The organism is Pseudomonas sp. F(2018) (genome assembly GCF_005508865.1).
Taxonomy (GTDB): Bacteria; Pseudomonadota; Gammaproteobacteria; order Pseudomonadales; family Pseudomonadaceae; genus Aquipseudomonas.
Window position 1 is genome coordinate 998,227 of sequence record NZ_SCOM01000002.1, and the last position, 112,937, is coordinate 1,111,163.

The 112,937-nt window shown below is 64.8% G+C and carries 108 protein-coding genes and 1 pseudogene (2 of these 109 only partly in view); 77 read left to right on the plus strand and 32 right to left on the minus strand.

Annotated elements, in window-relative coordinates:
* The 4 genes in view from FFS62_RS12735 to FFS62_RS12750 are tightly spaced (at most 11 nt apart) and all read left to right on the plus strand, a layout consistent with a single transcriptional unit that may run on beyond the window.
* A protein-coding gene (locus FFS62_RS12735; protein WP_137973172.1) for a homospermidine synthase crosses the window boundary here: on the plus strand, positions 1-1,305 show its 3' portion. The gene continues 102 nt to the left of window position 1, outside the view; the window shows 1,305 of its 1,407 coding nt (coding positions 103-1,407); its start codon lies off the left edge, out of view; the stop codon is at positions 1,303-1,305.
* 11 nt (positions 1,306-1,316) lie between these two features.
* A complete protein-coding gene (locus FFS62_RS12740) occupies positions 1,317-1,682 on the plus strand; it encodes a hypothetical protein (RefSeq protein WP_137973173.1) in 366 nt (121 codons plus the stop codon).
* Between the two features lie 3 nt (positions 1,683-1,685).
* Entirely contained in the window at positions 1,686-2,768 is a 1,083-nt protein-coding gene (locus FFS62_RS12745; RefSeq protein ID WP_137973174.1) for a lactonase family protein, read from the plus strand.
* Positions 2,761-3,885, plus strand: coding sequence for a mechanosensitive ion channel family protein (locus FFS62_RS12750; RefSeq protein WP_137973175.1), 1,125 nt, complete (start codon positions 2,761-2,763; stop codon positions 3,883-3,885). Before FFS62_RS12745 ends, FFS62_RS12750 begins: the two co-directional genes overlap by 8 nt.
* 274 nt (positions 3,886-4,159) lie before the next feature.
* Here FFS62_RS12750 and FFS62_RS12755 read toward each other — a convergent pair whose 3' ends face one another.
* Positions 4,160-4,642 (minus strand): CinA family protein, encoded by a 483-nt coding sequence (locus FFS62_RS12755; protein ID WP_137973176.1) that lies wholly within the window; start codon positions 4,640-4,642, stop codon positions 4,160-4,162.
* A 303-nt stretch (positions 4,643-4,945) separates the two neighbouring features.
* Here FFS62_RS12755 and glgA point away from each other — a divergent pair, with 303 nt between their 5' ends.
* From glgA to FFS62_RS12875, 24 genes are all read left to right on the plus strand, one after another.
* Complete coding sequence (glgA, locus tag FFS62_RS12760; RefSeq protein ID WP_256662210.1) at positions 4,946-6,442, plus strand: glycogen synthase GlgA; 1,497 nt, start codon at positions 4,946-4,948, stop codon at positions 6,440-6,442.
* Positions 6,442-8,196 carry a malto-oligosyltrehalose trehalohydrolase gene (gene treZ, locus FFS62_RS12765; RefSeq protein ID WP_137973178.1) on the plus strand — a complete coding sequence of 585 codons (1,755 nt, stop codon included), beginning with the start codon at positions 6,442-6,444 and terminating at the stop codon, positions 8,194-8,196. The genes glgA and treZ overlap by 1 nt, the downstream gene beginning before the upstream one ends.
* Positions 8,193-10,253, plus strand: coding sequence for a 4-alpha-glucanotransferase (gene malQ / locus FFS62_RS12770; protein WP_137973179.1), 2,061 nt, complete (start codon positions 8,193-8,195; stop codon positions 10,251-10,253). Before treZ ends, malQ begins: the two co-directional genes overlap by 4 nt.
* Positions 10,246-13,047: a malto-oligosyltrehalose synthase gene (locus FFS62_RS12775; RefSeq protein ID WP_137973180.1), complete on the plus strand. Its 2,802-nt coding sequence runs from the start codon at positions 10,246-10,248 to the stop codon at positions 13,045-13,047. Before malQ ends, FFS62_RS12775 begins: the two co-directional genes overlap by 8 nt.
* A complete protein-coding gene (locus FFS62_RS12780) occupies positions 13,044-13,316 on the plus strand; it encodes a DUF2934 domain-containing protein (protein WP_137973181.1) in 273 nt (90 codons plus the stop codon). The genes FFS62_RS12775 and FFS62_RS12780 overlap by 4 nt, the downstream gene beginning before the upstream one ends.
* 9 nt (positions 13,317-13,325) lie before the next feature.
* The gene (gene glgX / locus FFS62_RS12785) at positions 13,326-15,452 is read left to right on the plus strand and encodes a glycogen debranching protein GlgX (RefSeq protein ID WP_137973182.1); all 2,127 of its coding nucleotides are present in this window, start codon (positions 13,326-13,328) and stop codon (positions 15,450-15,452) included.
* Positions 15,453-15,550: 98 nt separating this feature from the next.
* Complete coding sequence (locus tag FFS62_RS12790) at positions 15,551-15,964, plus strand: CBS domain-containing protein (RefSeq protein ID WP_137973183.1); 414 nt, start codon at positions 15,551-15,553, stop codon at positions 15,962-15,964.
* Between the two features lie 31 nt (positions 15,965-15,995).
* Positions 15,996-17,306, plus strand: a complete 1,311-nt coding sequence (locus FFS62_RS12795) for a zinc-dependent alcohol dehydrogenase (RefSeq protein WP_137973184.1) — start codon at positions 15,996-15,998, stop codon at positions 17,304-17,306.
* 8 nt (positions 17,307-17,314) lie between these two features.
* Entirely contained in the window at positions 17,315-18,214 is a 900-nt protein-coding gene (locus FFS62_RS12800; protein ID WP_137973185.1) for a DUF72 domain-containing protein, read from the plus strand.
* Positions 18,211-18,993, plus strand: a complete 783-nt coding sequence (locus FFS62_RS12805; protein WP_137973186.1) for an endonuclease/exonuclease/phosphatase family protein — start codon at positions 18,211-18,213, stop codon at positions 18,991-18,993. The genes FFS62_RS12800 and FFS62_RS12805 overlap by 4 nt, the downstream gene beginning before the upstream one ends.
* Complete coding sequence (gene clsB / locus FFS62_RS12810; RefSeq protein ID WP_137973187.1) at positions 18,990-20,201, plus strand: cardiolipin synthase ClsB; 1,212 nt, start codon at positions 18,990-18,992, stop codon at positions 20,199-20,201. Before FFS62_RS12805 ends, clsB begins: the two co-directional genes overlap by 4 nt.
* The gene (locus tag FFS62_RS12815) at positions 20,198-21,181 is read left to right on the plus strand and encodes a lysylphosphatidylglycerol synthase domain-containing protein (RefSeq protein ID WP_137973188.1); all 984 of its coding nucleotides are present in this window, start codon (positions 20,198-20,200) and stop codon (positions 21,179-21,181) included. Before clsB ends, FFS62_RS12815 begins: the two co-directional genes overlap by 4 nt.
* Positions 21,182-21,523: 342 nt before the next feature.
* Entirely contained in the window at positions 21,524-21,871 is a 348-nt protein-coding gene (locus FFS62_RS12820; RefSeq protein WP_137973189.1) for a hypothetical protein, read from the plus strand.
* Between the two features lie 90 nt (positions 21,872-21,961).
* A complete protein-coding gene (locus FFS62_RS12825) occupies positions 21,962-22,303 on the plus strand; it encodes a hypothetical protein (protein ID WP_218569289.1) in 342 nt (113 codons plus the stop codon).
* A gap of 158 nt (positions 22,304-22,461) precedes the next feature.
* Positions 22,462-23,085 carry a hypothetical protein gene (locus FFS62_RS12830; protein ID WP_137973190.1) on the plus strand — a complete coding sequence of 208 codons (624 nt, stop codon included), beginning with the start codon at positions 22,462-22,464 and terminating at the stop codon, positions 23,083-23,085.
* Between the two features lie 99 nt (positions 23,086-23,184).
* Positions 23,185-23,655, plus strand: coding sequence for a YcxB family protein (locus FFS62_RS12835; RefSeq protein ID WP_137973191.1), 471 nt, complete (start codon positions 23,185-23,187; stop codon positions 23,653-23,655).
* An 89-nt stretch (positions 23,656-23,744) separates the two neighbouring features.
* Positions 23,745-24,128, plus strand: a complete 384-nt coding sequence (locus FFS62_RS12840) for a TIGR04086 family membrane protein (protein WP_137973192.1) — start codon at positions 23,745-23,747, stop codon at positions 24,126-24,128.
* A gap of 72 nt (positions 24,129-24,200) precedes the next feature.
* Positions 24,201-24,602, plus strand: coding sequence for a hypothetical protein (locus FFS62_RS12845; RefSeq protein ID WP_137973193.1), 402 nt, complete (start codon positions 24,201-24,203; stop codon positions 24,600-24,602).
* Positions 24,603-24,694: 92 nt separating this feature from the next.
* A complete protein-coding gene (locus FFS62_RS12850) occupies positions 24,695-25,036 on the plus strand; it encodes a YciI family protein (protein ID WP_137973194.1) in 342 nt (113 codons plus the stop codon).
* 162 nt (positions 25,037-25,198) lie between these two features.
* Positions 25,199-25,570: an MmcQ/YjbR family DNA-binding protein gene (locus FFS62_RS12855; protein WP_137973195.1), complete on the plus strand. Its 372-nt coding sequence runs from the start codon at positions 25,199-25,201 to the stop codon at positions 25,568-25,570.
* A 44-nt stretch (positions 25,571-25,614) separates the two neighbouring features.
* Complete coding sequence (locus FFS62_RS12860) at positions 25,615-26,073, plus strand: SRPBCC family protein (RefSeq protein ID WP_137973196.1); 459 nt, start codon at positions 25,615-25,617, stop codon at positions 26,071-26,073.
* A gap of 67 nt (positions 26,074-26,140) precedes the next feature.
* Positions 26,141-26,623 (plus strand): hypothetical protein, encoded by a 483-nt coding sequence (locus tag FFS62_RS12865; protein ID WP_137973197.1) that lies wholly within the window; start codon positions 26,141-26,143, stop codon positions 26,621-26,623.
* Between the two features lie 64 nt (positions 26,624-26,687).
* A complete protein-coding gene (locus FFS62_RS12870; RefSeq protein WP_137973198.1) occupies positions 26,688-27,197 on the plus strand; it encodes a Gar/GrdA family gentamicin resistance ATP-binding protein in 510 nt (169 codons plus the stop codon).
* 20 nt (positions 27,198-27,217) lie between these two features.
* Positions 27,218-27,733 (plus strand): GNAT family N-acetyltransferase, encoded by a 516-nt coding sequence (locus tag FFS62_RS12875; protein WP_137973199.1) that lies wholly within the window; start codon positions 27,218-27,220, stop codon positions 27,731-27,733.
* Between the two features lie 16 nt (positions 27,734-27,749).
* Here the strand turns inward: FFS62_RS12875 and FFS62_RS12880 are convergent, their stop codons facing one another.
* Genes FFS62_RS12880 through FFS62_RS23440 form a run of 4 tightly spaced genes read right to left on the minus strand, consistent with a single transcriptional unit; the run spans position 27,750 to position 32,271 of the window.
* Positions 27,750-28,607 (minus strand): SDR family oxidoreductase, encoded by an 858-nt coding sequence (locus tag FFS62_RS12880; protein ID WP_137973200.1) that lies wholly within the window; start codon positions 28,605-28,607, stop codon positions 27,750-27,752.
* 13 nt (positions 28,608-28,620) lie between these two features.
* The gene (ligD, locus tag FFS62_RS12885; RefSeq protein ID WP_137973201.1) at positions 28,621-31,194 is read right to left on the minus strand and encodes a DNA ligase D; all 2,574 of its coding nucleotides are present in this window, start codon (positions 31,192-31,194) and stop codon (positions 28,621-28,623) included.
* A 15-nt stretch (positions 31,195-31,209) separates the two neighbouring features.
* Positions 31,210-32,082, minus strand: a complete 873-nt coding sequence (locus FFS62_RS12890; protein ID WP_137973202.1) for a Ku protein — start codon at positions 32,080-32,082, stop codon at positions 31,210-31,212.
* Between the two features lie 54 nt (positions 32,083-32,136).
* The gene (locus FFS62_RS23440) at positions 32,137-32,271 is read right to left on the minus strand and encodes a PSPA7_2676 family Cys-rich small protein (protein WP_137973203.1); all 135 of its coding nucleotides are present in this window, start codon (positions 32,269-32,271) and stop codon (positions 32,137-32,139) included.
* A gap of 154 nt (positions 32,272-32,425) precedes the next feature.
* Here FFS62_RS23440 and FFS62_RS12900 point away from each other — a divergent pair, with 154 nt between their 5' ends.
* From FFS62_RS12900 to FFS62_RS12910, 3 genes are read left to right on the plus strand one after another with little or no spacing between them, the layout of a single operon-like run.
* Positions 32,426-32,647 (plus strand): hypothetical protein, encoded by a 222-nt coding sequence (locus FFS62_RS12900; protein ID WP_137973204.1) that lies wholly within the window; start codon positions 32,426-32,428, stop codon positions 32,645-32,647.
* A gap of 3 nt (positions 32,648-32,650) precedes the next feature.
* On the plus strand, positions 32,651-33,259 hold the full coding sequence (locus FFS62_RS12905) for an NAD(P)H-binding protein (protein ID WP_137973205.1): 609 nt from the start codon (positions 32,651-32,653) through the stop codon (positions 33,257-33,259).
* The gene (locus FFS62_RS12910) at positions 33,259-33,492 is read left to right on the plus strand and encodes a hypothetical protein (RefSeq protein WP_137973206.1); all 234 of its coding nucleotides are present in this window, start codon (positions 33,259-33,261) and stop codon (positions 33,490-33,492) included. The genes FFS62_RS12905 and FFS62_RS12910 overlap by 1 nt, the downstream gene beginning before the upstream one ends.
* Positions 33,493-33,532: 40 nt before the next feature.
* On the opposite strand, the gene katE is transcribed toward FFS62_RS12910, so the two are convergent.
* Positions 33,533-35,665 carry a catalase HPII gene (gene katE, locus FFS62_RS12915; RefSeq protein WP_137973207.1) on the minus strand — a complete coding sequence of 711 codons (2,133 nt, stop codon included), beginning with the start codon at positions 35,663-35,665 and terminating at the stop codon, positions 33,533-33,535.
* A 172-nt stretch (positions 35,666-35,837) separates the two neighbouring features.
* On the opposite strand from katE, the gene FFS62_RS12920 reads away from it, so the two are divergent.
* Complete coding sequence (locus FFS62_RS12920) at positions 35,838-36,224, plus strand: hypothetical protein (RefSeq protein WP_137973208.1); 387 nt, start codon at positions 35,838-35,840, stop codon at positions 36,222-36,224.
* Between the two features lie 114 nt (positions 36,225-36,338).
* On the opposite strand, the gene FFS62_RS12925 is transcribed toward FFS62_RS12920, so the two are convergent.
* A complete protein-coding gene (locus FFS62_RS12925; protein WP_137973209.1) occupies positions 36,339-38,780 on the minus strand; it encodes a glycogen/starch/alpha-glucan phosphorylase in 2,442 nt (813 codons plus the stop codon).
* A gap of 10 nt (positions 38,781-38,790) precedes the next feature.
* Positions 38,791-39,120, minus strand: a complete 330-nt coding sequence (locus tag FFS62_RS12930; protein WP_137973210.1) for a DUF2513 domain-containing protein — start codon at positions 39,118-39,120, stop codon at positions 38,791-38,793.
* Positions 39,121-39,267: 147 nt separating this feature from the next.
* Between FFS62_RS12930 and FFS62_RS12935 the strand changes: the two genes are divergently transcribed.
* From FFS62_RS12935 to FFS62_RS12970, 8 genes are all read left to right on the plus strand, one after another.
* The gene (locus FFS62_RS12935) at positions 39,268-39,696 is read left to right on the plus strand and encodes a hypothetical protein (protein WP_137973211.1); all 429 of its coding nucleotides are present in this window, start codon (positions 39,268-39,270) and stop codon (positions 39,694-39,696) included.
* Positions 39,697-39,698: 2 nt separating this feature from the next.
* Positions 39,699-40,793 carry a DUF3182 family protein gene (locus FFS62_RS12940; protein ID WP_256662212.1) on the plus strand — a complete coding sequence of 365 codons (1,095 nt, stop codon included), beginning with the start codon at positions 39,699-39,701 and terminating at the stop codon, positions 40,791-40,793.
* Positions 40,780-41,550: a S9 family peptidase gene (locus FFS62_RS12945; RefSeq protein WP_137973213.1), complete on the plus strand. Its 771-nt coding sequence runs from the start codon at positions 40,780-40,782 to the stop codon at positions 41,548-41,550. Before FFS62_RS12940 ends, FFS62_RS12945 begins: the two co-directional genes overlap by 14 nt.
* A 75-nt stretch (positions 41,551-41,625) precedes the next feature.
* On the plus strand, positions 41,626-42,129 hold the full coding sequence (locus tag FFS62_RS12950; protein ID WP_137973214.1) for a DUF4142 domain-containing protein: 504 nt from the start codon (positions 41,626-41,628) through the stop codon (positions 42,127-42,129).
* A 13-nt stretch (positions 42,130-42,142) separates the two neighbouring features.
* Entirely contained in the window at positions 42,143-43,546 is a 1,404-nt protein-coding gene (locus tag FFS62_RS12955; protein ID WP_137973215.1) for a cytochrome ubiquinol oxidase subunit I, read from the plus strand.
* 3 nt (positions 43,547-43,549) lie between these two features.
* Positions 43,550-44,557, plus strand: a complete 1,008-nt coding sequence (gene cydB / locus FFS62_RS12960; RefSeq protein WP_137973216.1) for a cytochrome d ubiquinol oxidase subunit II — start codon at positions 43,550-43,552, stop codon at positions 44,555-44,557.
* The gene (locus FFS62_RS12965; RefSeq protein WP_137973217.1) at positions 44,538-44,684 is read left to right on the plus strand and encodes a DUF2474 family protein; all 147 of its coding nucleotides are present in this window, start codon (positions 44,538-44,540) and stop codon (positions 44,682-44,684) included. The genes cydB and FFS62_RS12965 overlap by 20 nt, the downstream gene beginning before the upstream one ends.
* A gap of 9 nt (positions 44,685-44,693) precedes the next feature.
* Positions 44,694-45,653: a TIGR03885 family FMN-dependent LLM class oxidoreductase gene (locus FFS62_RS12970; RefSeq protein WP_137973218.1), complete on the plus strand. Its 960-nt coding sequence runs from the start codon at positions 44,694-44,696 to the stop codon at positions 45,651-45,653.
* Here the strand turns inward: FFS62_RS12970 and FFS62_RS12975 are convergent.
* Positions 45,625-47,313: an alpha-amylase family protein gene (locus tag FFS62_RS12975; RefSeq protein ID WP_137973219.1), complete on the minus strand. Its 1,689-nt coding sequence runs from the start codon at positions 47,311-47,313 to the stop codon at positions 45,625-45,627. The genes FFS62_RS12970 and FFS62_RS12975 overlap by 29 nt on opposite strands.
* 285 nt (positions 47,314-47,598) lie before the next feature.
* Here FFS62_RS12975 and FFS62_RS12980 point away from each other — a divergent pair, with 285 nt between their 5' ends.
* On the plus strand, positions 47,599-48,942 hold the full coding sequence (locus FFS62_RS12980) for a sodium:proton antiporter (protein WP_137973220.1): 1,344 nt from the start codon (positions 47,599-47,601) through the stop codon (positions 48,940-48,942).
* 1 nt (position 48,943) lies between these two features.
* Here FFS62_RS12980 and FFS62_RS12985 read toward each other — a convergent pair whose 3' ends face one another.
* The 8 genes from FFS62_RS12985 to FFS62_RS13020 form a co-directional block, all read right to left on the minus strand.
* A complete protein-coding gene (locus FFS62_RS12985) occupies positions 48,944-52,522 on the minus strand; it encodes an EAL domain-containing protein (protein ID WP_171016323.1) in 3,579 nt (1,192 codons plus the stop codon).
* A gap of 2 nt (positions 52,523-52,524) precedes the next feature.
* Positions 52,525-53,589, minus strand: a complete 1,065-nt coding sequence (locus FFS62_RS12990; protein WP_137973222.1) for a chemotaxis protein CheB — start codon at positions 53,587-53,589, stop codon at positions 52,525-52,527.
* An 11-nt stretch (positions 53,590-53,600) separates the two neighbouring features.
* A complete protein-coding gene (locus tag FFS62_RS12995) occupies positions 53,601-55,799 on the minus strand; it encodes a response regulator (RefSeq protein WP_137973223.1) in 2,199 nt (732 codons plus the stop codon).
* A gap of 7 nt (positions 55,800-55,806) precedes the next feature.
* The gene (locus FFS62_RS13000) at positions 55,807-57,435 is read right to left on the minus strand and encodes a methyl-accepting chemotaxis protein (RefSeq protein WP_137973224.1); all 1,629 of its coding nucleotides are present in this window, start codon (positions 57,433-57,435) and stop codon (positions 55,807-55,809) included.
* A 20-nt stretch (positions 57,436-57,455) separates the two neighbouring features.
* Positions 57,456-58,064, minus strand: a complete 609-nt coding sequence (locus FFS62_RS13005) for a chemotaxis protein CheW (RefSeq protein ID WP_137973225.1) — start codon at positions 58,062-58,064, stop codon at positions 57,456-57,458.
* Positions 58,061-59,548, minus strand: coding sequence for a protein-glutamate O-methyltransferase CheR (locus FFS62_RS13010; protein WP_171016324.1), 1,488 nt, complete (start codon positions 59,546-59,548; stop codon positions 58,061-58,063). The genes FFS62_RS13005 and FFS62_RS13010 overlap by 4 nt, the downstream gene beginning before the upstream one ends.
* A complete protein-coding gene (locus FFS62_RS13015) occupies positions 59,535-60,011 on the minus strand; it encodes a chemotaxis protein CheW (protein ID WP_137973227.1) in 477 nt (158 codons plus the stop codon). The genes FFS62_RS13010 and FFS62_RS13015 overlap by 14 nt, the downstream gene beginning before the upstream one ends.
* A gap of 136 nt (positions 60,012-60,147) precedes the next feature.
* A complete protein-coding gene (locus FFS62_RS13020) occupies positions 60,148-60,582 on the minus strand; it encodes a PACE efflux transporter (protein WP_137973228.1) in 435 nt (144 codons plus the stop codon).
* A 130-nt stretch (positions 60,583-60,712) separates the two neighbouring features.
* Here FFS62_RS13020 and FFS62_RS13025 point away from each other — a divergent pair, with 130 nt between their 5' ends.
* The 3 genes from FFS62_RS13025 (at position 60,713) to FFS62_RS13035 (ending at position 62,867) form a co-directional block, all read left to right on the plus strand.
* Complete coding sequence (locus FFS62_RS13025; RefSeq protein WP_137973229.1) at positions 60,713-61,615, plus strand: LysR substrate-binding domain-containing protein; 903 nt, start codon at positions 60,713-60,715, stop codon at positions 61,613-61,615.
* Positions 61,616-61,667: 52 nt separating this feature from the next.
* Complete coding sequence (locus FFS62_RS13030; protein ID WP_137973230.1) at positions 61,668-62,327, plus strand: glutathione S-transferase family protein; 660 nt, start codon at positions 61,668-61,670, stop codon at positions 62,325-62,327.
* A gap of 90 nt (positions 62,328-62,417) precedes the next feature.
* Positions 62,418-62,867: a nuclear transport factor 2 family protein gene (locus FFS62_RS13035; RefSeq protein WP_171016325.1), complete on the plus strand. Its 450-nt coding sequence runs from the start codon at positions 62,418-62,420 to the stop codon at positions 62,865-62,867.
* A 2-nt stretch (positions 62,868-62,869) separates the two neighbouring features.
* Here the strand turns inward: FFS62_RS13035 and FFS62_RS13040 are convergent, their stop codons facing one another.
* The 6 genes from FFS62_RS13040 to FFS62_RS13065 form a co-directional block, all read right to left on the minus strand.
* The gene (locus tag FFS62_RS13040; protein WP_137973232.1) at positions 62,870-64,372 is read right to left on the minus strand and encodes an efflux transporter outer membrane subunit; all 1,503 of its coding nucleotides are present in this window, start codon (positions 64,370-64,372) and stop codon (positions 62,870-62,872) included.
* Positions 64,369-67,476 (minus strand): efflux RND transporter permease subunit, encoded by a 3,108-nt coding sequence (locus FFS62_RS13045; protein WP_137973233.1) that lies wholly within the window; start codon positions 67,474-67,476, stop codon positions 64,369-64,371. Before FFS62_RS13045 ends, FFS62_RS13040 begins: the two co-directional genes overlap by 4 nt.
* Positions 67,473-70,571 (minus strand): MdtB/MuxB family multidrug efflux RND transporter permease subunit, encoded by a 3,099-nt coding sequence (locus FFS62_RS13050; protein WP_137973234.1) that lies wholly within the window; start codon positions 70,569-70,571, stop codon positions 67,473-67,475. Before FFS62_RS13050 ends, FFS62_RS13045 begins: the two co-directional genes overlap by 4 nt.
* Entirely contained in the window at positions 70,568-71,770 is a 1,203-nt protein-coding gene (locus tag FFS62_RS13055; protein ID WP_137973235.1) for an MdtA/MuxA family multidrug efflux RND transporter periplasmic adaptor subunit, read from the minus strand. Before FFS62_RS13055 ends, FFS62_RS13050 begins: the two co-directional genes overlap by 4 nt.
* A 161-nt stretch (positions 71,771-71,931) precedes the next feature.
* Positions 71,932-72,432, minus strand: a complete 501-nt coding sequence (gene tpx, locus FFS62_RS13060) for a thiol peroxidase (RefSeq protein ID WP_137973236.1) — start codon at positions 72,430-72,432, stop codon at positions 71,932-71,934.
* 36 nt (positions 72,433-72,468) lie between these two features.
* Positions 72,469-73,110, minus strand: a complete 642-nt coding sequence (locus FFS62_RS13065; protein WP_137973237.1) for a GNAT family N-acetyltransferase — start codon at positions 73,108-73,110, stop codon at positions 72,469-72,471.
* Between the two features lie 147 nt (positions 73,111-73,257).
* Between FFS62_RS13065 and xthA the strand changes: the two genes are divergently transcribed.
* From xthA to FFS62_RS13085, 4 genes are all read left to right on the plus strand, one after another.
* Positions 73,258-74,070, plus strand: a complete 813-nt coding sequence (gene xthA / locus FFS62_RS13070) for an exodeoxyribonuclease III (RefSeq protein WP_137973238.1) — start codon at positions 73,258-73,260, stop codon at positions 74,068-74,070.
* Between the two features lie 144 nt (positions 74,071-74,214).
* The gene (locus tag FFS62_RS13075; protein ID WP_137973239.1) at positions 74,215-75,579 is read left to right on the plus strand and encodes a substrate-binding domain-containing protein; all 1,365 of its coding nucleotides are present in this window, start codon (positions 74,215-74,217) and stop codon (positions 75,577-75,579) included.
* Positions 75,580-75,745: 166 nt separating this feature from the next.
* Positions 75,746-76,732, plus strand: coding sequence for a TerC family protein (locus FFS62_RS13080; protein WP_137973240.1), 987 nt, complete (start codon positions 75,746-75,748; stop codon positions 76,730-76,732).
* Entirely contained in the window at positions 76,732-76,914 is a 183-nt protein-coding gene (locus FFS62_RS13085; RefSeq protein WP_137973241.1) for a hypothetical protein, read from the plus strand. The genes FFS62_RS13080 and FFS62_RS13085 overlap by 1 nt, the downstream gene beginning before the upstream one ends.
* Before the next feature lie 110 nt (positions 76,915-77,024).
* Here the strand turns inward: FFS62_RS13085 and FFS62_RS13090 are convergent, their stop codons facing one another.
* Positions 77,025-78,254 carry an acyl-CoA dehydrogenase gene (locus tag FFS62_RS13090; protein ID WP_137973242.1) on the minus strand — a complete coding sequence of 410 codons (1,230 nt, stop codon included), beginning with the start codon at positions 78,252-78,254 and terminating at the stop codon, positions 77,025-77,027.
* A gap of 133 nt (positions 78,255-78,387) precedes the next feature.
* Here FFS62_RS13090 and FFS62_RS13095 point away from each other — a divergent pair, with 133 nt between their 5' ends.
* Complete coding sequence (locus tag FFS62_RS13095) at positions 78,388-79,317, plus strand: LysR family transcriptional regulator (RefSeq protein ID WP_137973243.1); 930 nt, start codon at positions 78,388-78,390, stop codon at positions 79,315-79,317.
* A gap of 111 nt (positions 79,318-79,428) precedes the next feature.
* Here FFS62_RS13095 and FFS62_RS13100 read toward each other — a convergent pair whose 3' ends face one another.
* From FFS62_RS13100 to FFS62_RS13110, 3 genes are read right to left on the minus strand one after another with little or no spacing between them, the layout of a single operon-like run.
* Complete coding sequence (locus tag FFS62_RS13100) at positions 79,429-80,556, minus strand: acyl-CoA dehydrogenase family protein (RefSeq protein WP_137973244.1); 1,128 nt, start codon at positions 80,554-80,556, stop codon at positions 79,429-79,431.
* A gap of 13 nt (positions 80,557-80,569) precedes the next feature.
* Positions 80,570-81,757, minus strand: coding sequence for an acetyl-CoA C-acyltransferase (locus FFS62_RS13105; protein ID WP_256662223.1), 1,188 nt, complete (start codon positions 81,755-81,757; stop codon positions 80,570-80,572).
* 10 nt (positions 81,758-81,767) lie between these two features.
* A complete protein-coding gene (locus FFS62_RS13110; RefSeq protein WP_137973246.1) occupies positions 81,768-82,535 on the minus strand; it encodes a 3-hydroxyacyl-CoA dehydrogenase in 768 nt (255 codons plus the stop codon).
* A gap of 118 nt (positions 82,536-82,653) precedes the next feature.
* Here FFS62_RS13110 and FFS62_RS13115 point away from each other — a divergent pair, with 118 nt between their 5' ends.
* The 23 genes and pseudogenes from FFS62_RS13115 to FFS62_RS13225 all read left to right on the plus strand — a co-directional run bounded on the left by FFS62_RS13115 (position 82,654) and on the right by FFS62_RS13225 (position 103,553).
* Positions 82,654-83,052 carry a MerR family DNA-binding transcriptional regulator gene (locus FFS62_RS13115; protein ID WP_043307280.1) on the plus strand — a complete coding sequence of 133 codons (399 nt, stop codon included), beginning with the start codon at positions 82,654-82,656 and terminating at the stop codon, positions 83,050-83,052.
* Positions 83,053-83,082: 30 nt separating this feature from the next.
* The gene (locus FFS62_RS13120; RefSeq protein WP_137973247.1) at positions 83,083-84,246 is read left to right on the plus strand and encodes an isovaleryl-CoA dehydrogenase; all 1,164 of its coding nucleotides are present in this window, start codon (positions 83,083-83,085) and stop codon (positions 84,244-84,246) included.
* Between the two features lie 52 nt (positions 84,247-84,298).
* Positions 84,299-85,906 (plus strand): carboxyl transferase domain-containing protein, encoded by a 1,608-nt coding sequence (locus FFS62_RS13125; RefSeq protein WP_137973248.1) that lies wholly within the window; start codon positions 84,299-84,301, stop codon positions 85,904-85,906.
* 3 nt (positions 85,907-85,909) lie between these two features.
* Positions 85,910-86,710 (plus strand): gamma-carboxygeranoyl-CoA hydratase, encoded by an 801-nt coding sequence (locus FFS62_RS13130; RefSeq protein ID WP_137973249.1) that lies wholly within the window; start codon positions 85,910-85,912, stop codon positions 86,708-86,710.
* The gene (locus FFS62_RS13135) at positions 86,707-88,656 is read left to right on the plus strand and encodes an acetyl/propionyl/methylcrotonyl-CoA carboxylase subunit alpha (protein ID WP_137973250.1); all 1,950 of its coding nucleotides are present in this window, start codon (positions 86,707-86,709) and stop codon (positions 88,654-88,656) included. Before FFS62_RS13130 ends, FFS62_RS13135 begins: the two co-directional genes overlap by 4 nt.
* Before the next feature lie 140 nt (positions 88,657-88,796).
* A complete protein-coding gene (locus tag FFS62_RS13140; RefSeq protein WP_137973251.1) occupies positions 88,797-89,699 on the plus strand; it encodes a hydroxymethylglutaryl-CoA lyase in 903 nt (300 codons plus the stop codon).
* Between the two features lie 85 nt (positions 89,700-89,784).
* A pseudogene (locus FFS62_RS13145) lies at positions 89,785-91,222 on the plus strand (sigma-54 interaction domain-containing protein); the annotation flags it as partial.
* 274 nt (positions 91,223-91,496) lie between these two features.
* Complete coding sequence (locus FFS62_RS13150) at positions 91,497-92,753, plus strand: OprD family porin (RefSeq protein WP_137973253.1); 1,257 nt, start codon at positions 91,497-91,499, stop codon at positions 92,751-92,753.
* An 82-nt stretch (positions 92,754-92,835) separates the two neighbouring features.
* Positions 92,836-94,227, plus strand: coding sequence for a GntP family permease (locus FFS62_RS13155; RefSeq protein ID WP_137973254.1), 1,392 nt, complete (start codon positions 92,836-92,838; stop codon positions 94,225-94,227).
* A gap of 62 nt (positions 94,228-94,289) precedes the next feature.
* Positions 94,290-95,060, plus strand: a complete 771-nt coding sequence (locus tag FFS62_RS13160; RefSeq protein WP_137973255.1) for a 3-hydroxybutyrate dehydrogenase — start codon at positions 94,290-94,292, stop codon at positions 95,058-95,060.
* 45 nt (positions 95,061-95,105) lie between these two features.
* Positions 95,106-97,061 (plus strand): acetoacetate--CoA ligase, encoded by a 1,956-nt coding sequence (locus FFS62_RS13165; RefSeq protein WP_137973256.1) that lies wholly within the window; start codon positions 95,106-95,108, stop codon positions 97,059-97,061.
* Positions 97,062-97,163: 102 nt separating this feature from the next.
* Positions 97,164-97,529, plus strand: coding sequence for a hypothetical protein (locus tag FFS62_RS13170; RefSeq protein ID WP_137973257.1), 366 nt, complete (start codon positions 97,164-97,166; stop codon positions 97,527-97,529).
* A gap of 97 nt (positions 97,530-97,626) precedes the next feature.
* Positions 97,627-98,067, plus strand: coding sequence for an Imm50 family immunity protein (locus FFS62_RS13175; protein WP_137973258.1), 441 nt, complete (start codon positions 97,627-97,629; stop codon positions 98,065-98,067).
* 88 nt (positions 98,068-98,155) lie between these two features.
* Entirely contained in the window at positions 98,156-98,593 is a 438-nt protein-coding gene (locus tag FFS62_RS13180) for a hypothetical protein (RefSeq protein WP_137973259.1), read from the plus strand.
* Between the two features lie 122 nt (positions 98,594-98,715).
* On the plus strand, positions 98,716-98,922 hold the full coding sequence (locus FFS62_RS13185; protein ID WP_137973260.1) for a hypothetical protein: 207 nt from the start codon (positions 98,716-98,718) through the stop codon (positions 98,920-98,922).
* A 128-nt stretch (positions 98,923-99,050) separates the two neighbouring features.
* The gene (locus FFS62_RS23650) at positions 99,051-99,248 is read left to right on the plus strand and encodes an RNA polymerase sigma factor region1.1 domain-containing protein (protein ID WP_137973261.1); all 198 of its coding nucleotides are present in this window, start codon (positions 99,051-99,053) and stop codon (positions 99,246-99,248) included.
* Between the two features lie 68 nt (positions 99,249-99,316).
* Entirely contained in the window at positions 99,317-99,757 is a 441-nt protein-coding gene (locus FFS62_RS13195; RefSeq protein ID WP_137973262.1) for an Imm50 family immunity protein, read from the plus strand.
* Positions 99,758-99,841: 84 nt separating this feature from the next.
* Positions 99,842-100,162: a hypothetical protein gene (locus FFS62_RS13200; RefSeq protein WP_137973263.1), complete on the plus strand. Its 321-nt coding sequence runs from the start codon at positions 99,842-99,844 to the stop codon at positions 100,160-100,162.
* A gap of 96 nt (positions 100,163-100,258) precedes the next feature.
* On the plus strand, positions 100,259-100,720 hold the full coding sequence (locus FFS62_RS13205; protein ID WP_137973426.1) for a hypothetical protein: 462 nt from the start codon (positions 100,259-100,261) through the stop codon (positions 100,718-100,720).
* An 88-nt stretch (positions 100,721-100,808) separates the two neighbouring features.
* Positions 100,809-101,180: a hypothetical protein gene (locus FFS62_RS13210; protein WP_137973264.1), complete on the plus strand. Its 372-nt coding sequence runs from the start codon at positions 100,809-100,811 to the stop codon at positions 101,178-101,180.
* A gap of 87 nt (positions 101,181-101,267) precedes the next feature.
* Entirely contained in the window at positions 101,268-101,555 is a 288-nt protein-coding gene (locus tag FFS62_RS13215; protein ID WP_137973265.1) for a hypothetical protein, read from the plus strand.
* Between the two features lie 823 nt (positions 101,556-102,378).
* A complete protein-coding gene (locus FFS62_RS13220) occupies positions 102,379-102,720 on the plus strand; it encodes a hypothetical protein (RefSeq protein ID WP_137973266.1) in 342 nt (113 codons plus the stop codon).
* A 110-nt stretch (positions 102,721-102,830) separates the two neighbouring features.
* A complete protein-coding gene (locus FFS62_RS13225) occupies positions 102,831-103,553 on the plus strand; it encodes a YwqG family protein (protein ID WP_137973267.1) in 723 nt (240 codons plus the stop codon).
* 70 nt (positions 103,554-103,623) lie between these two features.
* Here FFS62_RS13225 and FFS62_RS13230 read toward each other — a convergent pair whose 3' ends face one another.
* The gene (locus tag FFS62_RS13230) at positions 103,624-104,490 is read right to left on the minus strand and encodes an AraC family transcriptional regulator (protein ID WP_137973268.1); all 867 of its coding nucleotides are present in this window, start codon (positions 104,488-104,490) and stop codon (positions 103,624-103,626) included.
* 389 nt (positions 104,491-104,879) lie between these two features.
* Here FFS62_RS13230 and FFS62_RS13235 point away from each other — a divergent pair, with 389 nt between their 5' ends.
* Positions 104,880-105,776 carry a dienelactone hydrolase family protein gene (locus FFS62_RS13235; protein ID WP_218569290.1) on the plus strand — a complete coding sequence of 299 codons (897 nt, stop codon included), beginning with the start codon at positions 104,880-104,882 and terminating at the stop codon, positions 105,774-105,776.
* 59 nt (positions 105,777-105,835) lie between these two features.
* Here FFS62_RS13235 and FFS62_RS13240 read toward each other — a convergent pair whose 3' ends face one another.
* Positions 105,836-107,047, minus strand: a complete 1,212-nt coding sequence (locus FFS62_RS13240) for a PilT/PilU family type 4a pilus ATPase (RefSeq protein WP_171016326.1) — start codon at positions 107,045-107,047, stop codon at positions 105,836-105,838.
* A 145-nt stretch (positions 107,048-107,192) separates the two neighbouring features.
* Here FFS62_RS13240 and FFS62_RS13245 point away from each other — a divergent pair, with 145 nt between their 5' ends.
* A complete protein-coding gene (locus tag FFS62_RS13245; protein ID WP_021700093.1) occupies positions 107,193-107,471 on the plus strand; it encodes a peptidylprolyl isomerase in 279 nt (92 codons plus the stop codon).
* A gap of 2 nt (positions 107,472-107,473) precedes the next feature.
* Here the strand turns inward: FFS62_RS13245 and FFS62_RS13250 are convergent, their stop codons facing one another.
* Positions 107,474-107,926 (minus strand): YqaA family protein, encoded by a 453-nt coding sequence (locus FFS62_RS13250; protein WP_137973429.1) that lies wholly within the window; start codon positions 107,924-107,926, stop codon positions 107,474-107,476.
* 243 nt (positions 107,927-108,169) lie between these two features.
* On the opposite strand from FFS62_RS13250, the gene sph reads away from it, so the two are divergent.
* Entirely contained in the window at positions 108,170-109,681 is a 1,512-nt protein-coding gene (gene sph / locus FFS62_RS13255) for a sphingomyelin phosphodiesterase (protein WP_137973269.1), read from the plus strand.
* Between the two features lie 117 nt (positions 109,682-109,798).
* Positions 109,799-111,385, plus strand: coding sequence for an ABC-F family ATPase (locus FFS62_RS13260; RefSeq protein WP_137973270.1), 1,587 nt, complete (start codon positions 109,799-109,801; stop codon positions 111,383-111,385).
* 57 nt (positions 111,386-111,442) lie between these two features.
* Here the strand turns inward: FFS62_RS13260 and FFS62_RS13265 are convergent, their stop codons facing one another.
* Positions 111,443-111,949: a DUF1993 family protein gene (locus FFS62_RS13265; protein ID WP_137973271.1), complete on the minus strand. Its 507-nt coding sequence runs from the start codon at positions 111,947-111,949 to the stop codon at positions 111,443-111,445.
* A gap of 75 nt (positions 111,950-112,024) precedes the next feature.
* On the opposite strand from FFS62_RS13265, the gene FFS62_RS13270 reads away from it, so the two are divergent.
* A complete protein-coding gene (locus FFS62_RS13270) occupies positions 112,025-112,372 on the plus strand; it encodes an MmcQ/YjbR family DNA-binding protein (RefSeq protein ID WP_137973272.1) in 348 nt (115 codons plus the stop codon).
* Here the strand turns inward: FFS62_RS13270 and FFS62_RS13275 are convergent.
* Positions 112,369-112,937, minus strand: the 3' portion of a protein-coding gene (locus FFS62_RS13275; RefSeq protein ID WP_137973273.1) for a DUF1294 domain-containing protein. Its footprint extends 136 nt past the window's final position; only the last 569 of its 705 coding nucleotides appear in the window; the start codon falls outside the window, past its right edge; the stop codon is at positions 112,369-112,371. The genes FFS62_RS13270 and FFS62_RS13275 overlap by 4 nt on opposite strands.

Below are 112,937 nucleotides of genomic sequence, written 5' to 3' on the forward strand. Positions count from 1 at the left end.
CCGGCGCAGGTGCTGATCATCTCCCCCGATGATGCCGATCGGCCGATCGCCGAGCAGTACGGGGTCGAGCTGCGCACCCTACGGCTCAGCGAGGACAACTACCAGGCGGAGCTTGCGCCGCTGCTCGGCCCCGGCGACTTCCTGCTCAATCTCTCGGTGCAGGTGGAGAGCGCGGCGCTGATCGCCCTGCGCCAGGAGCACAACGCGCTGTACCTGGACACCTGCACGGAGCCCTGGGCCGGTGCCTATACCGACAGCCAGCAGTCGGCCTCCGAGCGCAGCAACTACGCCCTGCGCGAACGCCTGCTGGCGCGCCGGCGTGGCGAAGCCGGCGGCAGCACGGCGCTGATCACCCACGGCGCCAATCCGGGGCTGGTCTCGCACCTGGTCAAGCAGGCCCTGCTGCATCTGGCCAGCGACCTCGGCCAGCCCCAGGCCGCCCCGCTCGACCGCCTGGGCTGGGCGAGCATGGCCCAGCGCCTGGGCGTGCGCTGCATCCATATCGCCGAGCGCGACTCGCAATACGCCGCGCAACGCAAGGTCGACGACGAGTTCGTCAACACCTGGTCGGTGGACGGCTTCATCAGCGAGGCCTGTCAGCCCGCCGAGCTGGGCTGGGGCAGCCACGAAAAGAGCCTGCCGGTGGACGGCCGGCGCCACGCGTTCGGCTGCCAGGCGGCGGTCTACCTGCAGCGCCCGGGTGCCGCCACCCGAGTGCGCACCTGGACGCCATCCGGCCCCACCCAGGGTTTTCTGGTGACCCACAGCGAGGCCATCTCCATCGCCGACTACCTCACCGTCGGCCGTGGCGAGCACCCCGAATACCGCCCCACCGTGCACTACGCCTACCAGCCCTGCGACGACGCCCTGCTGTCGCTGCACGAGCTGGCCGCGCGCAACTGGCAACCCCAGTCGCGCCAGCGCCTGCTGGACGAGGACATCGCCGGCGGCCGCGACGAGCTCGGCGTACTGCTGCTCGGCCATGCGCGCACCGCCTACTGGTACGGCTCGCGGCTGAGCATCGACGAGGCCCGTGCGCTGTGCCCGCACAACAGCGCCACCAGCCTGCAGGTAACGGCCACGGTGATGGCCGGGGTGATCTGGGCCATGGCCAACCCGGACCGCGGCATTCTCGAACCCGACCAGCTGCCGCACGAGGAGATCCTCGGCCTGTGCCGTCCCTACCTGGGCGAGCTGGTCGGACTGTACAGCGACTGGACGCCCCTGCAGGACCGGGAGCGGCTGTTCGATGAGGCACTGGATCGTGACGACCCCTGGCAGTTCGTCAACTTCCGCGTGGACTGAAAGGGAGCAACATGTTCGACTCATTCAACCTGATTCTGCCGATCCGCCTGCTCGGCGCCACACTATTGCTGGCCGGACTGGTCATGGCCGCCGGCGACATCCGCCTGAGCGCGCCGCTGCAGGAGTTCTTCGGTGACCTGCTGCTGTTGTCGGTGGGGGCGCTGTTTCTCCTGCGCCGTGGCGAGGCCCTGGCGCTGTATGCGCTGATCACGGTGATCGCCAGCCTGTGGGCGCTGCTGGAAGTCAGTGTGGACGGCTGGCAGCTGCTGCCGCGGCTGCTGATCTGGTTCGTCGTCGGGCTGCTGCTGTTGCCGGCCAACCAGGCCCTGGGGCGCACCCTGGAGGCGCGCAGCCTGCGGGCGCAGTGGATGAAGTGACGCATGCCGAACCCTAGTCACGAACTGCTGGTGGGCTGCGCCGAGTGTGATGGCATTCTGCGCCTGGGCTTCGATGCGCCCAGCGGCCGGCTGGAAGAGCGCCCGCTGCAGCGCATCGCCGCGAGCAAGGCTTCGTGGCTGGTGGTATCCGCCGACAGCGAGCGGCTGTTCGCCCTGGAGGATGTGCAGGGCGGCGGCCGGGTCAGCGCCTTGCGCCGCGACGCTGCGGGTGAGTTCATCATCACCGCCAGCATGCCCAGCGAAGGCGTGGAGGCGGTACATGGCTGCCTTGGCGCCGATGCGCGCCACCTGCTGGTTGCCCATTATTGTGCGGACGCCCTCCCCGGCGGCTCTCTGGCCGTGCTGCCGGTCAGTGCCGATGGCCTGGGCCGGGTGACCCAGCTGCTCGCCGAACCGTTCGAGCGCCCCGGCGCGCAGCGCCAGGCCTCCTCGCATATCCACTGCGTGGTAATCGCGCCCGATGGCCGCCATGTCTTCGCCTGCGACCTGGGCGCGGACCATGTCTACGAGTATCACTACCAGGCCGAGCGCAGCGATCCGCTAGCGCCAGCCAGCCGGCGTTATCTGCAGCTGCCCGAAGGCAGCGGGCCGCGCCATCTGCTGTTCGATGCCGGCGGGCGGCACGCCTACCTCACCCTGGAGCTGAGCAACCAGGTCGCCCTGCTCGACTATCAGGATCGGCGTCTGCGGCTGCGCACCCTGTATGACCTCGACCCGCCGCTGCAACCGCCGGCGGACCGGCGCCTGGGCGCCCTGCACCTGTCGGTGGATGGGCGCTTCCTCTATGTCAGCCGGCGCGGCGCGGAAAACCAGCTGGTGGTCTACGCGGTGGACCCGCTCAACGGCGCGCTGGAGGAACGGCAGCGGCGCGACAGCGGCGGCGTGGAGCCCCGCGAGTTCGCGCTCGCGCCGGATGGCCGCTTCCTGCTGGTGGCCAACCAGCGCAGCGACAACCTGCTGGTGATCCAGCGTGACCCCGTCAGCGGCCTGCTCGGCGACACGCTGCAGGAGCTGCGGGTGTCCAGCCCCAGTGATCTCAAGTTCATTGGCAACCCCCATGGATAACGCCTGGCTCGACCTGCTGCCCTGGCCCGAGCTGCGGACCCTGGGCGTCGCATTGCTGGTGGCGCTGCTGCTGGAAGTGGTGGCCGGCTGGTTGCTGCGCCTGCTCACCCGCCTCACCTATAACCTGCTGGCGGCCCGCGAGCTGCTGCAGCGAGCCCGCGCGCCGGTGCGCATGCTGCTGCCGCTGTGCGGCGTGCAGGTGGTGCTGAGCTCGGCGCCGGACCAGCTGCTGCTGATCGACGGCGCCCGCCGCCTGGTGCTGCTGGCGATGATCGCCGCCTTCACCTGGCTCGGCCTGCGCGCAGCGGACGCGATCCAGCGGGTCATAGTGGCCAAGCACCCGGTGGACGTGGTGGACAACCTGCAGGCGCGGCGCATCCAGACCCAGACCAGAGTGCTGGTGCGCACGCTCAGCGTGTTCGTGGTGATCTTCGGTGCCTCGACCATGCTCATGACCTTTCCCGCCGCCCGCCAGTTCGGCGCCAGCCTGCTGGCCTCGGCGGGTCTGGCCGGCCTGGCGGTGGGCTTCGCCGCCAGGCCGGTGCTGGGCAACCTGATCGCAGGGCTGCAGATCGCCCTGACCCAGCCGATCCGCCTGGACGACGTGGTGATAGTCGAGAACGAATGGGGGCGCATCGAGGAGATCACCGGCAGCTACGTGGTAGTGCGCATCTGGGACGACCGTCGCCTGGTGGTGCCGCTGCAGTGGTTCATCGAGCATCCGTTCCAGAACTGGACCCGCAGCAACTCGTCCATCACCGGTGCGGTGCTGCTGTGGGTCGACTACTCCACGCCGCTGGAGCCGCTGCGTCATGAACTCGTGCGCCTGTGCGACCAGGCCACCCATCTGTGGGACGGTCGGGTGCGGGTGCTGCAGCTGATCGAGACCGGCGAGCGGGCGATCCAGCTGCGGGTGCTGGTCAGCTCGGCCAATTCGTCACACAACTGGGACCTGCGCTGCTACCTGCGCGAGAACCTGGTGAACTTCATCTGCGCCAACTTCCCCGGCTGCCTGCCGCAACTGCGTGCCTCGGTGGGCAGCGCATCGGGCGTCGATCTGGTGGAGAAGACGCCGAGCGGCCAGGTGGTGGAGGCGGAGCGCCAGCCGCCGGTGTGAGTCGGCTCATCGTAGGGTGGTCTCGCCGCAGGCAGCCCACCACGGGACGCCATGGTGTACTGCCTGCATCGATACACCCTACTACTTGCCAGAGGGAGCGAAGCCTCCAGTGGTTTGAGCGGGTTGGGCTCACGCCGGATTCGAGCCGCAGGGCCTGGTCTTAGAGGTAAGTGCTTCAGAGGCGGCTCATCGTAGGGTGGTCTCGCCGCAGGCAGCCCACCACAGGACGCAATGGTGTACTGCCTGCGGCGAGTACACCCTACAAAACGGGGTCTCACATCACCCGCAGCCGCTCGTAGTAGTACGGCAGCTGCAGCAGCGCATAGCGCGCCGCCGCGTAGCGCACCTCGTTGCGCTCGCCCTCGAACTTCAGGGTCTCGCTGACCACGCCCTCGTGGTCGTTGATGCGCATGGCGCAGGCGAAGCACTGCACCCCGTCCATCGGCCCATCCGCCTCGGCCAGCCCGGTGTTGGCCAGGGCGATGTCGGCGCGGCTCATCTTCAGCGCGCCCAGGGCCATCTCCCGGGTCACCTCCTCGCTGGTCAGGCCGAAATGATCGATGGTCATGCGGTTGACCCCCAGACACATCTGCTTGGCCTCCGGCGAATACACCACAAAACCACTGTCCAGCACCGCTCCGCTGCCGGAGATCTCGGCCATCAGCGAGGCCATCAGGCCGCCAGTACAGGACTCGGCGGTACTCAGGGTCAGACGGTATTTCTCCAGGAAGTGCACTACCTGCTCGACGCTCTGCATCTGCGGACCTCTCTGCCGATGGGGTTGGCTGTTGCCCATGGGAAGGCCGCGCGGCGCTCAAAGTTCAAGTTTTCCGGTCGGGGGCGGTCTGCAAAAAAGTCGAAACTTTCCAGAACGCGCTCCGGTCAGGAAAAGAGTATGGGGTTGTCGGTTGATTAGCAGACGACGCCAGTCGGGCCAAGCAGAGCCGACTTGGCACGGGCGCCTTGTGTGGCGACCCAGGCGAAGCGGCAGGCGATCCACTGATTTCGGAGTAAAGACATGGGAAACGTCGCTGTGACCGCAAGAATCGATGCACAGGCCATGACACAGCTTCCAGCTCCACCGCATTTGCACGTCGAGAGCCTGCATGAGCAGAAGAAGCGGGTTCTTTTCGTCACCTCCGAGTTCGCCGACCTGGTCAAGGTCGGGGGCCTGGGAGACGTGTCCGCCGCCCTGCCCCGCGCGCTGTCGAGTCATCACGATATTCGCGTGCTGATTCCCGGCTACAGCCAGGTCATGGAAAGCGGCCAGAACATCCGCATAGTCGGTGAGGTCGGCGGCCACGCCGCCTTGCCACCCTGCAAGATCGGGCGCATGGACCTGGCCGATGGCCTGATCGTCTATGTGCTGATCAACCCCGAACTGTACGAGCGCGACGGCACGCCCTATGGCGACGCCCACGGCCGCGACTGGGCGGACAACCATATCCGCTTCGCCCGCCTGGGCCTGGCCGCGGCCGAGATCGCCAGCGGTACCGCGTGCATTCGCTGGTGCCCGGAGCTGGTCCACGCCAACGACTGGCCGGCCGCCCTGGCCCCGGCCTACATGGCCTGGCGCCAGGTGGCCAGCCCCACCGTGCTGACCATCCATAATCTGGCCTACCAGGGCCTGTGCGACCTGCAGTGCAGCGCCGAGCTGGGCATTCCCGCCGAGGCCTGCAGCAGTGAGGGCATGGAGTTCTACGGCAAGCTGTCGTTCCTCAAGGCCGGCATCGTCTACGCCAGCCATGTGACCACGGTAAGCCGCACCTACGCCGAGGAGATCACCACTCCGGCCTTCGGCTGCGGCCTGGAGGGCATGCTGCAGGCCAAGGTCGCCGACGGCCAGCTCAGCGGCATCGTCAACGGCATCGACGAGAGCTGGGAGCCGCGCACCGACCCGCACCTGGTGCAGAGCTTCGGCGTGCGCCAGTGGCAAGGCAAGCGCGCCAATGCCGCCCATGTCGAGCAGATGCTCGGCCTGGATGCGGATTCCGGCCCGCTGTTCGCCGTGGTCTCGCGCCTGGTGCAGCAGAAAGGCATCGACCTGACCCGTGGCGTGGCCGAACAGATAGTCGCCCTGGGCGGCCGCCTGGCGGTGATCGGTCGCGGCGAGCCGGAGCTGGAGGCGGCCATGACCGAACTGGCTCAGCGCCATCCGGGACGCATCGGCGTGCATATCGGCTTCAACGAAACGGACGCCCGGCGCATCTTCGCCGGCAGCGACTTCCTGCTCATGCCCTCGCGCTTCGAACCCTGCGGCCTGAGCCAGATGTACGCCCAGCGCTTCGGCTCGCTGCCGATCGCCCGGCGCACCGGTGGCCTGGCCGACACCATCGAGGATGGCGTCACCGGCTTCCTGTTCCGCGAATCCACCCTGGAGAGCTACCAGGAGGCGGTGCAGCGCGCGTTCAACGTCTATCGCCACCCCGAGCTGCTCAGCGCCATGCGTTGCCGCGCCATGGCCGCGCCGCTGTTCTGGCGCCAGTCGGTGCTGCCCTACGACGAGCTGTATCAGGAGCTGCTGGGTGCCACTCGCCTCGCCGCGGACGCGCTTTGATGTACAGCCACGGAGCCACACGGCTTGATCAAGGGCGCACACGCTTCGCCCTGTGGGCGCCCGACTGCCGCGAGGTAGTGCTGGAGCTGCAGGACGGCGCGCTGCATCCGATGCAGGAGGCGGCGGACGGCTGGTTCGAGAGCGAGCTGGAATGCCCGGCGGACACCAGTTACCGCTTCATCGTCGACGGTAGTCGGCGCGTGCCGGACCCGGCGTCGCGCCGCCAGTTCGGCGATGTGCACGGCTTCAGCCGGGTGGTCGATCACCGCAGCTATGTATGGCGCCATGCCAACTGGCGCGGGCGGCCCTGGCACGAGACGGTGATCTACGAACTGCACGCCGGTTTGCTGGGCGGCTACGCCGGCGTCGAGGCGCTGCTGCCGCACCTGGCCGAGCTGGGCGTGACGGCCATCGAGCTAATGCCACTCGGAGAATTCCCAGGGCGGCGCAACTGGGGCTACGACGGCGTACTGCCGTTCGCCCCGGACGGCAGCTACGGCACGCCGGAACAGCTCAAGCACCTGATCGACAGCGCCCACGGCATGGGTCTGATGGTGTTCGTCGACGTGGTCTACAACCACTTCGGTCCGGACGGCAACTACCTGGGCCACTACGCCAGCGCGTTCTTCCGCGAGGACCGCCACACCCCTTGGGGCGCGGCCATCGACTTCCGCCGCCCGCAGGTGCGCGACTTCTTCTGCGAGAACGCCCTGATGTGGCTGCTCGACTACCGCGTCGACGGCCTGCGCCTGGACGCCGTGCATGCCATCGGCGACGACGACTTCCTCGCCGACCTGGCCGAGCGGGTGTATGCCGCGGTGCCACCCGGCCGCCATGTCCATCTGATCCTGGAGAACGAGAACAACTCGGCCAGCCTGCTGGAGCACAGCTACACGGCCCAATGGAACGACGACGGCCACAACGCCCTGCATGTGCTGCTGACCGGCGAGACCGAGGGTTACTACGCCGACTTCGCCGAGGATGCCACCGCCAAGCTGGCCACCTGCCTGGCCGAAGGTTTCGTCTTTCAGGGCCAGGCCAACCGCCACGGCAAGCCGCGTGGCGAACCCAGCGGCGGGCTGCCGCCAACGGCCTTCGTGCTGTTCCTGCAGAACCACGATCAGGTCGGCAATCGCGCCTTTGGCGAGCGCCTGGCCGCCATGGCCGACGAGGACGCGCTGAAGGCCGCCACCCTGCTGCTGTTGCTCTCGCCCATGGTGCCGCTGCTGTTCATGGGGGAGGAATGGGGTTCGATCCAACCGTTCCTGTTCTTCACCGATCACCAGGGCGAGCTGGCCAATGCGGTGCGCGATGGCCGGCGCAGCGAGTTCGCCGAGTTTTCGCGCTTCGCCGACCCCGCGTTGCTGCAGCGCATTCCCGACCCCAACGACCTGGCCACCTTCACCCGCTCGCAACCGGACCTGGCACCCAGCAGCCAGCCGCGCCAACGCGAGTGGCTGGACTACTACCGGCGCCTGCTACACCTGCGCCACAGCCGCATCGTACCGGCCCTGCCCGGCACCCATTCGCTGGGCGTCACGGTGCTGGCCCCCTGCGCCCTATCGGCCGGCTGGCGCCTCGGCAATGGCCAGTTGCTGCGTATCGACATCAACCTGGGGGATCTTGCGGTGGAGACCGGTGCCCGTTCGCCGGCCGGCAAGCTGCTGTGCGCGCACCGGGTCAACGAGGAGGAGTATTGCCAGGGCCTGCTGCCTGCGCGCAGTGCCCAGGCCGTGCTGGAGGTGGCGCCATGAGCGATGCCCTGCTCGCCGAACTGGCGGACGCCGCCGGCCTCAGCGTGGACTGGCAGGATGCCCACGGTCGCCCGCAGCGCGTCAGCCCGGAAGCACAGCGGCGCTTGCTGGAGTCCCTCGGCTATCCGGCGCAGAGCCCGCAGCAGATTCAGGGCAGCCTGGGCGAGCTGCGCCACCGCGACGCCGAGGCGGGCCTCGGACCGCTGCTGACCCTGGAACAGAGCCAGGCAACACCACTGCCGGGCTATACGGCGGAACAGCCCTACAAGCTGACACTTGAGGGCGGCCAGGTGCAGTCCGGTCGGCTCGACCACCAGGGTTGCCTGCCAGCCCAGGACATTCCCGGCTACCACCGCCTGGAGATCGGCGACGCGCGCCTGACCCTGGCAGTGGCGCCACCGGCCTGCCGCAGTGTCGAGGAGCTGTGCGGCAAGCGCCACGCCTGGGGCCTCACGGCCCAGCTGTATTCGCTGCGCCGCCCCGGCGACGGCGGCCTGGGCGACACCCGGGCCCTGGAAGACCTGGCCCGGCATGCTGCCAACCAGGGCGCCGATGCCCTGGCGATCAGCCCGGTGCATGCGATGTTCTCCGCCGCTCCCGAGCATTACAGCCCCTACTCGCCCTCCAGCCGCCTGTTCTTCAACGTGCTGCACGCCGACCCGGCCAATCTGCTCGGCAGCGAGCCGGTGGAATGGGCCATCGCCGCCTGCGACCTGCAGGAGGAATGGGCCCGGCTGGAGCAGCTGGAACTGATCGACTGGCCCGCCGTGGCCAAGGCGCGGCAGTGCCTGCTGCGCGAGCTGTACCGCGACTTTCGCGAGAGCGACGGCTCTCTGCTCGGCAACTTCACCGCCTTCTGCGACGCCGGTGGCGATGCCCTGCTCCAGCACTGCCGCTTCGAGGCGCTGCATGGCCATATGCTGAGCCGTGGTGAGTCCGGCGACTGGCGCAACTGGCCGGAGCAGTTCCGCGACCCGCGCCACGCGGCGGTGCAGCGCTTCGCCAGCGAGCACGCTGAGCAGGTCGGCTTCCACGCCTTCGCCCAGTGGCTGATGGCGCGTGGCCTGGAGAGCGCGCAAACGGTGGCCAGCGGCGCCGGCATGGGCATCGGCCTGATCGCCGACCTGGCTGTAGGCGCCGACTGTGCCGGCAGCCAGGCCTGGAGCCGGCAGAACGAACTGCTGCCGGAACTGACGGTGGGTGCACCGCCCGACATCCTCAATCGCGCCGGGCAGAACTGGGGCGTGTCCGCCTTCTCCCCCGACGGTCTGCAGCGCCATGGCTTCCGCGCGTTTATCGAGATGCTGCAGGCCAACCTGGCCCACGCTGGCGGCATCCGCATCGACCACGTGATGGGGCTGCAGCGTCTTTGGGTCATTCCCCACGGCGGCGAGCCGCAGGACGGCGCCTACCTGCGCTACCCGATGACCGACCTGTTGCGCCTGCTGGCCCTGGAATCCCACCGCCATCGCGCGCTGGTCATTGGCGAAGACCTCGGCACCGTGCCCGAGGGCCTGCGTGAGGAACTGGCGCGGCGCAACATCCTCGGCATGCGCGTGCTGCTGTTCGAACAGCACGACGGCCGCTTCATCGCCCCGCGCCAGTGGCCACGCAATGCCCTGGCCACCACCAGCACCCACGACCTGCCGAGCATCAAGGGTTGGCTGGCCGGCCACGACATCGACTGGCGTCTGCGCGCTGGCCACATCCGAGCGGAACAGGAGAGCGACGACCGCGCCGAGCGCGCCCGGGAAAGCGCCGCACTGATCGATGCGCTGGCCGAGCACGGTCGCTTGCAGGGCCCGCGTGAGGACGCCGAAGCCTGCCTGCAGGCCAGCATCGACTACATCGGCGGCACACCGGCGTCACTGGTGTTGTTGCCGCTGGAGGACGCCACCGGTGCCGACCAGCAACCCAACCTGCCCGGCCCCGGCCAGACCCATCCCAACTGGCGCCGGCGCCAGGCCCTGCCGGTACGCCAGCTGCTCGAAAAGGCCGACACCGAACGCCGCCTGACCCGGCTGGCCAGAGCGCGCCAGGAGGCCATCGATGATTGATTTGCGCGCCACCCTGCGCCTGCAGTTCCACCAAGGCTTTACCCTGCATGACGCGGTTGAACTGGTGCCCTACATTTCGCGCCTGGGCATCAGCCACGTGTACGCCTCGCCGCTACTCACTGCGCGCCCAGGCTCGATGCACGGCTACGACGTGGTCGATCCGACCCGGATCAATCCCGAGCTGGGTGGCGAGCCCGGCCTGGTGCGCCTGGTGGAGGCCCTGCATGGGCGCGGCATCGGCCTGATCCTCGACATAGTGCCCAACCACATGGCGGTCGGCGGCGACGCCAACCCCTGGTGGCTGGACCTGCTGGAATGGGGCAAGGACAGCCCCTTCGCCAAGTTCTTCGACATTCAGTGGCACTCCCACGACCCGTTGCTGGCCGGCCAGCTGCTGGTGCCCTTCCTGCGTAACGATTACGGCGAGGCCCTGGCCAGCGGTAGCATCGGCCTGCACTTCGACCCCGAAAAGGGCCGCTTCTACGCCCAGCACTTCGAGCATCGCCTGCCGATTACCCCACCCAGCTATGGCGAGATACTGCGCCGCGCCGAGGACCCGGCGCTGGCAGAGCTGGCCAAGCGTTTCGACGCCCTGCGCGGCGACAGCGATGCCTGGCACAACACCCAGCCGTTGTGCGCCGAACTGGCCCAGCTGGGCCGCCCGGAGATGAGTGGCGAGGCGATGCACCATGCGTTGGCGTGTTACCGCTGTGACGACGAAGCCGGCGTGCAGCGCCTGCACCGCCTGCTGGAACGCCAGCATTACCGGGTAGCCAGCTGGCGCACGGCGGCTGACGACATCAACTGGCGGCGCTTCTTCGACATCAACGAGCTGGGCGGCCTGCGGGTGGAGCGCCCGGAAGTGTTCGAGCTGACCCACAGCAAGATCTTCCAGCTGATCGAGCAGGGCCTGGTCGATGGCCTGCGCATCGACCATGTCGACGGCCTGGCCAACCCGCGTGCTTACTGCCGGCGCCTGCGCCGGCGCGTCGACCTGCTGTTGGCACAGCGCCCGCAGGCGATGTCCGGCCAGCATTTCCCGATCTACGTGGAGAAGATCCTCGGCTACGGCGAGCACCTGCCGGATAGCTGGAATGTGGATGGCACCACCGGCTACGAGTTCATGAACCAGCTCGCCCTGCTGCAGCACGACCCACGCGGCGAGCAGCCGCTGCGCGAGCTGTGGAGCGAGCTGGGCGGCCGCACGCAGGAATTCGCCGAGGAGGCACTGGAGGCGCGCCGTCTGGTACTCGGCAGTTCGCTCACCGGCGATCTGGAGGAAGTCGCCCAGGGCCTGCTGCAGGTGGCGCGCAATGACATCGCCACCCGCGACCTGACCCTGGCCTCGATCCGCCGCGCGCTGCTCGAACTGATCGTGCATTTCCCGGTGTACCGCACCTATGCCCACGCCTGCGGCCGCTCCGAACAGGACCAACGCGTGTTCCAGCAGGCCCTGGATGGCGCACGCCTGACCCTGGCCGAGGCCGACTGGCCGCTGCTCGAACATCTCGATCGCTGGCTCGGTGGCCAGGCGTTGCGCGAGCTGCCGCCAGGGCGCCCACGCAAGCTGCGCGCGCGGGTGCTGAGCCGCTTCCAGCAACTGACCTCGCCGGTGGCGGCCAAGGCGGTGGAGGACACCGCCTGCTACCGTGCCGGCGTGTTGCTGTCGCGCTACGACGTGGGCTTCGACGCCGAACACTTCAGCCAGCCCCTCGAATATTTCCACCAGTGCAACCGCGAGCGAGCAAGCAAGCTGCCGGACAACCAGCTGGCCACTGCCACCCACGACCACAAGCGTGGCGAGGACAGCCGCGCCCGTCTCGCCGTGCTCAGCGAACGCGCGTCCTGGTATGCCGAGAAGGTCCAGCGCTGGCGCACCCTGGCCGCCCTGTGGCGTGGCGATCTGCCGGAAAGCGCGCCGAGTGCCGATGAAGAACTGATTCTCTACCAGGCCCTGCTCGGCAGCTGGCCACTGGAGCTGGGCGCGGACGATGCCGAGGGCCTGCAGGCCTATCTGCAGCGCATGCGCACCTGGCAACAGAAGGCTCTGCGCGAGGCCAAGCTGAACAGCAGCTGGAACGCGCCCAACGCCGAGCACGAGGCAGCCAGTCAGGAGTTTCTCGAGCGCCTGCTGACCCGCCCGGAAGGCCGGGAGCTGCGCCTGGAGCTGGTCGCCGCGGTGGCCGCCATCGCCCCGGCCGGTGCCCTCAACAGCCTGGCCCAGTGCCTGCTCAAGTTCAGCGCGCCGGGGGTGCCCGATCTATACCAAGGCTGCGAGTACTGGGACTTCAGCCTGGTCGATCCGGACAACCGCCGGCCGGTGGATTTCGCCGCCCGCGTCGCCTCGCTGGACGGCCTGGCCGAGCCGGCCGAGCTGCTCGCTCACTGGCAGGATGGTCGGGTCAAGCAATGGCTGATCGCCAATTTGCTTGCCATCCGGCATGCCCGCCCACAGCTGTTCGCCCGCGGCGACTATCGCGCGCTGGACGTAGAGGGCGAACAGGCCAGTCGCGTACTGGCTTTCGCCCGCAGCTTCGGCGACACCCACCTGGTGGTCGTGGTGCCGCGCCTGGCCGCCGGCCTGCTTGGCAGCGGCGAGGTGCCACACATACCCGCCGAGCGCTGGGGCGACACCCGTGTGCTACTGCCAGCCGAGTTCGCCGGACTCGGCCCGACCGGCATCTTCCCGCCCCATCAACCGATCAACCACGGCCACCTTTCCCTGGCCGAAGTGTTGGCGGAATTTCCAGTCAATCTCGTCTGCCTGAAACCGCGCCAGGAGAATTTTCCATGAGCATCGATGAAAACCGCGTCCGCGAATTCGCCTATCAGATCTGGGAGTCCGAGGGTAAACCCGCCGGCCAGGAGGAACGCCACTGGGCCATGGCCTACAAGCTGGCCGAGGCGGAAGCTGCCAGCGAACCTGCGCCGGCGCTCAAACCGCGGCGTATCAGCAAGCCCAAGGCGGTGAGCATGGCCGAGGCAGAAGCCCAGGCCGAGCAGCCGGCATTGCTGAAGAAGCCGCGCACCACGCGCAGCGCCACCAAGACCCCGAAGACCTGAGAGGTGAGCATGGGTACGCAGCGTTCACGTATCGCCGAGGGTCATCCCTTCCCCCTGGGAGCAACCTGGGACGGCCTGGGTGTCAATTTCGCCCTGTTCTCGGCCCACGCCACCAAGGTCGAGCTATGCCTGTTCGACGATCAGGGCAAGACCGAAATCGAGCGCATCGAGTTACCCGAATACACCGACGAGATCTGGCACGGCTACCTGCCGGACGCGCATCCCGGCCAGGTCTATGGCTACCGGGTATACGGCCCCTACGAGCCGGATGCCGGGCACCGCTTCAATCCCAACAAGCTGCTGATCGACCCCTACGCCAAGCAACTGGTGGGCCGGCTCAAGTGGTCCGAGGCGCTGTTCGGCTACACCATCGGCCATGCCGATTCCGACCTCAGTTACGACGAGCGCGACAGCGCCGCCTTCGTGCCCAAGAGCAAGGTCATGGACCCGGCGTTCACCTGGGGTGAACAGGCGCCGATCCGCGTGCCATGGGACAGCACCATCCTCTACGAGACCCACCTGCGCGGCATCAGCATGCAGCACCCGGCGGTGCCGGAGAACCTGCGCGGCACCTGCGCCGGGCTGATGAACCCGGAGCTGCTCAAGCACATCCGCTCGCTCGGGGTGTCCAGCATCGAGCTGTTGCCGGTGCATGCCTTCGTCAATGACCAGCACCTGCTGGAAAAGGGCATGAACAACTACTGGGGCTACAACAGCATCGGCTTCTTCGCGCCGCACCCGGCGTACCTCGCCAGCGGCAAGGTCAGCGAGTTCAAGGAGATGGTCGCGCACCTGCACGATGCCGGCCTGGAGCTGATTCTCGACGTGGTCTACAACCACACCGCCGAGGGCAACGAGCGCGGGCCGACCCTTTGCATGCGCGGCATCGACAACGCGAGCTACTACCGCCTGATGCCGGATGACCGGCGCTACTACATCAACGATTCCGGCACCGGCAACACCCTGGACCTGTCGCACCCCTGCGTGCTGCAGATGGTCACCGACTCGCTGCGCTACTGGGCCACCGAGATGCGCGTGGACGGTTTTCGCTTCGACCTGGCGACCATCCTCGGTCGCTACGCCGACGGCTTCGACGAGCGCCACAGCTTCCTCGTCGCCTGCCGCCAGGACCCGGTGCTGAGCAAGGTCAAGCTGATCTCCGAGCCCTGGGACTGCGGCCCCGGCGGCTACCAGGTGGGCGGCTTCCCGCCCGGCTGGGCGGAGTGGAACGACAAGTTCCGCGACAACGTGCGAGCCTTCTGGAAAGGCGACGAGGGCCAGCTGCCCGAGCTGGCCAGCCGCCTCACCGCCTCGGGCGACCTGTTCAACCAACGCGGCCGGCGCCCGTTCGCCTCGGTCAACTTCGTCACCGCCCACGACGGCTTCACCCTGCGCGACGTGGTGTCCTACGACCACAAGCACAACGATGCCAACGACGAGGGCAATCGCGACGGTACCGACCACAACATCTCCTGGAACCACGGCTACGAAGGCCCGACCGACGACGGCGATATCCGCGAACTGCGCCTGCGCCAGATGCGCAACCTGCTAGGCACCCTGCTGTTCGCCCAGGGCACGCCGATGCTGCTGGCCGGCGACGAATTCGGCCGCACCCAGCAGGGCAACAACAACGCCTACTGCCAGGACAACGAGCTGAGCTGGGTGGACTGGAACATCGACGAGGAAGGCCAGGGGCTGATCGACTTCACCCGCCGCCTGATCGCCCTGCGCCGGGCCTATCCGATCCTGCGCCGCGGGCGCTTTCTGGTCGGCCATTACAACGAGGACCTGGGGGTCAAGGACGTCACCTGGCTGGCACCGAACGGTGAGGAAATGAGCGAGGAGCACTGGCACGACAACGAGGCGCGCTGCATGGGCATGCTGATGGACGGCCGCGCCCAGCCCACCGGCATCCGCCGCAGCGGCGCCGATGCCACCCTGTTGCTAATCCTCAACGCCTACCACGAGGCGGTGGACTTCCATCTGCCGGAAGTGGCCGAAGGCTCGGGCTGGATCGGCCTGCTAGACAGTGCCCAGCCGCAACAACTGAGCACCGAGCAATTCGCCTCCGGCAGCCAGTTCCAGGTGGTGCCGCGCTCGCTGCTGCTGTTCAAGCTGCAGAAGGAAGGCGACTGATCCGCGGTGAAAAAAGCCTGAACCGCGCCCGTCCCCTCCAGTCGGAAGCTGTAGGCGCCGCAAAAGCGGCGTCGCCACTTTCGACACAGGAGGACGACATGAAGATCAGCGAAATCATGACCCGAAACGTGCAGACAGTGCGCCCCGACGAGACCATTCGAGAGGCCGCCGCGCTGATGGCGCGGATCGACAGCGGAGCCCTGCTGGTGGAAGACAACGACCGCCTGGTGGGCATGCTCACCGACCGCGACATTGCCCTGCGCGCGGTGGCCGAAGGCCTGAGCAGCGACACCCCGGTACGCCAAGTGATGAGCGGCAACGTCTGTTACTGCTTCGAGGACGAAGACGTGCAGCACGTGGCACAGAACATGGCCGATATCCAGAAACGCCGCCTGCCGGTGCTCAGCCGCGAGAAGCGCCTGATCGGCGTGGTGTCCCTCGGCAATATCGCCAGCGCCCGCAGCGACAAGTCCAGCGGCACCCTGCTGCGTGGCGTGGCCCAGGCCCACTGAGGCCTGCGGGCAGCACGAGACGGAGAGCCGCATGAAAGCCGTAGTATTCCATGACGTGGGCGATATCCGTCTCGACGACGTGCCCGAGCCCACCCTGCAAGAGTCCACCGACGCCATCGTGCGCCTGACCGCCTCGGCAATCTGCGGCACCGACCTGCACTTCGTGCGTGGCACCGTCGGTGGCATGGCCAAGGGCACCATCCTCGGCCACGAGGGCGTCGGTATCGTCGAGGCCCTTGGCGAGGATGTACGCAACCTGCAGATCGGCGACCGGGTGGTGATCCCCTCCACCATCGCCTGCGGCAACTGCTCCTACTGCCGCGCTGGCTACTACGCCCAATGCGACGAGGCCAATCCCAACGGCAAGGCGGCCGGCACGGCCTTCTTCGGCGGCCCCTCGCCCTCCGGTCCGTTCCACGGGCTGCAAGCCGAGAAAGCGCGCATTCCCTTCGCCCATATCGGCCTGGTCAAGCTGCCCAGCGAGATCAGCGACGACCAGGCGATCCTGCTTTCGGACATCTTCCCCACCGGCTATTTCGGCGCCGAAATGGCCGAGATCACTCCCGGTGACACGGTGGCCGTGTTCGGCTGCGGCCCGGTCGGCCAGTTCGCCATCGCCAGCGCCAAGCTGCTCGGTGCGGCGCGGGTATTCGCCATAGACCACCTTGAGGACCGCCTGCGCATGGCCCGCCAGCAAGGCGCCGAGGTGATCAATTTTGACCTGGAAGACCCTGTGCAGACCCTGCGCCGGCTGACCAGCGGCATCGGCGTGGACCGCGCCATCGATGCGGTCGGCGTGGACGCCGAGTGCTCCTGCCACGCCAGCCAGCAGCAGGTCGGCCAGTTTCGCGAGGAAATGGCCGCCGTAGCGCCCAAGACCCATCCGGACGGCGCCAACTGGCACCCAGGTAGCGCGCCGAGCCAGGCCCTGCAGTGGGCCGTGGAGGCGCTGGACAAGGCCGGCACCCTGTCGATCATCGGCGTTTACCCGCAGCAGGCGCGGGTATTCCCGATCGGCGCGGCGATGAACAAGAACCTGACCATCAACATGGGCAACTGCCATCACCGCAAGTACATCCCGCTGCTGATCGACCTGGTACTCAACCATCGCATCGATCCGGCCAAGATCCTCACCCAGATCAAGCCGATGAGCGATGCCATCGAGGCCTTCAAGGCATTCGACCGCCGTGACGAAGGCTGGATCAAGGTCGAGCTGCACCCGCAGATGCAGCTGGGAGTGGGCAGCGAGGAGCAGATCGAGAGCAGCCGCCTCGATCAGACCATCGAAGCGTCCGCGCCCACTAGCGACATGTTGGCCACAATGGTGCCCAAGCGCTCCTAGGGAGTTCCATGAGTGATATTCGCATCGGCATATCGGGATGGCGCTACGCCCCCTGGCGTGGCGATTTCTACCCCAAGGGTCTGCCCCAGCGCAGGGAGCTGGAGTTCGCCTCGCGGGAAGTGAATAGCATCGAGATCAATGGCTCCTTCTATGGCCTGCAGAACCCGCAGCGCTACGCCAACTGGCATGCCGACACGCCGGAAGACTTCGTCTTCAGCGTCAAGGCCCCGCGCTACATCACCCATGTGCGCCGCCTGCGCGATGTGGGCCAGCCGCTGGCCAACTTCTTCGCCTCCGGCCCGCTGCAGCTGAAGGAAAAGCTCGGCCCGATCCTCTGGCAGTTTCCGCCCAGTTTCCGTTTCGATGCACAGCTGTTCGGCGACTTCCTCGCCCAGCTGCCACAGGACACCGACCAGGCCCGAGCCTGTGCCCGGCACGCCGATGCGCGGCTGCACGTGCAGGGCTATCTGGAGGCCGCGCCGGGTCGCAAGCTGCGCCATGCGGTGGAGATCCGCAACGACAGCTTCCTCTGCCCCGCCTTCGTCGACCTGCTGCGCAAGCACGGCGTGGCCCTGGTGGTGGCCGATACCGCAGGCAAATGGCCGTATGTGGAGGACGTCACCGCCGACTTCCTCTACCTACGCCTGCATGGCGACGTGAAGCTCTACACCAGCGGCTACTCGCCTCAGGCGCTGCTGCGCTGGCAGGCGCGCATCGAAGCCTGGACCGCCGGCACGCAGCCGGAGGACGCCAGGCTGATCGGCCCCGAATACCGGCCGGCCAAGCGCCAGCGCGACCTGTATTGCTACTTCGATAACGACGTGAAGGTGCGCGCGCCCTACGACGCGCGCCACCTGCTGGAAGGCCTGGGGCGTTCGCCACAGCGCCGGCAAGGAGAACTGGTATGAGCGAATCCAGTCCGATTCTCATGGTGGAGCAAGCGCCCGCCGTCCATCAGCTCAAGGTGCTGACCATCAACACCCACAAGGGCTTCACTGCCCTCAACCGGCGTTTCATCCTGCCCGAGCTGCGCGAGGCGGTGCGCGCCACCGGCGCCGACCTGGTATTCCTCCAGGAGGTGCTCGGCACCCACCAGCGCCATGCGCGCCGGCACCGCAACTGGCCGGAGACGCCGCACTACGAATTCCTCGCCGACAGCATGTGGCCGCAGTTCGCCTACGGGCGCAACGCGGTCTACCCGGACGGCGACCACGGCAATGCGCTGATGAGCAAGTTCCCCATCAGCCAATACGTGAACCTGGACGTGTCCATCGGCGTGGTCGAGCAGCGCGGCCTGCTGCACTGCGTGCTGGACGTACCCGGCCCGCGCCAGGTGCATGCCATCTGTGTGCACCTGGGCTTGCGCGAGGTGCACCGCCGTCAGCAGCTCAACCTGCTTTGCCACCTGGTCGAGAGACTGCCGGCGGAAGACCCGGTGATAGTCGCCGGAGACTTCAACGACTGGCGTCAGACCGCCAGCGCAGTCCTCGCCGAACAGCGCATGCATGAAGTCTTCACCAGCGAATTTGGCGAGCCGGCCAAGAGTTTCCCGGCGCGCTGGCCGCTGCTGCGCCTGGATCGCATCTACGTGCGCAACGCTACCAGCCGAGCACCCGTCGCGCTGTCGACCCGTCCCTGGTCCCACCTTTCCGACCATGCCCCCTTGGCTGTGGAGATTCACCTATGAATTACAACTGGCGCGAAGGTAATCAGGTCCAGCTGCTGATCAATGGCGAGGAGTATTACCCGCGAGTCTTCGAATGCATCCGCGCGGCACAGCGCGAGGTATTGATCGAGACCTTCATCATCTTCGAGGACAAGGTCGGCAACGAGCTGCAGCAGGTGCTGATAGACGCCGCCCAGCGTGGCGTGCGCGTCGAGCTGACGGTGGACGGCTACGGCACCGCCGACCTCAGTCGCGAGTTCGTCGCCGCCATGACCAGCGCCGGGGTCAATATTCATGTATTCGACCCCAGCCCGCGCTGGCTGGGCATGCGCACCAACCTGTTCCGCCGCCTGCACCGCAAGGTGGTGGTGATCGATGGCGAGCGCGCCTTCGTCGGCGGCATCAACTATTCTGCCGACCACCTCGGCGACTTCGGCCCGATGGCCAAGCAGGATTACGCGGTAGAAGTGGTCGGCCCGATTGTGGCCGACCTGCATGCCGCCAGCCTGCGGGTGATGCGCCCAGCCCTGGACGCACCCAGCCAGGTACGTCCGGTCACTCGTCTGGCCGGCGACGCCCGCATGCTCCTGACGGTGCGCGACAACGATGCCCACAGCCGGGATATCGAGGCCCAGTACCTGCTGGCCATTCGCTCGGCCAACTACCGCCTGGTGGTGGCCAATGCCTATTTCTTCCCCGGCTATCGTCTGCTGCGCGAACTGCGCAATGCCGCCCGCCGCGGCGTGCGGGTGACCCTGATCCTTCAGGGCCAGCCGGACATGCCTTGGGCGCGCGGCTTCTCGCGCATGCTGTACAACTACCTGCTGCGCGACGGCGTGGAGATCCACGAATACTGCCAGCGCCCGCTGCACGGCAAGGTCGCCCTGGCCGACCGCGAATGGGCCACCGTGGGCTCCAGCAACCTCGACCCGCTGAGCCTGGCGCTGAACCTGGAAGCCAACCTGTTCATCCGCGATGCCCGCTTCAACCAGCAGCTCTACGAACACCTGCACACCCTGATCAACGAGCACTGCAAGCGCATCAGCCTGGAGCGCGTGATCCGTGGCTACTGGTGGCGCGCCCCGCTGATCTTCCTGTGCTTCCACTTCACCCGGCTGTTCCCCGCCATCGCCTCCAAGTTCCCGGGCCACTCGCCGCGCCTGAAATCGCTGCGCCCGGAGCCCGACGAGACGCATGACGCCCTCTGCAGCCAGGGCAAGCTGCCATGAGCAAGCCAGCGCATCCCAACCCCTGGATTCGCTGGGGCAAGCGCCTGCTCACCGCGCTGTTCTTCATCATGGTGCCGGTGCTGCTGTTCATGCTGGTGAAGAACCTGGAGTGGAGCGAGGTTGTCCACGCGCTGCGCAGCTTCGACCGGCCGACCCTGGCCGCCTGCGTAGCGATCACCGCCGTCAGCTTCCTGTTGTTCGCCAGCTATGACCTGCTCGGCCGCATCTACACCGGCCACCACCTGCCGGCGCGGCAGATATTGCCGCTGACCTTCGTCTGCTACGCCTTCAACCTCAACCTCAGCTCCTGGGTCGGCGCCATCGCCTTGCGCTACCGCCTCTACTCGCGTCTGGGGCTGGGCGTGGCCACGGTGACGCGCATCCTCACCTTCAGCCTGATCACCAACTGGCTGGGCTACCTGATCCTCGCCGGCGGCGTGTTCGCCCTGCGCCTGGTGCGCCTACCGGAGCAATGGGAGATCGGCACCACCGCGCTGCAGATGATCGGCGTCGCCCTGCTGCTGGTCGCCGCCGGCTACCTGCTGGCCTGCCGCTTCGCCCGCCGCCGCTCCTGGACCTGGCGCGACCACGAAGTCACCCTGCCCTCCCTGCGCCTGGCGCTGGCCCAGGCCGGCATGTCCATGTGCAACTGGTCGCTGTCCAGTCTGCTGGTGTTCCTGCTGCTGCCCGACGGCGTGGACTACCCCACCGTGCTCGGCATCATGCTGGTCAGCAGCATCGCCGGCGTCATCACCCACATCCCCGCCGGCCTCGGCGTGCTGGAGGCGGTGTTCATCGCCATGCTGCAAGGCCAGGCCTCCAAGGGCGCCGTCCTCGCCGCCCTGATCGGCTACCGCGCCATCTACCTGTTACTGCCACTGCTGGTGGCCGTGGTGGTCTACCTGGTGCTGGAGAAACGGGCCAAGAAGCTCAGGCAAAAATCGGAACAGGCAGGCCGCCTGAAAACCGAAGGCGCTTAACCCTCCCCCGCAAGCCCCGTCGGATAGACAGCCTCAAGGCAAATCGAATAGGGTCACAGACGAATCGCTGCTCCTGATGGAGCAGCTGGAGTTTGTGAATCCTGTCGCTTTTGCCTTCCTCCCCTATGGCGCATTTGCTGATGCGCCCTTCAGGCCAAACAAGGACTTAGCGGACGACAAGGAATGTTATGCGACACATGTGGCGGAAAATATTACGCCAGTTGTGTCGTCTACTTATAGTTAGCCTCACAAGGAAATATCACAGTGACAGATGCGAATGAGAGACTCAAAAGACTAATCATTCTTTTATGGGTTCTGACCTCAGGATTTCTCCTTTGGCTTATGAACAAAGCCGACATGAGTTCATATGATGAGCAGTCATATTTTCGGTTCGTTACTTTCCTCTTTGCAGGCGGCTTTGCATTTCAATTTCTATTTGAGCTCATAACCTCACCTATAAGCGAAAAATCAAAAGACAAATGGCGCGCATTAGGCAGAGAGTTGCTAATCGCCTCATTCAGCATCCTTCTTTTCGTCATGGTTGTTAACTTTGAAGCGCATATATTATTTCTTTACCTTGCACCATCCATAATTGCATTTTGCGTAATGGTGTACAAAGTAATTGGCAGAGCAGAGAAAGCGCATAAAATCATTAAAGAAATTCATGAAATAGAGGGGGCGCAAGGCTAACAATGCGCTCAACTGTCGCTCACTTCGTTCGCTGGACAGTCAAAAGCTGCGCTTTTGCCTGCCCGTTAGCTTAATCGTTAGGAGCCAAGGATGTGGCAGCCGATACAACTACATGAACTGAAAGCGCTGATTGCCCAGCAAGTCGTTGAGTGCTCTCCAGAAACTTGCGCGCTGTTTGAGGCTAATGCTATAGCACCGCAAAAATGGGCACTCTCATCATGGGGTAACGATGGTGGTGGCTTCTGGGCAATTGCCATAATTGGCAAAACTGTCCTCTGGTACAACGATATTGAGGAAGGCTTCAATACATCATCGTTTACCCACGAGGGAACCATAGAGCAGTATTGGTGCAACCAAGACACACTGCATGAAGCAATGCTTGGCCTCACCCCAAACGCTCCAAAACTAGGAGCACCCGATGCACCTGCGTAAGCTCCTAACAATGCGCTCAAAGCGCTCACTTCGTTCGCTGGGACCGGCTAAAGCCGGCCCCTTAGCTTAATCGTTAGGCATCAAAAATGGCTTGTGCACACTCTCAAGTAGCAGCGGCTCTGGACCGGTGGTCCGAGTGCCATTGGCACATCCATCAAATGGAGGCCAACTACCACGAACCCGAGCCATTTCGCTACTCGCTTAATTCATTTATTAGGGCAGTGAAAGAAGTCCCCCAAATTCTGAAAATGGAGTTACAAAATCATCGACTCTATTCATCTGAGTTGAAGCCAGCCATTGACGCTACAAAAAGCAATGAACTGCTGCGAAAGCTCAGCCAACAACGAGACTTCATTGTCCATCAAGGCATGCTTGATCTGGCGAGCAGCGGCCAGATCGGAACCACTGAAGGGCGAGGTTTTAAGATTGGCATTGGGTTCAACGTCGCTCCCTTCGAATCATCGCAAGCGGCGTACGAGCGATATAAAGCCATATGCCGCAGCGATCCCGTCTTCCGGGGTGCTTTCGGCCCAGACTGTGACTCACGACCCTTCCTCCGGCGCGAGTGGAAAGTTCAAGAGCTAGGCCACACTGAGCTTCTTGAGCTTTCAGTCTCAGCATGGCGCGCGCTCGGAGAAGCTATTTCGACCATCGTTCAAATACTCGGAGGCGATCCATTGGATCTTTCAATGTCATGCCTCCATGATCCTGAGCGTGTAAAAACTAGAGCCTTTAGCCAGTCGGAGTTCTTTAAGACAGTGGACGGTGAGTCTGATGCCTAACAACTCGCTCAACTGCCGCTCACTCCGTTCGCTGGACAGCCAAAAGCTGCGCTTTTGTCTGCCCGTTAGCTTAATCGTTAGGCATCAAGCAGGGAAAATATGCGCTTAGAATACGAGAATAAATTCAGGGATGTAATTGAGTTTCAAACCGCTCACCAGCTTTACTCACCAGCTTTGCAGCTTACACTTCTAGCGTTTGCATTCTTGATATTTTGGTTAACCAGCACTCACAGCAGCCTCACTTACAGCATAACCTTTGCTCTTTTATCCTACGCTGCAATGCTGACAACTCAATTTATATTCAATATCATCTACTTCGCCTCAAGAAAAAACCATGCAGTACTTACAACTCATACAATAGAAGTCACCGACACGGCATTCATCGAAGAAACAAAATACAATAAATCCTATTTTTATTGGAACGGCATCAACAAAGCCGTCTCTCGCTTTGGCAATGTGGCAATTTACACTACGCCACATACGGCGCTAATTGTCCCCAGGCGCGCATTTAGCTCACATTCCCAGCGCCAGGATTTAATAAAATTAATCAACGCCAGAGTTGATGCCTAACAATGCGCTCAACTGTCGCCCACTTCGTTCGCTGGGCGTCCAAAAGCTACGCTTTTATCCGCCCGTTAGCTTAATCGTTAGAGAAAAACATGGAACGTAACCCGATACTACTAGGACTAGCCGCAGCCGCAATTGCATATCCGGTCGTTAAACTTGTCAAAGTTACGCTGGGTAGCAATATTGCAGACATCCTGATGGAAGCTATCTCTAACCTCCCATGGCTTGCCGGCGGCTTCGTCGCTGGCTACAAGTCTAAATTCTCCCCACTTAAAAACGGCGCGATCACAGGTGCGCTCTATGGGTTAATTTTCTGCCTAATTGGCATCGTTTTAGTTTCAACTCAAACTTATGGGATGCAAGAAAAAATTTCACAGCTTGGTATCGCAGCTATAGCCATTATAAAATTTTCCTTCTTGTTCTTCTTGGCATCCGCCTTAGGGTGTGTACAAAAATTACCACGCACAGTTCTCTAACAATGCGCTCAAATCACTCGTTTCACTCGCTGGGCCGGCGAAGCCGGCCTCTTAGCTTAATCGTTATGCACCATGAACCAAATTCGAATGAAACGCGAAATTGAAGAGAATGCGGAGACTATTCGCCGCCTTCGTTCACGCATCAAAGAAACCTTTAAGGTTCGTGACTTGAGCCCATTGAAAAGGCGGGAATGGGAGTTCGCCTGCAAAGAATTTCACGCCAGGTATGAAGCCTTATCATTCCCCTGCAACTACACTGAGGCGCTACAAAAAATCAAAGATGGGGATCAGTTGTCGGTTGAATCCGCTCTGTGCTTTGTAGAGTTAAGGCCCTATTTTTTCCGATCTGGTTATATGTACAGAGAACTGATCCGAAAGCTCAAGAATGCCAATCTTGCTGGCAGCCACCGGGAGCGACGAGACGCGATTATTCACGCATACCGTCAGTGGAGATCAAGCCAGTGCAAAGCATAACAATTGGTTCAAGCCGTTCGCTTCGCTCACTCGGCACCGGCTAAAGCCGGCCCCTTAACCAAACGCTAGCCCCCACCAACCAGGATCGAGCAATGACCAAGTACCTCATCTCCTTCCCCGCTGAAGCGATGGACGTCCCGCAGGAAGACCTGCCTGCCGTCAGCGAAGCGGCTCATGCAGTCATACGTGAGGCGAAGGATGCGGGCGTTTATGTGTTCGGAGGCGGTATCAACGAGAGCGCGGCGCCGCTGATGGTTGGTGCCGATGGCGCCGTCCGCAACGCTACCTACCCGCAGACCAGGGAGTTCAATGGCGGCTTCTGCATTCTTGAGCTGCCCTCGCGCGAAGCCGCCATCCAATGGGCGGCGAGGATCGCTGAAGCTTGCCGTTGCTCGCAGGAGCTTCGCGAGTTCCACTACGATCCGGAAAGCTGACCGGTGCTGCACAACCCTTGGGGGCGCCAACCCGCTAACCAAGGGCGCCGGAATCCGTCAAAACACCTCATTGCACCGATGCGGCCACCCTCTCCCACCGAGCCGACATGCCCTGTCGGGCCACGTCGATCATGTCAAAGCAAGACCGCTCAGGATCGTCAAATGGATGTTGCCGCCGTCAAAGAATATTGCAGCTGTTACCCCGGAACCTCCTCGAAGCTGTTTGGCCCGCCAAGCAACATCCTTGTCTACTACGTCGGCGGCAGAAAGTTCGCCTACTTCAAGACCAGCGAGCCGGAGCAGTGGCGTTTCAGTATCTGCACCTCTCCGGAGCGCTTCCTGGAGCTGACTGACGTGCCGGGCATCAAGCCTGCCCGCTACATGGCCAAGTTCCGCTGGGTCACCATCGTGGATGTCGAGACGGTTCCGGCCGAATACCTCCAGGAGCTGATCACCTGGTCTTATGCCAAGGCGCTTTCCAGTCTTTCGAAGCGGCAACAAGCGGCCATCGCACTTGAGCAATCACAACCGTAACCCCACCTACGGTCACTACGGCCCGTGGATACAAGGAGTATCGCGTGTACCTACTGACAGAAAACACCGCCGAGATTGCGTGTCCGGCGAGCGTGGCGTACGAGTACATCACTAATCTCGAGACGTTCGGCGAGTGGTTTCCTGGTGTCCTCGCCATCCAGTCGGCGAACGAACTGGCACATGCCGCGCCTGGAAAAACCTACCTTGAGACCGTCGCCATCCCGATGCGCGGAACCCGCAAGGTTGCCATCACGGTCGTTGCTGCGGAGCCGAACAAGCTACTCGTGACGGAAGGGCAGCTGCCGCCGCTGATGCCGAGGATGGAAATCCAGTTCCACGTTATCGGTGCCGACGCATGCCGGGTCGAGTGGCGGATGTTCAGCCGCAATGACCACCTCCTCGCCAGGATCACGCTCTTGCCGCTCGCTCGCAGGGTCATGCGCAAGCGCGCCGCCATTGGGATGAAAAGACTAGCCAAGGTGTTAGAGGGACGCGGGGGCTGACACCTCGCAACCTAACCAACTGGCATGCGCCGCCATCTGAACGCTCACGAATATCTTCGAGGACCACATGATCGATCTCCATGCACTCAAACCCACCTACCTCCTGTGCGTGATTCTGGCGCTCGGTGCGCTCGCTGGCTGTGAAGAGCAACCTGAGGCGGAGAGCCCGCAACCCTCTTCTACCAGCCCAGCCGATCAAGCTGCGATCGAGGATCTGTCCCGCGTCGGAACAGCGGTCGCAGCGCAATCTGCCGACCTGAAGCTGGAGTTTCTCGGCGCCAAGAACGGGATCGACCCGGCACAGGCCGCCGCATCCGGAGAGAGCTGGTCGCTCTACCATCTCTCCTTTGCCGCCGCGCAGCCCTCGGAATTGCAGCTGAGCGGCAATGTTCACAGCCAGACACTGTCCCCCGAGAACCAGGCACGCCAGGAGCGCTGGCAGAAAGTGGTTTGCACTCCCGAGCTGAGCGATGTCATGCGCGCGCACCAGATCGATTTGGTTTACGCCACCTTCGGCAAGGCGGACATGCCCATCGCCCAATGCCAGTAGTGGGTGCTCGCCCGTGGTCGCGGACAGCTACCAGCCTGGCGCCTCATGAAAGACAGGTAGATTGATGATCATTGTGCTGAACGGCCCCCTCGGAGTCGGCAAGTCGACGCTCTCCGAGGCGCTTATGGAGCATCTGGACGCAAGCGTGATGCTGGACGGCGATCAGGTGGTAGCCGTGAACCCGCCGCCCGCGGATGAGCTGGGGTACCTGCATGCGACGCTGGCGCTACTGGTCAAGCACCACCTGGCCCATGGCTACAGACACTTCGTCATCAACCATATATGGCACACGGCTGACGAACTCGATGCACTGCGCCAGGCACTGGGTGAGTTCGACGGTGATGTACGCTGCTTTCGCCTGGTTCTGCCGTTTGCGGAGAATCTCAGGCGGATTCGTCTTCGCCAAAGTGCTCGCATTATCGACGAGCAGGACTTCGAGATGCAGACGGTCGTCGAGGAACGCGCGATTCTGGAGGGCGAGTCCAACCCAGGTTTGGGCGAGCCATTCGATGTTTCCGGCACGCCAGAGCAACTGGTTGCTGCACTGCTGATTCGCCTGGGCCTCTGCGCCTGAACAGTTAGGAGAGGCTCTCGATGCCCGGCATCACTATCCACAGGGGCTCGTTACCCGAGTTGATCGAGGCCCGCCTGGATGCCAGCTTCACCGTAACGCAGGAGCTGCGTCCCTACTTCATCGAAGGTCGCTTCGGCTACGACGTCGTCGCCGTAGAGCCCTACCGGAAATCCTATGGCGACGATGACGACGAAGAGAACGACGGCGAGCTGTTCATCGCCCGCCTTGAGGGTCGGCCAGCCGGCGCGATAGCGCTATCCGAAGCGTGGAACGGTTATGCGCGCATCGACAACATCCTGGTCGACACCAACCTGCGCCGAGCAGGCGTGGCGACTGCCCTGCTCCACCACGCCGTGGACTGGTGCAAGGGCCGCGGCCTAGCCGGGCTGATGCTGGAGACGCAGAACAACAACGTGGCGGCCTGCAAGCTGTACGAGCGCTTCGGCTTCCGCCTGGGCGGCTTCGATACGCACCTTTATGGCGCCGTCGCCCCTGGGGAAATCGCCCTGTTCTGGTACTGGCACGCCGCAGCCTGAGGCGGCGGCGCGGACTCTAGCCGTTCACCACCGACCCGCCGTTCACGTGCAGTACCTGGCCACTGACATAGGAGGAGTCGTTGCTGGCCAGGTAGACGAAGGCCGGTGCCACTTCGGCCGGTTGGCCGGGGCGCTGCATGGGGGTGTCCGAACCGAAGGTGGCGACCTTTTCCGGCGGGAAGGTCGAGGCGATCAGCGGCGTCCAGATCGGTCCCGGGGCGACCGCGTTGACGCGGATGCCGCGCTTGGCCAGGTTCAGCGCCAGGGAGCGGGTGAAGGTGGTGATCGCGCCCTTGGTCGATGAGTAGTCGAGCAACATCGGATTGCCCTTGTAGGCGGTGATCGAGGTGGTGTTGATGATCGCCGAGCCGTCCTTCAGATAAGGCAGTGCGGCCTTGGTCAGCTGGAACATGCCGAAGATGTTGGTACGGAAAGTCTGCTCCCACTGCTCCTCGCTGATGTCTTCCAGGCCTTCCTGGGGCTGTTGCTCGCCGGCGTTGTTGACCAGGATGTCGATGTGTCCCCACTTGCCGATGGCCTGCTCCACTACCTGGCGGCAGAATCCGGCGTCGGCCACGTCGCCGGCCAGCGGTAGTACCTGGCGGCCACGGCGCTCAATCTCCGCCTGGGTGTGGCGGGCGTCTTCATCGCGATCGAAATACAGCAGCACGATGTCGCAGCCCTCTTCGGCGAAATGCACGGCCACGGCGCGGCCGATGCCGCTGTCGGCGCCGCTGATGACGGCGACCTTGCCCTCCAGCTTGCCGGCGCCGCGGTAACGCTCGTCGATGTACACCGGTGGCGGGTCCATCTGCGCCTCGCTGCCGTGGGGGATGTCCTGGTGCTGTGGCGGCAGGGTCTGTTTCTCGCTCATGGGATTTTCCTCGTCATTCGCTTGCGGGCGGTGTGGCGCCGAGCCGTTCCCACATGGCGCGGGTCAGGCGTTGGCGGTTGGCATAGCCGCTCCAGGGGTTTTCCCGCAGGTTGTCGAGACGCTCCTGCAGGTTGGCGATGGTCCATTGCTGGGCGCTGCGCAGACCGTCCAGCTCGTCGCGGCTGATCGGCACCGAAACCGGCAGGCCCGGGCGGGCGCGCACCGAGTAGGCGGCCACGGTGCTGGCGCCGCGGCCGTTGCGCAGGTAGTCGATGAAGATCTTGCCGACCCGGTTCTTCGGTCCGGAGGTGGCGGTGAAGCGCTCCGGCAACTGGCGGGTCATGAACTGGGCAACGGCCTTGGCGAAGCCCTTGACCGTGTCCCAGTCGGCGCGCCGGGCCAGCGGCACGATGATGTGGATGCCCTTGCCGCCGCTGGTCTTCAGGTAGGCATCCAGGCGCAGCTCGTCGAGCACGCTGAGGGTCAGGCGGGTGGCTTCGAGCATGCTGCGCCAGGGCAGCGCGGGGTCTGGGTCGAGGTCGAGGACGAAGTGGTCCGGCGTCTCGATGCGGTCGCTGGTGGCGCCCCAGGTGTGCAGCTCGATGGTGCCCATCTGCACGGCGCCGACCAGCGCTGGCAGGCTGTCGATTTCCATCAGCCTGGCGTGGCCGGGGTCCAGGCTCGGATCTAGGTGCTTAATGTTGGGAATGGCCAGGCGCTCGGCGTGTTTCTGGAAGAACTGTTCGCCGCCCACGCCATCCGGCGCTCGCACCAGCGATACCGGGCGATTGTCCAGGTACGGCAACAGCCACTCGGCGATCCCTTCATAGAACAGCGCCAGGTCCAGCTTGGTGGTGCCGCTGTCCGGATCGATCACCCGCTGGGGATTGCTGATCGGCACCTCGGCCACCACCGGTTTGCCGCCCTTTCCGCCCTTTCCACCCTTGCCGCTCGCAGCCTTGGCCGGCTTGGTGGATTTGGCCTTGGTACCGAGCTGCTCCGGCGGGCGCGGCCGCTCGCGCACGATCTGGCTGGCCGGCTTGTCGCTGCGCAGGGCGACGAAGGTGGCCTGGCGCACGATGCCTTCACGGGTCCACTCGGCGAACTCGGCCTCGCCGACCAGATGCGGCTCGACCCAGCTGACCCCGCGGGTCTGGGCGGCGGTGAGCTTGTGTGCCAGCGGCGAGTCGCTGCGCGCCAATTTCTGCAGGCGCTGGTGCAATTCCTTCAGCGCCACTTCACCGAAGCCGCTGCCGACTCGCCCGGCGTAGCGCAGGCCTTCGTCCTCGTTGACCGCCAGCAACAGTGCGCCGAAACCGCTGCGGCTGCCCTGCGGCTTGGTATGGCCGACGATGACGAACTCCTGGCGCAGGCGGCACTTGAGCTTGATCCAGTCGGGGCTGCGGCGTGACACGTAGAGGCTGCCGGCGCGCTTGCCGATCACGCCTTCCAGGGACATGGCACAGGCGCTCTCGACGATGTCTTCGTGGCGCGCGCTGAAGGCCGCCGAGAAGCGCAAGGGCGAGCGCCGCGGGTCGCCCAGCAGTTGCTTCAACTGGGCGCGGCGCTGCTCGAGCGGCGTCTCGCGCAGGTCCTGGCCATTGATAAAGGGGGCGTCGAACAGGTAGTAGAGGATGTCGTGGCTGCGGCCGATGTCGAAGGCGTTCTGCAGCAGCTGGAAGTCCGGCAGGCCCTGGTCGTTCATCACCACCACCTCGCCGTCCAGCCAGGTGTCGCGCAGCCCCAGCTTGGCCAGGGCTTCGGCCTGCAGCGGCAAGCGCGCCGTCCAGTCGTGGCCGTTGCGGGTGAACAGGCGCACCTCGCCATCGGTGATACGGGCAAGGATGCGGTAGCCGTCGAACTTGACCTCGTAGAGCCAGTCGCCCTCCGGTGGCCGCTCCATCAGGGTGGCCAGCTGTGGCGCCAGGCTGGCCGGGAAGTCGGTGCTGACCGCCTTGGCTGTGGGCTTGGCCTTGGGCTTGCTTTCCGCCGCCTTGCGCACCGCCTTCTTGCTCGGCCCGCCGACCAGCCCGCCACTGATCACGCTCTGCGGCTGCGCTTCGACTATGTCGTACTCGTCGGCCGAGCGCGCCGTCTCGTCACGCTCCTTGATCAGCAGCCACTGTTGCTTGTCGCTGCTGCCGCGCAGATGGGTGCGCACCAGGGTCCAGTCGCCGGCCAGCTTCTCGCCGACCAGGGTGAACTTGAGCTTGCCGGCCGCGTAGCCCACCGCTGGGTCGCCATGGGGCTGCCAGATGCCGTGGTCCCAGACGATCACGTCGCCAGCGCCGTAATTGCCCTCGGGAATGCTGCCCTCGAAGCTGGCGTAGTCCAGCGGATGGTCTTCCACGTGCACCGCCAGACGCTTGTCATGCGGATCCAGACTTGGCCCCTTGGGCACCGCCCAGCTCTTCAGCGTGCCGCCCAGCTCCAGGCGGAAGTCGTAGTGCAGGCGTCGGGCATCGTGTTTCTGGATCACGAAACGCAGGGCGCCGGCCTTGCGTGTGCGCTTACGCGGCTCCTCGCGGGGCTCGCTGGTCTGCTCGAAATTGCGTTTGCGGTTGTATTCGCTCTGCGCCCTGGCCATGTCGGTTTTCCTGGCTTATTTGCGTGCCGTCTTGGCGGTCTTGCGCGTGGTCGTGCTGGCCGCCTTGGGTTTCGTCTTGGGCTTCAGCTTGCTCTCGGCCTTGCCGCCGAGGCTGCGCTTGAGCAACTCGGTGAGATCGATGACATCGGCGCTGCGCCGCTCTTCCTCGCCGCCCACGCGCTCGACTTCCTCGATCTTGCCGGCCTTGGCCTTCTGCTCCACCAGTTCCATGATCCGGTCCTGGAAGCTGTCCTGGTAATCCTCTGGCTGCCAGTCGGCGCTCATGTCCTTGATCAGCCGCTTGGCCATGTCCAGCTCGCTCTTCACCAGCTTCGGGCTGGTCACTGCGGAGCCCAGCTCCAGCGACTCCAGGCCGCGAACCTCGCTCGGCCAGCGCAGTTTCACCAGCACCAGGGCCGACTCCAGCGCCATCAGCGCCGCCAGGTGCTGGCGGGTGTGCAGCACCACGTGGGCCAGGGCCACCTTGTCGGTGCTGGCCAGGGCCTCGCGCAGCAGCGCGTAGACCTTTTCACCACGGCGGTCGGGAGTCAGGTAATAGGGTGTGTCGATGTTCTGCAGCGGGATCTGCGGGCTGTCGACGAAGGCGAAGATGTCGATGGTCTGGGTCGACTCCGGGTGAGCGGCGCGGATCTCCTCCTCGCTCAGCACCACGTAGCGCCCCTTCTCGTAGGCCACGCCCTTGACGATGTGTTCCTTGGTGACTTCCTTGCCGGTGACCTTGTTCACCCGCTTGTAACCGACCGGCTCCATGCTGCGCTTGTCCAGCCAGTCGAAGTCGACGCCCTGGGACGAGGTGGCCGAGACCAGCGCCACCGGGATATGCACCAGACCGAAACTGATAGCGCCTTTCCAGATAGCTCGAGCCATGACAGTCACATCCTGGGAGTGTTATGGGCCGACCCGTCGTGGTCGGACAAAGTTTCAGTGATTCTCTCCGGGCAGGTAGCGGAAGCTGCCGCACCGGCTACAGCACTGGCACAGCAAGGTTTCCTTGCCCATCAGGGTGGGGTAGCCATCGATCCAGTTACAGCCACTGATCAAACACATGAAAGTCATCTGTTCCTCCTGCGGCCCACCGTTGGGTACTCGATAACCAGTCGACCGCAGGCAAGCACCGAAGGTTTTATCAACAAATACCTGAACTCCTTTTGGCCACCCGGTGGTCTATCTGTCAGGAGGCCGCCAGGCCACGCAGCTCGGGAGTTCAACCATGGCGAAGAAGTACGATTTCCTGGTCAGTTTCATCCTCGATAACCAGCCGCAATCGGTCACGGTGCAGGCCGACAGCGAGACGCTGACCCCCGAGCAGGCGCTGTTCTACCTGCAGGCACTGCACAGCGAGGCGCGGCCCGGGGCGATCACCGATGTGCAGGCCAGCCGCATCGACAAGCAGAAGACCGCCACCTCCCCTGGCCACCATCTGCAGCCCTGAGCCATGAAGAACCTGGAAACCCCGGCCTACAAGCTGGCGCTCTATGGCGCCCGCAGCAGCCTGGGCAATGCGGTGCTGGTCGAGGCGCTGCATCGCCAGTACGAGACGATGGCCATCGTCGACCAGTTCAACGCCCTGCCCTCGATACCCGGCCTGCGCACCAAGGGTGGCGATCTGTCCGACGCGCTTTCCGTCAGCCACAGCGTGGCCGGTATGGACGCGGTGGTCTGTCTGCTCGGCGAGCAGCTGCCGGGCACTGCCCGGGACGATTTCCCTCTGCTGTTCCGCGCCCTGCTCGCCATGCTGGACGGCCTGGAGGTGGCCGGTGTGAAGCGCCTGCTGGTGGTGGACGACTTCGCCTGGCTGGACGAGAGCCCGCAGCAGCCGTCTGCACCGGTGAGCCACCTGCAGGAGCGTCTGCTGGCCAGCCCGATCGCCTGGACCCTGGTCGAGGCACCGGCGCCAATGGACGAGGATCTGCAATTCGCCGACTTCGTTCAGCCCGCTGAGCGTGCCCTGCCCCTGCGCCGCTTCGCCGCCGGCCTACTGGATGAAATGTCCCTGTCGCTGCACGTGCATGAGCGCGTGCGCATTATCGAAGGAGATCGCTGATGGGACCCGAAAGCGTGATTCTGCTGATGATCTCGGCCTGGTTCCTGGTCGCTGCGGCCATGCTCTGGGGCATATTGCGCATCGCTCGCCGCCATGTCGTCTACCACCAGCCGCACGCAGCCATGCCTACGCCGGCACCGCTGCCCGCCCGACGCAAAACACCACGGCCGAAGCTGCCGCGCCCGGTGCTTACCCCGGCCTACCGCGCGGCACACCACTTCGCCCATCGCTAGAGCCAACGGCACTCCGACCCGCAGGCCGGAGTGCCATGCATCAGGCGGGAATCGCCTTGGCCTTCGGCTCGCGCGCCCATACCCGGTGCTGGGCCATGGCCTTGACCAGGTCGGCACACAGATCCTCCGCCTTGGCCGCGTTGAGCAAGCCTTCATCCGCTTCCAGGTGCAGCTGCGCCCTCAGGTCCGCCGCCTCGCCGCACAGGGCGATCGCCTTGAGGTGCTTGTAGGCCTCCAGCAGGTAATGCAGCGCAGCGCCGTTGGCCAGCAGCGCCTTGGCGGCCTCGGCACCGGCGGGTACGAACACCGCATCGAAGGCGATCGAGGGCAGCCCCTCCAGGGTGGCGTCGGGTACCAGGGTGTTGCCGTCGCTGGTCTTCACCGGCGCCGAGCTGGGCCCGATCACCTTGGCCGTGGCCCCTTCGCTGTTGAGCACGCCGATGATGTGGCTGATGTCATCGACGTTGGCCCCGTCGGCCACCAGGATGGCCACCTTGCGCGAGCGGATATTGCCCGACAGCAGGTTGGCCTGGCTCAGCGCCGGCGACTTCTCCAGGGCGGTCTGTAGCGGCGCTACGGTGCCACCGGCAGGCGCCGGCAGGCCGAGGTTTTGCGCCACCCGCGTGGCCAGCAGCGGGTCGATATTGGCGAGAATCTGGTTGACCTGGCGCTCGCGGATTTCGCGACGCTCCACCTTGCCCAGCTCGAAGCTGTAGGCGGCGATGATGTGCTCCTTCTCGTGGGGCGCCATGCTGTTCCAGAACAGCCGGGCCTGGGAGAAGTGATCGCCGAACGAGTCGGCGCGTTTGCGCAGCTTCACGCCGCTCATGGGCTCCGGGTAGGAGACGAAGCCGCCACCGCTGGCTGCCGGTGGAGTTTCCTTGGGCCAGCCGCCATCGATGGAGTTGGGCTCGTAGGCCGCCCTGCCCTTGTTGATGGTCTGCCGGTGCGGCGCATCGCGGTTGTTGTTGTGGAACGGGCACAGCGGCCGGTTGATCGGGATCTCGTTGAAGTTCGGCCCGCCCAGGCGCAGCAGCTGGGTGTCGGTGTAGGAGAACAGCCGGCCCTGCAGCAGCGGATCGTTGCTGAAGTCGATGCCCGGCACCACATGGCCGATATGGAACGCGGCCTGCTCGGTCTCGGCGAAGAAGTTGTCCGGGTTGCGGTTGAGCACCATCTTGCCCACCACGCGCACCGGCACCAGTTCCTCGGGCACCAGCTTGGTCGGGTCGAGCAGGTCGAAGTCGAACTTGTGCTCGTCCTCTTCGGGAATCACCTGCAGGCCCAGCTCCCATTCGGGGTAGTCGCCACTCTCGATGTCCTCCCACAGCTGCCGGCGGTTGAAGTCCGGGTCCTTGCCCGCCAGCTTCTGCGCCTCGTCCCAGACCAGCGAATAGACGCCGGACACCGGCCGCCAGTGGAACTTGACGAACACGCTGCGGCCCGCGGCGTTGACCAGGCGGAAGGTGTGCACGCCGAAGCCCTGCATGGCCCGGTAGGCCACCGGGATGCCGCGATCGGACATGGCCCACAGCACCATGTGCGCCGACTCCGGCTGCAGCGAGACGAAATCCCAGAAGGTGTCGTGGGCCGACTGGCCGGTGGGGATCTCGTTGTGCGGCTCGGGCTTCACGGCATGCACGAAGTCGGGAAACTTGATCGCGTCCTGGATGAAGAACACCGGCATGTTGTTGCCGACCAGGTCGAAGTTGCCCTCGTCGGTGTAGAACTTGGTGGCGAAGCCGCGCACGTCGCGCACCGTGTCCGCCGAGCCGCGCGGCCCCTGCACGGTGGAGAAACGCACGAACACCGGGGTCTTCTTTTCCGGATGATTGAGGAAGTCGGCGCAGGTCAGCTCGGCCAGCGGCTCGTAGACCTGGAAGTAGCCGTGGGCCGCCGAGCCCCGCGCATGCACCACCCGTTCGGGAATGCGCTCGTGGTCGAAGTGGGTGATCTTCTCGCGCATCAGGAAGTCTTCCAGCAGCGAGGGGCCCCGCTCGCCGGCCTTCAGCGTGTTCTGATTGTCGGCCACCTTGACCCCGGTGTTGGAAGTCAGGGCCTCGCCTGTGGCGTCTTCGCGCCAGCGCTCCAGCTGGTCCAGTTTGGCGTTGCTGTTACCGCGATCGAGGGTATGGGTGCCCGCCGCCTCGCTCGGGCTGTTCTTCTCCGACATGTCGCTCTCCTCATGGCTAGGGCGTCGCCGCAAGCGACACCTCCTAGTTATGAGAAGGCGATACGGCAGAGGTTCTAGCGATTTTCACCGCGCCGCTGCGCTGAAAAAGCCCGGCACTCGCCACGCACCTTCCGGTCGAAAAGCCAATGCCCGACAGCCGAGGAAGCGACAGATGAACAACCAAGAAACCTTCCGCGACGCCCTGCTGGTGGCCCTGGTCGATTGCGCCGCGCTGCACTTCGAAGAAGCGGCCCACTACGCCCACGCCAACGGCCTGGAGGCGCGCACGCAACTGCGCAACGACGCTCACCCCGAGCTGCGCCTGACCCTCAAACGCCCCAGCGACAGCGTGCCCTGCGTCTACCGCATCGGCGCCCTGACCGAGTGCAACCTGGTGCTGCACGAAAAGAGCTACGGCCAGGAAGTCCAGCGCCTGGAGGCGCCGCTGGAGTCGATCAACCAGACCCTGGTGGAAACCGAACTGGCCGCCTTCTTCATCAAGGCCGCCGCGCTACCGCTGGACTATGTGGCGGAGCGTCATCAGCCTGGGTTTATCTGAGCGAAGGCCGAGCCAAACGATTGATCCCTTGTAGGAGCGAACCCTGCTCGCGAACACGGTAGCGAGGCAAGGCTTCGCGAGCAGAGCTTGCTCTTACACAAACGCCGCGCCAGGCTAGACCGCGGGCGGCGCGCCCCAGATGTCCTTGGCGTACTCACGGATGGTGCGGTCCGAAGAGAACCAGCCCATCCGCGCCGTATTGAGCACCGCCGCGCGCCACCAGCGGGACGGGTCTTGCCAGAGTTCGTCGACCCGGCGCTGAGTGGCCCAGTAGTCGTCGAAGTCGGCGCAGACCATGAAGCGGTCGTCGTACACCAGCGCATCGACCAAGCTCACGTAGCGCGTCGGGTCGTCCGGCGAGAACACGCCGGAGCGGATCGCCTCCAGCGCCGCGCTCAGGCGTTCGGAGCCGGCGATGACGCTGGCCATGTTCAGCTCGCCGGTCTGCTTGCGCAGTTCCACCTGTTGCGCGGTCATGCCGAAGATGAACAGGTTGTCGTTGCCGACCTGCTCACTCATCTCGACATTGGCGCCGTCCAGGGTGCCGATGGTCAGCGCGCCGTTGAGGGCGAACTTCATGTTGCTGGTGCCGGAGGCTTCCAGCCCGGCGGTGGAGATCTGCTCGGACAGGTCCGCCGCCGGGATGATGGTCTCGGCCAGGCTGACGTTGTAGTTGGGGATGAACACCACCTTGAGCAGGCCGCGCACCGTGGGGTCGTCGTTGACCGTGCGGCTGATGTCGTTGGCCAGCTTGATGGTCAGCTTGGCCTGGTGATAGCTGGCCGCCGCCTTGCCGGCGAAGATCTTCACCCGCGGCACCCAGTCGGTGGTCGGGTCGTTGCGGATGGCCTGGTACAGCGCCACGGTGTGGATCAGATTGAGCAGCTGGCGCTTGTACTCGTGAATGCGCTTGACCTGCACGTCGAACAGCGCGCTGGTGTCCAGGGTCACGCCCAGGCGCTCGTGCACCAGCGCGGCCAGGGCCGCCTTGTTCTGCTGGCGCAGGGCGGCGAAGCGCTTGTGCATGGGTTTCTTGTCGGCGTGCTTTTCCAGGCCACGCAGCACGGACTCCGGCGCATCCAGCACCTCGGGGCCGAGGGTATCCACCAGCAGTTCGGTCAGTTGCGGATTCACCTGGAACAGCCAGCGGCGGAAGGTCACGCCATTGGTCTTGTTGTTGATCCGCGTCGGGTACAGGCCGTGCAGGTCGCGGAACACCGTCTTGCGCATCAGCTCGGTGTGCAACGCGGATACGCCGTTGACGCTGTGCGCGCCGAGGAACGCCAGGTTGCCCATGCGCACCCGCCGGCCGTGGTCCTCCTCGATCAGCGACACCGAGCGCAACAGGGCGAAGTCGTGGATGTCCTGGGCCCGCAGCGAGTCGATGTGATAGGAGTTGATCAGGTAGATGATCTGCATGTGCCGCGGCAGCAGGCGCTCCATCAGCGATACCGGCCAGGACTCCAGCGCCTCGGGCAGCAGGGTGTGGTTGGTGTAGGACAGCGTCGCCACCGTCAGCTGCCAGGCGTCGTACCAGCTGAGCTGGTGCACATCCACCAGCAGGCGCATCAGCTCGGCCACCGCAATGGCCGGGTGGGTATCGTTGAGCTGGATCGCCGCCCGCTCCGGCAACCGTCGCACGTCGCCATGCTCGCGCACATGGCGTTGCAGCAGGTCCTGCAGCGAGGCGGAGACGAAGAAGAACTCCTGGCGCAGGCGCAGCTCCTGGCCGGCCTCGGTGCTGTCGGCCGGGTACAGCACCCGCGAGATGCTCTCGGCGCGCACCACATCCACCACCGCGCCGATATGGTCGCCGGCGTTGAAGCGGTCCAGCTGCAGGTCTTCCTCGGCGCGGGCGCGCCACAGGCGCAGGGTATTCACCGCGGTGCGGCGCCAGCCGATCACCGGCGTGTCGTAGGCGATGGCGCGGATGGTCTCGGTGGGCTGCCAAACGTGGCGCGGCAGCTCGCCCTCCTCCGCCAGGCTGTGCACGCTGCCGCCGAAGCCGATGCTGTAGCTGACTTCCGGCCGTTCGAATTCCCAGGGGTTGCCGAAGTCCAGCCAGGTCTCGGTCTGCTCCAGTTGCCAGCCATCGGCGACCACCTGGCGGAACAGCCCGTGCTCGTAGCGGATGCCATAGCCGTGGGCGGCCAGGCCGAGCGTGGCCAGGCTCTCCATGAAACAGGCGGCCAGGCGGCCGAGGCCGCCATTGCCAAGCGCCGCGTCGGGCTCGATCTGGCGGATGCGCTCCAGGTCCACGTTGAGTTCGGCCAAGGCCTGGCGCGCGACGTCGAGCAGACCCAGGTTGCTCAGGTTGTCGATCAACAGGCGACCGATGAGGAATTCCAGCGACAGGTAGTAGATGCGCTTCTGCCCGCGTCGGTCGAGTTGGGCCGAGGCTTCTTCCCAGCGGTCGATCACATGGTCGCGGGCGGCCAGGGCGATGGCCTCGAACCAGTCGTGGTCGAAGGCGTTGCCTGGGTCCTTACCGACCGCGTACTTGAGCTTGGCGAGGATGTTCTGCTTGAACTCGAGAACCTCCGCTTCCCCTGCCATGGCAACCTCCTCAGGCGATGCGCCGCAGCGTTTCTCGCGCCGCGCTGGTCAGCTGCGCCAGCAGCGGTGCCGGGCGTGGGCGCGCTACCTCTTCGTCGCGCAGGCTGTCCAGCAGATCGTGGCCGAGCAGCGTCAGGTTGCGCCCGATCAGCACCGGCACGCCGTCCCACGGCTCGTCCAGCTCACACTCGACCAGACCGGCCTGGTCGAGCAGGTGCAGGTGGTATTTGACCGACTCCAGGTCGTGGCCGGCGAAGGCCTCGGGCACGAAGTAGCGGCCCTGTTCGCGGCTCTCGATCTCCAGCATCAGCGCCTTGATCAGCTCCCAATCTCTCTTCATGACGGCGTTCCCTCCTCAGGATTACTCCAGATAAGGGTTTGCACGGGCCCGCTTAGTTCCACCTTTCTTGCAGGGAGAAAGTCTGAACTCCCGTGTCGTTGGCCGGTTCAGAAGGCATAGGTTCCACGAATCACCCGGAGGTAGCAGATGATCGCCAAGACCGCTGTGTTGCTGGTCGGCAGCCTGTTCGGCTCGCTGGCCATGGCCGAGGGTTGCCACATCCTCAGCCGCTCCGCCAGCCCGGGTGTAGAGGCGGTGGAGACCGAGAGCTGCTACGAGTTCCAGGGCATGCCCGAGGGCACGATCAACTGGTCGTGCAGCAACGAGAGCCAGGAGACCCTGGGCACCAAGAAGGAGAAGGTCGCCGCGTGCGCGGACGACCACAAGGCCAGCTGCACCGCCGCCATCACCCAGGAAACCCTGGCCAACCACCGCTCGAGCAGCAGCAACCCGCCGCCCAACGAGCCCAATGTGCCGGATGACGCCAAGGTGGTGACCTACTACTACAGCCTGGAGGATCGCAGCCAGGCCAGGAACGATTGCGAGCGAGGCGGTGGTAAATGGCAGGATCGCTGAGCATGAAGGACGGAGTCCTGCTGTTACCCAGCGAGTCGGGCGTCAGCCAGCACGAGCGCGCCGTGCACCAAGTGCTGGGGCGCAAGATCGCCGCCCTGCTCGGCACGCTTTTCCTCGGCGACCGTGATGCCACGGAGCATGCGACAGGTAATTACTACCTGATTCCCAGCGACACGCTGATCGGCTCCGGGCGCTGCCGGGAGCTGGGCATCCAGGGCATCGACGACTTCTTCGGGGGCGTGGTGGCGCAGCCGTTCATGGCCACCAAGGCCATCAGCCATCCGCTGCCGGAGCAGCCTCGCCATGTACCGCAGGGCTGGTCCCACGAGTTTTCCAGGCAGGCGGCCAATTCCATTCTCGGTGGACGCACGGTATTCGACCTGGCGGATGCCCAGCGCGCCGGCGAGCAGCTGCTGGAGCACGGCACGGTGCGCCTCAAACCGGTGCTGGGCAAGGCCGGGCGCGGCCAGGAAGTGATCCACGACCGCCAGCGCCTGGCCGAACTGCTGGCCGAGCAGGACGCCGCCGAGGTGGCCACCTGGGGCCTGGTGCTGGAGGAGAACCTCAGCGACGTAGTGACCTTCAGTGTCGGCCAGGTGCTGGTCGCCGGCATCACCGCCAGCTACTACGGCAGCCAGCGCCTGACCCGCGACAACACCGGCGTGGAAGTCTACGGCGGCTCGGATCTGACCATAGTGCGCGGCGACTACGCCGAACTGATGCGCCTGCCAATGCCCGAGGCGATCCGCCTGGCGGTGTCTCAGGCGCATGTCTACGAGCATGCCGCCTTCGCCGCCTTCGGCCTGTCCGCCTCGCGACGCAATTACGACGTGGCCCAGGGCATCGACAGCCTGGGCAAGCCGCGTTCAGGCGTGCTGGAACAGTCCTGGCGCATCGGTGGCGCCAGCGCGGCGGAGATTTTCGCCCTGGAGGCCTTCGCCGCCGACCCGGAGCTGCGCAGCGTGCGTGCCTCGACCTTCGAGTGCTACGGCGAGAGCGAGCCGCCGGACGATGCTCAGCAGCTCTACAGCGGCGAGGAGCCGGAAGTCGGCAGATTGAGCAAATACGTCAAGGTGGAACCTCATGTCATCTCGTAGCGAGGCAGTGGAAATCGATGTGGACAACGAAACGATAGCCGGGACCATGGTCTCACCGAAGACCAAGGTCCCCGGAATTCTCTTCGTCCACGGCTGGGGCGGCAGCCAGCAGCGCGACCTGGCACGGGCCAAGGGCATCGCCGGGCTGGGCTGCGTGTGCCTGACCTTCGACCTGCGCGGCCACGAGCGCACCCAGTCACGCAAGCAGAGCGTGACCCGCGAGCAGAACCTGGCCGACATCGTCGCCGCTTACGACCAGCTGGCCAGCCATCCCTCCACCGACACCCAGGCTATCGCGGTGATCGGCACCAGCTACGGCGGCTATCTGTCGGCCATTCTCACCACCCTGCGCCCGGTCAGATGGCTGGCCCTGCGCGTGCCGGCGCTGTACTGGGACGAGGAATGGGATGCGCCCAAGCAGCAGATGGATCGCGAGCGCCTGGCCGAATATCGCCGCACCTTCGTGCCGCCCCAGGGCAACCGCGCGCTGTCCGCCTGCTCCGAGTTCGAGGGCGATGTGCTGCTGGTGGAGTCGGAGCACGACGACTTCGTGCCGCACACCACGCTGATGAGCTACCGCGCCGCCTTCACCAAGGCGCACTCGCTGACCCATCGCATCGTCGATGGCGCCGACCATTCGCTGAGCAACGACAGCGATCAGCGCGCCTATACCTCGATCCTCACCAGCTGGATCAGCGAGATGGTCATGGGCGCGCGGGTGGGCAACTACCCGCATCACCTGTCGATCTACTCCTGAGCCAGGAGAAAACTTGAACCCTGCCCCGCTGCCCTCGTCACACACCTAGATTCGCAACGGCTTCGGAGGCTCGCCATGGCCAGAAACACCCTGCGCAGCGCCGGCCTAGGGCTGCTGCTGCTCGCCACACCGCTGCTGGCGGCGCCCACGGTCGATACCCAGGCCTTCGTCGAGCAGGCCGTGGTCGCCCGCATGGCTGAGACCGAGGCAGCGCAACTGGCCCTGCGCCAGAGCCAGTCGGCGGATGTGAAAGACTTCGCCCAGCAGGTCATCGACCACCACCCGCGCGAGAATGCCGACCTGCAGACCTTCGCCCGTACCCGCCAGGTCAACCTGCCGGCCGATGCCGAGCTGCTGAAGCGCAGCGAGCCGCAGCTGCAGCAACTGCGCGGCGACAACTTCGATGCCCGCTATGCCGACCTGCAGGCGCGCCACTACGAAAACTGCATCGCCCTGTTCAACCAGGCCGCCGAGCAAGGCGACGCCGAGCTGCAGGCCTTCGCCCGGGCCAAGCTGCCGGTGCTCAAGCACCACCTGCAGACGGCGCGCATGCTGACCCGCGCCCACCCGCTGTCCTGACTGCGAGACCGACATGGAAGCCCTGGACCTGGCGCGCATCCAGTTCGCCTTCACCATCTCCTTTCACATCCTGTTCCCGGCCATCACCATCGGCCTGGCCAGCTACCTGGCCGTGCTCGAGGCGCTCTGGCTGAAGACCGAGAAAGAGGTCTATCGCGACCTGTACCACTTCTGGCTGAAGATCTTCGCCGTCAACTTCGGCATGGGCGTGGTCTCCGGGCTGGTCATGGCCTATCAGTTCGGCACCAACTGGAGCCGTTTCTCCACCTTCGCCGGCAGTGTCACCGGGCCGCTGCTGACCTACGAGGTGCTCACCGCCTTCTTCCTCGAGGCCGGTTTCCTCGGCGTCATGCTGTTCGGCTGGAACCGCGTCGGCCCGCGCCTGCACTTCTTCGCCACGCTGATGGTGGCCATCGGCACGCTGATCTCGACCTTCTGGATCCTCGCCTCCAACAGCTGGATGCACACGCCCCAGGGCTACGAGATCATCGATGGCCGGGTGATCCCGGTGGACTGGCTGGCGGTGATCTTCAACCCGTCCTTCCCCTACCGGCTGACCCATATGGCGGTGGCCGCCTTCCTCGCCACGGCCTTCTTCGTCGGCGCCTCGGCGGCCTGGCACCTGCTGCGCGGCAACGACAATCCCGGCGTGCGCAAGATGCTCTCCATGGCCATGTGGATGGCCCTGCTGGTGGCGCCGCTGCAGGCGCTGATCGGCGACGCCCATGGCCTCAACACCCTGCAGCACCAGCCGGCGAAGATCGCCGCCATCGAGGGCCACTGGAGCAATGACGAGCCGGGCCCTACCCCGCTGATCCTGTTCGGCTGGCCGGACATGCAGCGCGAGGAAACCCGCTTCGCCGTGGAGATCCCGGTGCTCGGCAGCCTGATTCTCAAGCACAGCCTGACCGAGCCGATTCCGGCGCTGAAGGATTTCCCGCCCGAGGATCGGCCCAACGCCACCGTGGTGTTCTGGACCTTCCGCATCATGGTCGGCCTCGGCCTGCTGATGATTCTCACCGGCCTGTGGAGCCTGTGGCTGCGCTGGCGTGATCGCCTGTACCAGTCCCGCGCCTTCCTGCGCCTGGTGCTGGCCATGGGCCCCAGCGGCCTCATCGCGATCCTCGCCGGCTGGTTCACCACCGAGATCGGCCGCCAGCCCTGGGTGATCTACGGCCTGATGCGCACCAGTGATGCGGTGTCGCTGCACAGCGCCACGCAGATGAGCATCAGCCTGGTGACCTTCGTGGTGGTGTACTTCTTCGTCTTCGGCATCGGCCTGGTCTATGTGCTGCGCCTGGTGCGCAAGGGCCCGATCCCGCACGAGGGCCGCGAGACCAACGATGGCGGCGCCGGTCGGCCACGCACCCCGGCACGGCCACTGTCGGCGCCGGAAGAAAAAGTGGACGAGGGCTGAGCCATGGGCATCGAACTGTCACTGATCTGGGCCCTGATCATCGCCTTCAGCGTGATGATGTATGTGGTGATGGATGGCTTCGACCTGGGCATCGGCATGCTCTACCCGTTCTTCCGCGAGCGCGAGGACCGCGACGTGATGATGAACACGGTGGCGCCGATCTGGGACGGCAACGAAACCTGGCTGGTGCTCGGTGGCGCCGGTCTGTTCGCCGCCTTCCCGCTGGCCTACTCGGTGGTCCTCTCGGCCGTGTATCTGCCGCTGATCTTCATGCTGATCGGGCTGGTCTTCCGCGGCGTGGCCTTCGAGTTCCGCTTCAAGGCCTCCGAGCACTGGCGCCATGTGTGGGACAAGGCCTTTATCGGCGGTTCGCTGGTTGCCACCTTTTCCCAGGGTGTGGTCCTCGGCGCCTTTATCGAGGGCCTGCCGGTGCGTGACGGTCAGTTCGCCGGCGGTTCGCTGGACTGGCTGGCGCCCTTCCCGATCTTCTGCGGCCTGGGCCTGATAGTCGCCTACTGCCTGCTCGGCTGCACCTGGCTGATCATGCGTACCGAAGGCCCGCTGCAGGAGCGCATGCACGACCTGGCGCGCCCCCTGGCCCTGGTGCTGCTGGTGGTGATCGGCATCGTCAGCCTGTGGACGCCGCTGGCCCACCAGGCCATCGCCGACCGCTGGTTCAGCCTGCCCAATCTGTTCTGGTTCCTGCCGGTGCCGCTGCTGGCGTTGCTGACCTTCCAGCAGCTGCTGCGCTCGGTGGCCAACTACGACAACGCCAAGCCGTTCGTGCTGACCCTGGTGCTGATCTTCCTCGGCTACGCCGGCCTGGGGATCAGCCTGTGGCCGCACATAGTGCCGCCGTCGATCACCTTCTGGGACGCCGCGGCGCCGCCACAGAGCCAGGGTTTCGCCCTGGTCGGCGCGCTGCTGATCATCCCCTTCATCCTCGGCTACACGGCGTGGAGCTACTACGTGTTCCGCGGCAAGGTGACCCATGACCAGGGCTACCACTGAACCCTCATTGTGGCGCCGCCTGGCCTGGCTGGTGGCGCTGTGGACCGGCAGCGTGCTGAGCCTGGCGCTACTGGCCTGGCTGCTGCGCCTGCTGATGAGCGCCGCGGGCCTGACCACTCCAAGTTGAGGTACGCCCATGCCAGTGATCGGTTATCACGCCTCCCACGAACAGTTCCCGCCCGGAGAGCTGCTGCAGCTCATGCAGCAGGCCGAGCGCGCCGGCTTCGCCGCCGGCATGTGCTCGGATCACTTCCATCCCTGGAGCGAAAGCCAGGGCGAAAGCGGCTTCGCCTGGTCCTGGCTGGGCGCCGCGCTGCAGGGCACCGCCTTCGATCTGGGCGTGGTCAACACGCCATGCTTCCGCTACCACCCGGCTCTGATCGCCCAGGCCACTGCGACCCTGGCGCAGATGTATCCGGGGCGCTTCTGGCTGGCAGTGGGCAGCGGCGAGGCGATCAATGAGTCGATCACCGGCGAGCCCTGGCCGCCCAAGGCGGAACGCAATGCCCGCCTGGCCGAGGCGGTGGCGATCATCCGCGCCCTGTGGGCCGGCGAGGAAGTGTCGCGCGACGGCCTGATCAAGGTGGAGCGGGCACGGCTGTACAGCCTGCCGTCACGCCCGCCGGCGTTGTACGCGGCGGTTCTGTCGGAGCAGACCGCGCGCTGGGCCGGGAGCTGGGCGGACGGCATGATCACGGTCAGCGGCACGCGGGAGCAGCAGCAACGCATCGTCGACGCCTTCCGCGACGGTGGTGGCGCCGGTAAGCCCTTGCTGCTGCAGGCCAAGCTGTCCTACGCCGAGAGCGAAGCCGAGGCCCTCGCCGGGGCCCATCAGCAGTGGCGCACCAACGTGCTGCCCGGCCAGCTCAGCCAGGATCTGAAGAGCGTCGAGGAGTTCGAGGCGGCGGCCAGCTCGGTGCGCCCCGAGGATCTGCTCGGCCAGGTGCGCGTCGGCAGCGACCTGGCGCAGCACGCCGCCTGGCTGCAGGCCGATGTGGAACAGGGCTTCGAGCGCATCTACCTGCACAACGTCAACCGCCACCAGCAGCGTTTCATCGAGGCCTTCGCTAGCTCGGTGCTTCCGCAATTGCGCTAGCCACCGTGGCGCCGTTCTCGGCCGGCGAGAAGATCGAGCCGACCCGCCACCAGGTATAACCGTAGGGCGCCAAATGCAGCTCCAGCGCCCCGATGGCATCGGCCCGCACCACCTGGCGCGAGATCAGCTCGTAGCAGTCGCGGTCGGCCAGCTCCGGGTGGCGTATGCGCACCGTGCAGGCGCTGCGGGACAGGTTGTGCACGCAGACCACCCGGCCGTGATCGAGGAAATAGCTCTCGGCCAGCACGGCCGCGCCGCCATCGCACTCGATGAATTCGTGACGCCCCAGGCCGAACTCCGGGCAGGAACGGCGCGTCTCGATCAGCGCACGGGTGGCGTTGAGCTGCGACTGCGGTTGCAGCCACTGCTCGGTGACATTGACCCTTGCATAACCGTATTCGCCGTCGGCAATCATCGGCCGGATCAGGCGCTGCGGATCGGCGCAGGAGAACCCGCCGTTGGTTTGCGCCGACCACTGCATCGGCGTGCGCACCGGAAAGCGATCCGGCAGCTCCAGGTTGTCGCCCATGCCCAGCTCGTCGCCGTAATACAGCAGCGGCGCGCCGCTGCGGCTGAACAGCAGGCTCAGCGCCAGGCGCACCCGCTGCGGGTCGCCCAGCAGCGGCGCCAGGCGCCGGCGCGTGCCACGTCCGTAGATGCGCATGTGTGGGTGCGGGGCGATCGCGTCGAGCAGCTCCTCGCGCGTCGTCTCATCCAGCCAGGCCAGATTCAACTCGTCATGGTGGCGGAGAAAGTTCATCCACTGGGCACTGGGCGGCAGCGGTGGCAGCAGCGCCTCCAGCTCACGAATCGGCGTGCCGTCCTCGCGGGCCAGGGCCAGGAAGATGCGTTCGGCGCCGATAAAGTTGAACAGCTGGTTCAGCCCGTCGCCATTGCCGAAGAACTGCCCCAGCTGCTCCGGTGGCACATTGGCCTCGCCCACCAGCATCGCCCCATGGCCATAGCGGCTGGCGTGGCGGCGCAGCTGGCGCAGGTACTCGTGGGGGTCGCTGAAGTGTTGTGCCGGGCCCTTGGGCAGGATCAGGTAGGGCGCCGCATCCACCCGGAAGCCGTCCACGCCCATGGCCAGCCAGAAGCTGAGGATGCGCATGACCTCCTGGCGCACCTCGGGGTTGCCGTGGTTCAGCGACGGCTCGAAGTCGTGGAAGCGGTGGAAGTAGTAGGCGCCGGCCTGCTCGTCGTAGGTCCAGACACTGTCGTAGCGGTCGGGAAACATCACCTGATCGGCATGCGCGTCGTCCGGCTCATCCACCCACACGTAATAGTCGCGGAACGGCGAGCCGGGGTGGCGCGAGGCCTGGAACCAGGGATGCTGGTCGGAAGTGTGGTTGACCACCAGATCGAGGATCACCCGGATGCCGCGAACCCGCGCCTCGTCCATGAAGGCGCTGAAGTCGCCAAAACTGCCCAGGTGCGGGTCGATGCCGTAGTGGTCGATCACGTCATAGCCGTCGTCGCGCTCCGATGACGGATGGAACGGCATCAGCAGCAGGCTGTTGATGCCCAGCTGGCGCAGGTAGTCCATGCGCGCGGTGAGGCCGGGAAAATCGCCGATGCCATCGCCATTGGAATCATGGAAGGTGGCGACATCCAGTTGATAGGACACCGCGCTGTCGTACCACACATCGTTCGCTTCCATCCGCCACTCCGCCGGCCAGAACCCTGCTAGATGGAGCCGAACGCGGCGGCACAAGTTCAGGCAATTGCCGCGGTGCGGGGTTGCGCTCGCGTCCCAGTGCCTGAGGCAGAGATCGGAATGCACGGGCGGATCTCCGGCTGAAGCCGATGACGTGCCCAGTCGAGGCTGACAACCATGAAAGCCTTGAACCCCGCGGCCTGCCGCCCTGTCTCAATGGAGTGACCCACGAGGCGCCCTCTCCATGCATCCTTCGTCCTGCCCTGCACCGCGCCAGCGGAGAACGCCATGAGCTTCAGCCTGTGGCTGCTGGTGCTGGGCACCCTATTGTTGATCCTGGCGCTGACGTCCGCCTACCTGCGCCTGCTGCCGGTGTCTTCGTCGGTGCTGTATCTGGCCTTCGGCCTGGTCATCGGCCCCCTCGGCCTCGAACTCTGGCAACAGGATCTCGGCCATATCAGTGGCTGGCTGGAACACCTGGCCGAGGCGGCGGTGCTGGTCTCGCTGTTCATCGGCGGGCTCAAGCTGCGCCTGCCGCTACGATCGCCCGAATGGCACGCGGCCTGGCTGCTGGCCGGGCCGGTGCTGGTTGGCACCATTCTCGGCCTGACCCTGGTCGGGCACTTCGCTCTCGGCCTGGACTGGGGCCTGGCGCTGCTGGTGTCGGCCATCCTCTCGCCCACCGACCCGGTGCTGGCCAGCCTGGTGCAGGTCAGCCGCGCGGGCGATGTCGACCGTCTGCGCTACGCCATCTCCGGCGAGGCCGGGCTCAATGACGGCACCGCCTTTCCCTTCGTGATGCTCGCCCTGCTGCTGATTGCCCAAGGGCAAGCCCTACCGCAGCTGGATGATGTCCTGCGCTGGCTGTTCAGCGACATACTGTGGGCGGTGCCCGCCGGGCTGTTGCTCGGTTACGTGCTGGGCCGCGGCACGGGCCGCCTGGTGATCTACCTGCGCGCACGCCATACCGATACGGTGGTGACGGCCAACGACTTCCTCGCCCTGGCGCTGATCGCCCTGTCCTACGCCTGCGCCGAGGCCATCGGTGCCTGGGGCTTTCTCGCCACCTTCGCCGCCGGCCTGGGCCTGCGCCATGCCGAGGTGGAAACCAGCAGCCACACCGAGGCTCCCGCCGAGGAAAGCGGCAATCCCGAGCCACGTGAGGAAGGCCAGGCCAACGCCCTGGTGGAATTCGGTGCCGACACTGAGGCACACCCGCAGATCGCCGCTGGCGCGCTAATGGCCGACATCCTGTCCTTCGGCGGGCTGCTCGAACGCATTCTGGAAGTGCTGCTGGTGACCCTGCTTGGCGCCCTGCTGGTCTACCACTGGGACTGGCGCGCCCTGCCGCTGGCACTGGCGCTGTTCTGCCTGGTGCGCCCGGCCATGGTGGTCCTGCTGATCCGCGAGCACCAGCTGCCGCTCGGCCATCGCCTGTTCGTCGGCTGGTTCGGCATCCGCGGCATCGGCAGCCTGTACTACCTCAGCTACGCCCTCAACCACGACCTGTCGCCACTGGCCGCCAGCGAGGCCAGCGACCTGGTGCTCAGCGTGGTGGCCCTGAGCATCCTGCTCCACGGTCTGTCGACCCAGCCGCTGCTGGACTGCTACGAGCGGCTGTACCGACGTTGAATCAGCGCGCCACGCCGATCTGTTGGCGCAGGCGGCGGTTCTCGCGGTGCAGTTCGCGTTGCTGGAAGGCTTCACGCAGCTGGTTGCGCAGGTCTTCCGGCTCCCAGGGGGTGGTGATGAAACGGTAGATCACACCCTCGTTGACCGCCTTGAGGATGCTGCCGACCCGGGCCGCGTCGCTTAGGGCCAGGCGGATGGCGTCCGGGTAGATGCTGCGGATCTTGCGCAGGAATTCCACGCCGTGCATGTCCACCAGACTCAGGTCGGTCAGCACCACGTCTACCGGGTAGAGCGCCATCAGGTTGAGCGCGGCGGCGCCGTCGCTGGCGATGAGCAGCTTGTAGCTCTCCAGACGCAGCACGCGGCGCAGGGCCTCGTGGCTCTCGGCGCTACCATCGACGATCAGCAGATAGCGCTCGGTGCCGTCGAGGATATTGGCCGGCAGGCTCAGCGGCGTACCGCTCTGCAGGAACTGCATGCAGGCCAGCGGCGGCAACGGCGGTGAGTAGAAGTAGCCCTGCATCTCGTCGCAGCCGGCGGCGCGCAGGAAGCTCATCTGCTCCGATTGCTCCACCCCTTCGGCAATCACCTTGATCCCCAGGTTGTGGCCGATGGAGATCATCGAGCGGGCCAGCGAGGCGCTGTCCGGCTCGGTGAGGATGTCGGTGATGAAGCTGCGGTCGATCTTCAGCTGGCTGAACGGGAAACGCTTCAGGTAACCCAGGGAGGAATAGCCGGTACCGAAATCATCGATGGAGAAACGCACGCCCTGCTCGCACAGGTGCTGCATCTTGCGCTGCACCACGTCGGCGTCGCTGGTCAGGATGGTCTCGGTCAGCTCGATCTTGATCCAGCGCGAGGGAATGTTCTGGCTCCTCAGCACGCTGAGAATGCGCTCGATGAAATTCTCGTCGGCAAAGCTGATGGCGGAGAAGTTCACCGCCACGCTGAGGTCCTGGCTAAAGCTCTCGCGCCAGATCGCCAGCTGCTTGCACACCATCTCGAACACGTAGAAATCGATATCGACGATCCAGCCGGTTTCCTCGGCCAGCGGTATGAATTCGCCTGGTGAAACCATGGTGCCGCCGCGGTTCCAGCGCACCAGTGCCTCGAAACCGCACAGGCGGCCGTTCTGCAGGTCCAGCTGGGGTTGGTAGAAGACGATGAACTCCTGGTTCTGCAGGGCATGGCGGGTCTGCTGCTCCATGGCCAGGCGCGCCTGGACCTGCTCGTTCATCGCCGGCATGAAGGCGCAGATGCGGTTACGTCCCTGGTGCTTGGCCTGGTACATGGCGGTGTCGGCGTTGCGCAGCAGGGTGCCGGCATCGCGCCCGTCGCTGGGGAAGCAGCAGAAGCCGATGCTGCAGCTGACCGCCACTTCCTGGCCGTCCAGCATCATCGGGCTGGCAATAGTGTCCTTGATATGTTCCAGCATGGCGACCTGCTCGCTGAGCTGGACGGTGTCGGCCACCAGAATGATGAACTCGTCGCCTCCCAGGCGCGCCACCGTGTCGATGTCGCGCACGCAGGCACGCAGACGCGCGGCGATCTCGATCAGCAGCTGGTCGCCGGCGCTATGGCCCAGGCTGTCGTTGACCACCTTGAACTGGTCGACATCCATGAACGCCAGGGTGAACTGGCCGCTGCCGCGGTTGGCGAAGGCGATGGCCTGGCCGATACGGTCGTTGAGCAAGTTGCGATTGGGCAGGCCGGTCAGGCTGTCGTGGTTGGCCTGGTGCTCCAGTTCCTCCTGGTAGCGCTTGCTCTCGGTGACGTCGTGGAGGATGCCGACGAAGTGGCTGACCTTGCCGCGATCGTTGACCACCGGCGCTACCCGCAGGTCGTTCCAGAATTCCGAGCCGTCCTTGCGGAAGTTGCGCAGCAGGGCCGCGCCCTCCTCCTTCGCCACCAAGGCGCGGCGGATGCTGTCCAGCTCCGCCTGGTCGCGGTCCTTACCCTGCAGAAAACGGCAGTTGCGCCCCAGCACCTCGTCCACCGAGTAACCGGTAATGCGTTCGAAGGCCGGGTTGGCATAGACGATGGGCTGATCCGGATGCTCCGCGTCGGTGATGATCACCGCGTTGACGCTGGCCTCGACCGCCCGAGTGCGGATGCGGATCTCCAGGTCGCGGCGGCGCTGTTCGGTGATGTCCTGGATCACCACGATGGCACCCTGGATCACCCCACTGGCGTCACGAAACGGCACTGCCGAGTTGAGGATGGTCTTGCGCTCGCCCTTGAAGGTCTCGATGTCGACCACTTCGTTGCGCGACACCCGGCCTTGCTGCACGGCACGCATCATCGACCAGCCCGACTCGGTGATGCGCTCGCCGGTCTCCGCCCACCAGCCGCGGTAGTGGCCGTAGCCGTCCGCGCCGCTCGGGTGGGCGCCGCCCCAAATCAGGCTGCTCTCCGGGTTGCTCATGATCAGGCGGCCCTGCTGGTCGGTGACGAACACCCCCACCGGTAGACTGTCCAGCACCTTGCGCAACAGTTCCTCGCTCTTGGTCAGCGCCTCGGTGCGCTGTTCCACCAATTGTTCCATGCTCTCGAACAGGCGCACGCGGCCCAGGGCCATGGCCAGTTGGCGGCCGATGGAAGCCAGGGCGCTGAGTGAGTCTTCCGACCAGGGCTGTGCGTCGCGCTGCACCACGTTGAGCATGCCGATGATCTCGCCGCCCATCTGCAGCGGGATGCTGGCGTGGATGGAGTCGCCCGGTTTGTCGAGCAGCGCCGGGCAGTCGCTGATATTGCTCGGCCGCGACAGCTTGTCACTGACCCAGGCATGTCGGCACGGGCAGTTGCGCGCGCAGTTGTCGAGGTCATGCTTCGAGTAGTTCTGCCCGCGGGCGCAGGCACCGGCCACTTGGGCCGGCTCGTGCGGTTCGTTGGCGTCGGCCAGCAGCAGCCAGGCGCCGACCGCGTCGGGGAACTCCAGGATGCGGCGCAGCGCCGCGTCGATGACATTGCGCTCGCTCTTGGCATCGGTCAGGCCGCTGGTGAAGTGGAACAGGCAGTTGAGCAGCGAGTTGGTACGCGCCAGCTCGTCGTGCTTGGCCTGCAGCTCGTTGTTCAGACGTACGCCCTGCTCGTAGGTGGAAATCAGCAGATCGAGGATCTGCTGGCGGCTGGCGGTGATGAAATGACGCTCGCCCTCCAGCACCACCTCGACCCCCATCTGCACCCGCTCGTGGGTGCGCAGTTCGAGGTTGACCAGGAAGTAGCGGATGCGCGACATCAGGTACTTCTCGTCGAAGGGCTTGACGATGAAGTTGTCCGCCCCCGAGGCCAGGCCGTGCACCACGTCGCGGGCGTCGGCCAGAGCGGTGACCAGGATGATCGGGATGCCCTGGGTCAGCGCCGAGCTCTTCAGCTGGCGGCACAGCTCATAGCCGTCCATTTCCGGCATGACGATGTCGCTGATGACGATGGTCGGTTTGCGCACCGCCACCATCTCCAGCGCTTCGCGGCCATTGCTCGCCACCCGCACCTTGCAGCCAACGGCTTCGAGCATGTACTGCAGTTCGGTGGCCTGGGTGTGGCTGTCCTCTACCACCAGAATTTCGGCGTCTGCATACATGGTCATTCCCTCCCGTTACTTCCGTTTACTGCGGCCATGTGGGTAGCAATTGCGTTGAGCAGGTCGGCAATGCCTTCGGGCGGCAACACCTGGCGGGCGGCCTGCAGGCCGATGGCCGCCTTGGGCATGGAGTCGATCACCGCCGTGCCCGGCTCCTGTACCAGAGTCAGGGCGCCGGCCTGGCACATCTCGGCCAGGCCCTGGGCGCCGTCGCGGCCCATGCCGGACATCTGGATGCCGATCGCCTGCTTGCCGAAGTGGCGGGCGACCGAGCGGAACAGGTAATTGGCGGCCGGACGCACGTGTTCTTCCGGCGGCGCGTCGTCGAGGATTACGCTGCGGTTGGCGGCGAAGCCCAGGTGATGGCCGTCCGGCGCCAGGTGCAGGGCTCCCGGAGCCAGGCGCTGGCCGCGCTCGGCGATCACGATGGGGATCGGCGTCAGCGTCGCCAGCCAGTCGCGGAAGCTCGGCAGGAAACCCGGCGCGATGTGCTGGACCAGCACCAAGGGCCAGGGCTGCTGCGGCGCCAGGGATTGCAGCAAAGCCTTGATCGCCAGTGGCCCGCCCGCCGATGCGGAGATCGCCACCAGCTGCGGTGCGCAGGCCGCCGTCTGCGCCACCAGCGGCGGTGTATCGGCAGAACTCATCTCGCTGGGTCGGCGCTTACGCCGCACGATCTTCACCTGGACCATGCTGCGCAGAGTACGCAGCAACTCTTCGATGCGTTCCTCGAAGTCGCTGGCGGTCGGCCCCGCAGGCTTCTCCAGCACCGCCAGGGCGCCGGCCTCGAGGGCACGCATGGCCGTGACCGAGGCCTGATGATTGACGCTGGCGGAGAGAATTACCACCGGCAAGGCGTAGTGTTCGAGGATACGCTCGGTGGTCTCATAGCCATCCATGCCAGGCATGTGCACATCCATGGTGATGATGTCCGGCATGAACCCGGTGAGCACCTGCAAAGCCTCGGCACCGGTACTGGCCTCGCGTACCTCATAGCCCTCCCCCTCGAGCACGGCACGCAACAGCATGCGGCTCACCGGTGAATCGTCCACTACCAGCACGCGCATCCCCTTCCCCCTCAGATGAGCCGGCGAATGGCTTCCAGCAGGTTGTCCTGCTCGAAGCCGCTCTTGGCCAGATAGGCGTTGGCCCCCGCCTCCAGGCCGCGGGCGCGGTCCTCGGCGGAATGCAGGGCGGTCACCAGTACCACCGGCAGATCCGCCAGGGTGCGGTCGGCGCGTATGCGACTGGTGAGGGTGAATCCGTCCAGGCGCGGCATTTCCACGTCGGACACCAGCAGGTCGAACTGTCCCTGCTTGAGGGCGTTCCAGGCCTCAAGCCCGTCGTTGGCGGTGGTCACCCGGTAGCCCGCCGCTTCGAGAATGGCCTTGAGCAGGCCACGCGAAGTGAAGGAGTCCTCGGCGATCAGCAGACGCTGCACCACTTCTTTGCGGCGCGGCTGCGCCTGTTGGCTGAGGCTGGAGCCCTGAGACTCCAACGCACTGCGATAGAGATCGGCAGGATGCAGGATGGGCACCAACTGGCCATCGCCGAGAACGGTGGCACCCATCAGGTTGCGCACTCGCTGTAACTGGCGTCCAAGATTCTTGACGATGATTTCCTGATCGCCCAGCAGCTCCTCCACCAGCAGCACGAAGCGCTCGCCGCGCACCTTGAGCAGCAGCAGGGTCAGCTCGCTGGCGATGATCGGCGGCTGCGCCAGGCCGAGCACGTCGGCCAGCGGCCAGAGCGGCAGAACCTCGCCTTCGAAGACCACCGACGGGCGGTTTTCCAAAGTACGGATGGCACTCGCCGGCAGGCGCAGACAGCGCTCCACCGCCAGGGCCGGCACCGCGAACACCCGTTCGGCATTGCGCACGATAACCGCCCGGAAAGTCGACAGACTCAGCGGCAGGTGCAGATGGAAACAAGTGCCGCTACCGCGCGCGGAGTCCAGCTCGATACGCCCGCCGAGGCGCTCCACCGTGTCCTGGACAATGGCCATGCCCAGGCCGCGGCCGGAAATATCGGTAATCATGCCGCTGGTGGACAGCCCGGACAGGAAGATCAACCCCAGCGCCTCGCGCTCGCCGAGGACCTGCGCCTGCTCCGTGCTGAGCAGGCCGGCAGCCAGCGCCTTGGCTTTCAGCCCTGCCGGATCGATGCCCGCACCATCGTCGCTGACCCGCAGTTCGAAGCGATCAGCCGACTCCTGGATCAGCTCCACCAGCAGCTTCCCCACCGGGTTCTTGCCCTGGCCGCCGCGCTGGCCCGGGGTCTCCAGGCCGTGGTCGATGGCATTGCGCAGCAGGTGGGTGAGGACAATGCGCAACTCATCGAGGATGCGCTTGTCGACCTGCAGGCTCTCGCCGCGCACCTGCAGCTCCACGCGCTTGCCGGCCTGGCTGGCGATGTCCTGAACCATGGCCGGCACACCCTCCAACAGGCTGCTTCCGGACAGCAGCAGAGCGCCCTGCATCTCGCCTATCAGCGCGTCGGAGAGCTGCGCCAGCCCCAGAGCTATCTGCGTCCCGGACTTGGCCAGGCGGGCGGCACCGAAGTGCAGGCGGTCGAGCTGCGACAGGCTCCAGTCTAGGTAGTCGAGCACGCTCTTGAGGCCGTCCTGGGCGCTGCTCGGAAGCTCGTCGAGGCTCTCGCGCAGCTGCTTGAGCGCGCCGGAGCCAAGCATGCGTTTGGTCCGCTGCGGTTCGAAAGCCAGCGCATGTTCCTGCAGGATGCGCGCGTGGGCGTGTGCCTCCAGCTTGTGCTGCAGCAGCACCTCGCTGTGGAACAACAGCGCGTCCAGGCGCTCGGTGGCCACGCGCACGGTGGTCGGATCCTGCGGCAGTTCGGCAATCGGTGCCTCCACCACTGGTAGCTCCACCTCCTGGCCCAAGGTGCTGTCGTTGAGGCTGTCGATCATCTGCGCCAGTTCGTAACTGTCCACCTCCTGGCCCGCGTGCAGGCGCTGCACCAGCTTGAGCGTCAGGCGACAGAGCTCCACCCGTTCCGGCGTCAGTTCGATATCGGCATGGCGCACGGCGCCGAGCAGGCTCTCCCAGGCGTGGCAGATTCGCTCGATCTCGCCGATCCCGGCGGCTCGCGATGCTCCCTTGATGCTGTGCACCTCGCGAAACAGCGACTCGATGCCCTGCTCGCTGGCGCCACCCTCGCGCCAATTGGCCAGGGTATCGGCAAGGATCGCCAGGCGCTCGGCCGCCTCGGCGCGGAAGCTCGCCTGCAGCCGCTGCCGGAGTGCATCGCGATCGAAGCTCATGGGCGCCTCACAGCTTGAACCGGGCTGCCAGGCCCTTGAGCTTGAGTCCCAGCTGATGCAGGTTGCGCGCGGCCAGGTCGACCTGCCGCGCGCCAGCCACGTTGTCCTGGCTGGCCTGGCGGATGTTCTCCATGGCGCTGCCGATCTGGTCCATACCGATCATCTGCTGCTGGCTGGTGGCAGCGATCTGCAGGGCGATCTCGCTGGACTCCTCCACGCTGCTGCCCAGAGTGCGAATCGCCTCGCCGCTGACCTGGGCGCGCTGGTAGCCGCCCTCCACCGACTTGCTGCCCTCCTCGGCGAGGATGACCGCCTTGGTCATGGCTTTCTGGATATCGCCGAGGATGCCGCGCACCTGGGCAGTGGCCTGCTTGGACTGGTCGGCCAGGGTCTTCACTTCCTGTGCCACCACCGAGAAGCCCTTGCCCGCATCGCCGGCCTTGACTGCCTCGATCGAGGCATTCACCCCCAACAGGTTGGATTGCTCGGCCAGGTCGTTGACCGACGCGACTATCTCGCCGATGGTCTGGCTCTGCTCTCCCAGTCGCATGATGCTCTCCGCCACCGCCTGCATCTGCTCGCGGATCAGTCCCATGCCGCGCAGGGTTTCCTCCACCGACTGACGGCCGCTCTGGACCACCTGGCGAGTGCGCTCGGTGCTCTCGCTGACCGACTGCGACTTGTTACCGGCCAGCACCGCCGTCTGCTTGACCTCCTCCACCGTGGTGGCGATCTCGCTGATCGCCGTGGCGGTTTCCTGGGTGCTGGCCGCCACCTGAGTGGTCACCGCAATGATCTCCTCGCTGGCGCTGGCCACCACCGAGATACTCTCGTCGAGTTCCTGCACCAGCTCGCGCAGGTACTGGCTCATGTTGACGAAGGCCTGGCCCAGACGTCCGACCTCGTCCTGACGGGCGTGCCCCGGCAACTCGCGGGGAATCTCACCGCGGCCGATCTGCTCCGCCAGGTTGGTCAGGCGCGCCAGCGGCTGGGCGATATGCCGGCTGAGTAGCCAGGCCAGCAGTGCGCCACCCAGCACCAGGGCCAGGCCGGCCTGGAAGATGCTACTGCGCAAGTCATCCAGCTGTTGCTGCGACTGGATGATGCTCTCGGCGATGCGCTGGTTGGTGCGTGCCACCAGTTGTTCGGCCAGGTCGTGCAGGCGCTCCACCCGTTGCCGCTGCGGGCCGGCAACCAGCGCCCGTACGTCGTCCAGCTTGCCGGCCTGCAGCAGCGGCAGCAGCTCGCTGTCGCGGCTGCGCACATAACCGGCGCGCACGCTCTGCATCTGCTTGAGCAGCTCGATGGTTACCTCGTCGCCTTGCACGGCCGCCTGCAGGCGCTCCAGGCGGCGATCATTCAGCTCGCTGCCGGCGCGAATGCTTTCTTCCAGTACCTGGGCATCGCCACCCAGAGCACTGAGCATCTCCACGCGTTGCAGGTTGATGCTGATCAGCAGGTCCTTGACGTCGGTCACCCGCGCATAACGCCGGGCGAACTGCTCCTCCTCGCTCTTTTGCAGGGCAACGAACTGCTCCAGCGTGGTGAACAGCAGCAATGCGAAACCCAGGATCAGCGCGGCGAATGCCAGCATCAGCTTGTTACCGATACGCAGGTTCAACAGGTTTGCCAGCATGAATCCTCCTTGCATGGTTCTTAGTCGTCGGCGTGGATGCGCAGGTTCGGATCACCGAGCAGGCGCGTGCCATCCAGCACCGTGGCCTGCTCCGCGGTAACCCCCAGCAGGTAGTTCGCGCGGATGCCCGTCAGGTTGGCCAGGCCCGCCTGCAGGCTGTCGCGCGGGATCTGCTCGATACCGCGGATGCGATCGGCCAGCAGGCCGAACTCCATCTCCTGATTGCGCAGCACCACGAGGTAGTTCTTGTCGGAGAGCCCCTCGATCGGCAGCTCGAAGAACACCCGCAGGTCCAGCACCGAGACGATGTGCCCGCGCACGTTGACGATGCCCAGCACGAAGGGTGGCGTACCGGGCAATGGGGTGAAGTGCGGCAGCGGCAGCACGGCGCCGACATGGCCGGTCTCGATGGCGTACAGCTCCTCGCCGAGGGTGAAGCTGAGCAGCTCGATCAGGCTGTCCGGCCGCGTCTCTTCGACGCTGCGCGCCCATTCGCGGGTGCGTCGCAGCAGGCGCTCCTGATGCTCGCCGGGGTCGGCAGAGAATTCCTGGTCGATGCGTCGTTCGAACTCCGCGAGGCGCTCGCGCAGCTGCGTCCAGCGCTCCTCGACGTTGCCTGGCTCGCTCATGCGGCGCCCTCCAGCAATTGCTCACAGAGTCGGCGCAACTGGCCGGCGCTGAGCCCATCACCGAGCGGCACCTGCGCATCGGCGGCAGCGGACTGCAGCAGGCCCAGACAGACGCGCAAAGCCTTGTCGCCGGGCTGGCGGCGGCCGGCCTCGCGCAGCAATAGCCCCTGCTGGAAATGCAGCATGCTGCAGTCCGGATCGAGATAGAGCGCCTTGTGCAGCGCCTGCAGGGCAGCTAATACATCGCCCTCCTGGCGGGCCAGCAGCGCCTTCAGCCAGTAGGCCGGCAGCGCCGCAGAGTCCTGATCGAGGGCGCGCTGCAGCCACTCCCGCGCCTCGCCGCTGCGCTGCTGGTCGGCCCAGCTGCGCGCCATCAGCAGACAGGCGTCGTAGCGCCTGGCCGAAACCAGACCGGGTTGGGCCAGGTAGCTATCCAGCAGTTCCCGCGCCCGTTCCATGCGGCCCTGAGCCAATGCGGCCTCGGCGGCGCGCCACAGGTCGTCGGGCTCGACCTGCGCCGGCGCGCTGGCAATGGGCTCGGGAAGCGCCGGCGGCACGAACTTGAATTGCGTCACCGGGGGCGGCGTGGGCGGTGTCTTCACTGTCGGTGGCGGCGAGGCCCGCAAGGCCGCGCCCGCGGCCAGGGCGTAGTTGCTGCCGGCCCAGAAGCCGTTTAGGCCGGCCTGGGTGGCGAGGCCCGCTTCCACCGCGCTGAGCACCAGGATGCCGTCGTCGCTGAGGCAGGCCAGCAGCCGGCGCAGCGCGGCCGTGGCATGTTCGGTGGAGAAGTACATCAGCACGTTGCGACAGAGGATCAGGTCAACTCCGGCCAATCCGCGGCTGGGGTTGGGCAACGCCTTGTCGGCCAGGTTGTGGCGCAGGAAGTGGATGCGCCCGCGCCATTCGGGGCGTACCCGCCAGCTGCGCTCGTCGGCCTGGAAATAGCGGGTGCGAAACGCCTCCTCGTTGCGCCGAAAGGCGTTCTGCCCGTAGCGCCCCTGTTCGGCGCGGGCGAGGAACCCGGCGTTGATGTCGCTGGCCAGCAGTTCCAGCGTCCAGCTGGCTGCTTCGGCGCCCAGCAGGCCGTCGAGCAGGAACAGCAGGCTGTAGGCCTCCTCGCCGGTGCAACAGGCCGCGCTCCACACCCGCAGATAACGCTGGCCGGCGGCGCGCCGGCGCTGCAGCAGTGGCGCCAGATGGTGCCGGGCCAGCCAATCGAGGGCCTCGGCATCGCGCCGGAAGTAGGTTTCGCCGACGCTGAAGGCAGAAATCAGGGCCTGGATCTGCGCATCGTCCCACTCGGCGAAGGCCAGGCTCTCCAGCCAGGTAGCCGGGTCACGCTGCTGCTCCACGGCCAGCTGGCGCAGGCGCCGCAGCAGCTCGGGCCGACGTGGCCCGCCGAAGTCCATGCCCAGGTGCTGGTGCACCTTGCTCGCCAGCACTTCCAGCAAGCGTGGCGAACAGATCGGCTCAGCCTGGCGCATGGTCAGCTCCGCTGGCATCCAGGGCGCGCTGCAGCTCAAGCTCGTCGGCGTCGGTCAGCAGCTGCTCGACGTCCTGGATCAGAAGCATGCCCTCCTCGGTACGCAACACGCCGCGCACCATCTCGCTGGGCACCCGGGGCTGCGCCGAATCGACCACATCCGTGGCGGAACACTGGGCCGCCGTCTCCACGCCATCGACCGGCACCAGCAGCTCGCGAGTGCGGCTGCGCAACCAGAGGAACGGCTGCCACAGCGCGAGCGGCGCCGCCGGCCAGGCGAAGCGCCGTGCCAGGTCCACCACCGGGACAATCTGCCCGCGCACATTGGCCAGGCCGAGAACGGTCTGCGGCGCACCCGGCAGCGGGGTGCACTGCAACGCCGGGATCACCCGGATCACGTTTTCCAGAGGTACCGCCAGATGCTGCCCCGCTAGCCGGAAAGGCAGCACAGTGAATCTGTCCATAGAGGCGTCCAGTGCCGCTAGCTGTTCTTCATTACCCTAGCCCAGCACAGCGGCACGTCCAGCGAACCGGTCCATGTGGTCAAGTAGTCTGCCACCTCTTGGCGTCCGGCGGCCCCGCAAACGCAGCGGCGACAGATCAGCCCTGACAGACCTCCATGGCAGAAGTAGGCACACCGAACAGCAGATCGAAGGCCCACTGGAACGCGAAGGCATAGAAGAAGAAAAACAGCAGCAGCCCCAGATCGGCCACCAAGGCCTGCAGCCAGGAGATGTCCAGCCACCAGGCCATCAGCGGTACCAGCATCAGCGCCAGGCCACCCTCGAAGCCCAGCGAGTGCAACACACGCCGCCCCAGGGTACGGGTGCGGCTTGCCTGGCGCGCCTCCCAGTACTCGAACAGGCTGTTGAACAGCATGTTCCAACTCAGCGCCACCAGCGACAGCAGCAAGGCCAGGGTGCCGGAATAGACCATGCTCTCGTCGAACGCGAAGGCAATCACCGGCGACACGAACAGCGCGCCGACCAGCTCGTAGAGCAGCGCCTGGACCACTTTGCGTTTCGCGCCTTGCATAGTTCACCTCACCCTTACCAGCGCCACCAGTGGCCCTTTCTTGTCGCTGAATCTATGAGTGATCAGACCTGCGAACAAATGACCTATAGTTCGCCAGGATGAATCCAACTCACCCATCGACGAGCCGCCCATGTTCGCCCGCCTGCCCCTCACCGCCCTGCGCACTTTCGAATCCGCCGCACGCCTGGCCAGCTTCCGCGCCGCGGCGCTGGAGCTGAATGTCACGCCCACCGCCGTGTCGCACCAGATCCGCGGGCTGGAACAGTGGCTCGGCAGCCTGTTGTTCGAGCGCCTGGGCCGCGGCGTGCGCCTGACTGAGGCCGGCGAGCGCCTGCGCCGCAGCCTGCATGGCGCCCTGCTGGAGATCGACCGCAGCCTGGAGGCGCTGCGCCCGCAGGCCGGCGAGCACAGCCTGAGCCTGAGCACCATGCCGGCCTTCGCCGCGCTCTGGCTGATCCCCCGCCTCGGCCGCTTCTATCGCCGCCACCCGGGCATCCGCGTACGCATCGAGACCAGCAACGAGTTGGTCGACCTGCAGCGCGACGCCAGCATCGATCTGGCCATCCGCTGTGGCCTGGGCGAATACCCGCAGCTGTTCCAGCAGCCACTGATGGAGGAGCGTTTCGCCGCCTATGCCGCGCCGCAGCTGCTGGAGCGCCTGCCGGCGCAGCGGCCGGAGCTGATCGGCGTGGGCTGGGAGGCGCCGCTGTCCGGCCTGCCGGCCTGGGAAACCTGGGCCGCCGAGGCCAACGCCCCCTGGATCGTCGAGGCCATGCGCCGCGACTATCCGGACGAGCACTACGCCCTGCAGGCCGCCATCGCCGGCCAGGGCCTGGTGCTGGCCAGCTCGGTGCTGGTCTCCGACAGCCTGGCCAGCGGCCTGCTGCAGCCCTATCGTGCCGACATCAGCCTGCCCGGCGCGCGCTACCTGGCGCTGTGCGTACCGGGCCGCGAGCGCCAGCCGGCGATCAAGGCGCTGCTCAACTGGCTGGCGGAAGAAACGGCGCAGGAAAACCAGCGGCCTGTCGATTGAGGCGCTCGCCGTTCGACCAGGAGCAAACCACCTCGACGGAAGACCCCACTACATGGCCCTGGAACTCTACGCCCACCCCTTCTCCTCCTACTGCCAGAAGGTACTGATCGCCCTCTACGAGAACGCCACGCCCTTCGAGTACCGCCTGCTGGCACCGGAACAGCCGCAGCACATGCAGCGGCTGGCCGAGCTGTGGCCCATGCGCCGCTTCCCGCTAATGGTCGACGACGGGCGGATAGTGGTGGAGTCGAGCATCATCATCGAGCACCTGCAGCTGAACCATCCCGGGCCGGTGCGGCTGCTTCCGGACGATCCTGACGAAGCCTTGGAAGTGCGATTCATGGATCGGGTGTTCGACAACTACGTCTCCACGCCGCAGCAGAAGTGCGTGTTCGATGCCCTGCGCGCGCCGGAGGAGCGTGACGCCTACGGCGTGAGCGAGGCACGGCGCATGCTGGACACCGCCTACGCCTGGCTGGAGCGGCGCCTGCAGGGGCGCACCTGGGCCGCCGGCGAGGCCTTCAGCCTGGCCGACTGCGCGGCGGCGCCCTTCCTGTTCTATGCCGACTGGACCCAGCCGATTGGCGAGGCCTTCCCGACCGTGCGCGCCTATCGCCAGCGCCTGCTGCAGCGGCCGTCCTTCGCCCGCGCGGTGGACGAGGCGCGGCCGTATCGAGCGTTCTTCCCGCTCGGCGCACCGGAGCGGGACTGAATCCACACCTCGCACGACGGCGGGGTTCCTTTTGCCGGCGCGATGCCGCTAGCATCGGCCATCCGTATCCGTGCTTTACAAGGAAGGTCGATGAAAAAGCTCGCGCTGTCCCTGCTCTGCCTGTTTGCCCCGCTGGTCCACGCCGATCCGGCGCTGACCGAAAACAGCATCCGCAACCTGTACGCCCAGATAGCGGCCGACGCTTCGAAGCGCGATATCGACGCCACCCTGGCGCACATGAGCGACGACGTGCGCATCCACATCACCGCCGCCAAGGGCAGCATCGAGCTAGACGCGGACAAGTACCGCCAGCTGCTCAAGCAGGGCTGGTCCGGCCTGGACAGCTACCGCATGGAAGTGGACGTCGAGTCGATTGAGATCGCTGAAGACGGCCAGAGCGCCACGGTCAAGGACACCACCAAGGAAACCCTGAGCATGCAGGGCCACGAGATGAGCACCGGCATGCAGGAAACCGCCAGCCTGCGCCTAATCGACGGCGAGCCGAAGATCGTGCGTATCGAGGCGACCATCCAGCCGTAAGGCTATTCCTCTACCGGCAGCCCCTGCCAGCCGCCACCCAGGGCCGCGATCAGCTGCACGCTGGCGGTCAGGCGGCTGCCCTGCAGGGTCAGGCGGGTGCGTTCGTTGGATAGCGCGGTGGTCTGCACGCTGACCACATCGGTGAACTCCACAGTACCGGCACGGTACTGGTTGAGTATCAGCCGCAGCGACTCGCGGGCCGCGTCCAGCGCCTCCTGCTGCACCACCGCCTCGCGCTCCAGCACGGCCAGCTGCACCAGGTAATCCTCCACTTCGCGGAAGCTGCCCAGCACCGTCTGCCGGTAGTCGGCCACGGTCTGGTCGTAGCTGGCCTCGGCCTGCTCGACGCGGGAGCGGATCAGGCCGCCATCGAACAGGTTGAGGGCGAAGGCCGGGCCGATGGACCAGAAGCGGTTGGGCGAGCTGATCCAGTTGTCCAGGCCGCCGCTGCGGTAGCCGCCGCTGGCGCTCAGGCTCAGCTCCGGATAGTAGGCGGCCTCGGCCACGCCGATCTCGGCGTTGGCGGCCATTACCCGGCGCTCGGCGGCCGCCACGTCCGGGCGACGCTCCAGCAGGGTCGACGGCAGGCTGACCGGCACGCTGGGCAGCGCCGGTACGTCATCGCGCACCGCCAGCTCGAACTCGGACGGCGCCACGCCCACCAGCACGGCAATCGCGTGTTCCAGTTGAGCGCGCTGGTATTCCAGGTCCACCGCCTCGGCCTCGGTGCCCTTGAGCTGGGTCAGCGCCTGGGTCACGTCGGACTTCGGCACGATGCCGGCCTTGTACTGGTTCTCGGCGATGCGGAAGGCCTGCTTGTAGGCGGCGACGGTTTCGTTCAGCAGACGCTGCTGCTGGTCCAGCACCCGCAGTTGCAGGTAGTTCTGCACCAGTTCGGACTGCTGGCTGAGACGCACGGCGGCCAGGTCGGCCTCGCTGGCGTCGAGCCCGGCATTCTCCGACTCCAGCTGGCGGCGCAGCTTGCCCCACAGGTCCAGCTCCCAGCTCACGCCGAGGCTGGCTTCGTAGCTCTTGGATACCTGCGACTGACCGCCGCCGCTGACGCTGATGCCACCGGTGGTGCCGATGGTGCTGTCGCCGCCGCCCTGGCCGGCGCGGGTCACGCCGGTGTTGAGGCCGACGGTCGGGAAGAAGCCGGCCCGCGCGCCCCGCACCAGGGCCTGGGCCTGGCGGTACTGGGCCTCGGCGCTGGCCAGGTTCTGGTTATTGGCATTGAGCCGCTCGATCAGGCCATCCAGTTCGGCATCACCGTACAGCTTCCACCAGTCGCCACGCAGCTCGGTATCGGCCGGTGCGGCGGACTTCCAGCCGGCGGCCTGCTTGAATTCGGCCGAGGGCGCGCTATCCGGGCGCAGATAATCCGGTCCGACGGCGCAGCCGGCCAGCAGCACAGCCAGCGCCAGGGCCGTAGGGCGGGTGAAACCCGCGTGACGAGACGGAGAAGTGAGCGCGGGTTTCACCCGCCCTACGCGAAGGCTGTTCATAAGGGAGTTTCCAGGGCGGCGTCAGTGCGCACGCCACGCCAGCGGTTGACCCGATGGCGCAGACGGTCGAGGTACAGGTAGACCACCGGGGTGGTGTAGAGGGTGAGCAACTGGCTGAGGATCAGCCCGCCGACGATAGCCAGGCCCAGCGGCTGGCGCATCTCGGCGCCTTCGGCCTGGCCCAGCAGCAGCGGCAGCGCGCCGAGCATGGCGGCCAGGGTGGTCATCATGATCGGGCGGAAGCGCAGCAGGCAGGCTCGACGGATCGACTCCTGCGGGCTGAGGTGTTCGTTGCGCTCCAGCTCCAGGGCCAGGTCGATCATCAGGATGGCGTTCTTCTTCACCACGCCGATCAGCAGGAACAGGCCGAGCAGCGAGACCATGCTGAACTCGCCGCCGGTGAGCAGGATCGCCGCCAGCGCGCCGACGCCGGCCGAGGGCAGCGTGGAGAGGATGGTCAGCGGGTGGATGTAGCTCTCGTAAAGGATGCCGAGGACGATGTACACCACCAGCAGGGCGATCAGCAGCATCACCGGCTGGCCCTGGGCCTCCTTCTCGAACTGCCCGCCGGTGCCGCCGAGCACGCCCTGCACCTCGGTGGGCAGATTGAGCTCGGCCACCGCCTTGCGGATCGCCGCGTTGGCCTGGTCCTGACTGACGTCCGGCGCCAGGCTGTAGCCGATGCTCTCGGCGGCGAACTGGCCCTGGTGGTTGACCCGGTCCTCCTCCAGGCTGCGCTCCCAGCGGGCGAAGCCGGACAGCGGCACGCGCTGGCCATCGGCGGCGATCACCTGGATCTGGTCGAGCGCCTCCGGGTACTGGGCGTACTTGGGATCGATCTCCATCACCACGCTGTACTGGTTAAGCGTCTCGTAGATGGTGGAGATCTGCCGCTGGCTGAAGGCGTTGTTCAGCACGCTGGTGATCATCGCCATGTCCACGCCCAGGCGCTGGGCCGTGGCGCGGTCCACCACCAGGTTGATCTGCTGGGCGCCTTCGCCCTCGTTGGCGTCGATATCGGTCAGCTCGGGCAAGGCCGCCAACGCATCGCGCACCTTGGGCATCCACTGATTGAGCAGTTCGAGTTCGCTGGCCAGCAATACGTACTCGTTTTCCGAGCTGCGCCCCTGGCGGCCGCCGAACTGTAGGTCCTGGTCGGACATCAGCATCAGCCGCGCGCCGGGCACCTTGGGCAGCTCGTCGCGCAGGCGGTCCATCACCTCGCGAGCCGAAATATCACGCTCGGCGATGGGCTTCAGGCGCACCACCAGGAAGGCGTTGTTGATGCCGCTCTCGCCGCCGATGAAACCGGCCACGCTGTGGATCGCCGGGTCCTTGAGCAGGCCGTCGCGGAAGGCGTCCATCTTCGGTTGCATGACCTGGAACGACAGGCCGTCGTCGCCGCGCACGAAGCCGATCAGCTGGCCGGTGTCCTGCTCGGGCATGAGGTTCTTCGGCACCGTGGCGAACAGGTAGAAGTTACCGAAGATGGTCAGCAGCAGGATGAACAGGGTCAGCCGCGAATGCGCCAGGGCCCACTCCAGGCTGCGCCCGTAGAGCGCCAGCACGCGCTCCTGCACCCGCGCACCTACCTGCTGCAGGCGGCTCGGCTCGTGCTCCTCTTCCTCGGCCTTGAGCCAGCGGGCGCAGAGCATCGGCGTGAGGGTCAGCGACACGGCCAGGGAGATGAGGATGGCCGCCGTCAGGGTCACGGCGAACTCGCCGAACAGGCTGCCGACGATGCCGCCCATGAACAGGATGGAGAGGAACACCGCCACCAGCGACAGGTTCATCGACAGCAGGGTGAAACCCACCTCTTCCGCGCCCTTGAACGCCGCGGCCATGGGCTTCTCGCCGGCCTCGATATGTCGCGAGATGTTCTCCAGCACGACGATGGCGTCGTCCACCACCAGACCGGTGCAGATGATCAGCGCCATCAGCGACAGGTTGTTCAGCGAGAAGTCCAGCAGGTACATCACCGCGAAAGTGCCGACCAGCGACACCGGCACCGCCAGCGCCGGGATCAGCGAGGCGCGCCAGCGGCCGAGGAACAGGAACACCACCATGATCACCAGGCCCACGGCGATCAGCAGTGTGCGCTCGGCTTCGTGCAGGCTGGCGCGGATCACCGGCGAGCGGTCCATCGCCACTTCCAGCTTGGCGCTGGCCGGCATCACCGCCTCCAGCGCCGGCAGTTCGGCGCGGATGTCCTCGATGGTCTGGATGATGTTGGCCCCCGGCTGGCGGTTGACCACCAGCAGCACGGCCTTCTCCTCGTTATAGAAGCCGGCGCTGTAGCGGTTCTCCACCGAGTCGCCGACCTTGGCCACATCGCTCAGGCGTACCGGCGCATGGTTCTGGTAGCGGATGATCAGGTCCTGGTAATCGGCGGCCTTGTGCAGCTGGTCGTTGGCCTGGATCTGCCAGTGACGATCGGCGTCGGTCAGATCGCCCTTGGGCCGGTCGCGGTTGGCCTGGGCGATGGCCGTGCGCACCTCGTCCAGCGCCACGCCGTACTGGTCGAGCAGGCGCGGCTCCAGCTGCACACGCACGGCCGGCAGCGAGCTGCCGCCGATCTGGATCTCGCCCACGCCCTGGACCTGCGCCAGCTTCTGCGCGATCACCGTGGAGGCCATGTCGTACAGCTGGCTCTTGTCCAGCTGCGGCGAGGTCAGCGACAGCACCATGATCGGCGCCTGCGACGGGTTGAACTTCTTGTAGGTCGGCATGCTGCGCATGCCGCTGGGCAGCAGATTGCGCGCGGCGTTGATGGCCGCCTGTACCTCGCGGGCGGCGGCGTCCACGTTGCGGCCGATCTTGAACAGAATGACGATCTGCGTGTTGCCCTGACTACTGCGGCTGGTCATCTCGCTGATGCCGGCGATGCTGCCCAGTGCACGCTCCAGCGGCGTGGCCACACTGGAGGCCATGGTCTGCGGGCTGGCGCCGGGCAGGCTGGCCTTGACCACGATGGCCGGGAAATCCATGTTCGGCAGCGGCGCCACCGATAGCAGGCGGAAGCTCACCAGCCCGGCAAGGATGATCGCCAGGCTCAGCAGCAGGGTTGCCACCGGCCGGCGGATAAAGGGCGCGGAGAGATTCATGGCGCCAGCGCCACTCCCGAGGCGCTACGGCCCAGCAGGCGCCTTGAGAGGCGATCGAAGGCCAGGTAGATCACCGGAGTGGTGAACAAGGTCAGCACCTGGCTCAGCAGCAGACCGCCGACCATCACCAGGCCCAGCGGCTGGCGCAGCTCGGCGCCGGAGCCCGAGGCCAGCATCAGCGGGATGGCGCCGAACAGCGCGGCCAGGGTGGTCATCAGGATCGGCCGGAAACGCAGCAGCGCGGCCTGGTAGATGGCCTCCTGCGGCGCCATGCCCTGGTGCCGCTCGGCCTCCAGGGCGAAGTCGATCATCATGATCGCGTTCTTCTTGACGATGCCGATCAGCAAAATGATGCCGATGATGGCGATCAGGCCCAGGTCGTTGCCGGTCAGCAGCAGCGCCAGCAGCGCGCCGACACCGGCCGACGGCAGCGTCGAGAGGATGGTGATCGGGTGGATGTAGCTCTCGTAGAGCACGCCGAGCACGATGTACATGGTGACGATGGCCGCCAGGATCAGCAGCAGCGTGCTCGACAGCGAGGCGCGGAAGGCCTCGGAGGCGCCCTGGAACTGGCTCTGGATGCCGGCAGGCATGCCGATCTGCTGCTCGACCCGTTCGATCACCTCGACCGCCTGACCCAGCGACACGCCCGGCGCCAGGTTGAACGAGACGGTGACCGCGGGGAACTGGCCGATATGGTTGACCAGCAGGCTGGCCGAGCGCTCCTCGATCCGCGCCAGCGAGGCCAGCGGCACCTGACCGCCACTGGCGGTGGCCACGTGAATGCCCTGCAGGGCCTGCGGCCCCAGCGTGCCGGCGCCCTCGCTCTCCAGCACCACGCGGTACTGGCTGGCCTGGGTGAAGATGGTGGAAATCTGTCGCTGGCCGAAGGCGTCGTACAGCGCGTCGTCGATATCGCCGACGCTCACGCCCAGGCGCGAGGCGGCGTCGCGGTCGATGCTGAGGAACACCTGCAGGCCCTGGTTCTGCAGGTCGCTGGCGATGTCGCGCAACTCCGGTTGCTCGCTCAGGGCGGCGATCAGTTTCGGCGTCCATTCATCCAGCAGCTTGCCGTCGGGAGACTCCAGGCTGAACTGGAACTGGGTGCGGCTGACCCGGTCCTCGATAGTCAGGTCCTGCACCGGCTGCAGGTACAGGGCGATGCCCGGCACCTTGGCCAGCTCAGGGCGTAGGCGCTCGATCACTTCGCTGGCGGTGACGTCGCGCTCGCGGTGCGGCTTGAGGTTGATCAGCAGGCGGCCGCTGTTCAGGGTCGGGTTGTCGCCGTCCACGCCGATGTAGGACGACAGGCTGGAGACGTCCGGATCCTGCAGGATCACCGCGGCCAGGCGCTGCTGGCGCTCGCTCATGGCCTTGAAGGAGATCGACTGCGGCGCCTCGGAGATGCCCTGGATCACCCCGGTGTCCTGCACCGGGAAGAAGCCCTTGGGCACGGCCAGGTACAGCACCACGGTCAGCGCCAGGGTGCCGATGGCCACCAGCAGGGTCAGGCCCTGGTGACGCAGGGTCCAGGTCAGGCCCACGGCGTAGCGCGCGATCAGACCGTCGATAAAGGCGCCGGCGCGTTTGTAGAAGCGCCCCTGCTCCTCTTCCTTCTCGGCCTTGAGCAGGCGCGCGCACATCATCGGCGTCAAGGTCAGCGACACCACCAGGGAGATCAGGATGGCCACCGCCAGGGTGATGGCGAACTCGCGGAACAGGCGCCCTACCACGTCGGCCATGAACAGCAGCGGGATGAGCACGGCGATCAGCGAGAAGGTCAGCGAGATCAGGGTGAAGCCGATCTGCCTGGCACCCTTGAGGGCGGCGTTGAACGGTGTCTCGCCCTCCTCCAGGTGGCGGGCGATGTTCTCCAGCATGACGATGGCATCGTCCACCACGAAGCCGGTGGCGATGGTCAGCGCCATCAGCGTCAGATTGTTGATCGAGAAGCCGGCCAGGTACATGACGCCGAAGGTGCCGATCAGCGACAGCGGCACCGCGATGGACGGGATGATGGTGGCGGACACCTTGCGCAGGAACAGGAAGGTCACCAGCACCACCAGGCCGATGGCCAGGACCAGCTCGAACTGCACGTCCTTGACCGCCGCACGGATGGTCTGGGTGCGGTCGGTGAGCACCTGAACTTCCAGGCTGGCCGGCAGCGATGCGGTGATCTGCGGCAGCAGGCGCTGGATGCGGTCGACCACCTCGATGACGTTGGCGCCCGGCTGGCGCTGGATGGTCAGCAGCACCGTCTCGTTGCGATCGGCCCAGGCGGCCAGGCGCTCGTTCTCGGCACCGTCCACCACGCTGGCGACGTCACGCAGGCGCAAGGCTGCGCCGTTCTCGTACTTGAGGATCAGGTCCTGGTACTCGTCGGCGGACTTGAGCTGGTCATTGGCGTCCAGCTGGGAGACGCGGGTCGGGCCGTCGAAGTTGCCCTTGGGCTGGTTGACGTTCTGCGCGGCGATCAGCTCGCGCACGTCGGCCAGGTTGAGGCCATGGCTGGCCAGGGCCTCGGGATCGACCTTGATGCGCACCGCCGGGCGTTGGCCGCCAGCCAGGCTGACCAGGCCGACGCCACTGATCTGCGCGATCTTCTGCGCCATGCGCGTATCGATCAGGTCGTGCACCTGGGTCAGCGGCAAGGTGTTGGAGCGAATCGCCAGGGTCAGTACCGGGGTATCCGCCGGGTTGACCTTGTTGTACACCGGCGGCGCCGGCAGATCGTCAGGTAGCAGGTTGGTGGCGGCGTTGATGGCCGCCTGCACTTCCTGCTCGGCCACGTCCAGATTCACATCCAGGGTGAAACGCAGGGTGATCACCGAGGCGCCGCCCGAACTGGTCGAGGACATCTGCTTGAGGCCCGGCATCTGGCCGAACTGGCGCTCCAGCGGCGCGGTCACCGCGCTGGTCATCACCTGCGGGCTGGCGCCTGGGTAAAGGGTGAGCACGCGGATGGTCGGGTAGTCGACTTCCGGCAGCGCGGAAACCGGCAGCAGGCGGTAGGCGATCAGACCGGTAAGGAAGATCGCCACCATCAACAGCGTGGTGGCGACCGGCCGCAGGATGAACAGGCGCGAGGCGTTCATGCGCCCTGCTTCTGTGCGGCCTGGCCCTGCGGTTGGGCCAGGGCACCCGGCTCGTTGCCGATCACCTGCACCTGGCTGCCTTCCTTGAGCTTGTCGGTGCCTTCCAGCACCAGGCGCTCGCCGACCTTGACGCCCGAATCGATCAGGCTGGTGGCGCCATCGCTGGCGCCGACCTTGATGTCGCGCAGCTGCACCTTGTCATCGGCGCCGAGGACGAAGACGAAGGTGCCACGGGCGCCGAACTGCACGGCAGCGGACGGAATCAGCGTGGCCTGCTGGCGGGTCTCGACGCGCAGGCGCACGTTGACGAACTGGTTGGGGAACAGCCCCTCGCCGGCATTGGCGAAGCGCGCCTTGAGCTTGACGGTGCCGGTGGCCACGTCGATCTGGTTGTCCAGGCTGTGCAGCTCGCCTTCGGCCAGCAGTTGCTGCTCGCCACGATCCCAGGCCTGCACCAGCAGCTTCTGGTTGGCGCGCACCTTGGCCAGCACCGGCGGCAGGTCCTTCTCCGGCAGGGTGAAGTTGACGGCGATCGGCTCGACCTGGGTGATCACCACCAGCGGCGTGGTGTCGCTGCTGCGCACCAGGTTGCCGAGGTCCACCTGGCGCAGGCCGAGGCGGCCGGAAATCGGTGCGCGAATCCGGGTAAAGTCGAGGTTGAGGCGCGCGTCGGCAACTGCGGCGTGGTTGCTCTTCACCGTGCCCTTGTACTGGCCGACCAGCGCCTGCTGGGTGTCCAGGGTCTGCTTGGCGATGCTGTCCTCGGCGTACAGACCCTGGTAGCGCGCCAGGTCGATCTCGGCGTTCTTCAGCTGCGCCTGGTTCTGCGCCAGGGTGCCCTCGGCCTGCTGCAGCGCCACCTGATACGGGCGCGGGTCGATCTGCGCCAGCAGGTCGCCGGCCTTGACCAGCTTGCCCTCCTCGAAGAACACCTTGACCAGCTCACCATCCACCCGCGAGCGCACGTTGACGGTGTTCAGCGCGGTGACGGTGCCCAGGGCCTTGAGTTCGATATGGAAGTCGCCGCTGCCGACCTCGGTCAGGCGCACCGGCACCGGGCCTTCCCAGGGACTGTTACCCTCCTTCTTCTGTTCCGGCTTGCCGGGCAGCAGCCACCACACCAGCACGGCGCCGAGCAGTACGACCAGGGCGATCAGCCAGGGGCGAGAGAGTCTGGGGAAACGACGGGATTCGGGCATTTGCGAGATCACTATCCTGGGGAGGGTGAACGATAAGTACTCCCAGCAGCCAGGCAAAGGGTCTTTACCGCCTTTTTACCCTTCTTAGACGTAACAAGAAGTTGGAAATTTAGAAACGACAACGGCCTGCAGATGGCAGGCCGTTGTGTGATACGCGCAAATTACTTCAGTGCGGCGATGGCGGCGGCGTAGTTCGGCTCATCGGCGATCTCGCCGACCAGCTCGCTGTGCAGCACCTTGTCATGCTCATCCAGCACCACCACGGCGCGGGCGGAGACGCCGGCCAGCGGGCCGTTGGCGATGGCCACTCCGTAGTCCTTGAGGAACTCGGCGCCACGCATGGTGGACAGGTTGATCACGTTCTCCAGGCCTTCGGCACCGCAGAAACGCGCCTGGGCGAACGGCAGGTCGGCGGAGATGCACAGCACCACGGTGTTGGCCAGTTTGCTGGCCTCGGCGTTGAACTTGCGTACCGAGGTGGCGCAGGTCGGGGTGTCCACGCTCGGGAAGATGTTCAGTACCTTGCGCTTGCCGGCCAGGCTGGCGAGGCTGACATCGGACAGGTCCTTGGCCACCAGCTTGAATGCCGGGGCCTGCTGACCGGCTTGCGGCAGCTGGCCGTCGACCTGAATCGGGGTGCCCTTGAGGGTTACTTGAGCCATTGCGAGTCCTTCTCTATTGATGGCGGAAAGCCCGCGTCAGGCGCTTGCCTGCTGCGCGGGCTGCGGATTGGGGTGGAAGAATACATGCTCGCGGATCGGTCCGACCGCCACTTCGCCAATTTCTTCGTAACCCTGACGTTTGTAGAACTCCAGGTAGTGGGGGTTGCCGGTGTCCAGCACCACGCCCTGGGAGCCGGCATCCTCGGCGCACCATTCATGCAGCGCGGCGAGCAACTGCTCGCCGAGCTTCTGCCCCTGGAACTGCGGGTGCACGCCGAGCAGCGGCAGAACGTGATACGGCCCCGGCGGCAGGCAGGCGAGCACGGCATCGTGGTATTCCAGATAGCGCTTGGTGCAGCGGAAGCCGGTGGTCATCAGCATACGCAGGCGCCAGCCCCAGCTCTCGGTGATGCCCAGCCGGCGAATCGGCGGCGCGATCAACGCAATGCCCACCAGGCGTTCCTCGATGAGCAGGCCGATGGCGGGTAGATCCTCGGCGAAGTGCTGCTGCACCAGCTCGCGCACCGTGGCGCGCACGCGCTGGTCGAAGCCCGGGCGCTCGCTCTCGAACAGGTAGGCGAAGGTCGGGTCGTGGCGGTAGGCGTGATACAGCAGCGAGCGGGCCTCGCGGCTGTAGCCATGATCGAGCAGGCGGACTTCGGCGGTACGGTGCGGCATCAGGCTGACCTCTTGTTGGGAGTTTCTTGTTGTTATGCATCCGACGGGTCGCCAGCCAAGGTAGCACCGCCGCCCTACCCTCGCCAGACGCTGGCCGCCGCGCGGGAGCTGGGCTAGCATCGCGGTTTTCCCTGTCGGTAGCCCTCCATGAAGATCGTTTCCTTCAATATCAACGGCCTGCGCGCCCGCCCGCACCAGTTGCAGGCGCTGATCGAGAAACACCAGCCGGACGTGATCGGCCTGCAGGAAACCAAGGTCTCCGACGACCAGTTCCCCGAAGCGGAAATCCGCCAGCTCGGCTACCACGTGCACTACCACGGCCAGAAGGGCCACTACGGCGTCGCCCTACTCTCGCGTCAGGCACCGCTGGAGCTGCACAAGGGCTTCCCCAACGATGGCGAGGAATCCCAGCGCCGCTTTATTTACGGCACCTTCGCCGACCAGCACGGCAACCCGGTCACGGTGATGAACGGCTACTTCCCCCAGGGCGAGAGCCGCGACCATCCGGTGAAATTCCCTGCTAAGCAGCGCTTCTATGCCGACCTGCAGCAACTGCTGGTGGAGCGCTTCGACCCGGCCCAGGCGCTGGTGGTAATGGGCGACATCAATATCTCGCCGGAGGACATCGACATCGGCATCGGCGAGCCCAATCGCCTGCGCTGGCTGAAGACCGGCAAGTGCAGCTTCCTGCCGGAAGAGCGCGAGTGGCTGGCCACCCTCAAGGGCTGGGGCCTGACGGACAGCTTCCGTCACCTCAACCCGGCGGTGAATGACCGCTTCAGCTGGTTCGACTACCGCAGCCGCGGCTTCGAGGACGAACCCAAGCGCGGCCTGCGCATCGACGTGATCCTGGCCACCGCGGCCTTGCAGGCGCGCTTCAAGGACGGCGGCATCGACTACGACCTGCGCGGCATGGAAAAGCCCTCGGACCACGCGCCGATCTGGCTGGAGCTGAGCTGATCCGCAGCGCCCGAATCAGGCCACCAGCAAGGTGGCCTTTTTTATGCCCAGCCCGCATGCCAGAGCGGCGCACTGTAACCTGACTGCAACTTAACCGACTTATTCTGCGCGCACTTTCCCAGCCCCCTAGAAGGTGTCTGCTACATGTCGCGCGCCCTGCCAGTCAGTGATCGGCACAACCTCGGCCATGTTTACGCATGGCTGTTCCTCGGCTTCATCTGCTACGCCCTGCCCTGGTCGGTGTTCGCTGCCGACAGCACCACCCTGATGCGTATCCAGGGCTCCAACACCATCGGCGCCAAGCTCGGCCCGGCACTGGTCGGCGGCCTGTACGAGAGCCAGGGCTTTGCCAACGTGCGTATCGAAAAAGGCGCGGAGAACGAGCAGCGCGTCCTGGCCGAGGACAAGCTGGGCCGCACCCTGCAGGTGAACGTGGCGGCCCACGGCTCGGGTACCGGCTTCGTCGCCCTGCAGGACGGCAGCGCCGACCTGGCCGCCTCCTCGCGGCCGATCAAGGATGCCGAGGCCACGACCCTGCAGCCCCTTGGCGATATGCGCGGTGCCAGCGCCGAGCAGGTGATCGCCATCGACGGCCTGGCCATCATCGTCCATCCGGGTAACCCGGTAAGCGCGCTGACCACCGAACAGCTGGCCGCCGTGTTCGCCGGCGAGATCAAGGACTGGAGCGCACTGGGCGGCAATCCCGGTGCGATCCAGCTGTACGCCCGCGACGACAAGTCGGGCACCTTCGATACCTTCAAGGAGCTGGTCCTGGCCGCCCACGGCAAGAGCCTGGGTGGCGCGGCCAAGCGCTTCGAGTCCAGCGACCAGCTGTCCGACGGCGTCAGCCAGGATCCCGGCGGCATCGGTTTCATCGGCCTGCCCTACGTGCGCCAGAGCAAGCCCCTGGCGATAGCCGACGGTGAGTCGCAGCCGATGCTGCCGAGCACCACGCTGATCGCCACCGAGGACTACCCGCTGTCGCGTCGGCTGTTCCTGTACAACCCGCCCGGCACCACCAACGAGTGGGTGCAGTCGCTGGTGCAGTTCGCCCATAGCCCGGCCGGCCAGGCCATCGTGGCCAAGGCCGGCTTCATTCCGCAGACCGTGCAGGCGGTCAAGGTCGAAGCCTCTGCGCAGATGCCGGCGGACTACCGCAAGCTAGCCGAGGAGGCCCAGCGCCTGTCGGTCAACTTCCGCTTCCAGGAAGGCAGCGCCGAGCTGGACAACAAGGCCCAACGCGACATTGACCGGCTGCTGGACTACCTCAAGGCCAACGACAAGCTGCGCCAGAAGGTGGTGCTGGTCGGCTTCGGCGATGCCAAGAGCGACCCGCAGCGCGCCGCCCTGCTGTCCAAGCTGCGCGCCATGGCCGTGCGCCGTGACCTGTCCAAGGGCGGCGTGATCTTCCGTGAGATCACCGGCCTCGGCGAGCAGATGCCGGTGGCGGCCAACAGCGCTGACGACGGGCGCCTGAAGAACCGCCGCGTCGAAGTGTGGGTCTACTAGCCCGCAACCGCCTGTAACGTTCGGCGATTTGCCGGAGCACGTCACCCGCTCTAGCCTTGTTCCTGACGGCTGCATGCGCAGCCCTCAGTGACGCCGGGCCCCTCTGGCGGCGAACCCTCGCCGCGATGTCGGAGTCACTGTCTGACTGACAGCGACGGAGGGGCCGATGGGCCAGCTACTCGAATTCCTCAATACCCCCATGCTCGGCACCGCCACCTGGCTGTGGCTGAGCTTCCTCGGCATCGTCGTCGCCCTGCTGGTGCTGGACCTGGGCATCCTGCATCGCGACCAGCACGAGATCGAGATGCGCGAGAGCCTGCTGCTGTACAGCGGCTACTTCAGCGTCGGCGTGCTGTTCGGCCTGTGGGTCTGGTACGAGCTGGGCGCGCAGAGCGCCCTAGAGTTCTACACCGGCTTCCTGGTCGAGCAATCGCTGTCGATGGACAACGTGTTCGTCATGGCGATGATCTTCGGCTTCTTCGGCATTCCCCGGCGCTATCAGCACCGGGTGCTGTTCTGGGGCATCATCGGGGTGATCGTGCTGCGGGCGATCATGATCGGCCTGGGCACGGCGCTGGTGAAGGAGTTCGACTGGGTCCTCTATATCTTCGGCGCCTTCCTGCTGTTCACCGGGGTGAAGATGATGTTCAGCCGCGAGGAGCAGCACCCGGACCTGTCGCAGAACCCTATGCTGCGTTTCCTGCGCCGGCACATGCGGGTCACCGACGAGTTGCACGCCGGCCACTTCTTCATCCGCAAGCGCCCGGAAGGCGCCAGCCAGCATCTGCTGTACGCCACGCCGCTGTTCCTCGCCCTGGTGTTGATCGAGCTAGCCGACCTGGTGTTCGCCGTGGACAGCGTGCCGGCGGTATTCGCCATCACCCAGGACCCGTTCATCGTCTACACCTCGAACATCTTCGCCATCCTCGGCCTGCGCTCGCTGTACTTCGCCCTGGCGGCGCTGATGCACCGCTTCGTCTACCTCAAGTACGCCCTGGCGCTGGTGCTGATCTTCATCGGCGGCAAGATCTTCCTGCACGGTTTCATCGGCAAGATTCCCGCCCTGCTCTCGCTCGGCGTAACCTTTGGCTTGTTGGCCGGCGGTGTGCTGTTGTCGCTGCTGAAGACCCGCAACCAGGAGACCGGGCCCTGATGCCTGATGTGCGTATCGAGCTGCGTGAAAGCAAAGGCCGCACCCTGTGGCTGGTGTGCCTGGGGCGCAGGACCCTGACCTTCCATGAGGAACTGGCGGCGCGTACCTTCGCCGCCCAGCTGCACCAGCGCTTCAGCTGGTTGCGCCAGCAGCTGCGCGATGAGGGTGACGAAGAGCATTAGGTGGGCTGCCGCTGCGCGGCGAGGCCACCCTACCAAGCGCAACGAGATACATCTTTCAGAAACGACAAGGCCCGCTTTACGCGGGCCTTGTGCATTGCAGCGGCTATGAATCAGCGGCTGGCTTTCATCGCCTCACGCGGCACGTACTTGCCGATCTCGAACTTGCCGATGGCGGCGCGGTGCACCTCGTCCGGGCCGTCGGCCAGGCGCAGGGTGCGCTGCATGGCGTAGAAGTACGCCAGCGGCGTGTCGTTGGAGACACCGGCGCCGCCGTGGATCTGGATGGCGCGGTCGATCACGTTGAGGGCGACGTTGGGCGCCACCACCTTGATCTGCGCGATCTCGCTCTGCGCCACCTTGTTGCCCACGGTGTCCATCATGTACGCGGCGTTGAGGGTCAGCAGGCGGGCCTGGTTGATCTCGATGCGCGAGTTGGCGATATGGTCGATGTTGCCACCCAGGCGGGCCAGCGGCTTGCCGAAGGCGGTGCGGCTGACGGCGCGCTTGCACATCAGTTCCAGGGCGCGCTCGGCCATGCCGATGGAACGCATGCAGTGGTGGATACGGCCTGGACCGAGGCGACCCTGGGCGATCTCGAAACCACGGCCCTCACCCAGCAGCACGTTCTCGTACGGCACGCGCACGTTCTCGAACAGCACTTCGGCGTGGCCATGCGGAGCGTCGTCATAACCGAACACCGGCAGCGGGCGGAGGATCTTCACGCCGGGGGTGTCGCTCGGCACCAGGATCATCGAGTGCTGCTGGTGGCGCGGCGCGTCCGGGTTGGTCAGGCCCATGAAGATCATGATCTTGCAGCGCGGATCGCAGGCACCCGAGGTCCACCACTTGCGGCCGTTGATCACCCACTCGTCACCGTCGCGCACGGCATTGGCCTGCATGTTGGTGGCGTCGGACGAGGCCACGCCCGGCTCGGTCATGGCGAAGGCCGAGCGGATCTCGCCGGACAGCAGCGGCTCCAGCCACTGTTTCTTCTGCGCCTCGGTGGCGTAGCGCACCAGGGTCTCCATGTTGCCGGTGTCCGGCGCCGAGCAGTTGAACGGCTCGGAGCCCATCAGCGAACGGCCCATGATCTCGGCCAGCGGCGCGTATTCCATGTTGGTCAGACCGGCGCCGTACTCGGATTCCGGCAGGAACAGGTTCCACAGTCCCTCGGCTTTCGCCTTGGCCTTGAGCTCTTCCATGATCGCGGTCGGCTGCCAGCGGTCGCCTTCGTTGACCTGCTGCTCGAACACGGCTTCGTTCGGGTAGACGTGGGCTTCCATGAACGCGGTGACGCGCTCACGCAGTTCCTGGACCTTGGGGGAGTAGGCGAAATCCATGGGGACACCTTGTGGTTGGCTTCGATGTGGAAATGATGCTAGAACAGCACCCACGATTTATCTAAGCTATTTTCCTGCCTTATCAACATTCATAAGCAATATATGATGAGGCTCGATCCCGCGGAGAGAGACCATGAACTTGAACAAGGTAGACCTCAACCTCTTCATCGTCTTCGATGCCATCTATACCGAGGCCAACCTGACCCGTGCCGGACAGATCGTCGGCATCACCCAGCCCGCCGTGTCCAACGCCCTGGCCCGTCTGCGCGAGACCTTCAACGACCCGCTGTTCGTGCGTACCGCCCAGGGCATGGTGCCCACACCGATGGCGCAGAACATCATCGGCCCGGTGCGCAACGCCCTGCAGCTGCTGCGCGTATCGGTGCAGGAGAGCCGCACCTTCGACGCCAAGCAGGCGAACAAGACCTACCGCATCAGCATGACCGACCTGTCCGAGCAGATCCTCCTGCCGGCGCTGTTCCAGCGCCTGCGCCGGCTGGCTCCCGCGGTGCAGATCGAGAGCTTCCAGTCCAAGCGCCGCGAGACCACCAAGGAACTGGCCGCCGGCCGCCTGGACTTCGCCGTGGACGCGGTACTCAACACCGACCCGCAGGTGCGCCACGTCAAGCTGATGGAAGACCGCTACGTCTGCGCCCTGCGCCCCGGCCATGCGTTGGCCAAGGACAAGATCAGCCTGGACGAATACCTGTCGCTGACCCATATCCAGATTTCCAGCCGCCGCAGCGGCCTCGGCTACATCGACCTGTCGCTGGGCAAGATGGGCCTGCAGCGCAAGGTGGCCCTGCGCTCGCAGCATTACCTGATGGCCTCCACCGTGCTGCATAACACCGACATGGCGATGACCGTGCCGGAACGCTTCGCCCGCCGCCACAACCTGCATTACGTGGAACTACCGGTCAGCGACGTGCCGGCCCTGGAAACTCACCTGTACTGGCACGAGAGCACCGACCAGGACCCCGCCAACCGCTGGATGCGCGAGCAGCTGATCGAGCTGGCGCAGCAGATCGGCGTGCAGGAGAAAAAGGCTGCCGAGCAGGCCTGAAAAACGAAGGGGCCGAACGGCCCCTTCTTCACGAATAAACGGCGCCTTCGAGGGAACCGGCCAGCTGGCCGGAGGTGGAACGAGTCCACCCAGCGCAAGGGGGAGTAGTCGTTACAGGCTGCGCGCGATCACCATCCGCTGCACATCGCTGGTGCCCTCATAGATCTGGCACACGCGCACGTCGCGGTAGATGCGCTCCACCGGGAAGTCCTTGAGATAGCCGTAGCCGCCCAGGGTCTGGATCGCCGCCGAGCAGACCTTCTCCGCCATCTCCGAGGCAAACAGCTTGGCCATCGAGGCCTCGGTCAGGCACGGCTGGCCGGCTTCGCGCAGCGCCGCCGCGTGATGCACCATCTGCCGCGCCACGGCGATCTGGGTGGCCATGTCGGCCAGGCGGAAGGCCACGGCCTGGTGCTCGATGATCGGCTTGCCGAAGGTCTGCCGCTCATGGGCGTAGTCGCGGGCTGCCTCGAACGCGGCACGGGCCATGCCCACCGACTGCGCGGCGATGCCGATGCGCCCGCCTTCCAGGTTGCTAAGGGCGATGCGGTAACCCTCGCCCTCCTCACCCAGACGCAGCGACGCCGGAATGCGCACCTCATCGAGCTGGATCTGGCAGGTGTCGGAGGCATGCTGGCCGAGCTTGTCCTCCACCCGCACCACCGAGTAGCCGGGCGTGTCGGTCGGCACGATAAAGGCGCTGATGCCCTTCTTGCCGGCTTGCGGATCGGTCACGGCGAACACGATCACCATCCCGGCGTGGCTACCGGAGGTGATGAACTGCTTGGCGCCGCTGAGCACGTAATGGTCGCCATCGCGCCGCGCGCGGGTGCGCAGATCGCTGGCGTCCGAGCCGGCCTGTGGCTCGGTCAGGGCAAAGGCGCCGAGTATGGCGCCGCTGGCCAAGGGCTGGAGGAAGCGCTGCTTCTGCTCGTCGCTGCCGAACTTGAGGATCGGCATGCAGCCCACCGAGTTGTGCACACTCATGATGGTCGAGCAGGCGCCGTCGCCGGCGGCGATCTCCTCCAGGGCCATGGCGTAGGCCAGGTGGCCGGTGGCTGCACCACCCCACTCCTCCGGCACCAGCATGCCGAGGAAGCCGAGGTCGGCCATTTCCTTCAAGGCTTCTGCCGGGAAGCGGTGTTCGCGGTCCCAGTCGGCGGCAAAGGGTTTCAGCCGCTCCTGGGCGAACTGGCGGGCCATGTCGCGGATCAGGATGTCCTGTTCGCTGGGTAGCATCTTCATAGCCTCCTTAGCTGATCAGTTCGATGGCCAACGCGGTGGCTTCACCGCCGCCGATACACACGGCCGCCAGGCCGCGCTTGAGGCCGTATTGGCGCAGGGCGGACAGCAGGGTCACCAGGATGCGCGCGCCGGAGGCGCCGATCGGGTGGCCCAGGGCGCAGGCGCCGCCATGCACGTTGAGCTTGTCGTGGGGGATGCCGAGGTCGCGCATGGCCACCATGGGCACCACGGCGAAGGCCTCGTTGATCTCGAACAGATCGACCTCGCCTAGCGACCAGCCGGTGCTGGCCAGCAGGCGCTGGATGGCGCCAACCGGCGCGGTGGTGAACAGGTTCGGCGCCTGGGCCGCCGAGGCGTGGCCGGCGATGCGTGCCAGCGGCGTCAGGCCGCGGCGCTCGGCCTCGGACTGGCGCATCAGCAGCAGCGCGGCGGCACCATCGGAGATCGAGCTGGCGTTGGCCGCCGTCACCGTGCCGCCCTCGCGAAAGGCCGGCTTGAGGGTCGGGATCTTGTCCGGGCGCGCCTTGGGCGGCTGTTCGTCCTGGCTGATGGTCACCAGCTCGCGGCCGGCCTTGGCCTGCACCGGCACTATCTCATCGGCGAAGCGGCCCTCGGCGATGGCGCGCTGGGCACGGGTCAGCGAGGCGATGGCGTACTCGTCCTGCTGCTCGCGGCTGAAGCCGTAGCTCTGCGCGCAGTCCTCGGCGAAGGTGCCCATTAGCCGGCCCTTGTCGTAGGCGTCTTCCAGGCCGTCGAGGAACATGTGGTCGAGCACCTTGCCGTGGCCCATGCGGTAGCCGCCGCGGGCGCGCTCCAGCAGGTAGGGCGCGCCCGACATGCTCTCCATGCCGCCGGCCAGCACCACCCGGGCGCCGCCGGCCAGCAGCAGGTCGTGGCCGAACATGGCGGCCTTCATGCCGGAGCCGCACATCTTGTTCACCGTGGAGCAGACCACCGACTGCGGCAGCCCGGCGCCGAGCACCGCCTGGCGCGCCGGGGCCTGGCCCTGGCCGGCCTGCAGTACGCAGCCCATGATCGCCTCGTCCACCGCATCGCCGGCCAGGCTGGCACGCTCGAGCGTGGCGCGGATGGCGGCGGCGCCCAGCTGGGCGGCCGTCAGATCCTTGAAGTCGCCGAGGAAGCCGCCCATGGGCGTGCGCGCGGCGCCGACTATCACCACCGGATCGTTGTGCATGCTCATGCCCTCACTTGGCCGCCATGCGCAGCGCGCCATCCAGGCGGATGACCTCGCCGTTGAGCATGGCGTTCTCGACGATATGGCGGACCAGCGCGGCATATTCGGCCGGGCGCCCCAGGCGCGGCGGGAACGGCACGTTGGCGGCCAGGGAGTCCTGCACCTCCTGGGGCATGCCGGCCATCATCGGCGTCTCGAAGATGCCCGGGGCGATGCACATTACGCGAATGCCCGAGCGCGCCAGATCACGCGCCGTCGGCAGGGTCATGGCGGCCACGCCGCCCTTGGACGCGGAGTACGCGGCCTGGCCCATCTGCCCGTCGAAGGCGGCCACCGAGGCGGTGTTGATGATCACGCCACGCTCGCCGTCGGCGTTCGGCTGGTTCTGCGCCATGGCCTCGGCGGCCAGGCGCAGCATGTTGAAGCTACCGATCAGGTTGATCTCGATAGTGCGGCGGAAGCTGTCCAGGCCGTGAGCGCCGTTGCGCCCGATGACCTTCTCGGCCGGCGCCACGCCCGCGCAGTTGACCAGCCCGTGCACCGCGCCGAAGGCCTGCAGCGCATCGGCCACGGCGGCGCGGCCCTCGGCCTCGCTGCTGATATCGGTACGCAGAAAGCGCGCCCGCTCGCCCAATTCGGCAGCCGCCTTGGCGCCGGCCTCGGCATTGATGTCCAGCAGCAGCACCCTGGCGCCCTGACCGACCAGCTCACGCGCAGTAGCCAGGCCAAGGCCCGAGCCGCCGCCGGTGATCAGGAACACGGAATCTTCGATACGCACAAGCCAACTCCTCACCCAGCATGAATGTCGATCGGACGCACCGGCGATGCCGGAGCCCGAGATTGACAGTCAGACTGGCACAGGTTTACGTTAACGTAAAGGTAAACGAGAGCAGGCCATGTCCATCACCTATTCCATCTCCGATCTGGCCCGCGAGCTGGACGTCACCACCCGCGCCATTCGCTTCTACGAGGAGCAAGGCATGTTGGTGCCCGAGCGCCGCGGCCAGGAGCGCATCTACCGGCCCAAGGATCTGGTGACCCTCAAGCTGATCCTGCGCGGCAAGCGCATCGGCTTCTCCCTCGCCGAGTGCAAGGAGCTGATCGACCTCTACGACCCCAGCAGCGGCAACCGCAAGCAGCTGGAAACCTTCATGGCTAAGATCGCCGCCCGCCGCGCCCAGCTGGAGCAGCAGCTGCTGGACATCGAGCAGATGCAGCTGGAACTCGATACGGCCGAAGAGCGCTGCCTAGCAGCCCTGGCAGAAACTGTTTCAGATCAAAGCGTTACTTCCTGAACTTAATCCAATAATTCACAGGTGGAACTCATGAGCTACCCAACCCTCAACTTCGGTCTCGGCGAGACCATCGACATGCTGCGCGACTCGGTGCACCAGTTCGCCCAGGCCGAACTGGCTCCACGTGCGGCGCAGATCGACCGCGACAACGAGTTCCCCATGGACATGTGGCGCAAGTTCGGCGACATGGGCCTGCTGGGCATGACCGTGGAAGAGGAATACGGTGGCACCAACATGGGCTACCTGGCTCACGTGGTGGCAATGGAGGAGATCAGTCGTGCCTCGGCCTCGGTCGGCCTGTCCTACGGTGCCCACTCCAACCTGTGCGTCAACCAGATCCGCAAGAACGGCACCCACGCGCAGAAGCTCAAGTACCTGCCCAAGCTGTGCTCCGGCGAGCACATCGGCGCCCTGGCCATGAGCGAGCCCAATGCCGGCTCTGACGTGGTATCGATGAAGCTGCGCGCCGAGAAGCGCGGTGATCGCTATGTGCTCAACGGCAACAAGATGTGGATCACCAACGGCCCGGACGCCCACACCTACGTGATCTACGCCAAGACCGACATCAACGCCGGTTCGCGCGGCATGACCGCGTTCATCGTCGAGCGCGACTACAAGGGCTTCTCCCGCCATCAGAAGCTGGACAAGCTGGGCATGCGCGGCTCCAACACCTGCGAACTGGTGTTCGAGGACGTGGAAGTGCCGGAAGAAAACGTCCTCGGCGGCGAAGGCCGCGGCGTGGCCGTGCTGATGAGCGGCCTGGACTACGAGCGCACAGTGCTCTCCGGCGGCCCGACCGGGATCATGAGCGCCTGCATGGACGTGGTGCTGCCCTACGTGCACGAGCGCCAGCAGTTCAAGCAGTCGATCGGCGAGTTCCAGCTGGTGCAGGGCAAGCTGGCCGACATGTACGCCGGCATGAACGCCTCCAAGTCCTACCTGTACACCGTGGCCAAGGCCTGCGACCGCGGCGAGGAATCGCGCAAGGACGCTGCCGCGGTGATCCTCTACACCGCCGAGATGGCCACCAAGATGGCCCTCGATACCATCCAACTGCTCGGCGGCAACGGTTACACCAACGAGTACCCGGCCGGCCGCCTGCTGCGTGACGCCAAGCTCTACGAGATCGGCGCCGGCACCAGCGAAATCCGCCGCATGCTGATCGGCCGCGAGCTGTACAACGAGACCAAGTGATCACCGGGCGGCACGGGCGCCCTGCCCGGCCGCCGTCGACGGAGCGCGCCAGATGGCCATCCTGCATACCCAGATCAACACCCGCTCGCCGGAGTTCGCCGCCAACAGTGCGGCCATGCTCGCCCAGGTCAGCGACCTGCGCGCCCTGCTCGCCCGCGTCCACGAGGGCGGCGGCGCCAAGGCCCAGGAACGCCACACCTCGCGCGGCAAGCTGCTACCGCGCGAGCGCATCAACCGCCTGCTGGACCTCGGCTCGCCCTTCCTCGAAGTCGGCCAACTCGCCGCCCATGAGGTCTACGGCGAAGACGTGCCGGCAGCCGGCGTGGTCGCCGGCATCGGTCGAGTGGAAGGCGTCGAGTGCATGATCATCGCCAACGACGCCACGGTGAAAGGCGGCAGCTACTACCCGCTGACCGTGAAGAAACACCTGCGCGCGCAGACCATCGCCCAGCAGAACCGCCTGCCGTGCATCTACCTGGTGGACTCCGGCGGCGCCAACCTGCCACGCCAGGAAGAAGTGTTCCCGGACCGCGAACACTTCGGCCGCATCTTCTTCAACCAGGCCAATATGAGCGCCCAGGGCATCCCGCAGATCGCCGTGGTCATGGGCTCCTGCACCGCCGGCGGCGCCTATGTGCCGGCGATGAGCGACGAGACCATCATGGTGCGCAACCAGGCCACCATCTTCCTGGCCGGCCCGCCCCTGGTGAAGGCCGCCACCGGCGAGGTAGTGACCGCCGAGGAACTGGGCGGCGCCGACGTGCACTGCAAGACCAGCGGCGTGGCCGACCACTACGCGGAGAACGACGAGCATGCCCTGGCCCTGGCCCGCCGCTGCATCGCCAACCTCAACTGGCGCAAGCTCGGCCAGCTGCAGACCCGCGCCCCGCTCGCTCCGCTGCACAGCAGTGAGGAGCTGTACGGGGTGATCCCGGCCGACGCCAAACAGCCCTTCGATGTACGTGAAGTGATCGCGCGCATCGTCGACGGCAGCGAGCTGGACGAATTCAAGGCGCTGTTCGGCACCACGCTGGTGTGTGGCTTCGCCCATATCCACGGCTACCCGGTCGCCATCCTGGCGAACAACGGCATCCTGTTCGCCGAAGCCGCGCAGAAAGGCGCGCACTTCATCGAACTGGCCTGCCAGCGCGGCATCCCGCTGCTGTTCCTGCAGAACATCACTGGCTTTATGGTCGGCAAGAAGTACGAGGAAGGCGGCATCGCCAAGCACGGTGCCAAGCTGGTCACCGCCGTGGCCTGCGCCAAGGTGCCGAAGTTCACCGTGATCATCGGTGGCAGCTTCGGCGCCGGTAACTACGGCATGTGCGGCCGCGCCTACGACCCGCGCTTCCTGTGGATGTGGCCCAACGCGCGCATCGGCGTGATGGGCGCCGAGCAGGCCGCAGGCGTCTTGGTGCAGGTCAAGCGCGAGCAGGCCGCCCGCGCCGGCCACCCGTTCAGCGACGAGGAAGAGGCGCGCATCAAGCAGCCCATCGTCGCCCAATACGAGCAGCAGGCCCACGCCTACTACTCCAGCGCCCGCCTGTGGGACGACGGCGTGATCGACCCGGCGCAGACCCGCGACGTGCTCGGCCTGGCGCTGTCCGCCAGCCTCAATGCGCCCATCGAGCCGACCCAGTTCGGCGTGTTCCGGATGTAAGCCATGACCGACTTCACTACCGTACAGCTGGAAAAAGACCCGCGCGGCTTCGCCACCCTGTGGCTGAACCGCCCGGACAAGAACAACGCCTTCAACGCCGAGATGATCCGCGAGCTGATCCTCGCCCTCGACTTGATCGCCGCCGACAAGACCCTGCGCTTCTTACTGCTGCGCGGCCGCGGCAGGCATTTCTCCGCCGGCGCCGATCTGGCCTGGATGCAGGCCTCGGCCAAGCTCGATTACAACGCCAATCTGAATGACGCCCGCGAGCTGGCCGAGCTGATGTACAACCTCAACGGCCTGAAGATTCCGACCCTGGCCGTGGTACAGGGCGCGGCCTTCGGCGGTGCTGTGGGCCTGGTCAGCTGCTGCGATATGGCCATTGGCAGCGACGACGCGCTGTTCAGCCTGTCCGAAGTGCGCATCGGCCTGGCCCCTGCGGTGATCAGCCCCTTCGTGGTCCAGGCCCTCGGCGAGCGCGCCGCGCGCCGCTATGCGCTGACCGCCGAACGCTTCTCCGGCCACCGCGCCCGCGAACTGGGCCTGCTGGCCGAGGCCTACCCGGCCGCCGAGCTGGACGCCCAGGTCGAAGGCTGGGTGAACAATCTGCTGCTCAACAGCCCGCAGGCCATGCAGGCCAGCAAGGACCTGCTGCGCGAAGTGGCCAGCGGCGTGCTCAACCCGCCGCTGCGCCGCTACACCGAGAACGCCATCGCCCGTATCCGCGTCAGCCCCGAAGGCCAGGAGGGGCTCAACGCCTTCCTGGAAAAACGCACGCCCGCCTGGCAGGAGCCGCAAGCATGAGCCGCAAGCACATCGATACCCTGCTGGTGGCCAACCGCGGCGAGATCGCCTGCCGGGTGATGCGCACCGCCAAGGCCCAGGGTCTGAAGACCGTGGCCGTGCACAGCGCCATCGACGCCCATGCGCGCCATGTGCGCGAGGCCGACCTGGCGGTGAACCTCGGCGGCGCCAAGCCGGCCGAGAGCTACCTGCTCATCGACAAGATCATCGCTGCGGCCAAGGCCAGCGGTGCCCAGGCCATCCACCCGGGCTACGGCTTCCTCTCCGAGAACGCCGGTTTCGCCCGCGCCATCGAGGCCGCCGGCCTGGTGTTCCTCGGCCCGCCCGCCAGCGCCATCGACGCCATGGGCAGCAAGTCCGCGGCCAAGGCGCTGATGGAAGACGCCGGCGTGCCCCTGGTGCCCGGCTACCACGGCGAGGCCCAGGACGTGGAGACCTTCCGCGTCGCCGCCGAACGCATCGGCTACCCGGTGCTGCTCAAGGCCGCTGCCGGTGGCGGTGGCAAGGGCATGAAGGTGGTCGAGCGCGAGAGCGAGCTGGCCGAAACCCTGGAATCCGCCCAGCGTGAAGCCCAGTCCGCCTTCGGCGATTCGCGCATGCTGGTAGAAAAGTACGTACTGCAGCCGCGCCACGTGGAGATCCAGGTATTCGCCGACAGCCATGGCAACTGCCTGTACCTCAACGAACGCGACTGCTCGATCCAGCGCCGTCACCAGAAGGTGGTCGAGGAAGCGCCGGCTCCGGGCCTTTCGCCCGAACTGCGCCGCGCCATGGGCGAGGCCGCGGTCAAGGCCGCCCAGGCCATCGGCTATGTCGGCGCCGGCACCGTGGAATTCCTGCTGGATGCCCGCGGCCAGTTCTTCTTTATGGAGATGAACACCCGTCTGCAGGTGGAACACCCGGTCACCGAGGCCATCACCGGCCTCGACCTGGTGGCCTGGCAGATCCGTGTTGCCCGTGGCGAGGCACTGCCGATCACCCAGGCCGAAGTGCCGCTCAATGGCCATGCCATTGAGGTGCGCCTGTACGCCGAGGACACCGATAACGACTTCCTGCCCGCCTCCGGCGACCTCAAGCTGTATCGCGAACCGGCCGCTGGTGAAGGTCGCCGCGTCGATAGCGGCGTAGCCGAAGGCGACACCGTCTCGCCGTTCTACGACCCCATGCTGGCCAAGCTGATCGCCTGGGGCGAGGACCGCGAGCAGGCCCACCAGCGCCTGCTGGCCATGCTCGAAGAAACGCTGGTCGGCGGCTTCGCCAGCAACCTGCCCTTCCTGCGTCGCGTGCTGGCCCATCCGGCTTTCGCCAATGCCGAGCTGGATACCGGCTTTATTCCCCGTCACCAGGCTCAGCTGCTGCCTGCGGTGGCCGAACTGCCGAGCGAGTTCTGGCAATTGGCCGGCGAAGCCTGGCTGCAGAGCGAGGCGCCGCGCCGCAGCCACGAGGACTATCACTCGCCCTGGAGCGGCAACCTCGGCTGGCGCGCCGGTCTGGCCAGCGAGACCGATCTGCAGCTGAGCTGCGGTGAGCAACGCCAGACCGTGCACCTGCGCGGCGCGCTGCAGTCGCAGCTGCTGGGCGAGCAACTGTGGCTCGAACAGGACGGCCTGCGCCGCGCCCACCGTGCCATCCGCCAGGGCGATGCGCTGTATCTGGAGTGGCAAGGTCGCCTGCATGAGGTGCGCAAGGTCGACCCGATCGCCGAGGTCGAGGCCAGCCACGCACAGCACGGCGGGCTGACGGCGCCCATGAACGGCAGTATCGTGCGCGTGCTGGTCGAACCCGGCCAGTCTGTGGAAGCCGGCACCGCCCTGGTGGTACTGGAAGCCATGAAGATGGAGCACAGCATCCGCGCGCCCCACGCCGGCACGGTCAAGGCGCTGTACTGTGGCGAAGGGGATATGGTCAGCGAAGGCGCCGCACTGGTAGAGCTGGAAGAGGCCTGAGCAACACCACTATTCCCTCTCCCTCCGGGAGAGGGTTAGGGTGAGGGCATCACGGGCCACTCCGCTCCCTCACCCTATGAGGGCCGCCCCGCCCTCTCCCAAGGGGAGAGGGCGCCGAAACTAATCTCGCGAGGAAATCCATGAATCTGCCCCAACACGTCCGCCTGGTCGAAGTCGGCCCGCGCGACGGCCTGCAGAACGAGAAACAGCCGATCAGCGTGGCCGACAAGGTACGCCTGACCGACGACCTGAGCGCCGCCGGCCTGAGCTACATCGAGGTAGGCAGCTTCGTCTCGCCCAAGTGGGTGCCGCAGATGGCCGGCAGCGCCGAGGTGTTCGCCGGCATCCAGTACAAACCCGGTGTGGTCTACGGCGCCCTCACCCCCAACCTCAAAGGCTTCGAGGCCGCGGTCGAGGCCGGGGTTAAGGAAGTGGCGGTGTTCGCCGCCGCCAGCGAGGCCTTCTCGCAGAAGAACATCAACTGCTCCATCGCCGAGAGCCTGGAGCGCTTCGTGCCGGTGATGGAAGCGGCCAAAGCCCACGGCATCACGGTGCGCGGCTATGTCTCCTGCGTGCTCGGCTGCCCCTACGAGGGCGAAGTGGCGCCCGAGCAGGTCGCCGCCGTGGCCCGCGAGCTGTTCGCCATGGGCTGCTATGAGGTATCGCTAGGCGACACCATCGGCACCGGCACCGCTGGCAAGACCCGCACGATGTTCGAGGTGGTCGGCCGCGATATCCCGCGCGACAAGCTGGCCGGGCACTTCCACGACACCTACGGCCAGGCCCTGGCCAATATCTACGCCAGCCTTTTGGAAGGCATCGCCGTGTTCGACAGCTCGGTCGCAGGCCTGGGCGGCTGCCCCTACGCCAAGGGCGCCACCGGCAACGTCGCTACCGAGGATGTGCTCTACCTGCTGCAGGGCCTGGGCATCCACACCGGCATCGACCTGGACAAGCTGATCGACGCTGGCGCACGCATCTGCCAGGTGCTCGGCAAGGACAACGGCTCGCGCGTGGCTCGCGCCCGCCTGGCCGCCCGCTGAACGCCGGCGCTGCGACCAAGGTCAGATTGCCCGATGGCCCGCGCCGGTTAAGCTCCACCCCTCTTACCGCCTGCAGAGATCGCTGATGAAAGACGCCTCCACCCTGCGCGACTACCAGCACGTGCGCCTGCTGGCGATCCGCTCGCTGTTCGAGATCGTCGAGCAGTCCAGCGAGGGCACGGTGATCGTCGACAAGGACGCGCGCATCGTCTGGATGAACGAGCGCTACGCGCGCCGCTATGGCCTGGACGACGCCAGCCAGGCCATCGGCCAGGAAGTAGAGAAGGTCATCCCCACTAGCCTGCTGCGCCAGGTGGTGGAGACCGGCGAGCCGATCCTGCTGGACATGCTCGATACACCCGGCGGCCCGCTGGTGGTGATGCGCCTGCCGGTGCACGACGCCGCCGGCGCGGTGATCGGTGCCATCGGTTTCGCCCTGTTCGACCAACTGCGCAACCTGGCGCCGCTGGTGACCCGCTTCATGCAGATCCAGGAGGAGCTGGCGTCGACCCGCTCGCTGCTGCAGGCGCGCCAGGCCAAGTACAGCTTTGCCCACTTCATCGGCGCCAGCGCCGCCAGTCTGGAGGTCAAGCGTCGCGCCCGCCGCGGCGCGGCCAGCGAGTCACCGGTGCTGCTGCTCGGCGAGACAGGTACCGGCAAGGAGCTGCTGGCCCACGCCATCCACAGCGCCTCGCCGCGGGCGCACAAGCCCTTCGTCAGCGTCAACTGCGCGGCGATCCCGGAGACCCTGCTGGAGGCCGAGTTCTTCGGCACCGCACCCGGCGCCTTCACCGGCGCCGACCGCAAGGGCCGCCCCGGCAAGCTGCAGATCGCCCAGGGCGGCACGCTGTTCCTCGACGAGATCGGCGACATGCCGCTGACCCTGCAGAGCAAGCTGCTGCGCGTGTTGCAGGAGAAGGAGTTCGAGCCGGTCGGCTCCAACGAGGTTCGCCGCAGCGACGTGCGCCTGATCGCCGCCACCTCGCTGGACCTGGAGGCCGCCGTGCAGGAAGGTCGCTTTCGCGCCGACCTGTACTACCGCCTCAACGTCCTGCCGATCCAGCTACCGCCACTGCGCGAACGCCTGGACGACCTGCCGGCGCTGTGCGAGGCGATCCTCGACGAGCTGCCCGGCCACCACGAGCTGGACGCCGAGGCGCGCGCCCTGCTGGCCAGCCATGCCTGGCCGGGCAACATCCGCGAGCTGCGCAACGTGCTGGAGCGCGCCGCTCTGCTCGGCGATGAGCCGCTGCTGGGTGCCGGCGCCCTGCGCGCAGCCATTGGTCGCCTGGTGCCACTACCCAGCCAGGTGGCGCCGGCCGCACTGGCGATTCCGCTCGGCGATTTCCACAGCGCCCGCGAGGCCTTCGAACGTCAGCTGATCCAGGCCGCCCTGGCCGAGCAGGCCGGCAATGTGGTCGAGGCCGCCAAGCGCCTGAGCCTGGGCCGCTCGACCCTGTACAAGAAGATGGTCGCGCTGGGCATTTCGTCTTGATAAAGAGACAAGTCTCAATAAAGAGACTTTCCAGCCGTACCAGTCTTTTCGGCTTTCTGCCCGGGACCTCCGGCCGCCCTGTCTCCATTACGAGACAAGCACTGCTGCCGAATCTCTCGAAAAGCGTAGAAAATCCTTATAAATCAGCATCTTGTATTGTTGGCATGGAACTGGCTAAAGGCCTGACGCGGCCAGACCGCAGCCGAAATAACAACAATACCGCTGCACGTAGCACGAACTCTGCTCCCGGGACGCCACGGCACCGTCTCCGTTCGCTACGCCGCCGCGCCAGGAGATATCCGATGAGCAAACTCCCGCTCAGCCATGCCGTCGCCCTCGCCGCCCTCGGCGGTGTCTGCACGTCCAGCCAGGCCGCCTTCCTCGAAGACAGCAAAGCCAGCCTGGAACTGCGCAACTTCTATTTCAATCGCGACTTCCGCCAGGACAACGCCAGCCAGTCGAAACAGGAGGAGTGGGCCCAGGGCTTCCTCCTGCGCTACGAGTCCGGCTACACCGAAGGCACCGTCGGCGTCGGCGTGGACGCCCTCGGCATGCTCGGCGTCAAGCTCGACTCCAGCCCCGACCGCGCCGGCTCCGGCCTGCTGCCGCGCGACAAGGAGAGGGTCGACGGCGCCCAGGACGAATATGGCGAGCTGGGCCTGACCGCTAAGTTCAAGGCCGGCGCCAGCGTGCTCAAGGTCGGCACCTTGCTGCCCAAGCTGCCGACCGTGCTGGCCAACGACTCGCGCCTGCAGCCGCAGACCTTCCGCGGCGCGCACCTGAACTCCACCGACATCGCCGGCCTGACCCTCGACGCCGGCCAGCTGCGCCAGGTCAGCCAGCGCGACTCCTCGGACAGCGAGGACATGACCGTCACCAGCGGCAGCGCCCGTGGCATCGTCGCCAGTGGCGATAGCAATCGCTTCGACTTCGCCGGCGCCAGCTACAAGTGGAATGACCAGCTCACCACCGGCTACAGCTACGCCAAGCTCGACAAGCTCTACGACCAGCACATCGTCAACCTGACCCACCTGCTGCCGCTCGGCGCAGGCCAGTCGCTGAAGAGCGACCTGCGCTTCGCGCGCTCCGACGACGACGGCCACAGCAACGTCGACAACCGCGCCTTCGGCGCCATGTTCACCTACGGCCTCGGCGGCCATGCCTTCGGCCTCGGCTATCAGCGCATGAGCGGCGACACCGGCTTCGCCTACATCGGCGGCACCGACGCCTTCCTGGTCAACTTCGTGCAGATCGGCGACTTCGCCAACGCCGAGGAGCGCTCCTGGCAGGTGCGCTACGACTACAACTTCGCCGCCATCGGCATCCCCGGCCTGACCTTCATGACCCGCTACCTGTCCGGCGACAACATCGAGCTGGGCGCCGGCAAGCCGGAAGGCAAGGAATGGGAGCGCAACAGCGACATCGCCTACGTGTTCCAGGACGGCCCGCTGAAGAACTTTGGCATCAAATGGCGCAACGCCACGCTGCGCTCCGGCCACTTCGGCAATGACCTGGACGAGAACCGCCTGATCCTCAGTTACGTGCTGCCGCTCTGGTAATGGACCAGCAAGCCCCCTACGTGACCCAAGACAACAAGATCGCTGTGCGTGAACGCCACGCCGCAGCACAGGAGATAGCTCCATGAGCGTGATCATCGCCCTCGCGGCCCTTGCCCTGCTGATGCTGGCCGCCTATCGCGGCTACAGCGTCATCCTCTTCGCCCCCATCGCCGCCCTAGGCGCCGTGCTGCTCACCGACCCATCCGCCGTGGCGCCCGCCTTTACCGGCGTGTTCATGGAGAAAATGGTCGGCTTCATCAAGCTGTACTTCCCGGTGTTCCTGCTCGGCGCCGTGTTCGGCAAGCTGATCGAGCTGTCCGGCTTCTCGCGCTCCATCGTCGCCACCGCCATCCGCCTGCTCGGCACCGGCCAGGCCATGCTGGTGATCGTGCTGGTCTGCGCCCTGCTCACCTACGGCGGCGTGTCGCTGTTCGTGGTGGTGTTCGCCGTGTACCCGTTCGCCGCCGAGATGTTCCGCCAGAGCAACATCCCCAAGCGCCTGATCCCGGCCACCATCGCCCTCGGCGCGTTTAGCTTCACCATGGACGCCCTGCCCGGCACCCCGCAGATCCAGAACATCATCCCCACCACCTTCTTCGGCACCACCTCCTGGGCGGCGCCGTGGCTGGGCGTGATCGGCACCCTGTTCGTGTTCAGCGTCGGCATGCTTTACCTGAGCCGCCAGCTGAGCAAGGCCAAGCGCAACGGCGAGGGCTACGGCACCGAGCTGCGCAACGAGCCGGAGACCGCCGAGGACATCACCCTGCCCACCCCCTGGCTGGCGCTGGCGCCGCTGGTGCTGGTGGGCCTGTCCAATCTGCTGTTCACCCGCTGGATTCCGGAGATCTACGGCAAGACCCACAGCCTGCAGCTGGCCGGCATGGCGCAGCCGGTGACCAGCGAGGTGGCCAAGCTGACCGGCATCTGGGCCGTTCAGGCGGCGCTGCTGCTGGGCATCCTGCTGGTGCTGATCTGCGGCTTCCGCGCCATCCGCGCCAAGCTCGCCGAAGGCACCAAGACCGCCGTCGGCGGCGCGCTGCTGGCGTCGATGAACACCGCCTCGGAATACGGTTTCGGCGCGGTGATCGCCTCCCTGCCCGGCTTCCTGGTGCTGGCCGATGCGCTGAAGAGCATCCCCAACCCGCTGGTCAACGAGGCGGTCACCGTCACCCTGCTGGCCGGTATCACCGGTTCGGCCTCGGGCGGCATGAGCATCGCCCTGGCGGCCATGTCCGATACCTTCATCGCCGCCGCCAACGCCGCCAACATTCCGCTGGAAGTGCTGCACCGGGTCGCCTCGATGGCCTCCGGCGGCATGGACACCCTGCCGCACAACGGCGCGGTGATCACCCTGCTGGCGGTCACCGGCCTGACCCACCGCGAGGCGTACAAGGACATCTTCGGTATTACCCTGATCAAGACCCTGGCCGTGTTCGTCGTGATCGGCGTGTTCTACGCCACCGGCATCGTCTAAACGTAGGGCGGGTGTAGCCCGCGACCGGGCCGCCGAGGCGGCCCGTGCAACAGGAGAAGCACATGAATCTGCAAGGCAAGACCGCCCTGGTCACCGGCTCCACCAGCGGCATTGGCTTAGGGATAGCCCTCAAGCTGGCCGAAGCCGGCGCCAACCTGGTGCTCAACGGTTTCGGTGACGTGGAGGCGGCCGTTGCCGCCGTTGCCGCCCACGGCGGCCAGGTGCGCCACCATCCGGCGGACATGAGCAAGCCCACGGAGATCGAGGCCCTGGTGCGCTTCGCCGAGGAGCAGTTCGGCGGCGTCGACATCCTGGTCAACAATGCCGGCATCCAGCATGTGGCGCCGGTCGAGGAATTCCCGGTGGAGCGCTGGGATTCGATCATCGCCATCAACCTCAGCTCCGCCTTCCACACCACGCGCCTGGCGCTGCCGGGCATGCGCGCACGCAACTGGGGGCGGATCATCAACATCGCCTCGGCCCACGGCCTGGCGGCTTCGGCCGGCAAGAGCGCCTACGTGGCGGCCAAGCATGGTCTGGTCGGTTTGACCAAGAGCGTGGCGCTGGAAACCGCCACCACGGGCGTCACCTGCAACGCCATCTGCCCCGGCTGGGTGCTGACCCCGCTGGTACAGAAGCAGATCGACGACCGCGCCGCCGCGGCCGGCGGCCTCGATCAGGCACGCCATAACCTGCTGGCCGAGAAACAGCCGTCGCTGGAGTTCGTCACCCCCGAACAGCTCGGCGCGCTGGCCCTGTTCCTCTGCAGCGAAGCCGCCGAACAGGTACGCGGCGCCGCCTGGAACATGGACGGTGGCTGGCTCGCCCAGTGACTCCGTAACCTACAATCGACACATAAAGAAGTCAGGATCGACCCGATGACCGCACCGCTCTGGACCCCCTCCGCCGAACGCATCGCCGCTACCCGCATGGATGCCTTCCGCCTCTTCGTCAACCAGCGCCACGGCCTGCAACTGGCCGACTACCCGGCCCTGCATGCCTGGAGCGTGGACGAGCGCGAGGCGTTCTGGCAGGCCATCGTCGACTTCTTCGATGTGCGCTTCACCGCCCAGCCCGAGGCCGTTTTGCGCGAAGGCGCCGCCATGCCCAGCGCCCACTGGTTCCCTGGCGCCACCCTGAACTTCGCCGAACACCTGCTGCGCCGCCGTGATGATCACCCGGCGCTGGTCGCCATCGGTGAGGATGGCTCGCGCGAGCAACTGAGCTATGCCGAGCTGGCCGCCCATGTCGCCGGCCTGCAGCGCAGCCTCAAGGCCGCCGGCGTCGGCATTGGCGATCGCGTCGCCGCGTTCATGCCCAACACCTGGCAGACCCTGGTCGGCATGCTCGCCACCGCCAGCCTCGGCGCCACTTGGTCAAGCTGCTCGCCGGACTTCGGCACCCAAGGCGTGATCGACCGCTTCGGCCAGATCGAACCCAAGGTGCTGATCGCCGCCGCCGGCTACCGCTACGCCGGCAAGAACCTCGACCTGACGCCCAAGCTCAACGAAATCCTCGAGCGCCTGCCCTCCCTGCAGCAGCTGGTGGTGGTGCCCTACTCCAACCCGAACGCCCAGCCGCGCGACTTCAAGACGGCCGCACCTGTGGCGCTGTGGGGCGACTTCTACCAGGCCGCTGGCGAGCCCAAGTTCACCCCGGTGCCATTCGAGCAGCCGCTGTATATCCTCTACTCCAGCGGCACCACCGGCGTGCCCAAGTGCATCGTCCACGGCGTCGGCGGCACCCTGCTGCAGCACGTCAAGGAACTGGGCCTGCACACCGACCTGCATGCCGACGACACCCTGTTCTACTACACCACCTGCGGCTGGATGATGTGGAACTGGCTGGTCTCAGGCCTGGCCCTGGGCGCCACTCTGGTGCTGTTCGACGGCTCGCCCTTCCACCCCGGCGCCGAGCGCCTGATCGACCTGATCGACGCCGAGAACATCAGCATCTTCGGTACCAGCGCCAAGTTCATCGCCGCCCTGGAAAAGGCCGGCGCCAAACCGCGCGAGACGCACAAGCTGAGCCGCCTGAAGGCCATCCTCTCGACCGGCTCGCCGCTGGCCCACGAGAGCTTCGAGTACGTCTACCGCGACCTCAAGAGCGATGTCTGCCTGTCCTCCATCTCCGGCGGCACCGACATCGTCTCCTGCTTCGCCCTCGGTAACCCGGTGCTGCCGGTGCGCCGCGGCGAGCTGCAGTGCAAGGGCCTGGGCATGGACGTGCAGGTATGGGACGACGCCGGCAAGGCGGTGCTCGGCGAGAAAGGCGAGCTGGTCTGCGCCCAGCACTTCACCTCCATGCCAGTGGGCTTCTGGAACGACGCCGACGGCGCCAAATTCCGCGCCGCCTACTTCGAGACCTTCCCCGGCGTGTGGGCCCATGGCGACTACGCCGAGGAGACCGAGCACGGCGGCCTGGTGATCCATGGCCGCTCGGATGCCGTACTCAACCCCGGCGGCGTACGCATCGGCACCGCCGAGATCTACCGCCAGGTGGAAAAGGTCGAGGAAGTATTGGAATCCATCGCCATCGGCCAGGAATGGCAAGGCGATGTGCGCGTGGTGCTGTTCGTGCGCCTGCGTGAAGGCGTGGTGCTGGATGACAAGCTCAAGCAGCGCATCTGCTCGGTAATCCGCGACAACACCACCCAACGTCATGTGCCGGCCAGGATCGTCGCCGTGGCCGATATCCCGCGCACCATCAGCGGCAAGATCGTCGAGCTGGCGGTACGCAACGTGGTGCACGGCAAACCGGTGAAGAACACCGACGCCCTGGCTAACCCGCAGGCGCTAGAGCTGTACCGCGACCTGGCCGAACTGCAAAGCTAAGCTGCACCCGCGAAACCGGCGGCGCCCCGCTCCGCCGCCGGCTTGAGCAGGACACCAGCACTGGGGCAGACTGCAACTCTCGCAGCCCACCTCGGTGACAATATGGACGTTGTCAAAACCCTCAAGCCCGGAAAGCCTGGCACCAAGCGCCTACAAGAACGCTACGGCGATAAACTTGTCGCCGTGCGCTACCGCCTCGACCGCAAGACCCGCACCCACTACACCACGGTCGAGCTCATCGTCGAGCAGAAATACGCCCTTATCAAAGGCCAACCTGGCCCCTCCACCCTCCCAGCCCCTTCAGCCACTAACGTCGCGTTACGCATCCACCGGCACGAAACCGACCTACAGCGTCTGATCAAAAGCGCCGGCGGCAAATGGGATCGGGACAATCTTGTCTGGCTTATCGCCTCAGACGAGGTAGAGCGGCTGGGGTTGCAGGAAAGGATTATTCGTAGGGATGCCTAGATATGGATATCGGAATGCCTAGATACAGACATAACACCTAGATAAGGACATCATGCCTAGACCAAGGCATGTCGTATAAACACTAGTTAGGCCAAAAATGAATGACACAGCTGGGATAGTGGAAGACAGCTGCAAATTGACTGAGGTTTTTGGCTACTGGCCATCGTTTCATGACGCAGAAGTTATTAACATCACACTTAACCGAGACTGCGAAAACAACACAGCAGCACTAACAGTTGACATCCACGTGTTTGAAATGACAAATCAAGTATCTGGCAGCGGCACATACATTTGCCGTCATCATTCCATTGTCACCATATTATTTACGGAAATTGATGAGCTGGAGCTTGATGCATTCAATCACCAAAATGCCCTTATGCAACTCTCAATTGAGGACATTTCGCAGAGACAGCTTGAGCGAGTCAAGTTATCTGTGGTCTTTGAGCCGGCATATGGTTTCGGTTGCAATTTTGTATGTCGTTCAGCGAGAGTTATTTCTGTACAAGCCGGCATCCCACAAGGCAGTGTTTATGCCTAACACATGGTTCAAGTCGTTCGCTTCGCTCACTCGGGACCGGCTAAAGCCGGCCCCTTAACCAAACGTTAGGCAAACAAACGAGTATCAAATGCCAAACCATCTAGCGCCTCGCCCCATATCAGTCTGGCTCTTTTGCCTTTTCCTGCTTGCGGCCACAACTCTTTTTCTCGCAGGCATAGCCGAGTTATTTTTAGGCAACCCTACTGCTAACCTAAGAATTGACAGCATAATAAAGTTATTTGAATTAATTTTTTGGCTACTTATTTTCCCTCTTACCCCCCTAGCATTACTCTTTGGAGTGTATAAAAGAAAGAAATGGGGGCGTTGGTTTGGATTGGTAGCCATTACTGCTTTCGCTGTCTGGCTTATTCTTGGCACAAAAGGAGCTACGTATTCCACTGATGCAGGGCGAGTCGGCAGCTATGCCGCTCGTTATATATTCCTGCCACTCCTGCTAGCCTGGTGGGGATACTCGTTTGGCTTTTCAAATCGCGCACTACAATATTTCTCCAATCCTACAAAATGAATTTACATACAGACCAGCAGAGCGCTGCCTAACAATGCGCTCAACTGTCGCTCACTTCGTTCGCTGGACGTCCAAAAGCTGCGCTTTTGGCCGCCCGTTAGCTTAATCGTTAGGCACACAAGATGGATATTGAGGCTGCAAAAGAAATTCAGAATTCCACGCAACGATGCATTCGAGAGCTGAACTCAATGCTTTTGCAGGCAAAGTCAAATCTAAGCCCCGATGAATTTGAAAATCTAAAATTAATGTCCGCCCAGATCATGGGGCATCTTGTTGAGCTTGAGCACGTCTGCATATATGCCGAGTATCCGGCTTTGAAACCCTATTGAATGATTTATGGCAAGCAGAGTATGTTCGCCTAACAATGCGCTCAAAGCGCTCACTTCGTTCGCTGGGACCGGCGAAGCCGGCCCCTTAGCTTAATCGTTAGGCTCACAGAGGCAGAGGTCATAGCAGGATGCATCCAGACCTAAAATCCCTAATAAATAAGGGGCGCTCCCAAGGTTTCCTACTGAAGTCTGAAGTCCTAGAAATATTGCCTGAAAACATCACACAAGAAGAGCTTATCAATGACATATTGCTGATGATCAGCGATATGGGTATCTCTATAATCAATGATCAAGCGAGCGCTAACAATGGGCACCCAGAAGCCTAACAAATGGTTCAAGCCGCTCGCTTCGCTCCGGCTAAAGCCGGCCCTTTAACCAATCGTTAGACTAAAAAATGAATGACACAGCCGGGATAGTGGAAGACAGCTGCAAATTGACTGAGGTTTTTGGTTACTGGCCATCGTTTCATGACGCAGAAGTTATTAACATCACGCTTAACCGAGACTGCGAAAACAACACGGCAGCACTAACAGCCGACATCCACGTGTTTGAAATGACAAATCAAGTATCTGGCAGCGGCACATACATTTGCCGCCATCATTCTATTGTCACCATATTTTTTACGGAAATTGATGGACTGGAGCTTGATGCATTCAATCACCAAAATGCCCTTATGCAACTCTCAATTGAGGACATTTCGCAGAGACAGCTTGAGCGAGTCAAGTTATCTGTGATCTTTGAGCCGGCATATGGTTTCGGTTGCAATTTTGTATGTCGTTCAGCGAGAGTTATTTCTGTACAAGCCGGCATCCCACAGGGCAGTGTTTATGCCTAACAAATGGTTCAAGTCGTTCGCTCCGCTCACTCGGGACCGGCTGAATCCGGCCCCTTAACCAAACGTTAGGCACTAAGGAAGAACATGACCAACCTTGAATTAGTAGCCGCTCTCAAGGCACTTCCAGATGAAGATTTGGCGCTGGTGCTTGGAATGGTTCTCCCCGAGCGTAACCCTTTCTCCAAAGAGCCAGAAGTGGTTAGCTCCAAGATGTTTCTTGGCATATATACTGAGTATACGGACGAAAGCTCAATCAGCATCGTGGCCTACCCCAAGGATGGTGAGCACGGACCTTATTGGGGTTTCTGTCAATCTGCTGAGTCACCAATCTCAGGCATAAACTTTGTTTCACCTCAGAAGCAAGCCATATCGCCATTAGACGAAACAACAATACATCTTACATAGCCTAACAATGCGCTCAACTATCGCTCACTTCGTTCGCTGGACAGCCAAAAGCTGCGCTTTTGTCTGCCCGTTAGCTTAATCGTTATGCAAAGCTTAATGGAGATCATCGCATTGGACGTAAACGAATGGACACTGGTTGTCTCAGTAGCAACAGCAGCCATTACAGCACTTGCATTGTTTTTCACCGTGCGCAGCTTCAGAAAGCAGCTTCAACTACAATTCTTTGCCGACTACACAAAGCGCTATCAAGAAATAATCCTTAATTTCCCAGAGCAAATAAACGAAGACAATTTTTCAATAGACGATCTAGCACCAGATATCAGAGACAAAACTCTTCGATACATGAGAGCCTACTTCGATTTGTGCAGTGAAGAATATTTTCTCTGGAAGAACGACAACATTGACGACACAACATGGAAAGAGTGGAAATCAGGCATGTGCTTTGCCTTCTCAAAGCCTGCTTTCAAACAAGCATGGAATAAATTGCGTCTTGACACCATCTACTATGGAGACTTCACATCCTTAGTAAAGTCATCAATCAACAGTGAACTTGCATAAATGCGCTCAACTGCCGCTCACTCCGTTCGCTGGACAGCCAAAAGCTGCGCTTTTGTCTGCCCGTTAGCTTAATCGTTAGGGGTTTTCTATGGGACCAGCGGAGAAAATTACCCAGCTAGAAAAGCATGCTGAGCTGGCAATAACAGAAAGCGCCAACTGCTTGGACGTTATTCCATACTGCGCAGAAGCAATTTCCCTAATGCGCTTGCATCCCAACCTACAAGAAGAATTCTCTGAACTACTTTCAAATATGAAATGCCCGGAGTTCATTGCAGTTTGCGTTCACGCCTTACGATGGAATAACTTAAATAGCCTCATAATCAATAAATACAGCTTGGCCGTAGAGCAAAACGACTGGCGCGCCGAAGGTGCATTGCGCATGGTGGTTGATGCCATCAGCCTTGACTGGGAAGATGCTCGTCTTTTTTACTCCGACTACTTTCCTAGTCAAAACCCCTAACAAATGGTTCAGTCGTTCGCTTCGCTCACTCGGGACCGGCTAAAGCCGGCCCCTTAACCAAACGTTATGCAATGCCAGGGTGGCCCTGTGGAAAAGCCAGAAGATAATATGGTTAAGGCCGGGATACTGTTTATGTTTACGGCCTGGCTGCAAGGCCAAATGTCTGACCTCATCATTTTTAGTCAAAATAAAAATCTTCTACCTGGCTTCATAGCAACCCCAGATAGAGTCCCGAACGAATTCCATAAGAAACGTGTAGAGCACTGGGAAAAGCATTTCGGCCCCGTCAAAAATGAATTCAAGGAAGAATTTTCCAACCTTTTAACAGAGCCGAGAAGAGAGATGCCGAGGAAATTTATCATCTCAGAAACATGATTGCTCACGCTCATGTGTCTACCGGAAGGAACTATATGCTATATCGTCCTTTTGGCGGACCTCAACGCGAGCAAAAATTAATCACGGATCTCAATCTTCGACCGGTAGCAGACCAGTCAGACCCTATGATTTTGAAGCTGGAGTTCTGGAGGGAAGAAGTTTTTACAAGCGCATCAAATTTAATTGAGCGCTTTGATCAAGTTTGTTTAAAGAAAATTGCTGACCATCTGGGTGTACCGCATGGCCGCATCAGGTAGGCACCGTATAACAATGCGCTCAACTGCCACTCACTTCGTTCGCTGGACGTCCAAAAGCTGCGCTTTTGGACGCCCGTTAGCTTAATCGTTAGCCAATTTATGGAAACCTCTGTGCAAGCCGAAAACCTAGACCCTGGTCACTGCCCTAATTGCAATGGCAGAGTTTCCCTGTGGGCAGTAGCAAAGCCCACCATGATCCCCAATCGTATAACCTGCAATCTCTGCAAATACAAAATCAAATATAGATATCCCGCTTGGATGTTTGCCTTAGTAAATGCAATTTCGCTACTGATAGTAGTTCCAGGAAGCTACTTAATAGCCAGCAAAATAATGACTCTTGGCTTAAAGCCAGACCAACCAATTTTATACATCATACTTCTGCTATCTCTAGGCCCATTCGGTGCTCTAGCTCTTATTGGCGTAGGATATTTGGAGGCCCATATCTCTAAAGGCAGATACTACTTTGAGAAAATCGGCTAACAATGCGCTCAACTATCGCTCACCCCGCTCGCTGGACAGTCAAAAGCTGCGCTTTTGCCTGTTAGCTTAATCGTTAGGAGCCAAGGATGTGGCAACCGATACAACTAATTGAACTGGAAGAGCTGATATCCAAACAGCTCATCGAGTGCACCTCCGTAACCCGTGCACAGTACGAGATGAACGCCATTCCTAAGCAGAAATGGGCACTTTCACCTTGGGGTGATGCAGGGGGTGGTTTTTGGGCAATCGCCATACTGGGCAAACACGTGCTCTGGTATAACGATATTGAAGATGGCTTCAATATATCTACGTATGCAAAGGAAGGAGCCATAGAGCATTATTGGTGCAACCAAGACACACTGCATGAAGCAATGCTTGGCCTAATCCAAAACTCTCCAAAGCTAGGAGCACCCGATGCACCTGCGTAAGCTCCTAACAATGCGCTCAACGGTCGCTCACTTCGTTCGCTGGACGTCCAAAAGCTGCGCTTTTGGCCGCCCGCTAGTTTAATCGTTAGGCCTCACAAGAGGACTCAGTCATGGACATCAATACACTCAATGCAGCGATGACTAAGATTGGATTAGCCGCAGCTCATGTCGAATACATCCGAACGATTGCGAGACCAAGCGTTGACATTGAGGTGTTAGATATTGCAGGCAAAGATGACTCTAGTCGCTTTGGCGGCGATCCATACGTGCCCCATAACTTCAAGTGGCCAACTCATAACCTTGGCGAGTACCGCTTTCTCGGTCAGATTAACTTTTCAGAAGTGGTGAATTTGCCAAGCGCACTACCTGATTCCGGCCTGCTTTCTTTGTTTTATGCATACGACGAGGAAGGTGAAATCTTTTGGGGCGACGATGGCTATGTCTTGGGGTTTTATTGGAAAGACTATAAAGATCATGTAACGACCAAGTCACCATCCAAGGACGCGCCCAAAGCGAAGGCGTTGAGATTAACAGGCGGCGTTAATATTCCAGAGAACATGGATGTACGCAACGATTGGCCATTCGAACACAAGACCTTTTACGAGCTAACGGACGCACTGAACGCCGGCAACGAATACCTTCTGGGCTACCCTTCGTTTTATACCTTGGCCTATGACCCGACGCCCGGTCCAGAATGGGTTTCGTTACTTACTCTGAGCTCCCGGGATGAGTTCGGGTGGTGTTGGCATGACGGAGATAAGTTGATGGTGTTTATAGAGTCGGACAGACTCGTAAAACGAGACTTCAGTAATCTCAAGAGCGATGCAGGCTAATGAGTCACCAGCCTAACCATACCCTCTCGTCAAACGTTATGTGCGAGTACAGGGAACTCGCTCATCACGCTCAAACCGGGCTTCTTAACCGCACTGTAGTTACCGGCAGAAGTCGATGACATGGCGAGTCGCCTGCGTCGCGTTGGGCAGGCGTGATGTAGCGGACATGTGTCTTGTGCGAGAAGGCGTAGGAATGATGGACGCCGAAGAAGCCGCTGTAGCAGCGGGACAGATGTGCCGCATCGCTGAACCCCGCCAGCCTGATTGCCTCGGCGGCGGGAACGCCAGCCAGGCTGAGCCTGACGAAATCGAGCAGTCGGTACCAGAGCCGGTGCCGGCGTAGCGGTACCCCCACCTGCAGGGCGAATAGCTTGGTCAGCCCGGACTCAGAGAGCCCCACCTCAGCTGCCAACGCGCCAACCGAAGTATTGAGCGCAGCATTGCCGCGCAGGCGCTCGACCACTCGAACCACCCTTGGATCGACCTGAGGCAGCGGCGCGCCAGCGCCCCGATAGATCATGGCCTCGACACGTTGCTGGGCCTCGCTGTAACCCGGCACCTCGTCCCGCAGGTTGGTCAGCGTCTCCACTAGGTAGCGAGTCTGCCGGTGGTGATAGTGAATGCCCTGGCAGGTCGCCGCCATCTGTCGGCGCAACACCGCGAAGTCGGGCCTGGCCGCGTCCAGATAGCAGGCCGCCAGCACAGCGTCGCGGTTGTCGATGGCAATGCGGCTGCCCGCGGGAATCAGAACGCTGGCGCTGCTGAGCCACAACGCATCACCCGGCGTGCGAAAACGCACCTCCCCCTCCAGACAGACAAGCAAGGACGCCGCTCCCGAATGCAGGTCGCGGATAGGTAGGCGGCCGCGCCCCAGGTACAGGTAGCGTCGGTTCGAGACATACACCAGTGCAGGCAATGAGTTTCGCTCGGCGGGCATTCGGGAGTGCTCTTTTAACGAGTAGAAACATGCGACCAGATTCCAGATGGCAAGTTTGTTTTATTAGTGAGAACTGTCAACAAGCCAATTAACGGAGCGCTCTTGCAACGCATATAAATGCAGCCTAAAGAGTGACAGACAAAACTGCACTAATACCTAGGAGCTATACAGCTCTAGTTACGAGCGCCATTCCCAGGCGCCGAGGCAGCCAGACCCTCCAACGCACATACAACGCAGCGCCATCAGTTTCTCAACACTGCATTTCTTGTATGAATCGGGACGACTCGATTGTTGTTGCGCAACTTCCTCGTTGTTAGTTTCCAGCCGCGCTTGCAAATAAGCCGAAACCAATAGTCATGACGTAACAACAAAACCAACGAGGTAATGACATGGGAATCAAAGTAACGACTGCCAAGGCAATAGTGATGGCCGCCACTCTATTGGCGAGCACTTATGCCTTTTCCGCCCCCGGCCCATCCGCGCCGTGTAGCAATTGCACCCGCGGCCCGGCGCCGACGGCTACCGCACTGAAGGCCTCCACCGGCCCCTTCAGCACTGCCAAGTTCTCGGTGTCCGGCTTCCTCAAGGGCTTCGGCGACAGCACCGTGTATTACCCGACCAACACCACCGGGAAAATGGGCGCCATCGCCGTTATCCCCGGCTATCTCTCCTACGAGAGCAGCATCGACTGGTGGGGCCCGCGCCTCGCCTCCCACGGTTTCGTGGTGATGACCATGAATACCGAGACCATCTACGACCAGCCGGACAGCCGCGCCAGCCAGCTCAGCGAGGCGCTGGACTACCTGATCGCCCAGAGCGGCAGTTCGTCCAGCCCGCTCTACAACAAGATCGACAGCACCCGCCTGGGCGCCATCGGCTGGTCCATGGGTGGCGGCGGCTCACTCAAGCTGTCCACCCAGCGCTCGATCAACGCCATCATCCCCCAGGCCCCCTGGTACTCCGGCAGCAACGCCTTTAACACCATCAAGACTCCGGCGCTGATCCTTGCCTGCAGCGCCGACACCGTGGCTCCGGTGGCCCAGCATGCCTCGCCGTTCTACAACCGGATCCCGGCCAGCACGCCAAAGGCCTTCCTGGAAATCTACGGCGGCTCGCACTTCTGCGCCAACTCCGGCTATCCCAATGAAGACCTGCTGGGCATGTACGGCATCGCCTGGATGAAGCGTTTCATCGATTTCGACAGCCGCTACAGCCAGTTCCTCTGCGGCCCGAACCACGAAGGCGACCTGGCCATCTCCGAGTATCGCCAGAACTGCCCGTACTGATCAGCAGCCATGAAAAAGGGCAGACCCAGGTCTGCCCTTTTTTTATTCCCCAGCGGCCGTCAGATGCCCGAGCGCCCCGGGTCCTCCGGCGGCGCCTCTTCCTCGATATCCTCCAGCTTGAGTTCCATCGCCCAGTTGGCCGGGGCCGCCGCTGGAGCTGCCTCGGGTGCGGCGACCGGCGCCGGGGCTGCCGCCTGGGGCGCGGCCGGGTTGTCCTTGTACAGCTTGAGCTTGAGGCGCACGTTGTTCGCCGAGTCGGCGTTCTTCACCGCTTCCTCCTCGTCGATGCTGCCGTCGTGGACCAGGTCGATCAGTGCCTGGTCGAAGGTCTGCATGCCGAGGTTCTTCGACTTCTCCATGGTCTCCTTGATCTCGGAGAAATCGCCGCGCTTGATCTGGTCGCGAATGGTCGGCGTGCCGAGCAGCACCTCCACGGCGGCGCGGCGCTTGCCGTCCACCGTCTTGACCAGGCGCTGGGAGACGAAGGCCTTGAGGTTGTTGCCCAGGTCGTTGAGCAGTTGCGGCCTGCGCTCTTCGGGGAAGAAGTTGATGATGCGGTCCAGCGCCTGGTTGGCGTTGTTGGCGTGCAGGGTGGAGATGGCCAGGTGGCCGGTGTCGGCAAAGGCCAGGGCGTGCTCCATGGTCTCGCGGTCGCGGATCTCGCCGATCAGGATCACGTCCGGCGCCTGGCGCAGGGTGTTCTTCAGCGCAGCGTGGAAGCTGCGGGTGTCCACGCCGACTTCGCGCTGGTTGATGATCGACTTCTTGTGCCGGTGCACATACTCCACCGGGTCTTCGATGGTGATGATGTGGCCGCCACTGTTGCGGTTGCGGTAGTCGATCAGCGCCGCCAGGGAGGTCGACTTGCCCGAGCCGGTGCCACCGACGAACAGCACCAGGCCGCGCTTCTCCATCACCGTCTTGAGCAGCACCTCGGGCAGCTTGAGGTCCTCGAACTTGGGAATCTCCATCTTGATGTTGCGCGCGACGATGGAGACTTCGTTGCGCTGCTTGAAGATGTTGATGCGGAAGCGGCCGACGTTGGGTACCGAGATGGCCAGGTTCATCTCCAGCTCCTTCTCGAAATCGGCACGCTGCAGTTCATCCATCACCCCGGCGGCGATGGCGGCCACGTCCCCCGGTTTGAGCGGGTCCTGGCTGAGCGGCTTGAGCACTCCGTTGAACTTGGCGCAGGGCGGCGCCCCGGTGGACAGGTAGAGGTCGGATCCGTCCTGGCTGGACAGGATTTTCAGCATCTGGGTGAGGTCCATGGGGCGCGCTTCCATCGGTGTGGAGTAATCAAGTTAGGCCAAGTCGGCCCGCGTTTCCGGCCAATAGCAGCCTGAAAAATGACGCCATTCTGATGGCGCAAGGAATGCTGGCACAATAGCGCCCTCGCAAATTGAGGAACCGATCATGCCCAAGGCAATGGCCCGCCATATCCTGGTGAAGACCGAGGCGGAAGCGGCGGCATTGAAGAAGCGCATCGCCGCCGGCGAAGCCTTCGATGTGCTGGCGAAGAAGTACTCCACCTGTCCCTCGGGCAAGAAAGGTGGTGACCTGGGCGAAGTACGCCCGGGGCAGATGGTCCGCGCCGTGGACCAGGTGATATTCAAGAAACCGTTGCGCGAAGTGCATGGTCCGGTGAAGACCCAGTTCGGCTACCACCTGATCCAGGTGTTTTACCGCGAGTGACCTCAGCCCCAGCCGGATGCGACCCAACCAAGCGTGATGGCCGCCAGCACCAGGTAGCGCCCAACCTTGGCCAGGCCGACCAGCAGTAGAAAACTCCACCAGGGCTCGCGCATCACCCCGGCCACCAGGGTCAGCGGGTCGCCGATGATCGGCACCCAGCTCAACAGCAGCGACCAGCGCCCGTAATGCCGGTAGGTAGCCTTGGCCCGCTCCAGACGCGCCTCGCTTACCGGGTACCAGCGGCGCCCGTGGAAGCGCTCGATGCCACGGCCGAGCGCGGCGTTCAGCACCGAGCCCAGGACATTGCCCAGGCTCGCCGCCAGCAGCAGGCCGAAGGTCGAATGCCCACCGCCGAGCAACAGCCCGACCAGTAAAGCCTCCGATTGCAACGGCAGCAGGCTGGCGGCACCGAAGGCGGAAAGAAACAGGCCGAGATAAGCGGAATAATCGAGCAAGTTCGGGCTCACGAAAACATCAGCGGGCCTGCCTTATAGCCTGTCCGGCAGCGCCTGCGAAGCTCTGCAATAGCAGCCTTGGTCTAGGCCAAAGCCATCGATCGGTGCAACAGCTCTGTCACGGACCTTCCTTGTCCGCCTTGCAAAACTGTAACAGTGCTCCAGGATTCTTCGGGCGCCTGGTCTATTCCAGAGACCGGGAACGCCACCAACAAGAGGCCGTAAAGGCCAGGAGCCTTCAGGATGAAGTACACCACGCTCGCCTGCTGCACCCTTACCCTTCTCGCACTTGCCGCGCCGTTATCGGCGGCACCCAGCGACCAGTACAAGCTGCTAGCCCATAACGTGTTCTTCCTGCCCAGCACGCTCAAACCTGGCTGGGGCCAGGAAGAGCGCGCCAGGCTGATCGCTCAGGCCGACTACATGAAGGGGCAGGACGCGGTGATCCTCAACGAACTGTTCGACAACCCCGCCGCCGCCATCCTGCTCGACGGGCTGAAGAGCGAATACCCTCACCAGACACCGATCCTCGGCCGCTCGCGCAGTGGTTGGGATGCCACGCTCGGCGCGTACTCCGATACCACGCCGGAAGATGGCGGCGTGGCTATCGTCAGCCGCTGGCCGATTGTCGAGCGCGTGCAATACGTCTATGCCCAGGGCTGCGGCGCCGACTACTTCTCCAACAAGGGCTTCGTCTACGCCCGCCTCGACCGCAACGGCCAGCCGCTGCACGTGATCGGCACCCATGCCCAGGCCGCCGATACCGGCTGCCCCGACGGCAAGGGCACAGCGGTGCGCGCCAGCCAGTTCGACGAAATGCGCACCTTTATCGAGGGCAAGGGCATAGCCGCGGACGAAGTGCTGTTCATCGGCGGCGACTTCAACGTGATCCGCGACAGCGCCGAATACCGCGACCTGCTCGAACGCCTGCAGGTACGCGCGCCGGACAGCTTCGCCGGCAGCGACACCAGCTTCGACACGAGGCGCAACGGCATCGCCAGCTACCAGTACCCCAACCATGCACCGGAGTACCTGGACTACATCTTCGTCTCGCGCCACCACGGCCAGCCGAGCTACTGGCACAACCAGGCGCTGGACACCCCGTCGCCGCGCTGGAGCGTGACCCAGGCCGGCGCCACCTGGCAGTTCCAGGACTATTCCGACCACTCGCCGGTCGCCGCCTTCACCCGCGCCGACGCCGGCACGCCGACCCGCGCCAGCAAGCCGCGGGAAAACCGCTACGGCCAGGTCACCCTGCGCAGCCAGAGCAACGGCAAGACCCTGCGTGCCGGCGCCAGCAAGGCCACCGACTGGTTACGCGTCAACGGCGACGGCAGCGAGGCCGAGAGCCTGTTCAGCCTGCGCAACTGGCACTACCCGGTGAGCTTCTGCATCCGCAGCGGTGACTACCTGGAGATCGAATCGGTACGCCACCGTGGCCACTGGCTGAACTGGTGGCTGGGCGGTGGCGGCGGCAACTATGCCTACTACCCCAAGGCCGGTGATTCCTCCAACCAGCTGCGCATCGAACTGCCGGGCAAGCCCAGCGGCTGCCTCGCCGACGGCGACCTGGTGCGCCTGCTCGACCGCGACACCGTGCGCGGCAGCGACTACTACCTGCTGCGCTGGACCTCGGGCAGCTGGAAGGACCACCTGTACCTGTGGACCGGCAACCCCGCCGAGGCCGAGCAATTCCGCGTGCAGCTGAAACAGCCGGCCGTGTACGACGATTGGAGCGCCAAACTGCGCTACTGAGGCCACAGGCCGACCGGGGGAAACCCCGGTCGGCCGATCATGGCTGCCCTATCGACGGGAAACCGCTACAATCGCGCCCTTTTGCGCGCAAGCGCCCGTCTCTTCAGGAATACCGCCGTGATCTCCACCGCCAATATCACCATGCAGTTCGGCGCCAAGCCGCTGTTCGAGAACGTTTCCGTCAAGTTCGGCAACGGCAACCGCTACGGCCTGATCGGCGCCAACGGCTGCGGCAAGTCGACCTTCATGAAGATCCTCGGCGGCGATCTGGAGCCCTCCGGCGGCCAGGTGATGCTGGAGCCGAACGTACGCCTGGGCAAGCTGCGCCAGGACCAGTTCGCCTACGAAGAATTCACCGTGATCGACACCGTGATCATGGGCCACGAGGAGCTGTACAAGGTCAAGGCCGAGCGTGACCGCATCTACTCGCTGCCGGAGATGAGCGAAGAAGACGGCATGAAGGTGGGCGAACTGGAGGGCGAGTTCGCCGAGATGGACGGCTACACCGCCGAATCCCGCGCCGGCGAACTACTGCTCGGCCTGGGCATCCCGCTGGAACAGCACTTCGGCCCGATGAGCGAAGTCGCCCCTGGCTGGAAGCTGCGCGTGCTGCTGGCCCAGGCGCTGTTCTCCGATCCGGAAGTGCTGCTGCTGGACGAGCCGACCAACCACCTGGACATCAACACCATTCGCTGGTTGGAAAACATCCTCACGGCGCGTAACAGCACCATGATCATCATTTCCCACGACCGTCACTTCCTGAACTCGGTCTGCACCCATATGGCCGACCTGGACTACGGCGAGCTGCGCCTGTTCCCGGGCAACTACGACGAGTACATGACCGCCGCGACCCAGTCGCGCGAGCAGCTGCTGGCCGACAACGCCAAGAAGAAGGCGCAGATCGCCGAGCTGCAGACCTTCGTCAGCCGCTTCTCGGCCAACGCCTCCAAGGCCAAGCAGGCCACTTCGCGAGCCAAGCAGATCGACAAGATCCAGCTGGCCGAGGTCAAGCCGTCCAGCCGCGTCAGCCCGTTCATCCGTTTCGACCAGAACAAGAAGCTGCACCGCCAGGCCGTGACCGTCGAGAAGGTGTCCAAGGCCTTCGACGACAAGGTGCTGTTCAAGAACTTCAGCTTCCAGGTCGAGGCCGGCGAGCGCGTGGCCATCATCGGCCCCAACGGCATCGGCAAGACCACTCTGCTGCGCACCCTGGTCGGCGAGATGAGCCCGGATGCAGGTGAAGTGAAGTGGACCGAGAGCGCCGAGGTCGGCTACTACGCCCAGGACCACGCCCACGACTTCGAGGACGACGTGAGCCTGTTCGACTGGATGGGCCAGTGGACCCAGGGCGAACAGACCATCCGCGGCACCCTGGGCCGCATGCTGTTCAGCAACGACGAGATCCAGAAGTCGGTCAAGGTCATCTCCGGTGGTGAGCAGGGCCGCATGCTGTTCGGCAAGCTGATCCTGCAGAAGCCCAACGTGCTGGTGATGGACGAGCCGACCAACCACCTGGACATGGAATCCATCGAGGCGCTCAACCTGGCGCTGGAGAACTACCCGGGCACGCTGATCTTCGTCAGCCACGACCGCGAGTTCGTCGGCTCCCTGGCCACCCGCATCATCGAGCTGAGCGAGAACGGCGTGACCGACTTCTCCGGCACCTACGACGACTACCTGCGCAGCCAGGGCATCTTCGTCTGACGCCGGCGCCACAACGAAAAAGCCCCGCAATGCGGGGCTTTTTTATGGCCAGGCGGATCAGACGCGGCCGAGGTAATCCATCTTGCCGACGTCCAGGCCGTTGTGGCGCAGGATGGCGTAGGCCGTGGTGACGTGGAAATAGAAGTTGGGCAGCACGAAGTGCAGCAGGTATTCCGGGCCGCTGAACTTTAGCTCGGCGCCGGGGAACTTGAGGACGATCTCGCGGTTCGCGCCGCTGTCGATCTGCTCGGGGCTCAGGCTCTTGATGAAGTCCAGGGTCTTGGCGATGCGCGCCTGCAGGTCGGCGAAGCTGCTCTCGGTGTCCGCGAAGCTCGGCACGTCCACCCCGGCCAGGCGCGCGGCGCAGCCCTTGATCGCGTCGCTGGCGATCTGCACCTGGCGGGTCAGCGGGTGCATGTCCGGCGCCAGGCGCGCGTTGAGCAGCACGTTGGGGTCGATCTTCTTGGCTTCGGCATAGGCCACGGCCTTGTCGAGGATGGCCGACAGGTTGCCGAACATGCGCACGAACTGCGGCACGGAGGCCTGGTAGAGGGACAGCGACATGGGTGGAACTCCTTTGGGTAGAGGCGGCGCGACTCTGCTAGGGTAGCCGCGGTTCAGCCAGAGAGATGAAGCCTGATGACCAACGCACAGATCGCCGCCTACTGCCTGAGCCTGCCCGGCGCCCGCGAGGATCTTAAATGGGGCGGCAACCGGGTGTTCTCAATAGCCGGCAACAAAATGTTCGCCATCCTCGACTTCATGGGCGAGCGGCTGGCGTTCAAGGTCGAGGCGGAGCTGTTCCTCGGCTACGTCGATCGGCCGGGCATCCACCCCGCTCCGTACCTAGCGCGCGCCCACTGGGTCAGCATGGCGCCGCCCTTCCCCCTCGGTGACGACGAGTTGCGCGAATGCCTGCGGCGCTCCCACCAGCTGGTGGTGCGCAAGCTGCCGAAGATCCGTCAGGTGGGTTTGCTGCTCGACTAGAGCGGCAGCAGATGGCCGAGGTAGCGGCCGCCCAGCGCCAGCTGGTCGATCCAGAAGGCCTGGTGCAGCACGACGATAGCCCAGAACACCAGTTGGAAAGACGCCTTGCGCGTCTTGTGGCGGAACACCTGCTGCGCCACCAGGGCGCCGGGCCAGCCGCCCAGCAGTTCGGCGATATGCAGGCTGTTCTCCGGCGTGCGCCAGCGGCCCTTCTGCGCGGACTGCTTGTCCAGCCAGTACTGGCAGAAGCTGAACAGGCTGACCAGCGGGTAGGCCAGCAACACCCAGACCAGCCCGCGCTCCAGCAGCACCAGGCCGCCCCAGATCGGCAGCACGCACAACGCCGCCAGCACCAGCAGCTTGAGCGGCAATTGCTGAATGCCCGACTGCGGCGGACGCTCACCGCGCGGCTGGCCGGGACTCTTTGCAGCGGCAGCCCTGGATGGTTTGACCGATTGCGTCGGTTTGCGCCGAATCGCCGGTCGGTCCAGGCTCAGCCCGGCGTGGCGCATGTGCTGGGCATGCGGTCGGCCCTGGGCATCGCTACCGGCGACATAGACCACCG

Coding starts and splice junctions, on each gene's coding strand:
- FFS62_RS12835 (WP_137973191.1), top strand. CDS start 23,185: ATGCGCTTAGAATACGAGAATAAATTCAGGGATGTAATTGAGTTTCAA.
- FFS62_RS12805 (WP_137973186.1), top strand. CDS start 18,211: ATGAGCGAATCCAGTCCGATTCTCATGGTGGAGCAAGCGCCCGCCGTC.
- FFS62_RS12935 (WP_137973211.1), top strand. CDS start 39,268: ATGATCGCCAAGACCGCTGTGTTGCTGGTCGGCAGCCTGTTCGGCTCG.
- FFS62_RS13200 (WP_137973263.1), top strand. CDS start 99,842: ATGACCAACCTTGAATTAGTAGCCGCTCTCAAGGCACTTCCAGATGAA.
- FFS62_RS13115 (WP_043307280.1), top strand. CDS start 82,654: ATGTCCATCACCTATTCCATCTCCGATCTGGCCCGCGAGCTGGACGTC.
- FFS62_RS13100 (WP_137973244.1), bottom strand. CDS start 80,556: ATGCTACCCAGCGAACAGGACATCCTGATCCGCGACATGGCCCGCCAG.
- FFS62_RS13205 (WP_137973426.1), top strand. CDS start 100,259: ATGGAGATCATCGCATTGGACGTAAACGAATGGACACTGGTTGTCTCA.
- FFS62_RS12825 (WP_218569289.1), top strand. CDS start 21,962: ATGTGGCAGCCGATACAACTACATGAACTGAAAGCGCTGATTGCCCAG.
- FFS62_RS12780 (WP_137973181.1), top strand. CDS start 13,044: ATGAGCATCGATGAAAACCGCGTCCGCGAATTCGCCTATCAGATCTGG.
- FFS62_RS13085 (WP_137973241.1), top strand. CDS start 76,732: ATGCCTGATGTGCGTATCGAGCTGCGTGAAAGCAAAGGCCGCACCCTG.
- FFS62_RS12950 (WP_137973214.1), top strand. CDS start 41,626: ATGGCCAGAAACACCCTGCGCAGCGCCGGCCTAGGGCTGCTGCTGCTC.
- FFS62_RS13210 (WP_137973264.1), top strand. CDS start 100,809: ATGGGACCAGCGGAGAAAATTACCCAGCTAGAAAAGCATGCTGAGCTG.
- FFS62_RS12800 (WP_137973185.1), top strand. CDS start 17,315: ATGAGTGATATTCGCATCGGCATATCGGGATGGCGCTACGCCCCCTGG.
- FFS62_RS13140 (WP_137973251.1), top strand. CDS start 88,797: ATGAATCTGCCCCAACACGTCCGCCTGGTCGAAGTCGGCCCGCGCGAC.
- FFS62_RS12870 (WP_137973198.1), top strand. CDS start 26,688: ATGATCATTGTGCTGAACGGCCCCCTCGGAGTCGGCAAGTCGACGCTC.
- FFS62_RS12980 (WP_137973220.1), top strand. CDS start 47,599: ATGAGCTTCAGCCTGTGGCTGCTGGTGCTGGGCACCCTATTGTTGATC.
- FFS62_RS13270 (WP_137973272.1), top strand. CDS start 112,025: ATGACCAACGCACAGATCGCCGCCTACTGCCTGAGCCTGCCCGGCGCC.
- FFS62_RS13105 (WP_256662223.1), bottom strand. CDS start 81,757: ATGCACAACGATCCGGTGGTGATAGTCGGCGCCGCGCGCACGCCCATG.
- FFS62_RS12795 (WP_137973184.1), top strand. CDS start 15,996: ATGAAAGCCGTAGTATTCCATGACGTGGGCGATATCCGTCTCGACGAC.
- FFS62_RS12970 (WP_137973218.1), top strand. CDS start 44,694: ATGCCAGTGATCGGTTATCACGCCTCCCACGAACAGTTCCCGCCCGGA.
- FFS62_RS13240 (WP_171016326.1), bottom strand. CDS start 107,047: ATGGACCTCACCCAGATGCTGAAAATCCTGTCCAGCCAGGACGGATCC.
- FFS62_RS13045 (WP_137973233.1), bottom strand. CDS start 67,476: ATGAATCTCTCCGCGCCCTTTATCCGCCGGCCGGTGGCAACCCTGCTG.
- FFS62_RS13150 (WP_137973253.1), top strand. CDS start 91,497: ATGAGCAAACTCCCGCTCAGCCATGCCGTCGCCCTCGCCGCCCTCGGC.
- xthA (WP_137973238.1), top strand. CDS start 73,258: ATGAAGATCGTTTCCTTCAATATCAACGGCCTGCGCGCCCGCCCGCAC.
- FFS62_RS12985 (WP_171016323.1), bottom strand. CDS start 52,522: ATGTATGCAGACGCCGAAATTCTGGTGGTAGAGGACAGCCACACCCAG.
- glgA (WP_256662210.1), top strand. CDS start 4,946: ATGACACAGCTTCCAGCTCCACCGCATTTGCACGTCGAGAGCCTGCAT.
- FFS62_RS13180 (WP_137973259.1), top strand. CDS start 98,156: ATGCCAAACCATCTAGCGCCTCGCCCCATATCAGTCTGGCTCTTTTGC.
- FFS62_RS12945 (WP_137973213.1), top strand. CDS start 40,780: ATGTCATCTCGTAGCGAGGCAGTGGAAATCGATGTGGACAACGAAACG.
- FFS62_RS13160 (WP_137973255.1), top strand. CDS start 94,290: ATGAATCTGCAAGGCAAGACCGCCCTGGTCACCGGCTCCACCAGCGGC.
- FFS62_RS12900 (WP_137973204.1), top strand. CDS start 32,426: ATGGCGAAGAAGTACGATTTCCTGGTCAGTTTCATCCTCGATAACCAG.
- tpx (WP_137973236.1), bottom strand. CDS start 72,432: ATGGCTCAAGTAACCCTCAAGGGCACCCCGATTCAGGTCGACGGCCAG.
- FFS62_RS12925 (WP_137973209.1), bottom strand. CDS start 38,780: ATGGCAGGGGAAGCGGAGGTTCTCGAGTTCAAGCAGAACATCCTCGCC.
- FFS62_RS13230 (WP_137973268.1), bottom strand. CDS start 104,490: ATGCCCGCCGAGCGAAACTCATTGCCTGCACTGGTGTATGTCTCGAAC.
- ligD (WP_137973201.1), bottom strand. CDS start 31,194: ATGGCCAGGGCGCAGAGCGAATACAACCGCAAACGCAATTTCGAGCAG.
- treZ (WP_137973178.1), top strand. CDS start 6,442: ATGTACAGCCACGGAGCCACACGGCTTGATCAAGGGCGCACACGCTTC.
- FFS62_RS12995 (WP_137973223.1), bottom strand. CDS start 55,799: ATGAGCTTCGATCGCGATGCACTCCGGCAGCGGCTGCAGGCGAGCTTC.
- FFS62_RS12955 (WP_137973215.1), top strand. CDS start 42,143: ATGGAAGCCCTGGACCTGGCGCGCATCCAGTTCGCCTTCACCATCTCC.
- FFS62_RS12940 (WP_256662212.1), top strand. CDS start 39,699: ATGAAGGACGGAGTCCTGCTGTTACCCAGCGAGTCGGGCGTCAGCCAG.
- FFS62_RS12820 (WP_137973189.1), top strand. CDS start 21,524: ATGAACAAAGCCGACATGAGTTCATATGATGAGCAGTCATATTTTCGG.
- FFS62_RS13175 (WP_137973258.1), top strand. CDS start 97,627: ATGAATGACACAGCTGGGATAGTGGAAGACAGCTGCAAATTGACTGAG.
- FFS62_RS13265 (WP_137973271.1), bottom strand. CDS start 111,949: ATGTCGCTGTCCCTCTACCAGGCCTCCGTGCCGCAGTTCGTGCGCATG.
- FFS62_RS23650 (WP_137973261.1), top strand. CDS start 99,051: ATGCATCCAGACCTAAAATCCCTAATAAATAAGGGGCGCTCCCAAGGT.
- FFS62_RS12990 (WP_137973222.1), bottom strand. CDS start 53,589: ATGCGCGTGCTGGTAGTGGACGATTCACCGGTGAGCCGCATGCTGTTG.
- FFS62_RS13015 (WP_137973227.1), bottom strand. CDS start 60,011: ATGGACAGATTCACTGTGCTGCCTTTCCGGCTAGCGGGGCAGCATCTG.
- FFS62_RS12890 (WP_137973202.1), bottom strand. CDS start 32,082: ATGGCTCGAGCTATCTGGAAAGGCGCTATCAGTTTCGGTCTGGTGCAT.
- FFS62_RS13075 (WP_137973239.1), top strand. CDS start 74,215: ATGTCGCGCGCCCTGCCAGTCAGTGATCGGCACAACCTCGGCCATGTT.
- FFS62_RS13020 (WP_137973228.1), bottom strand. CDS start 60,582: ATGCAAGGCGCGAAACGCAAAGTGGTCCAGGCGCTGCTCTACGAGCTG.
- FFS62_RS12855 (WP_137973195.1), top strand. CDS start 25,199: ATGGATGTTGCCGCCGTCAAAGAATATTGCAGCTGTTACCCCGGAACC.
- FFS62_RS12775 (WP_137973180.1), top strand. CDS start 10,246: ATGATTGATTTGCGCGCCACCCTGCGCCTGCAGTTCCACCAAGGCTTT.
- FFS62_RS12920 (WP_137973208.1), top strand. CDS start 35,838: ATGAACAACCAAGAAACCTTCCGCGACGCCCTGCTGGTGGCCCTGGTC.
- FFS62_RS13030 (WP_137973230.1), top strand. CDS start 61,668: ATGGCCCTGGAACTCTACGCCCACCCCTTCTCCTCCTACTGCCAGAAG.
- FFS62_RS13245 (WP_021700093.1), top strand. CDS start 107,193: ATGCCCAAGGCAATGGCCCGCCATATCCTGGTGAAGACCGAGGCGGAA.
- FFS62_RS13035 (WP_171016325.1), top strand. CDS start 62,418: ATGAAAAAGCTCGCGCTGTCCCTGCTCTGCCTGTTTGCCCCGCTGGTC.
- katE (WP_137973207.1), bottom strand. CDS start 35,665: ATGTCGGAGAAGAACAGCCCGAGCGAGGCGGCGGGCACCCATACCCTC.
- FFS62_RS13165 (WP_137973256.1), top strand. CDS start 95,106: ATGACCGCACCGCTCTGGACCCCCTCCGCCGAACGCATCGCCGCTACC.
- FFS62_RS13120 (WP_137973247.1), top strand. CDS start 83,083: ATGAGCTACCCAACCCTCAACTTCGGTCTCGGCGAGACCATCGACATG.
- FFS62_RS13170 (WP_137973257.1), top strand. CDS start 97,164: ATGGACGTTGTCAAAACCCTCAAGCCCGGAAAGCCTGGCACCAAGCGC.
- FFS62_RS13125 (WP_137973248.1), top strand. CDS start 84,299: ATGGCCATCCTGCATACCCAGATCAACACCCGCTCGCCGGAGTTCGCC.
- FFS62_RS13010 (WP_171016324.1), bottom strand. CDS start 59,548: ATGCGCCAGGCTGAGCCGATCTGTTCGCCACGCTTGCTGGAAGTGCTG.
- FFS62_RS23440 (WP_137973203.1), bottom strand. CDS start 32,271: ATGACTTTCATGTGTTTGATCAGTGGCTGTAACTGGATCGATGGCTAC.
- FFS62_RS13025 (WP_137973229.1), top strand. CDS start 60,713: ATGTTCGCCCGCCTGCCCCTCACCGCCCTGCGCACTTTCGAATCCGCC.
- FFS62_RS12755 (WP_137973176.1), bottom strand. CDS start 4,642: ATGCAGAGCGTCGAGCAGGTAGTGCACTTCCTGGAGAAATACCGTCTG.
- FFS62_RS12745 (WP_137973174.1), top strand. CDS start 1,686: ATGCCGAACCCTAGTCACGAACTGCTGGTGGGCTGCGCCGAGTGTGAT.
- FFS62_RS12875 (WP_137973199.1), top strand. CDS start 27,218: ATGCCCGGCATCACTATCCACAGGGGCTCGTTACCCGAGTTGATCGAG.
- cydB (WP_137973216.1), top strand. CDS start 43,550: ATGGGCATCGAACTGTCACTGATCTGGGCCCTGATCATCGCCTTCAGC.
- FFS62_RS13055 (WP_137973235.1), bottom strand. CDS start 71,770: ATGCCCGAATCCCGTCGTTTCCCCAGACTCTCTCGCCCCTGGCTGATC.
- FFS62_RS12840 (WP_137973192.1), top strand. CDS start 23,745: ATGGAACGTAACCCGATACTACTAGGACTAGCCGCAGCCGCAATTGCA.
- FFS62_RS12845 (WP_137973193.1), top strand. CDS start 24,201: ATGAACCAAATTCGAATGAAACGCGAAATTGAAGAGAATGCGGAGACT.
- FFS62_RS12850 (WP_137973194.1), top strand. CDS start 24,695: ATGACCAAGTACCTCATCTCCTTCCCCGCTGAAGCGATGGACGTCCCG.
- FFS62_RS13155 (WP_137973254.1), top strand. CDS start 92,836: ATGAGCGTGATCATCGCCCTCGCGGCCCTTGCCCTGCTGATGCTGGCC.
- FFS62_RS13185 (WP_137973260.1), top strand. CDS start 98,716: ATGGATATTGAGGCTGCAAAAGAAATTCAGAATTCCACGCAACGATGC.
- FFS62_RS13195 (WP_137973262.1), top strand. CDS start 99,317: ATGAATGACACAGCCGGGATAGTGGAAGACAGCTGCAAATTGACTGAG.
- sph (WP_137973269.1), top strand. CDS start 108,170: ATGAAGTACACCACGCTCGCCTGCTGCACCCTTACCCTTCTCGCACTT.
- FFS62_RS12740 (WP_137973173.1), top strand. CDS start 1,317: ATGTTCGACTCATTCAACCTGATTCTGCCGATCCGCCTGCTCGGCGCC.
- FFS62_RS13050 (WP_137973234.1), bottom strand. CDS start 70,571: ATGAACGCCTCGCGCCTGTTCATCCTGCGGCCGGTCGCCACCACGCTG.
- FFS62_RS13225 (WP_137973267.1), top strand. CDS start 102,831: ATGGACATCAATACACTCAATGCAGCGATGACTAAGATTGGATTAGCC.
- FFS62_RS13220 (WP_137973266.1), top strand. CDS start 102,379: ATGTGGCAACCGATACAACTAATTGAACTGGAAGAGCTGATATCCAAA.
- FFS62_RS12790 (WP_137973183.1), top strand. CDS start 15,551: ATGAAGATCAGCGAAATCATGACCCGAAACGTGCAGACAGTGCGCCCC.
- FFS62_RS13095 (WP_137973243.1), top strand. CDS start 78,388: ATGAACTTGAACAAGGTAGACCTCAACCTCTTCATCGTCTTCGATGCC.
- FFS62_RS12880 (WP_137973200.1), bottom strand. CDS start 28,607: ATGAGCGAGAAACAGACCCTGCCGCCACAGCACCAGGACATCCCCCAC.
- FFS62_RS12750 (WP_137973175.1), top strand. CDS start 2,761: ATGGATAACGCCTGGCTCGACCTGCTGCCCTGGCCCGAGCTGCGGACC.
- FFS62_RS12965 (WP_137973217.1), top strand. CDS start 44,538: ATGACCAGGGCTACCACTGAACCCTCATTGTGGCGCCGCCTGGCCTGG.
- FFS62_RS12930 (WP_137973210.1), bottom strand. CDS start 39,120: ATGAAGAGAGATTGGGAGCTGATCAAGGCGCTGATGCTGGAGATCGAG.
- clsB (WP_137973187.1), top strand. CDS start 18,990: ATGAATTACAACTGGCGCGAAGGTAATCAGGTCCAGCTGCTGATCAAT.
- FFS62_RS12975 (WP_137973219.1), bottom strand. CDS start 47,313: ATGGAAGCGAACGATGTGTGGTACGACAGCGCGGTGTCCTATCAACTG.
- FFS62_RS12905 (WP_137973205.1), top strand. CDS start 32,651: ATGAAGAACCTGGAAACCCCGGCCTACAAGCTGGCGCTCTATGGCGCC.
- FFS62_RS13080 (WP_137973240.1), top strand. CDS start 75,746: ATGGGCCAGCTACTCGAATTCCTCAATACCCCCATGCTCGGCACCGCC.
- FFS62_RS12815 (WP_137973188.1), top strand. CDS start 20,198: ATGAGCAAGCCAGCGCATCCCAACCCCTGGATTCGCTGGGGCAAGCGC.
- FFS62_RS13090 (WP_137973242.1), bottom strand. CDS start 78,254: ATGGATTTCGCCTACTCCCCCAAGGTCCAGGAACTGCGTGAGCGCGTC.
- FFS62_RS12865 (WP_137973197.1), top strand. CDS start 26,141: ATGATCGATCTCCATGCACTCAAACCCACCTACCTCCTGTGCGTGATT.
- FFS62_RS13000 (WP_137973224.1), bottom strand. CDS start 57,435: ATGCTGGCAAACCTGTTGAACCTGCGTATCGGTAACAAGCTGATGCTG.
- FFS62_RS13235 (WP_218569290.1), top strand. CDS start 104,880: ATGGGAATCAAAGTAACGACTGCCAAGGCAATAGTGATGGCCGCCACT.
- FFS62_RS13135 (WP_137973250.1), top strand. CDS start 86,707: ATGAGCCGCAAGCACATCGATACCCTGCTGGTGGCCAACCGCGGCGAG.
- FFS62_RS12910 (WP_137973206.1), top strand. CDS start 33,259: ATGGGACCCGAAAGCGTGATTCTGCTGATGATCTCGGCCTGGTTCCTG.
- FFS62_RS13040 (WP_137973232.1), bottom strand. CDS start 64,372: ATGAACAGCCTTCGCGTAGGGCGGGTGAAACCCGCGCTCACTTCTCCG.
- FFS62_RS13130 (WP_137973249.1), top strand. CDS start 85,910: ATGACCGACTTCACTACCGTACAGCTGGAAAAAGACCCGCGCGGCTTC.
- FFS62_RS12830 (WP_137973190.1), top strand. CDS start 22,462: ATGGAGGCCAACTACCACGAACCCGAGCCATTTCGCTACTCGCTTAAT.
- FFS62_RS13065 (WP_137973237.1), bottom strand. CDS start 73,110: ATGCCGCACCGTACCGCCGAAGTCCGCCTGCTCGATCATGGCTACAGC.
- malQ (WP_137973179.1), top strand. CDS start 8,193: ATGAGCGATGCCCTGCTCGCCGAACTGGCGGACGCCGCCGGCCTCAGC.
- glgX (WP_137973182.1), top strand. CDS start 13,326: ATGGGTACGCAGCGTTCACGTATCGCCGAGGGTCATCCCTTCCCCCTG.
- FFS62_RS13005 (WP_137973225.1), bottom strand. CDS start 58,064: ATGAGCGAGCCAGGCAACGTCGAGGAGCGCTGGACGCAGCTGCGCGAG.